Origin of the sequence: Mycobacterium kubicae, from assembly GCF_015689175.1 — a bacterium.
Lineage (GTDB): Bacteria > Actinomycetota > Actinomycetes > Mycobacteriales > Mycobacteriaceae > Mycobacterium > Mycobacterium kubicae.
In genome coordinates this window covers 2,931,491-3,041,238 of the sequence record NZ_CP065047.1, presented here as the reverse complement: position 1 = coordinate 3,041,238, position 109,748 = coordinate 2,931,491, and the positions used below count along the sequence as shown (strand labels likewise).

Below are 109,748 nucleotides of genomic sequence, written 5' to 3'. Positions count from 1 at the left end.
GTGAGTAGACCTCGAAGGTGAACGGGTCGTGCACGAAGAAGTTCACGTTCAGCGTCTTGGCTTTACGGAACGGATCGATCACCGCCGTTTCGGGATCGGGCAACAGCAGCATGTCCGACTCGTGGATCGATTGAAACCCGCGGATCGAGGAGCCGTCGAAGGCCAGGCCCTCCTCGAACACATTCTCGTCGAAGACATAGCTGGGAATTGTGAAGTGCTGCATGGTGCCTGGCAGATCACAGAAGCGGACGTCGACATACTCGATCTTCTCGTCCTGGGCCAGTCTGAAGATGTCGTCGGGCGTCTTGTCGGACACAAGGTGCTCCTCTGCTTAGAAAACCAGGTTGACGGCAACCTAGCCCTCTAGCACCTCGCTCGCGACCGGAGCCAACGGTCGCCGGGTCAGGCCAGGCGCAGCGCCGCCGGAGCGTGTGTCGGAACCGTGGGGCGTTGCGGCGCCACGGTCGCGATCCGTTCGTAGGCCTCCCCGACCGGCGGCCGAGCATCGGGCTCATTCTTGTTGGGCCAGAAGGACATTGCGCGTTCTGCTTGCGCGGTGATGGTCAGCGACGGGTTGACGCCGATGTTCGCCGAGATCGCCGACCCGTCGACCACATGCAGCCCGGGGTGGCCGTATACGCGGTGGTAGGGGTCGATCACGCCGGTTTGCGGTGAGTCGCCGATGACGCATCCGCCCAGGAAGTGCGCCGTCATGGGGATGTCGAAGATCTCCCCCACGCTGCTGTACGGCATGCCGCCGATATCTTCGGCGAGCTTGCGTACCGCCTCGTTGGCCTTCGGAATCCATGTCGGGTTGGGCACACCGTGGCCCTGCCGCGACGACAGCTTGACCCCGCCGAATCGCCTGCGCTTGGGGAACAGCGTCAGCGAGTTGTCCTCGGTCTGCATGACCAACGCGATCACGGTGCGCTGCGACCAGTCGCGGAGCCCGACGTACACCGAGGCGGCCTGGCCGGGATGGCGCACCACCTGACCCAGCCATCTGAGCCAGCGCGGTGCGCGGCCGCCGCCGTCGGTCATGACGGTGGTCAGCATGCCCATCGACTGCGGACCCTTGCCGTAGCGGACGGGTTCGATGTGAGTCTTGTCGTCCGGGTGGATCGAGGAAGTGATCGCGACGCCCTGATGGAAGGCCGCGTCTTTGCCTTGCCGCATGCGCACGCTGGCGCCGCACAGGGCCTCGGAGTTCGTTCGAGTCAGCACCCCCAGCCGGTCGGAGATGTTGCTGAGGGTGCCGTCGGCCTTCAATCGGTGCAGCAACTGCTGGGTCCCCCAGGTACCCGCCGCGAAGATCACCTGCTCGGCGGTGATGGTGCCGGCGGTGCGCCGCTTCCGCCAACTTCCGCTGCGCACGGTGTCGACGGCATACCCACCGTCGTCCAGGGGCCGCACCGCGGTGACGGTGGTCAGATCCAAGATGCGCGCACCGGCGCGTTCGGCCAGGTACAGGTAGTTCTTTACCAACGTGTTCTTGGCGTTGTGCCGGCAGCCGGTCATGCACTCGCCGACTTCCAGGCAGCCGCGCCGCCGCGGACCTGCCCCGCCGAAGAAGGGATCGTCCACCTCCACTCCCGGGGTGGGCTGATTGTCCGGCCCGAAGAACACGCCGACGGGCGTCATGCCGAATGTGTCACCGACGCCCAGATCGTCGGCCACTTTGCGCAACACCTGGTCCGACGGCGTCATCGTCGGGTTTCGCACCACGCCGAGCATGCGTTTGGCCTGGTCGTAGTAGGGCTCGAGCTCGGATCGCCAATCGGTGATGTGCGCCCACTGCCGGTCGCGGTAGAAGGCGTCCGACTTGGGTTCGTAGAGGGTGTTCGCGTAGTTCAGCGAGCCCCCGCCCACGCCGGCGCCGGCCAGCACAATGACGTCGGGCAGCACATGGATCCGCTGGATCCCGGTACAGCCCAGCTTCGGCGCCCACAAGAAATTCCGGACGTCCATGCTGTTCTTGGGGAACTGCGAATCTTCGAATCGGCGCCCTGCCTCCAACACGGCGACCCGGTAACCCTTCTCGGTCAGCCGCAATGCCGCCACCGATCCACCGAAACCCGAGCCGATGATGGCCACGTCGTAATCCATGCCCCGCGTCATGTCTTCCTCCTATTTGACGCCGGGCAGGCGCTTGAGTGCGCGCAGTCCGTGTGTCATCACCCGGGCGTAACGGTCAGCGCGCACCCACCGCGGCGCGCCGACGGGTAGTACGCGTTCAATCGCAATCGTCTGCGACTCGGTGTATTTCATCATGCCGTGCTCACCATGACGGCGCCCGAGCCCAGAGTCCTTCATGCCGCCCATCGGCGCGTCGAGCGACGCCCACGCCGCTGCATAACCTTCGTTGACATTCACCGTCCCGGCCTGCAGTCGTGCGGCGACGCGGCGCCCGCGTTGCGGGTCGGAGGTCCACACACTGAAATTGAGTCCGAAGGTGCTGTCGTTGGCCTTGGCGATCGCTTCCTCCTCGCTGTCCACCGGATACAGCGACACCACCGGCCCGAACGTCTCGTCGGCGAAGGCGGTCATACCTTCCTTCACCCCGGTCAAGATCGTCGGCTCGTAGAAATGCGGGCCGAGGTCCGGGCGCGGTCGACCCCCGGTGAGCACAGTGGCTCCCTTGTCCACCGCGTCATCGACGTGCTCGATGACCGTCTTCAGTTGCGTCTCGTTGATCAAGGACCCCATGTCGCCGGAGTAGTCGAGCGCCGCCGACAGCGTCATCTTCTCCGTTGCCGCAACGAACTTCGGAACAAAGCTGTCCCACAACGTCTTTGGCACATAGATTCGCTCGATCGAAATGCACAGCTGTCCGGCGTTGGAGAAGCAGGCCCGCGTGGCGCCGACTGCGGCCTTGCCCACGTCGGCATCGTCGAGCACCAGCAGCGCATTCTTCCCGCCGAGTTCCATCGAGCAGTCGATCAACCGCTCCCCGGCCTGCGCGGCAACGCTGCGTCCGACGCTGGTGGAACCGGTGAACATCAGGTAATTGGACTGCTCGATGATCGGTGTGCCGAGCTCAGACCCGGGTCCGGTGACAATCTGCACCAGTCCCGGCGGCATCCCCGCCTCTTCCAGCACACCGACCGCCCAGAGCACCGAGAACGGTGTGCGGTCGTCGGGCTTGATCAGCGCCGCGTTGCCGGCCACTATCGCCGGGATCGCATCGCTGATGCCCAACGTCAACGGATAGTTCCATGGGGCGATCACGCCGATCAGGCCTTTGGGATGGTGGTACTCCCACACTTCGGTCAGCACCAACTGAACACCCTGGCGCCGTTTGGGTTTCAGATACTCCTCGGCCGTGTTCGCGTAGTAGCGAGAGGTGAGCGCGACGTCGATGACTTCCTCGAACGCATGCCGGCGGGCTTTGCCGTTCTCCAGCTGGATGATGTCGAGCACCTCGTCTTGGCGCTTGAGGACCAGATCGTGAAAACGCAGCAGTACGGCCGCACGCTCGGTGACTGGACGCGCCGCCCAACTTTTCTGCACGTTCCGGGCACGCCTGGCCGCGGCGACCACATCGTCTGCGCTGCAGTGCGGTACCCGGCCCAACGTCTCGCCGGTCATCGCGTTGGTGACCTCGCGGTACTTGCCGGAATCGGCCGCTTGCACCCGCGCGGCCAAGGTGTCCAAGGCGGGCAGAGTGTCGACGGTGGTGGTCATGGGTGAACTCCTGTGCTGATGAGCTGGGATGGTTCGGCTGCGTCGGTCTGGTAGTGCACCGGATCGAAGAAGCGGGTCTGGCGTCGATAGTCGAACGTGAAGCTCGGCCAGTTGTTCGTGTTCTTGCCTGCCTCGGTCACGTACCAACTGTCACAACCGCGCTGCCAGACCGTCTTCTTCAGGCTGCGCTGCAGGTCGTCGTTGTACTCATCGTGAGCTGCGGGTCGGACGTCGAGCCACCTGGCGCCGTGCGTCGCGGCGTGCCGAATCGCCTCGAGCACATAGTCGGCCTGGGACTCGAGCATGTAGATGATCGAGTTGTGGCCCAGATTGGTGTTCGGCCCATAGAGGATGAAGAGGTTCGGAAACCCGCTCACGGCAATGCCTTTGAACGCTTCGGCACCGCCGCGTTCTTGCCATACGTCGTGCAGCCGGCGACCGTCACGCCCGACTATCGTCATCGGGGCAAGGAAGTCGTTCGCCGCGAAGCCGGTGCCGAAAATGATGGTGTCGACGTCGCATTCGCTGCCGTCCGCGGCAACGATGCTGCCGGGCCTCACTTCAGTCAGCCCAGCCGCAATGACCTCGACGTTGGGCCGGCTCAGCGCCGCGTACCAGTCGTTGGACAGCAGCACCCGCTTGCAGCCGATCGGGTAATCGGGACGCAGCTTGGCGCGCAGCGCCTCATCGGATACCTGCGAACGCAGATAGCGCTCCCAGCCCCGCTCCAGTGCTTTGATGCCGACGCCCTTGGTCAGCGGTATCACCCGCGCCTCGTGGTAGACGTACTGGCGCGTCCGGCTGGCCACCAGCGAGCCCGTGAAATGCCGGTACAGATACTTCTCCAGCGGGGTGTAGCGCCGGTCGGGTTTGGGCAGTACGTACGGCGCTGAGCGCTGCAGCACGTACATCTGTTGCGCCTGCCGTGCGACTTCGGGCACGAACTGGATCGCCGAGGCGCCGGTGCCGACGACCGCGACCCGCTTGCCCCGCAAGTCGTAGTCATGGTCCCAGCGTGCGGAATGGAACGCATGACCGGTGAACCGCTCCATGCCGGGAAATTGGGGATCGGCGGGCAGGCTGAGCTGACCGGTGGCTGCGACCAGGAAGGCGGAGTTGACGGTGCCGCCGTCGGCGGTCTCGAGGGTCCACTGGGCAGCGCTCTCGTCGAAGCTGGCGCGCGTGACTTCCTGACCGAAGCGGACGTGGTCGATGATCCCGTACTTGCGCGCGCAGTACTCGATGTAGCTCTGGATCTCCGGTTGCGTGCCGTACTTTCGCGACCAGTCGTGGCTCGGTTCGAACGAATACGAGTACAAGTGAGAGGGAACGTCGCACGCGGCGCCTGGATAGGTGTTGTCGCGCCAAACGCCGCCGACCCGATCCCCTTTCTCCAGGATCGTGAATGGGATGCCGGCGCGACGCAGTTTGATGGCCATGCAGATGCCGCCGAAACCGGCTCCAATGATCGTGACGCCACCTCGGTGGCCGAGTGGGGATGTCACGATTTCTCCTTTCCCCCGGGCCGCGCCGACGCAACCGCCTGCCGGTACGGATTCCCGCATTGGCTGTGGCGAACCCCACATCGCGGATTCATTCCGTTTCCACATGCATCGCCGTCACATGGAAGCCGCCGTGGCCGCCGAGCCGGACCGCCGACGCCTGCAGGCGGATAGGTATCGCCACCTCGGCCATCGGCTAGTGCAGGAACCAGTCGAGGCCCGACCTGGCGCGGTCGGTGGGCACCACGTGCCCGCCACAGAATTCGTGATAGACAACGTCGTAACCGGCGCGTTCCAACCGTGGCCGCAACCGGCGGCTGGTCATATCGATGGGCAGTACTTGGTCGTTGGTGCCGTGGGTGATGTAGATGTTCGGCCGCCCGCAGGTTGCCCCGGGCGCGGCGAACCCAGGCGAGAACGCGATGACATGGCTGAACAAGTTGCCGTTGGTCAATCCCAGCGACAGTGCATACGAGGCGCCGTCCGAAAAGCCGCCTATGGCAAAGTGATTCGCGTCGACACTGTGGCGGGCGAACACGTGGGCGAGGGCGTCGTCGAGCAACCTGACGTCCGGCCCGAAGGATCCTACGATCACGTCCCAGGTGGAAGCGGCGCTCTGCGGCGCCAGCAGCAGCACACCGGCCGCGTCCGCGACGGCGAGGAACGGATCGATCCCGCCGCGGGCATGGCCCCCGGCGCCGTGCATCAACACGGCCAAGGGTGTCGCAGCGTCCCCGCGGTACCCGCTCGGCACATACAACAGGGTGTTGCGGCCGCGGTCCAGGGCCAGGGCGTGTAGTCCCGCCGGATACGGCGGCAGCGTCGGCGCTCTGACCCGAGCCCCCAGCCGTCCACCGGACGGATCGGCGGGCGCAGTTGCCGGAGTGTCCTCTTCCAAGTGCGGGCCGTCGCCCGACCCGAACGCCGTCATGCCACACCAATACCCGCGCACCACACCGCTACTCAATCGGCGCGTCGATCGTTTGGGCGCCGCTTCGGTGGGTAACGCACGTCCCAACGAAGGGAGCGGGCAATGAATTATCTGGACGCCGCCAAGGACCAAGTGCTCGGCGTGGTCAACAAGGTCGTCGACATGCAACCGCAACGGGCCGCCGCGCAGACGGTCACCATCGCCTGCCCGGTCGAGCGGGTCGCCGCCTTCTGGCGCGACCCCGCGCAGTTGTCCGTGGTGCTCGGCGACATCGCCGAGGTGGACTCCGTCGGTGAGGATCGCTACCGGTGGCGGACGCTGACCGAGCCGGACTTGTCGTGGGAGTCCCGACTGGTCACCTTCCCTGACGGCGTCGAATTCGTCGGCACCAGTGACGGCAACGAACTCACGGTCAACTACCGGCCGGCGCCGCGCGACCTGGGTACCGAGGTGACGCTGCACGTCAAAACCCCGGCGCCGGGCATGTTGACCGGTGCGGCCGCATTCAAGCTGTTGTACCGCCTGCGCGCGTTGCTGCAGACCGGCGAGGTGCCGACCATCAAGTCCAACCCCAGCGCGCGGAATTCCGCGCGGTAAGCGAGGAGCGAGGAGCGAGTAATGCGCGCACTGTGCTGGAACGGTGTCAACGACTTGTCGGTGGAGACGGTCGACGACCCCAAAATCCTCAACCCACACGATGTGATCGTCGAAGTCCGGCTCACCACCACCTGTGGCTCGGACCTGCACTTCATCGACGGCTACCTGCCGGGCATGCGGGAAGGCGACGTCTTCGGCCACGAGTTCATGGGGGTGGTCGCCGAGACCGGCCCGGAAGTGCGCGACACCAAGGTTGGTGACCGGGTGGTGGTGCCCTCGTTCATCGCCTGCAATCAGTGCTGGTTCTGCGATCACGAACTGTATGCGTGTTGTGACACCACGAATCCGAACGCGGAACTGCAGCAACCGTTGCTGGGATATCCCTCGGGCGGAATTTACGGCTACACCCATCCCTTCGGCGGCTACGCGGGCTCACATGCGCAATACGTGCGGGTTCCGTTCGGCGACGCCAATTGTTTCGCGATACCCGGCGACATCACCGACGAGCAAGCGCTGTTCCTATCCGATGCTGTGCCAACCGGTTTCATGGGCGCCGACTTCTGCGACATCGCCGGCGGGGACACCGTGGCGGTATGGGGCGCCGGCGGGGTCGGCCTGATGGCGGCCCGCAGCGCGTTGTTGCTCGGCGCCGAACGCTCCATCATCATCGACCGGATTCCCGAGCGACTGGCGCTGGCGCGAGACCACTTCGGACTGGAGACCATCGACTACACCGCGGTCGACAGTGTGCACGAGACATTGCGTGAGATGACCGGCGGACGCGGGCCCGATGCCTGCATCGAGGCGGTTGGCATGGAAGGCCACGGCACTGGGGTCCAGCAGCTCTACGACAAGGCCAAGCAGCTGCTGCGGCTGGAAACCGATCGGGCCACCGCGATGCGGCAGGCGATCCTGGCCTGCCGAAAGGGCGGAGTGGTCTCCGTGCTGGGCGTCTACGGCGTCACCGACAAGTTCCCCATGGGTGTGCTGACCAACAAAGGCCTCACGCTCAAGACGTCGCAGCAGCACGGCCAGCGCTACATGACCCGGTTGTTCGACTATGTCGAGCAGGGTGATCTGGATCCGGCCAAGCTCATCAGCCACGACCTGCCGCTGGAAGACGGCGTGCGCGCCTACGACTTGTTCAAGAACAAAAAGGACAACTGCATTCGAGTGGCGCTCCGGCCATGACTAGCCGGACGAGGATTTCTCGGGATTAATAGCCTGTGCCTCGTCCTCAAGGGAACGTAAGTGGCTTTCATGGGCGGCTTGCCAGTGTTGGTCCGCCTCGTCTTGCAATTCTGGGGCATCCTCCCGGTCCATGGCGACGCGCTGATAGGTGTTCGCCGTTCGCTCGTGAACACGGGCCAATTCCCTGTGCCGTTCCGCCGCAGCATGGTGGGCGTCTTGCGCACGATGCGTTGCTTCCTGGGCGCGGTGACGCGCCAGTTCCGCTGACTCCGGGGACGGCTTCTGACCGGAGGTCAACGCGGCTCTGCGTTCCCTCAGTTCGTTGATCCGCCGTTCCACCTTTGCCGCGCGTTCTGCCGCGCTGGCCTCGCCTATGGTGAAGTCGTCGTCCATCTTCATACTCCGATCAACAGGGTCTCACCCCTGTCCGCCGACCCCATCAAACTTACGTCCTCCCGTGGGCAGGCGTGCTTCGAAAGGTCGCTGTCCTCGGCGGCGGGCCTCCTGGTTATGACCGCCGGGTAGCGGGCATAGCTAGTGCCATGACTGACGACCCCGGCCAGGCGGCACGTGAAAACCCGGAGAAGGACCCGTCGCAGTGGGTGACCGGTGACGAACCGATGACCGGTCCGCAGCGCAGTTACCTGAACACATTGGCGCGGGAAGCCGGCGAGGATCCTCCGGACAACCTCACCAAGGCGCAGGCGTCAGATCTCATCGACAAGTTGCAAGAGCGTACGGGAAGGGGCCAGGGATGACTGTGGAGGCGCAGGACGTGCGGCGATTGCTCGACTCTGCCGAGGACGATGCGGTGCTGGTCCTCATCGAGGGCCGTACCGAGGTCCTCACGCCGGCCCAACTGGAGTCGGACGACTATCGCGGGGCGATGCAGATCGCGACGCGTCAGGACGTGCTAGCTCGGGTCGGCGGCACGGAGTTGTCCGAGCGTGAACTGGCCGAGCAGGCCGAAGATCTCGACACGGCGGTGCGCAATCTCGGCGGCTAGCTTCGCTGCGTGGTAAGCGGCGTAGCGAGCCGCCTCAGCACGCTTCGTCTATGACTGCCTCAGGCGAGAGCTGTTCGTAAGGATCCAAAGCCTGGGCAGCGCTGGTCAGCACCGTCAGTACGTCACTGAGCCCGCAAGCTTCCACGATTCGACAGACCGACGGTTGCAGGCTGACCAGGCAGAGTTCGATTCCGCGTTCGCGGCAGCGGTGGGCCTCGTCGGCCAACGCCTCGAAACCCGAGCAGGAGATGAAATCGACGCTGTTGACATCGACTATGAAGGGCTGCTGCGGGTCGACGAACGCCGAAGCCTCGCGGAGTAGCAGCCGCCAGATGTGCTCGTTGCAGGCGTCGATCTCACCGCCGGCATAGACGATCACCGCCGAGCCGACGCCTTGCACGGCGGCCCGCAGCGTGCTGTTCTGGGCACCGAGCTCGGAGACCAGGCGCGTGCTCAACCGCAGGTGGGCGGGACGCAGATCAGTAGGGGCCAGGCTCACGGCACGCTCCTCGGTCGACCAGTATTCTCAAACCTTCGACGGCCGTCCTGCTTTCTTGAAGACAGGCTGCGGTGGGCAGAATTCTTTTCACATAAGTCGACCGTAAACGCCGTTTCTAAACCGATTTGAGACCTCGATGTGTTGTTGGTGTTCGGTGGCCGCGACCCAGGTGGCGGTGGCGGGTCACCCCCGTCCGGTCCGGCCGCGGGCGCGTTGCATCGATTAGCTGGTCGAACTATCATCTGGACACATGTCCAGTTTCCTCTCGCGGCGGTCGCGAGCGCGTTGATGGCGACGGAATGGGGGGCGCTTGTGCCCGGCCTTTCGTGGGCGGATAGAAGTTGAGTATGCGAATTGCCCTGCTGTCCTACCGGAGTAAGACCCATTGCGGCGGACAGGGTGTTTACGTGCGCCATCTCAGCCGCGGTCTGGTGGAGCTCGGGCACGACGTCGAGGTGTTCTCCGGCCAGCCTTACCCGCAGCTGCTTGACCCGCGGGTGCGCCTGACCAAGGTGCCGAGTCTTGACCTGTACCGCGAACCCGACCCCTTCCGGGTGCCGCGGCCCAGCGAGATCCGCGACTCGATTGACCTGTTGGAACTCGCCACCATGTGGACGGCCGGCTTCCCCGAGCCCAGAACGTTCACCCTGCGCGTCGCCCGGCAACTCGCCGCCCGCCTCGCCGACTTCGACATCGTTCACGACAATCAGAGCCTGGGCACCGGGCTGCTCAAGATCGCCGGTCAGTTACCGGTGGTGGCCACCGTGCACCACCCCATCACTCGGGACCGGGTACTGGACCTCGCCGCCGCGCGGTGGTGGCGGAAACCGTTGGTACATCGGTGGTACGGATTCGCCACCATGCAAAAGCAGGTGGCGCGCCAGATCCCCGAGTTGTTGACGGTCTCGTCGTCGTCGGCCGCGGACATCGTCACCGACTTCGGTGTCTCGCCAGACCAACTGCACGTGGTGCCGCTGGGCGTCAACACCAACCTCTTCAAGCCCGGTCCGCTGCCCCGCCAGCGCGGGCGCGTGATGGCGATCGCCAGTGCCGACACCCCGCTCAAAGGAGTCAGCACGCTCTTGCACGCCATCGCGCGGCTGCGGGTCAACCGCGACCTGGAGTTGCGTCTGGTCGCCAAGGTCGAACCCAACGGCCCTACCCACAAACTCATCGCCGAGCTGGGCATTTCCGACATCGTCCACATTTCCAGTGGTCTGTCTGACGCGGACCTCGCGGCCCTGTTCGCGTCGGCCGAAGTGGCCTGTATTCCCTCTCTCTACGAGGGCTTTTCGCTGCCGGCGGTGGAAGCCATGGCCAGCGGCACCCCGATCGTCGCCAGCCGGGTGGGCGCGTTGCCCGAGGTCTTGGGGACCGACGGCGCCTGTGCCGAGCTGGTGCCACCGGCGAACGTCGACGCCCTCACCGAGGCGTTGGGCGGACTGCTCGATTCGCCGGAGAAGCGCGCCGACCTGGGACGCGCGGGACGCGACCGGGCCGTCAACGTCTTCAGTTGGGAGGCTGTGGCCGCCCAAACCGTGCGGGTATATGAGCGGGCGATCGCGCGAAAGGCCGCCATGGGAAGTCAGACGCAGTGCTGACAATCGATTTCGACCGGTTGGCCATCGGACCGGCAACGCGTGTCATCGACGTGGGCTGCGGCGCCGGCCGGCATGCGTTCGAGGCGTACCGTCGCGGCGCGGATGTAGTCGCGTTCGACCGCGATGAGCCCGAACTTCGCGCGGTGGACACCATTCTGCGGGCCATGGCTGAGGCCGGTGAGGCACCGGCCGAAGCATCGGCAACGGTTGTGTTGGGTGACGCGCTCAGCTTGCCCTACGCCGACGAGACGTTCGACTGCGTCATCGCCTCGGAGATCCTCGAGCACATCCCGCACGACGACGCCGCGATCGCCGAGCTCATCAGGGTCTTGAAAGTCGGTGGCACGCTGGCCATCAGCGTGCCGCGATGGCTGCCGGAGCAGGTCTGTTGGCTGTTGTCGGAGGAATACCACAGCAACGAAGGCGGCCATGTGCGGATCTACCGGGCCAGTCAGTTGCGCGACAAATTCACCGGATACGGACTGGAACTGACCCACACACATCACGCCCACGCTTTGCACTCGCCGTTCTGGTGGTTGAAATGTGCTGTGGGCGTGTCGCATCCGGATCACCCGGCGGTGGCCGCGTATCACAAACTGTTGGTGTGGGATCTGATGCAGCGGCCGAGGATCACCCAGGTGGCCGAGTCACTGCTCAATCCGCTGGTGGGCAAGAGCGTGGCGATGTACTTCACCAAGCCGGCTGCGACCGAAGTTTCGGCGACGTTGGGAACTTCAGTTGCGTCGGGGTAGCGCGCCGGCGGTGCCAGGCGTCGTCAGCGCCGAGCAATGCCGGCAGACCGCCCTGTCCATCGCCGCCGCACAGGAGACCTCGGGCGCCATCCCGTGGTTCGAAGGTGGTCACACCGACCCGTGGGATCACGTGGAATGCGCCATGGCGCTCACCACCGCCGGACTGCTGGAACCCGCACGCGCGGCGTTCGATTGGAGCCGCCGCACGCAGCGGCCCGACGGCTCGTGGCCCATCCAGTTGCGGGCCGGAGTCGTCGAAGACGCCAACAGCGACAGCAACTTCTGCGCCTACATCGCCGCAGGCGTCTGGCATCACGTGCTGGTCACCGGTGATCACAGGTTCGCGCGGACTATGTGGCCGACGGTGCAGAAGGCGATCGATTTCGTCATCGACTTGCAGGTTGGGTACGGCGAAATCTGTTGGGCCAGAAGCGAAGCCGGCCCCCTGCGGGAAGCATTGCTGACCGGGTGCGCCAGTATCTTTCACAGCATCAGGTGTGCGCTGGCACTTGCGGCTCTGATCGGGGAACCGCAGCCCGAATGGGAACTGGCTCTGGGCCGGCTGGGGCATGCCATCACCGAGCATCCCGAGGCGTTCACCGAGAAGGACCGCTACTCGATGGACTGGTACTACCCCATCCTGGGTAGTGCGCTGCGCGGTCCGGCGGCCGCCACCCGAATCAAGCAGCGCTGGGGGGATTTCGTGGTCGGTGGTCTTGGTATCCGCTGCGTTGTCGACCGGCCCTGGGTGACCGGTGCGGAAACGTGTGAACTCGTCATGGCGCTCGACGCGATCGGACTGCGACCGGCCGCGCACCGGCAGTTCGACGCGATGCAGCACCTGCGCGAACACGACGGCTCATATTGGACGGGTTTGGTGTTCGCCGACGGGAAACGCTGGCCCGAGGAGCGCACCACCTGGACGGGCGCGGCCATGATCTTGGCTGCCGACGCGCTGTCGGACACCACACCGGCCAGCGGGCTGTTTCGCGGTGATGGTCTACCGGTGGGCCTGCAAGACGACTTCGATTGTGAGTGCCTCACCACTAGCCGCTGACGTGAATGTGCTCACCGATCGTTCCGCCGGTGCGTTCCAGAACGCGTAGCGAGCCGGTCACCCCCACCTCCTGGAACTGCCCGGAATCGATTGCGCGGCAATAGATGTAGTATGGCGGTCGGCCGCCGTCCCTAGGGTCTGGGAAGACGTCGTGGATGACCAGCGCCCCGCCGGTGCGCACCCACTTCGCCCACCCCTCGAAGTCCTGTGTGGCGGCGGCTTCAGAGTGCCCGCCGTCGATGAACAGCAACTGCAGCGGTGAGCGCCAGGCGCGTGCGACGACCGGTGACTTACCGACGATCGCGACGACGTGGTCGTCGAGGTGGGCGGCGTCCAGTGTGCGGCGAAACGTGGGCAACGTGTCGAAGAGTCCGGTGACTTCGTCGACCATCGAGGCGTCGTGGAATTCCCAGCCGGGCTGATGTTCTTCGGATCCATGGTGATGATCGACGGTGTAGAGGACACTGTCGGTTTCCTGAGCCGCTGCCCCGAGGAGCAGGGTCGATTTGCCGCAATAGGTACCGATCTCGACACCGACGCCGCCGTCGAGATAGCGCACGGCGGCTTCGTACAGCGCTCGTCCTTCATCGTCTGGCATGAAACCTTGCACCTGTTCGGCGAGGGAGAAAAGGCGCTGTGTCGAACTCGCATACTGGCGCGGCATCCGCCCAACCTATCCGGTCGCCACCGCAGCGGATGCGGGCGCTCCCCAATCTGGTTCAGCCGCGTTTACCCGTGCCGGTAGGGGTTATACCCGACGGGGGCGAGCGCCTTGGCTCATCGCTGCCGGTGGGCGGGCAGTCGGTGGGCGGGCCGCCTCACAGACCCGAAAACTAGTTCAGCGCTTGACATTTCATGTGACACGTGGGCAGGCGGAAAGGAACGACAATGCCATTTCCAGAACAGCAGCAAAACGTCCCGGGCGTTCAGGCGCAGATGGACCCGGTGCCTGACTGCGGAGAAGAAAGCTACACCGGTTCGGGAAAGCTGACGGGTAAGACCGCCATCATCACCGGCGGCGACAGCGGGATCGGCCGTGCGGTGGCGATCGCCTACGCCCGCGAAGGCGCGGACGTGCTGATCGCTTACCTGAACGAAGACGAAGACGCGCGAGACGTCGCCCGCTACGTCGAGGAGGCCGGTCGCAAGTGCGTGCTGGTGGGTGGCGACCTCTCCGACCCCCAGCACTGCCGCGCGGTCGTCGACCGTGCCGTCTCGGAATTCGGCAAGATCGACGTGCTGGTCAACAATGCCGCCTTCCAGATGACGCACGAGAGCCTGGACGAGATTCCCGACGAGGAATGGGAGCACACCTTCAAGCTGAACGTGGGGGCGTACTTCTACCTGGCGAAGGCGGCTCTGCCGCACATGGCCCCCGGCTCGTCGATCATCGGTAGTTCCTCGGTCAATAGCGACTCCCCCAGCCCGACGCTGGCTCCCTATGCAGCCACCAAAGCCGCGATCGCGAACTTCTCTGCAAGCCTGGCTCAGCTGCTCGGCCCAAAGGGCATCCGGGTCAACAGTGTGGCGCCGGGTCCGATCTGGACACCGCTCATCCCGGCGACCATGCCGACGGAGAAGGTGAAGAACTTCGGCGACGACACGCCGCTGGGCCGGGCCGGCCAGCCGGTGGAACTGGCTCCCGTCTACGTACTGCTGGCTTCTGACGAAGGCAGCTACATCTCCGGGGCGCGCATCGCGGTAACCGGCGGCCGGCCAATCCTCTAGAGGATTGCCGCCGCGAGATCGACTGTGCGCCAGGGCCTTTCACGGTGAACCCACGGCGGGATCTGAGCGATATTCCCGCCGTGGGTTCACAGTTCAATCCGTGAGCGCCCGCTCGAGGCGGCCTCAGCCGTGGGGCGCCTCGGAGATCTTGCTGTCCGGCTTGCCGACCGTCTGGCAGTAGGTGGTGACCGACAACCGGGTCGCGGAGAGTTCGATGTTGCTCGGGTCGGCCCCGCTCTTGTCCTTGAGCATCTTGCTGATCTCGGAGTTCTGCTTGTTCTCGTCCTGCGACGTGAAGTCCTTGCACTTGGTGTCGCCGCCGGTGTTGATGACCTTCGACGCTGAACATCCACTGAACAGCAGCGCGGCGATCGCGAGGGTCGCGGGCACAATCGGCTTCATCGTTGGCCTTCCTTGACTGGGCATAGTTATCTGTCTGTAGACCGCAGCGTCGAGTTCCAAACGCCGCCGCCAGCCATGGCCTGCGCCGATGAGTTTTGTGCGCGCCGCCGGTCATACCTGGCAAGGTCCTATATCGATAGCGAAGGGGATGCCATGTCCACTGCCCTGCCACCCGTGGTCGATCACCAAACATGGCGCGCAGCCCTCGACGACCTACGCAAGCGGGAGAAGGCCGCGACCCGCGAACTCGACGCCATCGCCGCCCAGCGCCGCCGCCTGCCAATGGTGGAACTGCCCGACTACACGCTGATCGGCGCCGACGGGCCCGTCCGACTGGTCGACGTGTTCGACGGTCGCTCGCAGCTGATCGTCTACCACCACATGTGGACCGACGGTGCCGAGTGGCAGTGCCCCGGGTGCACCGGCTTCACATCGCAATTCACCCGACTGGAGGTCCTCGACAACTACGACGCCCGGTTCGTCATCGTCACGACAGGACCGATCGAGGAGGCGCTCGCCTACCGAGAAAAGGTCGGCAACCGGATGCAGTGGTACTCGTCGTCAGAGAGTCCGTTCGCCGCAGACATGGACGCACCGCCCGGTGGCGGTTTCGGCGTCAACGTTTTCCTGCGCAACGAAGACACCGTGTACCGCACCTGGCACACCGCCGGCCGCGGTACCGAACAGCTCAGCTACACCTTCGCATTGCTGGACATCTTGCCGTGGGGACGCCAGGAGGAATGGCAGGACTCGCCCGACGGTTGGCCGGCCCGACCGACGTACTCGGGTTGGCCCGAATCGCCCGACATCGCCCGCGCCTACGGGCAACAAACTCTTGACTGAGTCCAGATAAGTAGGTCATATTGACCAGGTGTCCTCGGCACCGGACTACGCAGAGCAACTGCGACTAGCCGACTTACGAGTGACCCGTCCCAGAGTCGCCGTGCTGGAAGCTGTGCACGCACATCCTCATGCCGACACCGACACCCTGTTCTCGGCCGTGCGAATCGGCTTGCCCGAGGTCTCCCGGCAAGCCGTATACGACGTCCTCAACGCGCTGACGGCGGCCGGATTGGTCCGCCGCATCCAGCCCTCCGGACTGGTCGCCCGCTACGAATCTCGCGTCGGCGACAACCATCACCACGTCGTGTGCCGGTCGTGCGGCGTCATCGCCGACGTGGATTGTGCGGTCGGCGAGGCGCCGTGTCTGACGCCGTCCGACGACAACAACGACTTGGATGGCTTTGTTCTCGACGAGGCCGAGGTCATCTACTGGGGCTTGTGCCCCAATTGCTCGACTGCCGGATCACAGCCGTGATCACAGCCCATCAATCACATCGGAAGGAAAGCTGTGTCAACTGAGTCGCAGAGCCGCCCGCCCCACGAGGACACCAAGACGGCGAGTAACAGCGAAAGCGAAAACCCGGCAATCTCCTCCCCCAAACCGAAATCCGGTGCGCCCCGGACCAACCGGGACTGGTGGCCCGATCAGGTCGACCCGTCCACGCTGCATCCGCACTCCCCGCAGGCCAATCCGCTCGGCGACGACTTCGACTACGCCGAAGCATTCGCACAGCTGGACGTCGAGGCCCTCAAGGCGGATGTCATTTCGGTGTTGACCACCTCGCAGGACTGGTGGCCGGCCGACTACGGCCACTACGGCGGCCTGATGATCCGGATGAGCTGGCACGCCGCGGGCACCTACCGCATCTTCGACGGCCGCGGCGGCGGCGGCCAGGGCATGCAACGCTTCGCCCCACTGAACAGTTGGCCGGACAACGCCAACCTGGACAAGGCGCGCCGCTTGCTGTGGCCGGTCAAGAAGAAGTACGGCAGCAAGGTGTCGTGGGCGGATTTGCTGCTCTTCGCCGGCAACGTCGCCCTGGAATCCATGGGATTCCAGACGTTCGGGTTCGCCTTCGGCCGCGAAGACGTCTGGGAGCCCGAAGAGATTCTCTTCGGTGAAGAGGACACCTGGCTGGGCACCGACAAGCGTTACTCCGGTGAGCGGGATCTGGCCCAGCCCTACGGCGCCACCACGATGGGCCTCATCTACGTCAATCCCGAAGGCCCCGAAGGCAAACCGGACCCCGTCGCAGCAGCACGGGACATCCGCGAAACCTTCGGCCGGATGGCGATGAACGACGAGGAAACCGCGGCGCTCATCGTCGGTGGACACAGCTTCGGCAAGACCCACGGTGCCGGAGACGGTGATCTGGTCGGCCCGGAGCCCGAGGGCGCCCCGATCGAGCAGCAGCAGCTGGGCTGGAAGAGCTCCTTCGGCACCGGCAAGGGCAAGGACGCCATCACCAGCGGCCTGGAGGTCGTCTGGACCTCCACGCCCACCAAGTGGGGCAACGGGTTCCTGCAGAACCTGTACGGCTACGAGTGGGAGCTGACCAAGAGCCCCGCCGGAGCCTGGCAGTTCACCGCCAAGGACGGCGCCGGTGCCGGCACCATCCCCGATCCGTTCGACGGTCCTGGGCGCGCGCCGACCATGCTGGTCACCGACGTGGCGCTGCGGGAAGACCCGATCTACCGCGAGATCACGCGGCGCTGGCTGGACCACCCCGAGGAGCTGTCCGAGGCGTTCGCCAAGGCCTGGTACAAGCTGCTGCACCGCGACATGGGCCCGATCAGCCGCTACCTGGGACCGTGGGTACCCGAGCCGCAGCTGTGGCAGGACCCGGTGCCCGCCGTCGACCACGAACTGGTCGACGAGCAGGACATCGCCTCGCTGAAGAGCAAAGTGCTTGACTCCGGCCTGTCGGTTCCTCAGCTGGTCAAGACGGCATGGTCGTCGGCGTCGAGTTTCCGCCGCACCGACAAGCGGGGTGGGGCCAACGGGGCGCGGGTGCGGCTGGAGCCGCAGCGCCGCTGGGAGGTCAACGAGCCTTCGGAGCTGGACAAGGTGCTGCCCGTGCTGGAGCGCATCCAGCAGGAGTTCAACGACTCGGCCTCTGGTGGCAAGAAGATCTCGCTGGCTGACCTGATCGTGTTGGCCGGTTCGGCGGCGGTCGAGAAAGCGGCCAAGGACGCCGGGTACGAGATCAACGTGCACTTCGCGCCCGGGCGGACCGACGCCACGCAGGAGAACACCGATGTCGAGTCGTTCGCGGTGCTCGAGCCGCGAGCCGACGGGTTCCGCAACTATGCGCGTCCCGGGGAGAAGGCGCCGCTGGAGCAGTTGCTGATGGAGCGCGCTTACCTGCTGGGCGTGACAGGGCCGGAGCTTGCCGTGCTGGTCGGCGGTTTGCGGGCGTTGGGCGCCAACCACGGCGGCTCCAAGCACGGGGTCTTCACCGACAAGGTGGGGGCGTTGACCAACGACTTCTTCGTCAACCTGCTCGACATGAGTACCGAGTGGAAGCCGTCGGAGACGGCGGAGAACGTCTATGAGGGCCACGACCGGGCCACCGGTGAGCAGAAGTGGACGGCCACCGCCAATGACCTTGTCTTCGGGTCCAACTCGGTGCTGCGCGCCATCGCCGAGGTGTACGCGCAGGACGACGCCAAGGGCAAGTTCGTCGAGGACTTCGTCGCGGCATGGGTCAAGGTCATGAACGCCGACCGGTTCGACATCAAGTAATCGCAGCCGACACGAACACCGCTCCGCGCACCCCATCGGTGTGCGGGGCGGTCTTCGTTACGGGGTCGGCAGCAGCGCGCCGACCGCCGCGAGCGTGGTGGTACGCGTCGGCGACGACGGAGTCGGTGAGGTCGTGGGACCGCACGCCGACACCAGCCAGGTTGTTGCCACCATCAGCACGGCCAGTACCAGAGTGCGCGGGAAAGCAGCACTCACCGATTGAGGTCCCACTGCCCGAAATCGGCGGCCAGGACATCGTCCACATCTACGCGGATACCGTTGAGAACCGGACCCTCGATCACGCCCTGATACAGCACCGCCGCGGGCTCGCGTTGGCCATTCGACCAGGCCTTGGTCTGCCAGGCCCAGCGATGCCCTGCGGTGGTCGAGCGGCCGATGACCCCGTCGTTGATCGCCCACCCACAGGCCTGGGCGTGTCCATAGATCCCGGTGCGATCCACGCCGAGAACCGAATTGATGCCCCGGAACCACTGCACGGCCGGGCCATTCCAGGTGTTGCTGTCGATATTGTCGTCGACACTGAAGAAGATCGGCGCAGCAGGCGGTCCACCCGCAGCGGCGTGCAACTGCTGAGCCGTTTTCGCGTCTGCGACGCCGCCGTCGAAACCGCGGGTGAAGTCCGACGGGTCTGGCCAGCCGGGTTTGCCGTACTGGAAGTTGCTGACGATGTGCAGGCCAGCGGCCCGCAGCGCGTCGGCGTACTGGCGGGTGATCGGTTTTGCCTCGAAATTTGCCCCCGGCCGCGACATGGAGACGTAGTTGACCACACCGTCGTACCCGGCGGCTTTGATCTCCTCGGGCGGAATCGTCCGCTCGGCGAAATCGATCAGCCTGGTGGCGGCGGCCGATGCGCTCGGTGCGCCAATGGCAGCGCCCACCGCTCCCAGCAGAATCGGTGCCATAGCGAACTTGAACGCGTCGCGTCGCGAAACGGCGCCATGGCCACCCGGCGCAGCCCAATCATGCACGGCGCGATGGTAGCAATCAGTGCACCACCGATCGCAGCCAATAGTGGTCTAGCCGCGCTTGAGCTGCGCTTTGGCCTCCTTGACCCGCTTGGTGGCGGCCCGGCTGGCCTGACGGGCTTTCTCGTAGCTGCTCTCGGCGTTCGTCGCCGCACGCTCGGCTTGCCGAAGGGCCGCAATCGCCTCATCGCGGCGTTCACGGGCCTGCGCGCGTTCGGCGTCGCGCTCGGCCAGCACGCTGTCGGCTTCGGCCTTGGCGCGCTCGGCGGCGGCGACGGCCGCGCGCAGCTTCTCCAGTTCTCGACGTGCGGCCGCTGCCTGCTGGTCCGGCGCCCGGTCGGGAGCCGACTTGGGCTCGTCTGTGCGCCGTTGCGTGCGGCCCGGCGCCGCTACCGGCACCGCATCGCCGAACCCGCCGAACCCCGACCAGCGTTCGGCCTTGGTCAACCGCCCCAAGCGCTCGCGTACCTCCGGGTCAGCGATCGCGGCTTGAAGTGAGCCGGTCACGTCGTCGCGCAGCGTCGCCGACGGGTTGTCCACGTCGGCGTCCTTGAGTGCGGTGCGGGTGAGTTCGTTGATCAACCGGTGTTGCTCGGCCGACAGGTCGCGGATGCGGTCGCCGTCCATCGCAGCGTGCGCGGCGCGCAGGTCGTCACCCAGCTCGGCCAGCCGCGCTTTGACGTCGTTGTGTTGCAGGGCCAGGCGGTTCACAATCCACGCCGCGGTTGTCGGCTTACGCGCGCCGGAGATCCGCTTGGCGGTGTCGGCGTCGCCGCGCTTCTTCGCGGCGGCTGCCAATTTCGTCCGCTGCGCGGTGAACTCGTCGGGCTGCGCCGAGTACAACTGGTCCAGTTCGTCGTCGGCCATGACGCCATGATCTCAGCCCGGTGAGCAAAGCAACTGTTTCGCGACGCACCCGCCGGGCAACTTCATGGACAACGCTGTCGTAACTCGACAATGCCTCCAAGTCAACCCAAGGACCTCGAACTCGATGACGCCTAACTTCAAGGCCCCGACCACCCGCCGACGATTCGGCCACCCCTGGCAACGTCGGCTGCTGCTGAGCCTGCTGGTGGTGCTCGGAGTGGTCGGCGGGGTTCAGCTCGCCCTGTTACCGCGCTGCCACGGCGCCAACTGCACCCCTGCGATATCGAAACCATCTGGGCCGGCGCAGGTGTCGATCAAACCCGGTCCCAACGCGCATGACGTCCAGCCGGTGACCCCCGTGGAGGTGAAAGCCGAAACCGGGACCTTGGCCGAAGTTCGCATGGTCAACGACGTCGGCCGACAGGTCGACGGTGTCATGACTCCCGACAACACGGTCTGGAAGCCGACCGTTCCCTTGGGGTACGGACGGACCTACACCCTGACGGTGACCAGCCGCGGCCCCAGCGGCCTTGACACAACCCAGGTTTCGTCGTTCTCCACACTGCGCCCGTCGAACCAAACCAAGGTCTCCTTCACCATGACGTCGGAGGCGGCTCTGCATGAGGGCGGCACCTACGGTGTCGGGACGGTGGTGGTTGCTCACTTCGATGAGGAGATCAGTGACCGCGCGGCCGCCGAGCGACAACTGCAAGTGACCACCAACCCATCGGTGCCAGGGTCCTGGTTCTGGGTCGACAACCAAAATGCGCACTGGCGTCCCGAGCATTACTACGCACCGGGCACCACGGTGACCGCGGAAGCGAAGATCTACGGAATCGGTTTGGGCAATGGCCTATTCGGCCAGGAAGACAGCCGCGTGTCGTTCCGGATCGGTGATGCGCACGTTTCCATCGCCGACGACACGACCAAGATGGTCAGCGTCTTCAACAACGGCGCTCTGGTGCGCACCATGCCGACCTCCATGGGCATGGGCGGCACGGAGACGGTCGGCGGAAGGACTTTGACATTCTGGACGCCTCCGGGCGTCTACACGGTGCTGGACAAGGGCAATCCCGTCATCATGGATTCCTCGACGTTCGGGCTGCCCAAGAACTCCCGCCTGGGCTACCGCGAGGTCATCAACTACGCCACCCGTATCAGCATCGACGGTATCTACCTGCATCAGCTGGACTCGACGGTCTGGGCGCAGGGCCATACGGACACCTCGCACGGCTGCCTGAACCTCAACGGTGACAACGCCAAATGGTTTTATGACTTCTCGATGCCCGGGGATGTGGTCGAGGTCCGCAACACCGGCGGACCGCCCTTGACCCTGGCGCAGAACGGCGACTGGACGCTGAGCTGGGACCAATGGCGCAAGGGCAGCGCCTTGCAACCGGCGTCGTGAGCCGCAGCGGCGAGATTGCGATCACTCGGAATCCAAGACACTGCTGGTAGGCGAGTCGCCCTGCTGGGCGACCGCCTAGCGACCCCTGACCTGGGGTAAGAGGTATCGCATGGCCATCCACAACCGCAGGACACGATGAACTATGCGAGTAGAGATCATCGAAACGTCCAGTTTGGGCGATCGCAGTTACGTGGTGGTCGATGACGACGCGGTGGTGGTGATCGATCCGCAACGTGACATCGATCGGGTGCTGGAATTGCTCGGAGACAACGCGCGGCGCATCACCCATGTGCTCGAGACGCACCTGCACAACGACTACGTGACGGGTGGACTCGAGTTGTCCCGGGTGACCGGTGCCGAATACGTCCTCCCACGCGGTGACGATGTCGGATACCCTGCGCGGCGGGTCCAGGACGGCGACACAATCGACGCGGGCAGCTTCACGTTGCGCGTCATCCATACGCCCGGCCACACGCGCGAACATGTCAGCTACGCCCTCAGGGACGCCTCCGGTCGAACGGTCGGTGTATTCACCGGTGGCTCAATGCTTTACGACACAACTGGTCGCACGGACCTGCTCGGCCACGACCACACCCACGATCTCAGCGTCGACCAGTATCGGTCGGTGCGCCGACTCGCCGCCGAACTCCCCGCTGACGCGCAGGTGTATCCCACCCACGGCTTCGGCAGCTTCTGCTCGGCCGACGCCTCCGGCCGTGACTCGTCGACAGTGGGCGAACAGCGCAGCAGCAACCCGGCGTTGACCAAGGACGAGGAAACCTTCGTCGAGGAGTTGATGAACAACCTCTCGGCCTATCCCGCTTACTACGAACATATGGGCGTCATCAACCGCAACGGGCCTGAGGCGGTGAGTCTGTCGGCGCCGGTCCCGGTGGACCCGGCCGAATTGCGGCGCCGCATCGAAGCCGGCGAGTGGGTGGTGGACCTGCGGTCGCGAACCGCCTTCGCCGCCGGCCACCTGGGCGGGTCGTATGGCTTCGAATTGTCCGACTCCTTCGTGACATACCTCGGCTGGCTTTACGCCTGGGGGCAACCGCTGACCTTGATCGGTGACGATGCCGACCAGATAGCGACCGCCAGAAGAGAGCTCGTGCGCATCGGGGTGGATGAGGTACGCGGGGCGGCCAGCGGTGACATTGAACAGCTCGCCGGTGATGCAGGCCTACGCTCCTATCGCGTGGCCGATTTCGCCGCGTTGGTGGATGAAATCCGTCGTCCCGACGTAGCCGTCCTCGATGTGCGCCGCGACGACGAATTCCGGGACAGCCACGTGCTCAAGGCCATCAACATTCCGATCCACGAGTTGGCCGGCCGCCTCGACGAGCTGCCCGACGCCGAGATCTGGGTGCATTGCGCCAGTGGGTACCGGGCCTCGGTTGCGGCGTCCATCCTCGACAAGCACGGACGATCGACCGTTCTGGTCGACGACAAGTACGCCGCCGCTGAGGAACTGGGACTGACCGAGACGGGCAGCCAGTAGGAAAGCGAGCCGCCTAGCCGGCTTTCGACGCGGTCGAGCGGAGTTGGGAAACCACGGTCTTGGCATCCGAGGTGGCCCCGCGGTTGTAGGGCAGCTTGGACAGCGCCGACGCCATCCAGCAGGTGTTGCTCACCGCGGCAAAAGTCAGCCCGCCACCGATGCCGGCAGCAAGCCACTTGAGTTGCGGAACCGCGACGCTGCCCAGCACCGAGGAGAGCACAATCGACCCGGCAACCAACCGCACCTGACGCTCGATGTCCCACCGCTGCCCAGCACGGTCGACGGTGAACCCATTGCTCTCCCAGTCGACGATGCCCTTATCGAGGACCCGAGCCGACACCAGCCCCGACTGGCGCAACAGCTCGGAGGCCTGCGACGAGCGCTGACCCGACTTGCACACCAGCACAATGTGGTCATCCAGGTGCTCGACAATCTCTGCGCGGTGCTCGCGCAGCACATCCAGGGGCACATTGAAGGAGCCGGTGATGTGTGAGGTCTCGAACTCCGCGGGGGTGCGCACATCGATCACACGTGGCGGCTTGCCCGACTCGAGTAGCTCCTTGAGCTCGAAAGAACTGATGTTGGTTGCAGCGTTCATTGGCGGTCTCCCTCGACAGACGATTGGGCTGTCTCGGTACCGATACCCCTTACTCACGACTCGGTGATGCTTTGAATCGCCCGGACTTTTTCCCAAGCATCGCTACCATCTTCGTGTGCGCGCATTGCCCGACCGGAAGTCGTTCACCGTTGGCGCGGTACTGGCTGCCGTTGCGCTGCAGCTCACCGGCATAGTGCTGCCGGCCGGGATGCCGGGCTCGGTGCGGTCGGCCGCCGCGGCGAGTTGCCCCCAGGTCGAGGTGGTTTTCGCCCGAGGCCGTTTCGAATCGGCCGGACCAGGAGTGCTGGGCAATGCCTTTATCAATTCGCTGAGCTCCAAGATCGGTGGCCGCAGCATGGGCACGTATGCGGTCCGGTATCCGGCTGACACCGAAATCGACATTGGCGCCAACGACATGAGCCGGCACATCCAGAACACCGTCAACAACTGCCCGAACACCCGCATCGTCTTGGGCGGCTACTCCCTGGGCGCCGCGGTTACCGACGTGGTCCTTGCTGTGCCCATGTCCGCGTTCGGTTTCGACAGCCCCCTGCCGGCCGGCACCGACGAGCACGTCGCCGCGGTCGCCTTGTTCGGCAACGGAAGTCAGTGGGTCGGGCCGATCACCAACTTCAACCCCATCTACAACGACAGAACGATCGAGCTGTGCCACGGTGCCGATCCCGTCTGCAACCCCGCCGACCCCAACACGTGGAAAGAGAACTGGCCGCAACACCTCGCGAGCGCGTATGTCGATGCGGGCATGGCCAATCAAGCCGCCGATTTCGTCGCGAGCAAGCTCTAGCCGAACCGGTTTCGCACAGCTACACCGCGGAGGAGCCCGGGCGGCTTCCGCTGTAGCGTCTGCAGGCAGCGGCGGGCAGCGACCAACCCGACCAGGGTCAACGCCTGCCTGCCCAGCGCCATCCGACTGGTTCTGCGCTTCCAGCTTCGCGGCGTGGACGCCGCTCGGCGCCCAGCGTGATAACCGGTGCCCAATGCAGCGACCAGTGCCAGGAATACCGCGACCGCAGTCATGCAATGAGCTTCGTCGGTCGCGGTCGCGAGATGGTCACGCACAAGACACACCTCGGCGCCGGGGTGCGGAACACAACGGCGATTACGGCGCATACAAACCTAATACAATCACGGTGAGTTTAGCCCTTGCTAATCCCGGGTTAGGGCGCAGTAGGCGGCGCATTCACATGATGTTTATTTAATTCATGCTGCGCGAATTACTTCACCGAGGCTGGATGTGCGAGCTACCGGATTGGCGACAGCAATCGTTCGCGCACCGGACCCAGTGAGCGCGCGGCAACGTCGCCATGACGGTGACCCGCGGGACATCGCCCGGCGCGAACGGCCGTGCAGCGACGCCTGATGTCCGTATAGCACGCTGCCCTGACAGGAAAAACCCCTGGTGAGGGGCGCAAGATGGGCCCGGGTCATCGTGTTGGCGGCGACCGTTGGGTTAGCCGATTGGGGAGCCTCGAGCACACGGTTATCGATGCAATGCACCGCGCGCAGCGCAAAGCGCTTAACCGCGCCGTTCTCTGTGAAGATCCGATGAAAAAATCAACATGAGTGTTGAACAAACCCAAAGATCAGGCGACTGCGGTCGAATCCGCGCTTTGAATCGCTCGGCGGCAACTTTATAGCGTCTATATCAACACGGCACATCGGAGTGTTGACCCAAGAACCACTGTCCCCGAAGGAAGACCCATGTCTTACGTCAAGACGTATCCGGAGATTGTGGCCGCGGCGGCCAGCAATCTTCAATCGATCGGCGCCGCGCTGAGCGTTGGTAACGCCGCTGCGGCGGGGCCCACCACCGGCGTCGTGCCCGCCGCCGTAGATGAAGTCTCCATTCTGACCGCAGCGCAGTTCGCCTCGCACGGTGCCCGGTTCCAAGAACTGAGCGCCCAAGCGGCCAGGATTCAGGCGGCGCTGGCCGCCACCTTGGCCACCAGTGCGGGTTCCTACGCGGAGACCGAAGCGGCTAACGCCGCGGCCGGCCTCTGACTCTGACTCACCAAGGCAAGGGGAGAACAAGCAATGGTTGACTACGGCCTGTTGCCGCCTGAGCTCAACTCGGCGCGCATCTACGCGGGCCCGGGGGCAAGCTCGCTTCTCGAGGCCGCGGCGGCGTGGAGTGGGTTGGCCGCAGACCTGCAGGACGCCGCCTCCGGTCACACCTCGGTGATCGAAGGGCTGACCACCGGTCCCTGGCTCGGGCCGGCGTCGGCGTCTTTGGTCACCGCTGTGAGCCCCTTCATCCAGTGGCTGAGCACCAGCGCTCAGGAGGCTGCGAACGCCGCGACTCAGGCGAGCGCGGCGGCAGCCGCATACGAGACCGCGTTCGCTGCTACCGTCCCGCCGCCGTTGATCGCCGCCAACCGGGCACTGCTGTCGCAGTTGGTCTCCACCAACATCTTCGGGCAGAACAGCCCGGCAATCGCCCAGACCGAAGGTCAGTACGCCGAATTCTGGGCTCAGGATTCGCAGGCGATGTACACCTATGCGGCCCGGTCGGCATCGGCGACACAGCTGGCCGAGTTGCCGGCGCCCGCCGAGGTGGTGAACCCGTTGGGAGTAGCTGACCAGGCGATTGCTGTTCTCAAGGCGCAGGGCCAGGCGGTCCAGACGCAGCTGAACAACATCGGTGCCCAGGTGGTGCCGCGGTTCAGCGACATCTTGAAGACCCTGTCGTCGCCACTGAACGGTCAAGGCACGGCGATCGACCAGTGGATCATGGCCAACACCCCGTTCGACGACATCGTCCCGCTCTACAGCAAGTACTTGTCGCCGTACGTCAACTCCCTTGCCGCCATGCTTCAGGTAACGCAGTCCGTCGGTCAGAACAGCAGCGGTATCTCAGCTATCGCCAACCTGGCCAAGCCCGCGGCCTCGGCGGCCAAGGCGGCAGAAGGTGCGGCGTCAGCGGCCGGGGCGGCCGCATCCAGCGCCGGGCAAGCAGCGAGCAGCGCTGCGGGCAACCTCGGGGGCGTGGCAGCCGGCCTCGGCAAGGCCATCCCGATCGGGGGTCTGTCGGCACCGGCGAACTGGGTGCCCTGGCATGCCACGACCAATCCGGGCATAGCCAGCGCGATTCCGGCGGCCGCCGAAAGTTCCAACAGCTTCCCGATGGCTCCGCCGTTCGGACAGTTCGTCAACGGAGGCGGTTACGGCCGCAATCAACCGATCTACGGGTTCAAGCCGTCGGTCATGGCGAAACCGCCGGCCGCCGGTTAACGGGCTGATCACCGCTGCGGCTGCTGGCTGGCCAGCACCGGGCTCAGGGGGATAAATCGCATGGTTGACTATGGCTTGTTGCCGCCCGAGATCAATTCCGGGCGCATCTATGCCGGTCCAGGCGCGGGTCCGCTTCTCGCCGCCGCGACGGCATGGAGCGGATTGTCCGACGACTTGCAAGCCGCCGCGGCGGGTCATCAGTCGGTGATCGACGGATTGACCAGCAACATCTGGGTGGGCCCGGCGTCGGCGTCGTTGGTCGCCGCCGTGACTCCGTTCATCGCGTGGCTGCAGAACAGCGCCGAGGAAGCCGCCGAGGCGGCAAGCCAGGCTTTCGCGGCCGCGGCCGCCTACGAGGCGGCCTTTGCGGCGAGCATCCCGCCGCCCGTTATCGCGGCGAACCGCGCACTGCTGGCGGTATTGGTCGCGACGAACTTCTTCGGGCAGAACACCCCCGCCATCGCGGCCACCGAGGCTCAGTACATCGAGTTCTGGGCCCAAGATGCAGCGGCGATGTACAACTATGCGGGCAACTCGGCCGCGGCGACGCAGCTGGCCGAACTGCCGCAACCGGCCGAGGTGGTGGACCCGGGCGGCCTGGCCGATCAGGCGATCTCGGTCTTGCAGGCCCAGGGCCAAGCCATCCAAGGGCAGCTCAACGCGCTGGGGGCTCAGCTGATGCCGCGGGTCGGCGACATTTTGAAGACGTTGTCGGCGCCCCTGAACGGCCAAGGCACGGCGATCGACCAATGGATCATGGCCAACACACCGTTCGATGACATCGTCCCGCTCTACACCAAGTACATCTCGCCCTACGTCAACTCGATCGCGGCGTTCGAGCAAGGGACGATCGGTTTCGCCAACGAATCCGCCGGCTTCACGGCCTTGCTGAATCTCGCCAAGGACGTGGCTCCCGCGGCCAAAGCCGCTGAGGACGCGGCGCAGGCCGCCGGGCGAGCCGCTGCCGGCGTAGCGGGGAAGCTCGGCGGCAGTGTGGGCGGCGTGGCGGCGAATCTGGGCAAGGCGGTCCCGATCGGTGGCTTGTCTGTGCCGGCGGGCTGGACCACGGCCAATGTCCCCACCACCTCGGGGGTGGCAGGTCTCGGCAACGCGACCGCTATCCCGGCCGCCGCAGAAGGTGCCGCCAAGAATCTTCCGATGGCTCCATCACTCGGCCGATTTGTCAACGGCAGTGGCGGCCGCAAGCTTCCGTCGTACGGGTTCCGGCTGACGTTCATGACGAAGCCACCCGCCGCCGGCTAGCAACCGCCGCAACGCTCGGAAATTTAACCAGCTTCGCGGTGGCTGCTATGGTGCCTTGCTAATGCCTGAAATGGATCGTCGCCGCATGCTTTTGATGACGGGCCTGATGACCGGCTCCGCCGCATTGGCCGCGGCTCCCCTGCCGAAAGTCCACGCCTCGCCCCGGCCATTGGACCGCGGACCCTTGCCGGCCGCGCCCAGCGGTACCTCCGGAAATTACATCTTTCACGACGAGTTCGACGGGCCGGCCGGCTCGGCACCCGATTCGTCGAAATGGACGGTGTCGAAGGCCCGCGAGACGATCAAGGACCCAACCTACTGGGAGTTGCCCGAGCACGTCGGGCAATACCGAGACGACCGGCAGAACGTCTTCCTCGACGGCAATTCCAACCTTGTCATCCGTGCCGCCAAGGACGGCAACACCTACTACGGGGGCAAAATCTTCAGCCCGTGGGAGGGCGGCATCGGCCACACCTGGGAAGCCCGTATCAAGTTCGACTGCCTGACGGCCGGCTGCTGGCCTGCCTGGTGGCTGGGCAGTGACAACAACGGCGAAATCGACATTGTCGAGTGGTATGGCAATGGCAGCTGGCCTTCGGCAACGACTGTTCACGCGAAGGCCAACGGCAGCGAGTGGAAGACGCACAACATCTCGTTGGACAGCGCCTGGCATACCTGGCGAGTCCAGTGGGACGACGCTGGCATGCGCTTCTGGCAGGACTACACCGACGGAGCCCAGCCCTACTTCACGGTCGCGACGAACTCGCTGGCGGATTGGCCGTTCAATAATCCCGGCTACAAGGTCTTCCCGGTGCTCAACCTAGCGGTCGCCGGATCCGGCGGTGGCGATCCGGGCCCCGGAACCTACCCCGCGCAGATGCTCGTCGACTACGTGCGCGTCTGGTAGGGCCAGCGCACTAGGAGCCCCTCATTTCGGGTTCTGTCGCCATTCGTTGATCTTGCGACTCAGGGAATCGGCGGCGCTGGTGGCAGCACGGCCCACACCGTCGACCAAGCCACCGAGCCCGTCGCGAATGCCCTTGATCAGCGGGTCGTCTGACTGATCGAAATTGTCCCGATAGTGTCGGGCCGCCTCGCCCATGTCGTCGGTGAACGAGGCGTTGTCATCGTCGAGGCGTCGTGGGTAGTCACCGGCGAGTACCTTGCCGTAGCCGCCGGTGTCCACCCATTGGGTGATGGCGGCTGCGCGCAGGACCGAGAACGGGTGGGTCTGCAATTCGAGGTTGAGCAGCTTGAGCACTCCGTCGCGCATGTCTCCGGATCGCTCATACTCCCGGGCCTGGGCGAGAAAGGCTTCCGAGTCCAGCTTGTCGAGCCGGTCACCGCCGGCCAGTTTCATCTCCACTCGAATCGCGGTGTCCAGATCCTGCACGCAAAGCAGGCCGGCTCGGTCACCCGACAACTCCGATTTGCGCTGCCACTCCAGCAGCGCGGCGACAATCGCTCGCAACGCCCAACCCCCGACCGGGACAAATCCGAGTGATCCCGCCAGCCGCATCAAATGCATCATCATCGTGCGGTACACCGCGTGGCCGGACAAGGCGTGGCCCAGTTCGTGGCCGATGACGAATCGCATTTCGTCGTGCGTCATCAGGTCATACAAGCCCGAGGTGAGCACTATGAAGGGCTGATCCATTCCGATCGTGTAGGCATTGGCGATGGGCGACTGCACAACGAACAGCTCCGGTTTGTGCGTCGCGTCCAAGACGTCGACGCACTCATCGAGCAGCGCGTCGAGATCACCGAACTGGCGCGGGCCCACGCGGGCCGCGCTGGCCAGATAGAGCAGTCGGTGCTGACGCTCCCGCAGCATGTTGGACAGCAGTTTGAGCATCTGGTCGAAGCCCTTGAGTCGGCGCATCGCCGATAGGGCGGTTCGGTCCGCCGGATGCTCCCAGGCGCGAGAACTAATCTCCGGGAAAACAGCCCGGTGTGTGGCGGGCGGCTGAGCCATCTGTGCTCCCCTCGGTGGGCCGCATCAGAATACGAGTTGAACGCCCAACCAATGGCGCGAGCTTCGCGCCGATCCGACTGCGCGAAGTAAACAATCGTTCGCAGCGAACGCCGGGAAAGTGTCGAGAAAAGATTTAGGCCGGGGCGTCGGCGCTCGAGTAACCGGAGAACTCGCGTCCACCGGCGCGCAATTCACCTGCCATTGCGGCGCGCTGCCGGCCGACAAACGAGGGGTGGCGTCGCATTGCAGCCTGCAGCTGACGCTCACGCCGTTGCGCTGCAGCCCAGAGGGGGTGCGATTGGAGATAAATCACGTTGGCCCCTGCTTCATTCGCCACGATTGTCAACTCCTCTCGGTCATGCAATGCCACGCTCGGTTGATCAGCTCTGTGATCGAGGATTCCCAGCAAAGCTGTGATCAAACCGTGTCTGAAGATGAGAATTTGCCGTGAATTCGAAATCAGACGCTTACATCGCTGAGATAGCCGAATCGCGTGTGGCTCTCTGGCACCGATCCCGTTCATTTGGTCAGCAGAGCCACTGCACTCCACGGCCTGCGGCCGGGATGTCGCGGGTCGGGTTGGGGCAACCACGCGGCAAGACGCATGGAGAAGGGCAGGCGACGAAATCGGTGCGCCGCTCCCAGCAGCGCTTCGGTCTCGAGCACCCGCCAGCCCAGCCTTTCGAAGAAGGCCAAACCATTGTCGGGGGCGAATTTGAAGGGTGCGTTCTGCCGCATCCCAGCCATCTTCTTGTTCATCATTCGTTTCAGGCCTGGCCCGCCGAAGTCGAGCATCCACCACGTGACCTCGGGGCGTTGGATCGCTTGAGAAAGTGCGACGACGTCGCGCTCGTCGAGGTACATCAGCAGGCCTTCGGTCAACACCAGCGCTTTGCGCGAGCCGTCGAGCGCATCATCGAAGAAGGCGTCGCGGGCGGCGGGGTCAGCCAGGTCGACGGCGGTGCGGACTAACCGGCATCGTGGCTTCTGATCGGCCAGCAGCTGGGTCTTCTCCGATAGCAGCGGCGGCAGATCCGCCTCGACCCAGGTCAGGTCCGCGGGTAAATCGAGGCGATACGGCCGAGTGTCCAGTCCTGCGGCCAAGTTCAACACCCGGTCGCAACCGTTGGCGATCGCCTGGGCGATGGTGTCGTCGATGATCTTGGTGCGGGCGACGAGCCACCAACCATTGCGCGCCGTGCGCGGTACGTGAGCGACGATTGCCTGACCCTGCGCACCGGCAAGACGCGCGGCCAGCGGATCGCTGAACAAGGCGTCCGGGCGTGCGGACTCCGTGGCGCGGTGCAGAGCTGTCCACCGTGCGGTGTCAGAAACATGGGTGATGACGTGTCCCGTACCTGCCATAGCTGGGTTATAGCACCGCGGTATGACAAGAAGTAGCGCACGAGTGTGCGCGACCCTGGCTACGCGGAATGGTCGGCCACGAATGCGTCGATGAAGGCGCGCAGGGCGGGTCGCAGGGTGGAAACGTCCGACCCATGTAGTTTGGCGAGCAAAATCAACCCTTGATAGTGCGCGAATATGGCGTGAGCCAACTGATCTGGGTCTACTCCCCCGCGCAGCACCTGCTCGCCGGCGGCTGCCCGGCAGGTGGTGGCCAGCTGTTCCTCCAAGGCGGCCAGCCGCGCAGCCAGGTGGCTACGGACGGCCTCGTCGGTCGTTGCGAGTTCGGCGGCGAGATTGCCGAAAGGACAACCCACAAAGCGGCCGAATTGCGCATGCAACGCTGCCTGGATCCCGCCAATGGCATCCGGTATCGCACCGAGCCTGACAGCGGGTGCCATGCCCGGATCGCTGTTCAGACGCGACTGGAAGATCTCGGTGTGCAGGTCGATAACGGCCTTGGCCAGTTCGGCTTTCGAGGGAAAGAAGTGATAGAAGCTGCCTTTGCGGACATCGGCTGCGGCGCAAATTTCTTCGACGCCCACATCGTGATAACTGCGCTCCAGGAACAGCCGAGCGGCCGTAGCGACAATGCGCGTGCGCGCGTCTGAGGTGCGAGGCACCTACCCAGGCTAGGCAGTAGTTGACTGGTCGGTCAACAATTCGTTACGTTGGCGCCGCGGGGGTGACCAACTACCAACGGAGATGGCAGCAATGAGTCCTAGCGCTTCAGAGGTCTTCCGTACACCCGACTCACGTTTCGAGCACCTGCCCGGCTACGACTTCGCGCCGCGCTACGTGGAAGTGGACGGGCTGCGCATGCACTACCTGGACGAGGGGCCGCCCGACGGCCTGCCGGTGGTGTGTTTCCACGGCGAGCCGACATGGGCCTACCTATACCGCAAGATGCTGCCGCCGCTCGTCGAGGCCGGCTACCGGGTGATCGTTCCCGACTACGCGGGCTTCGGTCGCTCCGACAAACCCACGGACCGGCGCTGGTACACCTTTGACCGGCACAGCGAGTTGGTCGCCAAGGTACTTGCTGCTCTTGACCTGCACCGGGCGACCGTTGTGGTGCAGGACTGGGGCGGGCCCATCGGGTTGCGTTGGGCGGTGGAAAATGCCGCTCGAGTCGATGCACTGATGATTCTGAACACCGGTGTGTTCAACGGCCGTGTGTCGCAGGGATTTCTGGCATGGCGCGCCTTCGCGGAAAAGAACCCGGACCTACCGGTCGGGTTCGTGATTCAGGGTGCCACCACAACCGAGTTGTCCCCGGACGTCCTCGCGGCTTATGAGGCGCCGTTTCCCACGACTGAGTCCAAGGCGGGCGCTGCCCAGTTCCCGCTCTTGGTGCCCACGAGTGAAGATTCCCCCGGTGTCGCGGAGATGCGGGATATCATCGATGCCTTGTCACGCTGGAATAAGCCTGCGCTGGTTGCTTTTTCCGACATGGACCCGGTGTTCCCCTACCCCAAGTCGGGCCAGGCCTTCTGCGACTTGATTCCTACCGCTGTCGACCAGGTCAGGATCGAGGGTGCGTCGCACTTCCTACAGGAAGATCGCGGTGAGCGGCTTGCCCAGGAGCTGCTGGCGTTACTCAGCCGGGCAGCGTAGCGACCACGAGAACTATGGAATGGTCGCGCTGGTCCACACGCACCGGCACCTGCGCGCCCACCTTGACATGCGGAGCTGTCGTGAGCTCCAGCGCGATGCGCCTCGTCGCGCGGTACGGGTCGAAGTCGGGCAGTCTCACCTCCAAGTCCAGCTCATGCCATTGGCCCAGTGTCGTGGTCGCGACATCGCGGCGGATGGCGACGATCGTCGCGACACCGGGCAAGCCGTCGCGGGTCAGCCGGTCACGTTCGGCGTTGAGGGCAGCGAGTTCGGCGACCGCAGCTCGGGCCTGATCGACGTCGGCGCGTGAAACGCGCTGGCCCGCATTGGCCTTCCTGACCCGCTCAAACCAACCCACCACGAACCCTTCCGCCGGCGCCGCGTCAGGATGCGGCGGTGCCGTTAAGTGTGGCATTCCGCGGTTGCCGTCGGACCGCTAACGTTTGCCGCATGTTCCGGATGAGGGTTGACGACGTGTTCGTGATTCGCAATCGTGGGGCGGTTGCCACCGGCCGGGTGGAGTACGGCCAACTCAACGTCGGTGACGAGGTTCGCATCAACGACGGGCGCACCGTCAAAGTCGACGCGATCGAGGCATTTCGCAAAAAACTCGACACCGCCCGGGAGGGCGAAATGGTCGGTCTCCTGTTCAAGAAGCTGACGAAAGATGACCTCGCCGCCGGAGACGTGCTGACGTCGACGGGCTATTTCCTGGCTTGAGCCGACGCGGCGAGATTTTGGGATCGGTAGCTGACGCCGCTGGCTGTACTTTCCGCAACGACGACGCCAACCTGGCGCCGCCCAGCGAAAGGAAGACCACTGATGAACATCGTTCCCCCCGCACTCGAAGAACAGATCAAGCGCGTCGACCGGCAACGGAGCCTGGCAATCGGAATCGGGCTCGGCCTGCTCGCGGCCTGGTCCTTCTTCCGCCTGTTCTGGCTGATCTACGTCTCGATGACGTTCGGTTGGTTCATGGGGGCGATGGCCTTCCACTTCGTGCTGTGGGGCGTGATCGGGGCCGTCGCAGCGGTGGGTGCCACCGGTTTCCTGCGCCGGTATCTCCAGGCATCGGATACCTGAGGGGGCAATCCGTCTGTCTCCCGCCCGCCTCGTAGCGACAATGTCGCTACGAGGCGGGCGGATCGCTATGCCAAAGTCGTTGAGACGTAGGCAATTGTTGTGATCGATACGGAGGAGGCACGGGATTGGCGACGGAACATTCGCGCGTGGCGGTGGTCACCGGCGGCGCATCGGGCATCGGTGAAGCCACGTGTCATGAGCTGGGAAGGCGCGGATTCATCGTCGCCGTGCTCGACGTCAACGGCGAGGCGGCTGCCCGAGTCGCCGCCGAATTGACCTCGGCTGGAAGCCGGGCCTTGGGATTGGAAGTCGACGTCACCGACCGACCTGCGGTGGAACGAGGCTTTGAAACCGTCCGTGCCGAATTAGGTCCCGTCGCGGCGCTGGTCACAAGCGCCGGCAAAGCCGCTTTCTCGAGCTTCACCGACATCACGGTGGAGGCCTGGTCGGAGATCATCGACATCAACTTGACCGGAACTTTCCACTGTTGTCAGGTGGCACTGCCTGACATGGTCACCGCCGGCTGGGGCCGCATCGTGATGATCTCATCGTCGAGCGCACAACGCGGGTCGCCCTACATGGCGCACTATGCGGCGGCAAAGGGCGCGGTCATCACGTTGACGAAATCACTGGCCAGCGAGTACGCGCCGAAAGGGATAACGGTCAACAACATTCCGCCGTCCAGCATCGACACACCCATGTCCCGCCAATCACAGGCGGCGGGCAAGCTGGGCCCGCCGGAGCAGTTGGCCAAGCTGATTCCCGTGGGCCACATGGGTTCTCCCGACGACATCGCGGCCGCGGCAGGGTTCCTGTGCTCCGACGAAGCGGCGTTCATCACCGGCCAGGTGCTCGGCGTCAACGGCGGGGCGGTGATGTGAATATCGCAGCGGTCACCCGACGAGCTCTGGGTGGAACTTGGCGGCCATCCGGCGCATCCCTTCCTGCCAGTCGACGGTCCTAGCTCCTCCCACGAGCTCACGCAAGCGAGTCACGTCAACCGGATTGCCGCGCAACGCCTGGGCGTTTTCCTCGAACACCGGCTCGCGATCGATCAGCGTGCCGAGATAAGCGCACCACTGTTGGATGCTGACGATCTGGTCACCGGCCCAGTTGACCGTCGTGGCCGGAACCGACGCGGCGGCAAGAAGTTTCGGAATGGTCGCGACGATGTCATCCTGATGGATCGGGTTGTACCGGGCCGGCCCGCCGGGCGGAACCGGAATCGGCAGACCGGACAGCATCATCTCCATGTGAAAGAACGGCCATCCGCCGTTGTCGCCGTAGGGAACATTCAGCCGAGCGATGATGGTGGGCACACCAAGGGCGCGGGCCATCGTTCGGGCAACCGCCTCACCGGCAATCTTGGAGATGGAGTAGGTCGGAAATAAGGATTTGTGATTGTCCCCCAATGCGGCCCGCTCACTGCGCAATTCGTCGTCCGGCGGATCGTAGACCGCCGCGGATGAGCAGTGCAGCACGGCTTTGGCCGCGCGGCAGTGGGCAATGAGCAGACCAATCGAATCTGCGTTGGCTGCCAGGTCCTTGTCCCACCGGCCGCTCTTGGCGACCGCAAGATTGAGAACGTAGTCGAAGTCCGAGGGCAGTCCGGCGAACTCACCGGCCGCGAGATTGATCGCTTCGCAGTGGACCCCTGCCTGTTCCAAGTCGGCACGGGCGGCCGCGTCGGTAAACCGGGCGATCCCCCACACCTCGTTGTCGGTCGCCAACGCCCGGGCGACGGGAGCGGCGACCTGCCCCGTCACCCCACTGATCAATATCTTCGAGCCGCGCATGCGCCGATGTTAGGCCCTGACGCCATCCGGCGAGAACACCTGGGTCGCCGGCCGCGGAAAACTCTCGGGTGCCTCCGCGGGTCTATCGGGCGCAGAATCCGGCGTCGACCGGCAGGGTGATTCCGGTGACGTACTTGGCGTGGTCACTGACCAGCCACAGCACCGCGTCACTGACGTCCGAGGGCTGAATCAGCGACACCGGAAGCAAATTCACGGTTGCTTGTGCCGTTTCAGGATCTTCGGCGAAATATTTTTCGATTGCCTCGTTGACGATCATCGGCGTTTCCACACCGGTGGGATGCAGAGTATTGACGCGAATGTTGTCTCTGGCCAGCCAGTGCGCGAAGGAGCGCATAAGGCCAACGACTCCGTGCTTCGCCGCGGCGTAGGCGGTGGCCGCAGCACTTCCGTTGCCGCCGGTCCCTTTTAGCCCCTGAGTGGAACTGATCAGCACGATCGCTCCTCCATTGCCGGCTTGCTGCATACTCGGTGCGGCCGCGGTGACGGTGTTCCATACTCCGGTCAAGTTGACGTCGATCGTGTCACGGAACAATCTGTCGGTGTCAGGGTCGTCGCTGCCGACCGTGGCGATGCCGGCGTTGGCCACGACGATGCCAATAGCGCCGAGTTCGTCTGTGGCCTCGCGGACCGCCCCGCGCAGGGCTGCCCCGTCGCGGACGTCGGCGGTGCGGGCGACGATCCTGCGGCCAAGCGATTCAACAGCCTTGATGGTCTGTTCCATATCCTCGGTTCTGCCCATCTGATAAGGAACCGAATCGATCTGGCCGCAGATATCGATCGCGACGATATCCGCCCCCTCCTCAGCCAGCCGGATAGCGTGGCTGCGCCCCATCCCGCGCGCCGCTCCGGTGATCAGTGCAACTTTGTTGTCCAACAATCCCATTCGGTGGCCCTTCTGAACATGTTCGGTGCAGTCCTGTGATCTTGCCCATAGACAGCGTTTCTTGAGTCGGTATCGCCATACCATATTGCAATACCTATAAATCGGAAAGGAACTGGCGATGAAGTTCACAGCCGAGACAATCGCCGAGCTACAGGACGCGGTACACGGCCCGGTCTTCACCGAAGGCAGCCCCGGATACGACACCGAGGTCGCGGTGTTCAATATGGCGGTTGAGCACCGCCCGGCGATCGTGGTCGGCGCCACCAACGCCGTAGACGTTTCCAAGGCCGTGGTCTTCGCTTCCCACCACGGGCTGAACATCGCCGTCCTCAATACTGGGCACGGGCCTTCGCTGGCGGCTGACGCCGACACCCTCATGATCAACACCAGGAGAATGTCCGGGGTCAGCATTGACGTGCCGAATCGCTCTGCCCGAGTAGAAGCCGGCGTTCGCTTCGGGCAACTGGTCGAGGCCGCCGCCGAATGCGGGTTGGCTCCCCTGCCTGGTTCGGCACCCGGCGTCGGCGTCGTCGGCTACACCTTGAGCGGTGGTGCCAGCGCGACGATGGGACGAAAGTACGGTTGGGCCTGCGATCACGTCAGTCGCATCGACGTGGTCACGGCCGACGGCCAATTGCGCCGGGTATCCACGCACGCCGAAGCCGACCTGTTCGGCGCAATCCTCGGCGGCCGAAGCAATTTTGGCGTTATCACCGCAATGGAGTTCAATCTCTTCCCGGTGGCGTGGCTGTACGCGGGCGCGCTGTATTACTCCGGTGAGCATGCCCGGCAAGTGCTCGAGGCGTACCGTCAACTCACCGAGTCGGCGCCCGAGGATCTGACGACCGGTGTCGCGCTGCTGAATCTGCCTCCGCTGCCGAGTCTTCCGCCCTTCATGCAGGGGAAGCTGACAGTATCGGTCCGGGTTTCGTTCGTGGGTGACGCCACTGCCGGCGCCCGGCTGATCGAACCGCTGCGCCGGGCGGCTCCGCTGCTGGCCGACACGGTGGCCAACATCCCGTATTCGCACTTCGGGCTGATCAGCAACGATCCTACTGATCCCGCACCGGCAGTGGAACAATTCGGCCTCCTCCGAGGACTCACTGCGGACACCGTCACCGCGATCGTCGACACGGTCGGACCGGGTTCGGGCAGCCCCATCAACATCGTTGACATCCGTCACCTGCAGGGGGCGTTCAGCAGACCGGCGCCGTTCCCCAACGCGGTTGCTGCGCGTGACGCCGCCTTCGCGATGTTCGGTCTCACCGTTGTTCCTCCCGGACGGAACGTATCGGACTACCGGCAATCTGGTTGTGAACTGCTGACGGCGCTACAACCATGGCTCTGCGACAAGGCCAGCCCGAGCTTTCAGGGTCCGAACGACACCACCGAGGAGCGCACCCGCCAGGCCTACGATCCCGACGTCTACGACACGTTACGGGCGGTCAAAACAAAGTACGACCCGCACAACAGGTTTCGCCTCAACCACAACATCCCGCCCTACCCGGCCGCTTAAGAGGTCATGCCGCCGTCTCGAGGGTTCGGCCAGAGGGAGGATGGTCGACTCCCTGAAGAGTGACTCGTGCTCGAAGTCGTCGTCGAAGCGACAGCAGCGCTGACGCCACACCCTGGCGGGCGAACCGTGCCCCACAAGCCGAAACGGCGTACGTGGCAACACATTAGAAGAGAGGAAATGGGGATGCGCAAGCCGGAGGACGACGCTACACAGGTCTTGACCGATCCGACTGCTCACGCCGATGAACCGCGATTACATTCGGCCTTGACGCATTTGCGGGCCAACGCGCCGGTGACGTGGGTTGACCATCCTCGCTATAGACCGTTCTGGGCGATCACCAAGCATCGCGACATCATGGAAGTCGAACGCAACAGCATATTGTGGATCAATGCACCCCGAACCGTGCTGACTACGGCTGAAAATGATGACCTGAACCGGGCCCGGCAAGAAGCAGGAACCGGTATGCGCATGTTGGTCCACATGGATGGCCGACATCACCGCATCCTGCGGGCCATCGGTGTCGACTGGTTTCGACCAGCGGCGATGCACGCTCTCCAAGACACAGTCGAGAAAATCGTCAAGCGGTACATCGACGAGATGAGCACCGGCACTGAATGTGATTTTGCGACCAAGATAGCAGCGAACATCCCTCTCTACGTGATCATGTCGCTACTCGGCGTACCTGAGCAAGACTTCGGCCTCATGCTCAAGCTGACCCAGGAAGTCTTCGGCAGAGATGACAAAGAACTACGTCGGGGTTCTTCCGGCGAGGCGTTCTTGGAGGCGGTGACGGATTTCTTCACTTATTTTTCTACCCTCACCGCGGCGCGCCGCGCACAGCCCACCGACGATCTCGCTTCGGCGATCGCCAATGCCCGTGTCGACGGAAAGTACTTGTCCGATATGGACACATTGTCGTACTACATGATCATCGCGACGGCTGGGCACGATACCACCAGTGCCGCGATCGCCGGCGGTCTGCGAGCGCTTATTGACCACCCTGCGGAGTTGCACCATCTGCGCGCACACCCTGAGCTGATGCCGACCGCAGTTGAAGAGATCCTCCGTTGGTGCACTCCGGTAAAGCATTTCATGCGCACGGCCACCGATGACACCGAGATACGCGGCATACCCATCGCCGCCGGGGAATCGGTCTATCTGGCTTATCCATCCGGTAACCGCGACGAAGAAGTGTTTGAGGATCCGTTTCGCTTCAAGATCGATCGGTACCCCAATAAGCACCTCGGGTTTGGCCACGGCGTCCACTTCTGCCTAGGCGCCGCACTCGCCCGGATGGAACTCAACAGCTTTTTCTCCGCGCTGTTACCACGCCTCGAATCAATCGAGCTAGCTGGCGAACCCGCACTTTCCGACACACTGTTCGTAGGACGCATCAAGCGCCTCCCGATCCGTTACCGGCTCACCTGAAACGGCACTGGTGCTCCGGTCCCTTCACTCGACTGACCAAGGAGTGACTTCGTGCTCGAAGTTATCGCGAAAGGCAAGACCAGCAAATCCCACCCGCACCCGCTGCTGTTCGTGCACGGTGCATACCAGAACGGTAGGTTTTGGGACCAGCATTTCCTGAATTTCTTCGCTGACAGAGGTTTTCGCGCGGTGGCAGTCAGCCTACGCGGACATGGTGCTAGCCCGACGGATAAAGCTCTGCGGTGGTGCTCCATCTCGGATTACGTCGACGATGTGGCATCAATCGTCAATACCCTCGCGCCCCACCCCGTGCTGGTAGGGCACTCAATGGGCGGGTTCGTCGTGCAGAAGTATATGGAACGCAACGACGTACCGGCGGCCGTGCTCCTGGCATCGGCGCCACCGCGCGGCCACTTACGTACCGTGCTGCGCTGTTTCCGCCTGAACCCATGGGGATCTACGAAGTTCTCCTTCACAGGTCGCCCAGCCGACCTGTACGGAGAAACCATCGCGGGGGCGCGGCAAATGTTGTTCGGCAGGTCTGCCCCGGACTGTTTGGTCGATGCGACCACTACGCAGCTGCAACCGGAGAGTACGCGAGCGCTTCTCATCGACATGACGATGTCGAGCGTGAAGAAAAGGCGTACCACTGCACCGGTCTATGTACTCGGGGCGGAGCAGGACATGTTGTATACCGACCGCGACGTACGCGCTACAGCGGCCTTCTACGGCACGCGACCAACGATCATTCCGGACATCGGGCATTCGCTCACAGTCGAACCGGCGTGGCCCCTCGTTGCCGAGTCCATTGTCTTGCTCACCCAGCTATCCCTCTGACGCTTGCTTATCGGCGGCATAGTCGTACCATACGACCATGGTCATGCAGCGGCGAACCCGGCGGGCGGGCGGAGCCCGCCGTGCGGAGGTAGCTGAAACCGTCGCCCGGGTGTTAGCCGAACGAGGTTATGAGAACACCCGCTTTGCCGACGTATCGGCAGCCAGCGGCGCGGCGATAAGCACTCTGCAAAATTATTTCGGCTCCCGCGAGGACATGCTGATCGAGGCGATCCGGCATGCCACTGAGATCGAAGTAATTGCGCTGGAAGCTGTCGCGCAGGCCGAAAGCGACCCGTGGCGCCGCCTGGTGGCGATGATCGACCGCAATCTCAATACGCCACTGCACAATCACCAGTTGCTCATCGAGGTGTGGCGCTCCAGCATGCGCGATGCGGAGTTGCGCGACTACAGCGAAGAAGGATGGGCCCGCTACCGGGCACCTTTTGTGCAAACCATCATCGAGGGTCGCGACAACGGAGTCTTCGAGCCCGTCGGGGATCCAGACGATGTCGTCGACTTGCTTCTCCTCTCGCTCGCCGGTGCCATGGTTCCCCGCACGCTGGACTTCCCCACCCCGTCAGCCGATCGATTCCGCACGGCCTTGTTACGCCACGTCGCGACGATGCTGCGCCGCGAGGGGTACCGCTAGCCAGGTAAGGCTAGGGGCATGTGATCGGCAGGTTGGGTGCTTGCGCAAGCGGTGACCCGGCAAGAACGACGTACATGATCTCCAACACAACTGGCGTTGTCCCATAATTGCGCCCGTCGTGCACATGCTCTGGTCCCCTCGGCTCGATGAAGGAGTCACCCGCCCGATAGATCGCGTCGACAGTGCAGTCACTGCGCAAGTGGTACAGGGTGCCTTGCTTCACCAGGGCGATGACAGTGCCTTGATGCCAATGCCAGCCGATGCTGCCGCCGGGATCGATTGTGGTGTCGCGGATAATGAATGACCTTCCCTGCTCGGAAGATTGAGCCACGACGTCGTAGGTGGCGCCGGTAGGTGAATGAGACGACGAGCCCAGCATCGGAAACCCAAGCCACACCGCTGAGGCAAGCAGGGCCAACGTTGAGATCAAGTGCTTTAGCATTGCCATCGTGCAGGATCTGCACTCCACACCCCCTTCGGTATCGGCCATCGCAGGAATCATCTAATAACTGGTTAACGTTTTATTGAGGTCCGTTGATCGCACCTTGCGCGTACGAAGCCAGAACCAGACAACCGACTGTGGCCACAACAGCGTGTTTCGTCCACTCTTGGCGTCTTGATACCAGCTCCTGCACCCGCCGGCCTGCCATACCGTGTTGGACAGACGCCGCTGTAGTCGGTCGTTGTAGCGTCGCTGAGCCGATTCTTTGACCTCCACCACCGCTGTGCCGCCGGCCGAGCGGATGCACCGCGCGAGGTAATGAGCCTGCGCCTCGATCATGAAGATCTGCGAGTTGTGGCCCAATCCCGTGTTGGGGCCGCACATCAGGAAGAAGTTGGGGAAACCACGGATGAGCGTCCCCAGGTAAGCCTCGGGACCTGTTGACGACCAAGCTTCCTCGAGGCGGATGCCGTCGCGACCTCGGATCGGGATGTGAGTGATGGCATGTTGAGCGTCGAATCCCGTTCCGTAGATGATCACGTCAGCGTCGATGTGCTGACCGCTCGTCGTCGCCACGCCATGATGGGTCAACCGGGCAATGCCGTCGGTGACCACGGTGACATGAGGCTTGCTCAGGGCGGGATAGTAGTCGCTGGATATGAGCAGCCGCTTGCAGCCGATCGCGTAGCTGGGTGTCAGCTTGGTGCGAAGCGCCGGATCAGGCACTTGTCGTTCGAGATGGTTGACGGCCAGCTCCAGGGTGGGCCGCATCGCCGATTGGTCTCCGAGAAACCCTTTCACCCGTTTCTCGTGTATCCAGAACAGCCTCGCGCGTCGCCCCCAGCAAGCCAGCGCACTGTCTCGCACGCTCGCACGTTCGACTTCGCTGAAACGGCGATTCTTCTTCGGCAGTATCCATGGCGGGGTGCGCTGGAACACAGTGAGCTCGGATACCCGGTCGACGATTGCCGGGATGAATTGTATTGCGCTGGCGCCTGTTCCGATGACAGCCACCCGCTTCCCCCTGAGATCTACACCGTGGTCCCACTGTGCTGAATGGAACATCGGGCCACCGAACTCCTCGCGGCCGGCAAGCTGCGGAATAGCAGGATGATGCAGAAGACCGACGGCATTGACGACGTAGCGGGCCGTGAATTGCCGCCCATCGCGCGCTGATAAGCGCCACACGTTGCTGGTGGAGTCCCAGTGAGCACCGGAAACGGTTGTGTTGAACAGAATTTTCTCAGCCAGCCCGAGGCGCCTGGTGGCTTCCTGCAGGTAGCGCAGTATTTCGGCCTGGGTGGCGAACAGTTCGCGCCATTCCGGATTCTGGAGGAAGGAGAACGAATACAAGGGCGCGGGTATATCACACGCGCATCCGGGGTAGGTGTTGTCGCGCCACGTTCCACCAACGTCGTCACTCTTTTCCAGGATGACAAAAGAGCATCGGGTGAGCCGGGAGATCTTGGCCGCGGCGGCCAATCCGGAGAAGCCCGCGCCGATGATGACAACGTCGTAGCTGAACTGGTCGGTCATCGATGCAACCCGACAGTGTTCAGGCCCGCGCCTGCGTCGACGCGAATGCTCTGACCGGTGATGGCTGCGGCGGCCGGCGAAAGAAGAAACGCGACGCTGGCGACCACTTCCTCAACCGAAACCAACCGTCCCATCGCGACATTCGCCAAGACGCGACCTCGAATGTCGTCGGTCATGGCGAGCACTTTCGGGGTGCCGACTAACCCGGGCACTATGGCGTTGACGCGGATGCGGGCCCGGGCCCACTCCGCGGCCAGGGTCCGGACCAGCCCTAGAATGCCAGCCTTGGCTGCCGCATAGGACGCTTGGCCGGGCAAGCCGTCCAGCGCTCCAATCGACGAGACCATGACTACGCTGGCCATGTCGCTGTCGGTCAAAGCCGGGTAGGCCGCCTGGACGGTCCAGAATTGGCTGAGCAAGTTGGTGGCGACGTCGTCACGAAACGTCTCGGCAGGAAAGCTACGGGCTCGGTGGATCGTGGCGACATTCGCGGCCGCACCGACGAGGTGATCTAACCCGTCGAGGCTCTCGATCGCGGAATGGATTGCGGCGCGCGCCGATTCCGCGTCGGAGAGGTCGGCGGCAATGAATCGACGCGTGTCACTGGCTGAACTGACCACCTCCGGGCGGTCGATCCCGATCACCGCACAACCCACGCTTTCCAGAGCAACCATCAAGGCAGAGCCCACACCGCCGAGCGCACCAGTGACAACGATCCTCGCGCCTTGCACTGGAACCGTCGAGAGGATCATGTTCATAATGTGTCACTTCCCCTGGAAGTCAGGCTTCTCGCCGGTGAGAAACGCTTGCTGCCCCCGTGTCCAGTCCTCGGTCTTGCACAGGTAACTGAAAGTTTCCGTCTCGAACGGGATGTTGTCATGCAATGGCCTGCCGATCCCGCGAAGCACCGTTTGCTTGGCGGCCCGCACCGCCAGAGGCGCATTCCGCGCGATGGCATCTGCCATAACCATGGCTTCATGCATAAGGTCCTGTGGTTGCACGAGTTTGGATACGAATCCGATTCGGAGTGCTTCGTCAGCGTCGTAGATGCGCCCGGTCAAGATGAGCTCCATCGCCCGCCCGAGACCGATGATGCGAGGCAACCGCGAACACCCGCCGTCACCGGGCATCAGACCCCATTTGATTTCTTGATGTCCGAACCGGGCGTGAGGCACGGCGATTCGGATGTCACAGAATTCGGCGAGCTCGTGTCCACCTGCGATGCAATCACCGTTGATCGCAGCGATGATCGGTGTGTTGATCGTGTAGCCGCCAGAAATCCCGGCCCAACCCGGGCCTTCCCAAGCGCGACGACGGTTCTCGGCGTCGCTGGCCGCACGGATGTGCGGGATCAGCTTCTTCAGATCAGCACCGGCACAGAATGCCGGCCCTGCACCGGTCAGGATGGCGACACGAATCTCCGGATCTGCCTTGATGCGGTCCCAGGCGGCCAGTATCGCGGCGCTCAACTCAAGATCGACCGCGTTGCGTTGCTCTGGCCGATTCAAAGTCACCACGGCGGTGCGATTGCGCACCTCGAACTTCAACACCTCAGACACGATGGCCCTTCCCGTCATTGATCAACACGTCATGCCCCCGATTTGACCGCCACTGACGGTCAACACATGGCCCTGTACATAATTCGACGCGGCAGAGGCCAGCCAGGCCACAGCTTCCGCGACATCGCTCACCGCACCGACACGTGCCAGCGGGTTGGTCGCCAAGGCGCTGCTGCGCACCGATTCCGAAATTCCGAGTCGATGTGTGCGCCCGGCAATCTCAATGTCGTTACCGTTGTCCAGGTCGGCGGTCAGCCGCGTTTCGATGAATCCGGGCGCTACGGCATTGACGTTGATGCCCAGGTGCCCCCATTCCTTGGCCAGCGCTTTGGTGAGTGCGATGGTCGCGCCTTTGGCTGCGGAGTAATTGACCTGGCCGCCTTGACCCATCAAGCCGGCCAGCGAGACCACGTTGACCACCTTGCGATGGGCCGGGCGACCGAGTGCGGCCTCTTTCTTGGCCGCCGTGCGCATCAACGTTGCCGCGGCGCGCAACATCCGAAACGGAACCACGGTATGGATGTCGAGCATGGCCTGAAACTGCTCGTCGGACATGGTATGGATCGGGCCATCCCAGGTATAGCCGGCATTGTTCACCACGATGTCCAGGCGGCCGTGCAGCTGCGCCGCAGTTTCGACAACGAGGTCGGGTGCGTCCGGAGCGGTCAAGTCCACGGCAACCTGAGTCGAGGGTCGGGGTAACCGCGTTGCAAGACGATCTAGTTCAGCACCGTCGATGTCGGCGATCACGACTGTGGCGCCGCCATGACAGAGACGCCCGGCAATCGCTGCGCCGATTCCTCGCGCCGCACCGGTGACGATGGCGACCTTGCCGGCGAATTCGTCGGTCACCGCTGATGACCACGGTTAGGCTGGGGGTCCAGAGCGGCGGCGAGCAGGTCGGCGGCCAGTTGCAACGTGGCAGTGTGTTGGGCGCGGCCGCCGGTACGGTTCTTGATGTCTTCGACCTGAATCGTGCCGACAACAATTCCCCAGATGACGTCAGCCAGCGGCGCCACCGGCACATCGCGAATCAATTTTTCCTGCACCGCAGCACGAAGGATCGAGCGCGCCAGCCGGAAATCCCGGCGCCCCTGCATATCCAGCGCGGCAACGGTGGCCTGATCCAGCGTCTCGACCAGCCGCGTCTGATGAAGCAGTTGAGTGAGCCGGAACCGCGCCGGATCGGTCCGATACGGATTGAGCACCGCGTCGAGGAATCGGTCAATCAGGTGCTGGCAATTGTTGATTGAACCGGCCTCGAGGTCGCGTTGCAGGTGCTCCAGCTGTGTCCCGATGTCGGCGAACACCGGGAGCATCAGGGTGAGCAGAAGTTCATCCTTGGTGCGGAAATAGCCATAGAGCGTCGGTTTGGTGATCTCAGCTCGCAGCGCGACTTCCTCCATGGTGGAGCCGGCGAAGCCACGGGTGGCGAAGGTCTCCTGAGCCGCCGCGAGAATGCTGTCGCGGCGCGCGTTGCGTTCCCGTTCGCGGCGACGACGGGCCGCGATGGTCACTTCATCTGTGCGCGCCATCACTGCACCGCCTCGTGACTGCGCAATTCGCGTTTCAGCGTCTTACCCATGGCGTTCTTGGGCAGCGCATCGACCACATGCACCCGGCGCGGCACTTTCATGGCTGCCAGGTGAGCGCGACTGTAGGTCTCGACGTCGTCGGCGGCGATATCACCGACGACAAAGGCCACCGGAACCTCCCCGCGATACGGGTCGTGTTGCCCGATGACGGCCACGTCGCAGATCTTGGGGTGTCGCAACAACACCGCCTCGATTTCCGTCGGAGAGACGTTGTACCCCGAGACCACAAGCAGGTCTTTCTTGCGGTCGACGTAATGCAGGGCATCAGCGTCGTCTATATAGCCGATGTCCCCGGTGCGCAGCCAGCCGTCGGCGCCGAAACTGGCTTGTGTCTCGGCATTTCGCCCCAGGTAGCCCCGAGAGACTTGCAAGCCACGGAATTCGATGTCTCCTGCGCGCATCCGAGGAGCGACGCCTCCCTCGACGGTAATCCTCACTTCGCCGACGACCGGCACACCCAGAGTGCCCGGGGTCTGTTTTCCTGGCAACGCGTTGAAGGTGCCCAGGCTGTTGAGCTCGCTCATGCCCCAGCCGCCGTGCAGGTCCAGTCCTGTCATCGCCTTCCACTGCCCGGGCAACTCGGCAGGAATTGGGGCGGCACCCGTCGCGCAGATGCGGACGCTGGAAAGTTGCGCCGGATCGACACCTCGGCCCAGCAGGGCCGTGTAGAGGGTGGGCGGACCAAAGAGCACGTTGACCCCGTGCTGCTGCACGCACTTCAGAAAGTCGTTGGGTTCAAACAGGGGTCGCGGAATGACGGTGCCGCCGCGCACGAAGGTCGGCAAAGAGTAGACAAAGAAGCCGCCGGTGTGAAATAGCGGCAGGACGGACACCGTGACCGGGGTTGCGACGGCAGGCATCGCCAAGGTGTGCGTGATGGCGTTGTGTATCAGATTGTAATGAGTTTGCAGAACACCTTTGGGACGGCCGGTGGTGCCGGCCGTGTACACGATTTGACCGATGTCCTGATGGACGTCGGTGACAGGTGCGGGCTCCCACAAAGGATCCGCGTGGGTCATTTCGCGCAGCAACGCCGGGACGGACGTCGCAGGCTGCCGTGATGCAGACCACCATGCGTCCAGTCCGGGATATGGCGTGAAATCCGAAGCGGCCAAGTCTGTGATCGAGACCGTGAAGAGCGTCTCGGGCGTGTGTGCCGACACTGCCCGCATGACCTCGGGCAACAACGCGTCCAGGCAGACAACGACGCGGGGCTTGGAATCCTCCAGGAGAAAACGAATTTCGTCGGCTCGGTACATGACGTTGACCCCGCAGTGGACGGCTCCGAGCCGGGCGAGGGCGAAGAAGAGGACCCAGTGCATCGCCGAGGTGGGCACCATGACGGCCACGACGTCACCGCTGCGTACCCCGCTGCTGCGCAGCACAGCGGCAGCGCGGCCCACTAGTTCGTTGAATTCGCCGTAACTGAGCGTACGACCCAAGTAGACCAGTGCCGGTGCAGTAGGGCGCTGTTGAGCATTACGTCGGATGATGACGTCGACTGTCTGCTCGGGTATACGGGGCAACTCCTCGGCCCAAACCGGGTCGAACACGACGTAGGAGTCGTCGGACTGGTACTGGTCGGCCTCGTCGAGCCATATGGCAGGGTATCCGAGTTCTTCGTAGAACTGGCGTGTATCGGTGTTCACTTTACGCATCGTAAACTGTCCGACTATCCGTTGCAAGGACGCGCAGTGGACCGGAGAAGCCGGCTGCCTTCGACTACCGGGTCATCGCCGAAGCCACTTCGCCCATCAAGGTGGCGAAGGGCATGTCTAGTGCGGCATAGACCTCGTTGGCCTTGGCATCGGAGTTGTCGGCCATGATCTCGACGATCACGGTGGCGTAGTCGGAGACTTCGATCCCGAGGGCAGTGAGCCGGGCGATGCCGGCTTCGCGTTTGTGGCGTGAGAAGGTCCCGCAGGCATCGACAACGACCACGGGGTGAAATCCCTTCTGACGCGAGGAGATTGCCGGCAGGGAAGCGCACACTTCAAAGGACAGGCCGGCGGTGATCAAGTGGTCGCGACCTGTCTGTTCCACCAAGGCGACGAAGCGTTGGTCATCCCAGGCGTTCACCGTTGCGCGGTCAAGAATCTCGACATCGCCGAGCGTGCGCTTGAGTTCGGGAATGGTTGGGCCCCACATGCTGTCGCGCGCGGTGGTGACTGCCACGATGGGCAATCCCAGGATCTGAGCGGCCCGGGCGAGACCGACCACGTTGTGCCGTAGCTCATTGACGTCGATATCGCGCACGCCGGTGAACAGGCCCACCTGGTGATCGATCAGCAGCACCGCCGTATTTTCCCGAGTGAACCGCACTCGTTGTGATAGTTCCATTGGACTCTCCTCTACCAGGCAGCCAACCAGCTAATAGTAAACAAAACTGACTATCAATTCTGATTACTACATTGACGGCGCAGTGTCAAGAAGCGCGGCTCGGGCGCACCGCTGCGCTGCGCGGATTACTTGACTGGATCGGAGGCAGTGAACGTAGCGCGTTGGTGGGCGATGACAGTTCGGAAGTCGGCGAGGAATCGCCGGAAGTTTTCGGCGCCGAGTTCGCGCGCGTGGCGCTTCATGATGTCGGCCATGATCGAGTCAGCCGCCTCCATCTGGTTGCGCCCACGAGCAGTCGGCACAATGAGCTTGGCTCGGCGGTCGGCGGGATCGGGCTTTCGTTCGACGTAGCCCAACTTCTCGAGGTCGTCGACGATGACGCCGACGACCTGCTTGAGTTGTCCCGATAACCGGGCGAGGTCGGTAGCTCTGATCCCGTCGGGCCGAAGGTACGCCAGCACGACTCCATGGCGCGGAACAATGTCGTCGAAGCCCTCGTCATGCAAACGCTCGAAAAGCTCGCCTTGAACTGCGAAGAGCAGTCGACCTGCCATCACGCCCAGGTCGTCGCCTCTACCGCCTGCAGCTGTCACTTGCGCCTCCACGACTACATCGTGTGAGTCACCTTAAGGCAGGCCTTCCGGGTGCCGGTGATCCTGACGTGGCAGTCGGATCGACGGCGGTGGCCGTCCTGAAGAAAGTGCCTGGCTGACCCCATGACGGCCGTTAGAATTAGTCCATCGTCCAGTGCGGCTGGGCCGGAGTTTGCGGCGGTGGAAGCGCCGAAGGCCCCGCTGAACAACCAGGAGTGCGCAGATGGATTCCATGTCACACGATCCAGTCGCTGGCGACATCGGGTCGCAGTTGGTCGACATCGGCAGCCAGGGCATCAACGCGGGCACGACGGCGGCCATGTCGGTCCTGTCGGGGCTCATTCCGGCCGGTGGTGAAGAGGTTTCGGCCCAGGCGGTGATGGCGTTCGCGCAGGAGGCGGCGTCGATGTTGGCGTCCAACACAGCTGCTCAGGAAGAGCTCATGCGGACCGGAACCGCGTTGACCGACATCGCGCGCATGTATGGAGATGCCGATAGCGATGCGGCCGGAGCCTTGACGTTCAGTGGGGCGGCCATATCACGCAGCGCCGCCGGAGGCGGATCGAGCGCCACTGCGGGCGCCGGCCTGCTGCGCGCAGGTGCCTTGCCCGGTGAAGCCGGCGTGGCGGCACGCACCCCGCTGATGTCCCAGCTGATCGAGGCGCCGTCTTCGCCGATGGCGCCGGCCGCCGCCAATGCCGGATCCTCGGCTATGGGCGGCGCTGCTCCGTTGGGCAGCGGTATGGGCTCGGGCGCACCGGCCGGCGGCGCGTCCAAAGCGGGGCTGGCGTCGGCTGCCGGACCCGCCGACGAGGATGATCGCCAGCGGGACGACGTCGGTGAGCCGGAGCCTGGCGAGCGTCTGGCATAACGAGTCGCAACACCGGCGTTGGTCGACAGTCTCCTACGCTTGCGCTGTCAGTCGATCGTGAGGAGATGCCTTGACCAGCCCTGACATGTCCACCATTTTGCGGCAGATGAAAGTCCCGGAGCGGATGACTGGCAGCCAGGCGCTGCGAAATTTCTTACTCACCTACGTCGACGACGAAGACACGCTGACCGACAATCCCGAGCGCCTCAAGCAGTTGAACGGCCTGCTCATCCTTTCCCACCTGGAGGTGGTCAACGCACTGGGCGCGCTGGAAGAAAGCGCCGCCCAGCAGCATTACAACAAGTTCAGAGCCGAGATCGACAAGAGGACCAAAAAGCGCCGTTGGTTTTAGGGCGGGAGCCCGTGACGCCGTCCCAGGTGCGGTGGATCGTCGACGGAATGAATGTCATCGGCAGTCGACCGGACGGCTGGTGGAAAGACCGTCAAGGCGCCATGGCCGCGTTGGTGGACAAGCTCGACCGATGGGCTTCAGCGCAGCAGGCGCACGTCACCGTCGTCTTCGAACATCCGCTGCCCAGAACCATCTCTTCGTCACTAGTAGACGTCACGCATGCGCCCGAAGCGGCGGCCAACTCAGCCGACGATGAGATCGTCCGGCTGGTGCGTGCCGATTCGCAACCGGGTGAACTATGTGTGGTGACATCGGACAAATGGTTGGCAGAGCGGGTGCGAAGCCTGGGCGCGACGGTTCATCGAGCCGAGGTATTCCGCAACCTCATCGACCCGACCACGCCTAAACGCGAAGGGCCACATGGCAACCGAGCGAAGTGAACAGTCCACCGGCAACCGTGTGTGCGCTCTCGCGCACATCGACATCCCGATCATTCAAGCGCCCATGACCTACATCGCCGGCGCGCAACTGGCCGCAGCGGTGTCGAACGCCGGCGCACTGGGAATTGTCGAGACGACATCTGAGCAAGGCCGGGCAGACCTGCGGCGAGTCCGTGACCTCACCGACCGTTCGGTCGGCGCCAACATCGCACTCCTCATGAATCGCGACCCCGCCGTCGTTGACCTCCTCGTGGCCAACGGCATTCGTTTCGTGACTACCTCGGCCGGTGACCCCGCACTGTTCACCGGTCGACTCCACGATGCGGGCATCACCGTCTTCCACGTGGTCGGCACGCTCGCAGCGGCCAAGAAAGCCGTCGACGCCGGCGTGGACGGGCTCGTCGTCGAAGGTGTCGAAGGTGGCGGGTTCAAGAACCGATTCGGGGCTTCGACCATGGTGCTGCTGCCCTTGGTCGCTGCCCACGTCGACGTTCCCATTGTGGCCGCGGGAGGAATCTGTGACGCCCGATCAATGGCCGCCGCGTTGGTCTTGGGCGCTGAAGGAGTGCAGATGGGCACCAGGCTGCTTGCGTCGTCGGACTCCCCTGTCCACCCCCGCCTCAAACAGGCGGTCATCGAGGCCGACGAGACGTCGACGGTGTTACTCCCCCTCGACGGCAAGCGGATGATGCGAGTGATCCGTACACCCGCAGCCGAGAAGCTCGACGCGGCAGCGTCATTCGGTGAGAGTGGCGCTGCGCTGCAACGGGTTCAGCGGCTCTACTTCGCCGGAGACATGGAGGCCAGCGTCGCCAATACCGGGCAGGTGGCCGGGCGCATAGACGACCTTCCGCCGGCAGCGGACATCATCGAGCGGATCTGGACCGGTTGCCGTGAGGTCCTGACGGCCGCCACACGTCGAGCGTTCGATTAATCGGGGCGCGTCTTGATGTCGAACTCGACGTTGTCCCCGTCGACCTTGGTGATGCGCATGTGCGCGACATACGGTTTGCCTTCCGGACCAGTGAAATGGCAGTCGAACTCTTGACCCGCCTTGGCTTTCACGCCGGATGGGCAATGCACATCGGTGGGGTGAAAGCCGGTTTGTCTCGAAACGACGTCGACGACGGACTGCGCTGCTCCCTGCGGTTTGACCGTGCTGCCACAGCCGGTCAGCAACCCGAGCATCGCGCCGACGAGCGCGCCGACCGCAACGCGGACACCGAGCGAGCGACTCAGCTTGGTTTGGTCCCAGCCGGCGTGATCAGCGGTGCGGGCCATCGGCGGACCTCCGTTCCTGTTTGGTGGGAAAGTCAGGCTAACGCTGAGCGGTGTGAAAACGGCGCGAAACGAGCAATCCGCTTGCGGCCGCGCGGCGCATCATTGATCTTGTCGACGTGAAGGAGGTGACGAACTCCGGTGCAGTCCTATGACGCTGGTCCGGTCGATACCCCGCTGCTCGATGAGACCATCGGCGCGAATTTCGAGCGCAGTGCACTGGCGTATGCCGAGATCGAGGCGCTCGTTGACGTGATCAGTGATCGGCGCTGGACCTACTGCGAACTGAACATCGAAATCGATGTCTTGGCAAAGGCTTTGATGGCCAGCGGGATTGCTCGTGGAGACCGGGTGGCCATTTGGTCGCCCAACTGTCCGGAGTGGACAGTGCTACAGTTCGCCGCCGCCAAGATCGGCGCCATTCTGGTCGCGCTCAATCCCGCCTACCAGGCCCAGGAACTGTCGCGCGTGCTCAGCCACTCGGGAACGCGGCTGTTGATTTCAGCGACAGCCTACAAATCCTCTGACTACCGGCGCATGCTCGACGAGGTGCGTGGCCAGGCCGCCGAACTCGATGAGATTGTGTTCCTGGGCACCGAGGACTGGCAGCGGCTGTGCGGGCGCGCCCACCAAGTGTCGGATGCGCAGTTGCGATCCCGGATGGCAACGCTGCATCCCGACGACCCGATCAACATCCAATACACTTCTGGCACAACGGGTTCGCCCAAGGGCGCCACACTGTCACACCGCAACATCCTCAACAACGGCTACTTCGTCACCGAACTCCTGGAACTTCGGCCCGCCGACCGGTTGTGCATCCCGGTCCCCTTCTACCACTGCTTCGGGATGGTGATGGGCAACCTGGGCTGTACCAGCCACGGCGCGACCATGGTCATCCCGGGACCGGGCTTCGACCCTGCGGCCACCTTGGCCGCCGTCGAGCAGGAGCGCTGCACCGCCCTCTACGGCGTTCCGACGATGTTCATCGCCATGTTGGGACTTCCCGATTTCACCGACCGCGATGTGTCGTCGCTGCGCACCGGCATCATGGCGGGCGCCACCTGTCCAGTTGAAGTGATGAAACGGTGCATCGCCGACCTCAACATGGCAGAGGTCTCCATCGCTTATGGCATGACCGAAACGTCGCCGGTGTCCTGCCAGACCCGGATTGACGACGATCTGCAGCGTCGAACGGAAACGGTCGGGCGAGCCCATCCACACGTCGAAATCAAGATCATCGATCTGGCGACCGGTGAACTGATGCCACGAGGGCAACCCGGTGAGCTGTGCACCCGCGCGTACTCGGTGATGTTGGGCTATTGGCGTGACCACGACAGGACGCGCGAGGTGATCGACAGCGAGGGCTGGATGCACACCGGCGACTTGGCGGTGATGCGAGACGACGGCTACTGCGTGATCGCCGGTCGCATCAAACACATCGTCATTCGCGGCGGGGAGAACGTGTATCCCCGCGAGATCGAAGAATTTCTGCATACCCACCCCGACATCGAAGATGTCCAGGTCGTCGGCGTTCCGGACGCGAAATATGGCGAGGAGGTCTGCGCGTGGATCAAGCTTCGACCCGATGGAGGACAGTTGGACGCCGATGCCGTCCGGGCGTTTTGTTCAGGGCAGCTCGCCCACTACAAGATCCCTCGGTACGTGCTGCTCGTCGACGACTTCCCGATGACGGTCACCGGCAAGGTGCGCAAGGTGGACATGCGCGCCGAATCGATCCGGCTACTCGGCTTGTGAAGCGCTACTGTGACGCGGCGGCCAGCGCTGCGTCGTAGTTGGGCTCCTCGGCGATTTCTGGCACCAGCTCGCTGTAGGCGACATTGCCGTCGGGGCTGATGACGACGACAGCCCGGGCAAGCAAGCCGGCCATCGGGCCATCGGAGATGGTGACGCCGTAGTCCTCGCCGAAGCTGTCCCGGAACGCCGAGGCAGTCGCGACGTTCTCGATGCCCTCCGCGCCGCAGAACCGTTTCTGCGCGAACGGCAGATCCTTGGACACGCACAGCACAGACACACCGCTGCTGGCGGCACGCTCGTTGAACTTTCGGACGCTGGTGGCGCACACCGGCGTGTCGACGGACGGGAAGATGTTGAGCAGCACCGGCTTCCCTTGGTACTGGTCGCTGCTCACCGACCCGAGGTCCGCGCCGGTCAGGTTGAAGTTCGGGGCGGGAGATCCGACAGCGGGCAGCTCACCGACCGTATTGATCGCGTTTCCACGCAGCGTTATCTGTGCCATGCGCACAGTCTGCCAAGGTGGGTACGGACGCTTTCGGCCAGGGCTCCCCTAGCCCTGTCCTAATTCGTGGGGTGTCTGGCGTAGACGACATGGTCGTCGGTGGCCAACACTGAGTGCATGGCCCGCAACGTGCTGATTGCCGGTTTTCCGGCCGTGCAGCCACTCGACGTCGTGGGGCCATATGAGGTGTTCACCGCGGCGGCGCTGCTGACCAGTGGCGGTTACGACGTGAAGCTGGCCTCCATCGACGGTCAACCGGTCACCACCCCGACCGGCCTTGCGTTCGTCTCCGCGCCGCTGCCCGACCCGGGCGAGCCCGTCGACACCCTGGTGCTGCCCGGCGGCGGCGGTGTCGACACCGCTCGCTGCGATCCGGAGTTCATGGCCTGGGTCAAAGCCGCTTCCAGCAGCGCCCGGCGCGTCGTCACCGTGTGTACCGGTGCCTTTCTGGCGGCCGAAGCCGGATTGCTGGACGGCTGCCGTGCGACTACCCATTGGGCTTTCGCCGACCGATTGGCCCGCCAATTCCCCGCCGTGCACGTGGATTGCGATCCGATCTTCGTGCGGAGCTCGCGGACGGTATGGACGGCTGCCGGTGTGACCGCGGGCATCGATCTGGCGCTGGCACTGGTCGAGGACGACCACGGCACCGAAGTCGCCCAGACGGTCGCGCGATGGCTGGTGCTGTATCTGCGCCGCCCCGGCGGACAGACGCAATTCGCGGCACCGGTGTGGATGCCACGGGCGAAACGCAACTCGATTCGCGAGGTGCAAGAGATGATCGAGGCGCAACCCGGTGGTGCGCACAGCATCGAAGAACTGGCGCAGCGGGCGGCGATGAGTCCGCGCCACTTCACCCGCGTGTTCACCGACGAAGTGGGTGAGGCGCCCGGCCAGTATGTCGAACGTGTCCGCACCGAGGCCGCCCGCCGCCAGCTCGAGGAAACCGACGACACGGTGGTGGCCATCGCCGCCCGCTGCGGCTTCGGCACTGCGGAAACGATGCGCCGCAACTTCATTCGTCGTGTCGGTATCCCGCCAGACCAATATCGAAAAGCGTTTGCCTAAGAGCTAAGGAGAACAGATGCCGCAGATCGCATTCGTCGCCTACCCCGGATTCACCGCGCTGGACATGATCGGTCCCTACGAAGTGCTGCGCAACCTGCCAGACGCCGACGTGCGCTTCGTCTGGCACGAACCTGGCCCCATCACCGCCGATTCCGGTGTGCTGGTGCTCGGTGCTACCCACTCGCTGGCCGAAACCCCGTCGCCCGACGTGATTCTCGTGCCGGGTGGTCCTTCGACTCCGGTGCATGCCCGCGACGAGACGCTGCTCGACTGGCTGCGTCAAGTCCACCAGACCGCCCGCTGGACGACGTCGGTGTGCTCGGGTTCGGTGATCCTGGCAGCGGCCGGCCTGCTGCAAGGCCGGCGCGCAACGTCGCACTGGCTGACCATTCCGGCGCTCAAGGCTTTTGGTGCTGTCCCCGTAGCCGACGAACGAATCGTGCACCAGGACAACATCGTAACCAGTGCTGGTGTGTCAGCCGGGCTTGACCTCGCCCTGTGGCTGGCCGGGCAGTTGGCCGGAGACAACAGGGCCAAGGCCATCCAGCTCGCAATCGAATACGACCCGCAGCCACCCTTCGACTCCGGCCACATGTCGAAGGCTTCGGCGGCCACGAAGGCCGGCGCCACCGCGCTGCTGTCCAAAGACAGCGCGAAACCGGCCAACCTGAAGGCCGCTACGTTGCTCGCCTGGGACCAGGCACTGGCCGCGGCGCGTTCGCGCCGACGCAAGGTAGCGCGTTAAGACTTCGGCGCCAGGAACTGATCAGAGGCGAATTTGCCTCCGGCGCGCAGCCATTCGCTCACGACCTTCGGGGCGTCGCGGTTGGGGTTGTAGATGTCTTCCTCGCTGGAGAAGAGCCCGTCGCCGGCGTAGACCAGCCGAGTCCAGTTCGGAAACCAGAACGGCTCGCCATCTTCCTCGGTCGGGTGATCCAACAGGTTCTTGATCAGTAAGACCACGGCGTCGTTGTCGTCGTCGTAGGCGATCCAGTCAGACGGAAACCGCATATGCGGGAACGGGGCCATCACGGCCACGATCCAGTTCCGCACCTCCTCGCGCCCCCGAAAGACCCCGTAGTGGTGCTCGGTGTAGACGACATCCTCTGTGAACAGGTCGGCGAAGGGCCGCCAGTCACCAGAAGCCGAGCACCCTTCGACGACAGTTGTGTAGTGGTTGACGGCTTGCTCAACTTCAGCCCTGGTGAACTTGCCCATAGCGGACACAGTAGACGTGCGGTAAGGGTCTAACCATGACCGTCTTGGAGCTGTTCAGTCTGCGTGGTAAGCGAGCCTTGGTCACCGGAGGCTCCAGCGGCATCGGCAAGAAAGTCGCACTGGCATACGCCGAAGCCGGCGCTCAGGTGGCCGTCGCGGCACGCAATCGCCGTGCGTTGGATGAGGTGGTCGACGAGATCTCCGCGTCCGGCGGCCAAGCGGTCTCCATCGGCTGTGACGTCACGCAGCCCGACCAAGTCACCGACATGGTGGACCGGGTGAGCACCGAATTCGGCGGGATCGACATCGCGGTGTGCAACGCCGGCATCATCACCGACACGCCAATGCTGGATATGGCGTTGCGAGAATTCCAGACGATCCAAACCACCAACGTCACCGGCGTCTTTCTCACCGCCCAGGCCGCGGCCAAGGCCATGGTGCGACAAGGGCAGGGCGGGGCGATCATCAACACCGCGTCGATGTCGGGGCACATCATCAACACCCCGCAGAACGTCGGCCACTACTGCACATCGAAAGCCGCCGTCATCCACCTGACCAAAGCAATGGCGGTGGAGTTTGCGCCGCACAACATTCGGGTCAACAGCGTCAGCCCGGGCTACATCCTCACCGAACTCGTCGAGCCTTTGGCCGAGTACCACAAACTTTGGGAGCCGAAAGTTCCGTTGGGGCGATTGGGACGACCCGAAGAGCTCACGGGCCTCTACGTCTACCTGGCCAGCGCGGCGTCTAGCTACATGACCGGCTCCGACATCGTGATCGACGGTGGATACACCTGCCCCTGAGGCGGGCGGTCGCCAGGCCCGCTTCGAGTGCGCTATTTGCGGCGAGCTCGCCGGGCGGGTCTGGCTCGCGACCCCTGCCGACGCGGTGAGCGGTAGCTTACGGCCGGCGCTGCAAGCAATGGCCGAGTTGGATGTCTTGGAGCGGCCCGGCGACCAAGCCGCCCTGGTGGTGGAGACCTTCTTCGGCCTCACCAGTCATCCGATCTCTGCCGACCGTATTGACGTTGTCACGCAGGCGATATCGCACACCGATGCGTCCTTGCTGTACCGCCTCAGTTACAGCTACGCGCCCTATCACTGCCCCGATTGTGCGGCCACGTATTGCGGAAGTCACTGGGTCTGGCGGGAATTCGACGACGATCCGTTCGGCGGCATCGAAGGCGATTGCCCGCACGGGCATTTCCACGTGCTGTCCTACTAGGGCAGCGCACAGGGACGGCCGAATTTGGCTCGAACGCCGCGGGAAAACACTGCGCGCAGGGCCTCACCGGCCGGTTGCACCCCGCTGGCGACCAGCAAGTCGTCGAGCAGGTCGACGACCTCCGCGGCCTGCAATGGCCACGGATCGTGCTCGTTGGGCACCCACCACGTCCGGCCGGCCTTGCGGGTATGCGCGCCCCAGCGGGCGGTCAGCCAAATCTCCAACGGCGTCGGCTCGACCACGTCGCCCACCCTGATGCGCACCAGGCTGCGTAACCCACGCCGCGGCCAGCGCCGCACGCTTTGATAGGTGATCTCATTGCCTGCCCGGTCAATTCGCATCTTGGCCCAGGTGTACGGGATGCCCAAGGCGATGCGGGTGACGGGAACAACGGCCAGGCGCGCGGTCTCCAGAGACCGGAAGAGCACACCATGGCGTCCGGCATCGTCGGTGGAATACAGGCGAATGTTGGTCTCGGGGAAAGTGCCGACATACGGCAGCGGCAGCGCGCTGCCCACTTTGGTGTCGCAGAGCAGGAACGGGATCAGCCCCACGTATGTCATTCCGTCGGCGAAGATGTCGGGCCGAGTGCCGGGCGGGTACAGGTGCTCGACACTGTCGGGTGGCACCGGCCAATGCACGAAGGCCAAGTCACGCCAATGCTGGTCGCAAACGACTGGGCCGGGCAACGGCGGCGGGGTGACGGGAAATCCCGCCAAGGCCGGGCTGATGCCTGCTTCGTCACCCGGAGTGCCGGATGCGGCTGTCATACCACCATCGTGGCACGCCTGCTGTTGCCTAGTGGGCGCCCAGTGCGCCGTTCAGGTATTCCGCCCGGCATGCCCGCCGAGCCAGCTTGCCGCTGGTGGTGCGTGGGATAGCGCCGGCCGGCAGCAACTTCACGTCTGCGACGCGGACCCGATGGCGGTGTGACACCGCCGCTTCGATCGCCTCGACGGCCGGCGCCGGATCAGCCCGACCCGTGCCGGCCGCCCGCTCGGCCACGATCACCAGTTGTTGGCCGGCGCCGTCCGCGGGAACGGCGAAGGCAGTGACGTATCCTCGGCGAATCATCGGCGAGGCCTCCGCGGCGGTGGCCTCGAGGTCCTGCGGGTAGTGGTGGAAGCCCTCGATGGTGATCAAGTCGGCAATGCGCCCGGTGATGTAGAGCTCGCTGTCGAGGTAGACGCCGAGATCCCCGGTGCGCAGCCAGTTTCCGTCTACTGCAGCGCCGTCGGCGTGACTGCCTTCGCTGAGCTGCGAATGCAACCTGGCGCGGAACGTCGTCTTGGTTTCCGCAGGGCGTCGCCAATAACCCCGGCCGACATTGTCGCCCTGCAACCAGACTTCACCGATGTGGCCGTCCCGTATTTCGCTGCCCGTCTCCGGATCGACAATGACGGCCCACAGGCTGCGCGCCACCTGACCACATGAAACCTGCACGACCGCGTTGGGCGCATCGGAGGGCACCGGGACGGCCAAACCCGCACCAAGTTGCTCCCGATCGAGATAGACGACCGACGTGTGTGCGGCATGGTCGATGGTGGCGACCATGAGCGTCGCCTCGGCGATGCCGTAGGACGGCTTGAACGCCGTGCGCGGTAACCCGTAGGGCGCGAACGCCTTGTTGAATGTGGTCACCGCGTCGATGCTGACTGGCTCGGAACCGATGATCAGGACGACGTTGCTCAGATCGACGTCATCACCCTCGGCGGGCAGGCCGCGCTGGGCCGTCCACTCGTAGGCGAAATTCGGCGCGGCGGTGACCACCCGCCCCGTCTTGGACCCTTCCGACAAAGCGTGGATCCACCGCAGCGGCCGGCGGACGAAGGCGGTCGGCGACATCAGAGTCGAGTGACCCCCGTATACAGCCGGAAAGCCGATCATCGACAGGCCCATGTCGTGGTAGAGCGGTAACCAACTGACACCGTGGGTGTTCCGATTGAGTAAGTCGATGGACAGGATCATCTGCACCAGGTTCGTGCCGACCGCGCGGTGGGTGATCTCCACTCCGACCGGGGGTCTCGTCGCGCCGGAGGTGTACTGCAGGTGGGAAACGGCGTCGATGTCCAACTCGACAGGGGCGAGTGACTCGCCGGCGGAGTCGGGTATCTCGTCGATGGTCAAGACTTCGGGCTTGCGCAAACTAACCCGATCGGTCAAGAAATTTTCGACGGCGCCCTTGGCCGCGGCCGTGGTCAATACCACCGTCGGTTGCGAATCGTGCAGGGCGGTGTCGAGCCGTTCGACGTGTCCGGGCAGTTCGGGGGCGAACAACGGCACCGCGATGGTGCCCGCCTTGATGGCCGCGTAGAAGCCGGCGACGTAGTCGATGCCCTGTGGTGCCAGGATGGCGACTCGGTCGCCCGCACCGGCGAACTGCTGCACGCGGGCGCCGATGGCCGCCAATCGCACACCGAATTGGGCCCAGGTCACCTCGAACGTGTGACCGTCCCCCGTCCCGCTGTGGTCGAGGTAGCGATAAGCGATGGAGTTGCCGACGTAATTGATGTTGCGCTCGATCAGCGATATCAGCGTGGTGCCCGGTGGTAGCGAAATGGCGCCGTGGTCGTCGAGGCAGTCTTCGATCTGCAACAAGCCATCTCGAACCGACGCATCCCGACCCATGTGCGCAGTCTATAAAGCCCAACAGCCGTCGCCGGGGTAAGCGTGATGTGGCCCTGGCCACCCCGGCTCGGGTCCAGAACACCGCGCCGTTTTACTGAAGTCGGCGTGGGCCAACCCCGCCGAGTAGGAGCATTTCGTGGATTCACCCGATGACCGCAGCGCGGCGACGCGCGAGGCGGCGCTTGCCCGGGTGCTGGCGTACCGGGATCGGGGTCGTGCCCGGCCCAGGCCACTGCGTGCTTTCCTGGCTGTTCTTGGGGGCGTTTTGTTGGTGGCATCCATCCCCCTGATCGTCGTGCTGCCCGAATTAGGCATCCCGGCGCTGCTGATTGCATTGCGGTTACTAGCGGTCGAAGCTGACTGGGCCGCGGGCGCGTACGCGTGGACCGACTGGCGATTTGTCCAGTTGCGCCAGTGGTTCGGTCGCCAATCACGAGTCACCCGCGCAGCCATTTGGATCGTGCTGCTGCTGCTTGCCGCCGGCCTGGTTTGGCTGTTCATCCGGTGAGCGTGCGTGTCTGTCCGGCGACACGCCGGACCGGGCGTACAACGGTGCACGTTCGCGCCGGGACGGCCCGGGGCTACTCGCCTGCGGCGGGCTCGTGTTCGTCGGGAGCGTGATAGGGCGCCCCGAATCGCGGCACCTCGAGCGGTTCGTCCTCGCGGGCTGCCGAGACAGCGTTGGTCAACAGCGGCGCCAATCCCGCGAAGGAGCCGACGTCGAACAACAACATCGTCAGCAGGCGGTTGTGCACATAGCCGAATGAGCTGCCGGTCTCGGGGTCCGCCCATCCCACGGTCCCGCCTAGCCCGATGTGGCCATAGCCATCGAGAAACCCTGGCACGGGCGAAGATTGGTAGCCCTGGTGGTAAGTGAAAGGGATACCCAGGTTGAAATCCGGCCAGAGTTCGGCCTTACCCTTCATGTTCGCCACCGCCTCGGACGACAACAGCTGGGTGCCGTCGATGACGCCGTCGTTGGCCAGCGCGGCATACGTCTTGGCCAATCCGCGCGCAGTGACCACCCCGTTGACAGCGGGTAGCTCACCGTCCAGGAATGGCATGTCGCCTTGCAACATGGACAGGATGCCCGGGAAGTAGATCGAGCCGAGCAGGCCAGAGAAGGACAGCCCAGCCACCTTGGGCGCGATGAAGTCCAGCAGCGGTGTGGGAATCTTGGCCTGCGGCAACAAGGTTTGCGCCACCTTCGTCGGCGCGTCGGCGGGCGGGCGGCCCAAGTGCAGGCCATCGGTGTCGAGTGGGCGGGCGAGCTCTTCGCGAAACAATTCGCGCATTCCTTTGCCGGTCACCGCCCGGGCCAGACCAGACAGCAACCAACCGTAGGTGATGGCGTGGTAGGCCATCTTTCCGTGCATCCGGTCCAGCGGAGCAGCGGCCAGCCGCTCCTCCATCAGCAGGTGATCCATGACCTCGTCCTTGCCGACGCCCTTGAGGTGCGACAGTCCGGCGCGGTGACGCAACACATCGCTGACCGTGATCTCCTCCTTGCCGTTGGCGCCGAATTCGCGCCAATATTCGGCCACCGGAACGTCATAGGACAGCAGGCCGCGGTCGACCAATCGGTGAATGATGGTGGCAGCCAACCCTTTAGTGGCCGAGAACACCATGGCAGCGGTGTCTGCCGTCCAGGGAATCTCGCCGCCACGGTCAGAGTAACCCGTCCACACGTCGACGGCTTGACGACCGTCGATGTAGACCGAGAGCGCTCCTCCACCGAATTTGCGGCCGGGGTAGAGGCCGGCGAATGCGCGGATGACCGATAGAAAACGCGAATCGCAAGCACCTTGGACGCCGGACGGCAAGCCACTATCGGCGGTGAGTATGGACGGTTTTGCCATACCGAGCATAATTGCAGCCCAGGGCGGGTCGTGTGCACGGGATTGTTGTTTTCAGCGCGGTGTCTCAGCGATGGGAGAACCCATTAACAAATTGCCGGTCGTGACCATCAATTCTTAACTGGCACCAACCCAATCGACGATTGCGAGTGTCGGCGGGCAAACCATGCGAGATCGGCCCCTTGGTCGAAGTCGGCCCGCATGGTCCGGGGTCCGGTGCGCGGTAGGGTACGCGGCAACACTGTTCGGCCATCTTGGGAGTCACGCATGTCGAATCGCAAATACTCGTTCGAAGTCACCAAGACCACTAACGCGTCCGCGGCGACGGTGTTCCGGCTGGTGACCGATGGTGGCAACTGGGCGAAGTGGGCCAAGCCGATCGTCGTCACCTCAAGCTGGGTACGACAGGGCGACCCGCCCCCAGGTGGTGTTGGAGCAATTCGCAAGCTCGGCATGTGGCCGGTATTCGTCCAGGAGGAGACCGTCGAGTACGAGCAGGATCGTCGTCACGTCTACAAGTTGGTCGGCACGACAACCCCGGTAACCGACTACGTTGCGGAAGTGGTTCTCAGCCCGAATCGGGCCGGCGGCACCGATATTCGCTGGAGCGGCTCGTTCACCGAGAAAGTACGCGGGACCGGCCCGCTGATGCGAGGGGCACTGGGCGGTGCCGTCAAATACTTCGCCGGCCAACTGGTCAAGGCGGCCGAACGCGAGCCGAGCTAATGTCCAGCGGCCGCCATAGCGCCATTGTGTGGGATTGCAAGATAATCGGCGGCCTAGTAACGCCGAAATGGCATGCGAGCCGAGCTAGCTGATACACGTTGGTCCTCGACCGAAATGAAGGCGCGGTCATTAGGATTCCGGTCAATACCGGCGGCGGCAAAGGTTAAGGTGAGCTAGCGGGACGTGAGAAATACCAAGCATCGTGGTGATTGCCCGACCGGGTAACCGCACATGATGCGGCGGTGAACCTCGGTCGCTTGAAGAGGTGAATAGATGAAGAGAGTCGCCATTCTCGGCATAGTGGCAACTGCATCGCTAAGCCTGAGTGCTCCCACGGCGCAGGCGGATCTGGGCGGAAATGTACCCGGCCCCGGGTTGTGTGACTATCCCGGGGTGGGGGGGTCGGGCATGGAGATGGGGGCCTACCACTATTGGTGCGACTTCCCAGTCGAAGAGAACGGCAGTCGCTGGCACTGCGAGTACGGCGGCGGCGCCGTGCAGGGTGTCGGCGGTGTCAACGTGCTCCTGTTCAGCGCCTCGGTCATCACTCCGGTGGGAGTCCTGGAGGGTTCTTGTTCCTTCCGCTGCCCCGATGGCTCGCTGTCGGCCGCACCCAATCCGCCTGGCGCATGGAAGAACGCGCTCACCGCGAAGAAATGTGTTCCGCTAGAAGTTGCGCCGGTGGCTGAACCGAATGCCGCGCTGCCGCCATGGCCCGGGCAACTCCCCGGTGTAACGAATCCGGTGACTCCCAACCCAGTGACCACCGAAAACCCTTGACCAGCAATTGATTAGGCCATCGATCGGGATGGCCTCGGAACCGGACTACCTAGCCGGAGAGGTGCACATCCCGGATTCCGTGCGCGCCAACTGGTGAAGGTGGCCGGGCGCGCATCGAGCTAGCCTTCAGCCGATGGCGGGCCGCTGCGGCTACTGGCCGGCTTGTTGTTCGACTTCCAGACCCTGTTGTTCGGCCTGTTGGGCCTCTTGGGTGGCCAACTCGTTCTGCTCTTCTGCCTGTTGTTCGGCCTGCTGCATCTGTTCCAGGGCTATTTGCGCTTGCTGCTGGGCCTGATCGTCGCCGTCATCGGTGGCCAATCCGCCGCCGAGCAGATTGGGCGGTGCCTGGGAGATCGTAGTGTCGGTCAGTCGGACGGCTTGCACAGCGGTGCTGCCGGCATGCGTGCCGTGGCACAGCGCGATCAGCGTTGCGGCTGCGATCGCTGCAAGGAGGAGATGCGTGAGATCGAATCGGCGGGCGTGGTCGCGCAGTGATTGGGTGCTCATCTATCCGGTTTGCATCCGGTTGTTAGCGCCGCGCTGGGTGGCAGCTGTAGCAACGCTATGAGTCCCGCGAACCGAGTTCGTCCTGGTACTTCTTGGTCATGTGCTCGATGGCCTGCAACTGGGTCTGCGCCAGCTGGTCGCGCGCCTGGCCGGCACGCGCAGCCGCGTCCAGCGTCGGCTGCGCCAATCCTTGAAAGTGCGGCATCACTTCGGCGGCGAACAGTTCGGCGGATCGTTTGGTGGCCGCCGGGTTGGCCCATTCATGGCCCATCTGCAGCATGCAGCCGAACCCGCCGGATTGATCCCACAGTCGCTGCACCTGGGCGCGCGCCCGTTCGGGCGTACCGATCACACCCGCGCCGTTTTCGTTGATGACGTCGATCATGTCGTCGAGCTGGTCACCGGGCATCGTCATCTGGGGAAAGGCCGCCACCTTCTGGAAGTAGTTGAACCACGGTGCGATGCCGAACTTTACGTCGGCACGCGCTTGGGCGTCGGTCTCGGCGATATGGAATGGCCCGACCAACGTCCAGTCCTTGCGGTCGACCTGCGTGCCGAACGCTGCCGCGCGCTCTTCGACGATGTTCCAGTGATAGGCGAGCGCGTCGAAGCCTTCGATGACCAACGTTGCCCCGATGGAAAGCAGGCCGATGCCATGCTTGCCGGCTAGTCGTGCTCCGGTCGGCGAGGCGACACCGGCGACAGCCAACGGGATTCCACCATCGCTATACGGGGCGAGCTGCAACTGGGCGTCGAAAAGTTGATGGGTGGGCGTCTTAGCGCTCACCGTCTCTCCTGCCAGCAAGCGCACGACGATATCGAGGTTGGTTTCCAACAGCTCACGGGTGTCGGTGGGAGTGAGTCCGATCATCGCCGAGTCGGTGGGCAGCGACCCGGGACCCACGCCACCGATGATGCGGCCATGGGTCAGGTGGTCGAGCAACATCAGCCGGTCGGCCACCCACAGCGGGTTGTGGTACGACAGCGAGATGACGCCGGTGCCGAACCTGATGCGCTTGGCCCGCTCCGCTGCCGCTGCAATGAAGATTTCCGGCGAACTGATGATTTCACTGCCCGCCGAGTGATGCTCACCAAGCCACACTTCGTCGAACCCCAACGCGTCCAGATGTTCGACGAACTCGAGGTCTCGTTGCAAGGCCAACGTCGGGTTGGTGCCGGCACGATGAAACGGAGCGATGAAATATCCGAACCTCAGCTTGGCCATGCGGGGCTCCTTGCGATCGGCTTGACCGACCTTAACCCCTGAGAACTGCTTCTAGGTCAAACAGCCGTAGCCGGTGGGACCAGCCCAAGCCCTGGCCCCACCGGCTTCGGAGGTTCGTTCGAGTCAGTGACCCCGCGCAATCACGGGATGCTGCCGCAGATATTGCCGACGCAGCCACCGCCGCCGCCGGGTCCGCCACCACCGCCACCGACGCCCGGAATCTGGCCGCCTCCGCCGCCGGGTCCGCCGCCGCCGGTCGGACCACCGGGCACGCCGCCGCCCCCACCACCGGGTCCGCCGCCACCGGTCGGACCACCGGGCACGCCGCCGCCCCCACCACCGGGTCCACCGCCACCGGTCGGACCGCCGGGCACACCGCCACCCCCGCCGGTACCTGGCGCGGTCTCGGACGGTGCCACGCTCGAGGGTGCGGTTTGAGTGGTTGTAGTCGTCGTCGGGGTCGTGCTGCTGCTGCTGGGACCCTTGTCGCCGCCGCCACAAGCGACGGCCATGACAAGCATGGCGCCGCCACCCAGAAGCGCGAAGGTTGTCCTGGCTTCAGATCTCATCAGATTCACCAATCTCACTGGACGTCGCACGGTGTCTCCCCCTCCCATACCCGGTCGCACGTCGGAGGAAACGACCAGGAGTCGACTTCGGCTCCTGGCGAGTCCGTTATCAAAGAGGCATGGCAATTTCATTGCGCGCTCTGATTCGCGGGTGCTCGGCGACACAAACCTGACGCGATTCTATGCGCTCCGGGCTTAGTCAATGTTTGGACTCTTGCCGCTATACCACACGGGTCGTGCGGCGCGCCTAAACCGTTGCGCCACATGGACGTACCCGCCGCGCAGCGGAGGAAAGATGTTGACGTTGGCCGCTGATCACGCGCTCGGATTCCGTAAAGCATTCTGAGATTAGTTAGCTACCACCGGCTCGTTCTCCACACCGGGCATGCACCCTCGTCAATTCCGGTCATCAACGGCCCTCATTCACGCGAATGGGATTTCGGTCCACCATTTAGTCTGTTGCTACCCAACGACTTCGCCGCGTTGCAAACGGCCGACTCCTGTCCGGGTTCTCGAACCTGGGCAGCGGAGTCTCCGGGTTCGCCAACACCGGCGTCCTGCCGTTCACGGCGGAGAGCCTGGTTTCCGGCTTGGCCAACTTCGGCCACAACCTATCGGGGCTGTTCTTCTAAGAGCGCGACGCTGTAAAAGTCAGTCTTCCTTGGTGATCAACCGCCGCAGCGCCACACGGTCAGGGGCCAGCAGCTCGGCGATCCTCGGGCGGTTCACCTCGGCGACGATGATCTCGCCGACCTCCTGGTAGACCTCGCTGAAAATCCCGTGGGACTTCATCTTCGAGGTCTGATACAGATTGTCTTCCGTCGGAGAGACGTAATAGACCGCGTCAGCCTTGAACCGATGTACCAGCCACAGGTGGATCAGGGTCATCAGCCGCTTCTGCCGCAACTTCTCGGCAAAGGTGTTTTGATCGCGCACCTGCAGGATGCTGCGCCCGTGCCGGTCCTTGATGGGGTCGACGACCACATTGGCCAGCTGCTCACCGTTAGCACCGTGAATCCCGAGCTCGAGCACATCGGAGCCGGGGCGGCGAGGCCGTAGCTGCACGGAGAGTTTCTCGCCCAGCTGGTAGTACTCACTCCACAACGCCAGCCACTCTTCCAGCAACTTCTTGGGCACCTCGGTCTGCACCAGGTGCTGGTGCTGAGTTGAGCCTTTGCCCATCGCTTTGGTGGTCGCCGTCCGGCCAGACGAAGCCGCCAGGGCCGCATCGCTGCGTGGCCCTCCGACCAAAGTTTGCGGCGTGCGATAGGGCGATTCGACCAGGCGCATCTTGCGTTGCAGGCGAGCCAGGGCGAGCATGCCGTCCTGCCGCAGTGATCCGGCGAATTCCTCGGCGGCAACGCCGTCAATCTGGTGCCCGCCGTAGGTGATGAAGTTGAAGACGAAGCCCATCTTCCCCAATTCTGCTGGGAATTGCCGCATTTCCTCGTCGGTCATGCCGGTGGTGTCCCAGTTGAAGGAGGGTGAGAGGTTGTAAGCCAGCATCTTCTCCGGGAACTCCGCGTGGATCGCCTCGGCGAACTGGCGGGCGTCGGCCAGATCGGCGGTCTTGGTCTCCATCCAGAGAATGTCGGCGAAAGGCGCCACAGCCAACGACTTGGCGATCGCGTACGGAATCCCGCCGCGGATCTGATAATAACCTTCCGGAGTCTTTGCCAACTCGCAGTCCCAACCAGGATCGACGCCCATCTGCTTCGCTTTCTGACGGGCGGAGAACAACGAGGCTCGGCTGGCGAATTCCCGCCACTGGTCGGCGGTCATGCCGACGGGTTCGCCTTCGCTTTCCCCGAAGGCGAGCACATCGGCCACGGCCTCGCCGTAAGTCATCAACCCGGCGTCGTCCTCCCACGCGGCCACGAAGCGTGACTCCACCTGGTCATAGAAATCGTCGATGTTCTCCTGGCCGTTGTCCCGCCACGAATTGACCGCGTCGGAAATCACGCCCATCAGTCCTTGACGCTCGAGCCACGCGTTGGCGCCGGCGTACTCGTCTTCGGCCATCGCGTAGAGCATGTGCCCGTTGAGTTCTTTGACACCCAACTCGTAGAACCGGCGCATCATCGCCAGGAAGCACGATTTGTAGGACGGGATGTCGAGGTTGGTGGCCCCGAGCAGGAAAGGCTGGTCACGCTCGTCGGCGCGGCTGTCGAGCAGGTTGGCCGCCTCCGCATCGGTACGGGCCACAATGATGCCTGGCACCCGCATCACATCGAGCTGGAAACGGGCGGCGTTGAGACGCTTGATCTGTTCGTCGGAGGGCACCAGCACCTTGCCGCCCTGGTGGCCACACTTCTTGGTGCCCGGACGCTGGTCTTCGATGTGGTAACCCGGCACGCCGATTTCGACGAAGCGTCGAACGAGATTGCGCACGTGCGGATCACCGCCGTGGCCCGTGTCGGCATCGGCGATGATGAACGGCCGGAAGTCGTAGCTCGGCACCAGGGCACGCTGCCGTTCGCTCATGTGCAGCCGCTGATACTCCTGGTTACGGTCGGCGGTCAGTAGTGCGCGCACCAGCACCGCAGCATCGTCAGGCACCTGGCTCAGTGGGTAACTGGCCAGGTCGGGGCCCGGGTCTTCGTTGGTGGAGCCCTTAGCTGAGGTGGCCCACCCGCCCAGATAGATGGCCTCGATGCCCATGCGCTTCATCGTCACGGCCTGCCCCGGTGAATAGGGCCCGAAGGTGGTGACGCTCTTGCCGGCCGCGAACAATTCGCGCAGCCGGTCATAGAACGGGCCCGCCGCCTCACGCGCCACCGTGTAGTCGTTGGGGATCGTGCCGCGCTGTTCGACCACTTGCCGGGCGGTATAGAGCCGGATGATTCCGTCGAACCGCGGACTGTCGAAGTACTGCTGCGTGGCGGCTATGTCCTGCTGAAATTTCTGTTGGATGGGTGTTTGGACCTCAGTGTCCGTTTCGGCGATGGCCATGGCCCTACGCTCCTATTTCGCCCCGATTCCCCTGACGGACAGAGTGTAGCCCCGATCGAGTGAGCTAAATCACCCCATCGACCCCGTATTTGTCCAGCGCAGCCTGGTGTTCCGGTCAAAGGTCAGCCGTGCGCCTGCCGTGCGCGGCGTGCCAGCCAATCCTGCTGGGAACGAATGAATCTCGTGTCGACTACGCGCCCGTGGCCTGGGACGTAGACCGCCTGTGCCCCACCGGTAGCCACGAGCCGATCGAGCGTTATCGGCCAAGCCGCCAGATCGCTGTCCTCGTCGATGGAGGGGGTGGCGGACTCCTCGACGAGATCCCCGGTGAACACCACCGTGGGTCCTGCCCCGGCACGACGGGCGGGGACCACCACGACCAAGTCAGACCTGGTGTGACCGCCACCCAGATGGGTCACCCGGACGCTGCGCTCCCCGAGGTCGACGATGGCGTCGTACACGCTGTGCCGCGGTGGCTGCAGAGCCGCGACGGCGCGGTCGACTTCGGCCGCATCCGCGCCGTAGCTCAAGGCGTCGGCACGCAGCTCAGCCTTACTCGACCTCAGACACTCGGAAACCTCTGGCGCGCAGTAGGTTTCGGCTCCGATAAAGTGCGAACTGCCCAGGACGTGATCGAAGTGCTTGTGCGTCAACACAACATGTGTGACCGCACGCCCGGCAAGCTGGCGAACATCGGCGTCGATCGCGGCGGCCTCGGTGAGCGTGGTGCCGGTATCGATCAACAGCACTCCGGTGCTCCCCCACACCAACCCGATCGTGACGTCGCAGAACGCCAGCCGACACCGGTGAACGCCGTCGGCCAGCTGCTCCCACTGGAAATGCACACGGGAAAACCTATCCGCACCGCTTGAACCGGTCAGTACGATTCGGCCATGGCGCGTAGATCCTGGCGATGGGTCGGCCTGGCGGTCGGTGTGCTCCTCGTCATTCTGGCAACGACGTGGTCCTTCCTGCATTACCGGATGCCGGGCACTGCGGTCGTCGCGCCGCCAACGTCGAGCTCAACGACCGCTCCGAAGGGCACGCAAATCATCACGGTGGTCGCCGTCGACGGGACGGGCAAACCGGCCAACGGCTACCAGGAGCTGGTCTCGGCTCCGGTCAACGCCGCTGATGTCTTCGGCTGCGTTGCGTCGCCGGCCGCGGTTGCGGCCGACATCTACTCGTGTGCGCCCAGTGCAGCCGCTGCTGACGTGTGTTGGCCGTCGACGCCCGGAACACTGTTATGTGTCGACGACCCATGGGCGAAGGGCCTGCATCGGGTTACCACTGCCCCGCTCGGGCGGGTGCAGCCGCCGCCTACGCCGTCGCCCTTCGCGCTGTTGCTCGACGATGGCACGCAATGTCGGCTCCGTAACGGAGGCGCCTGGGGCGGCCGCGACGACGGGCTCGTCGGGGCCTATGGCTGCCCAAACGAGACTCCGGCGGTATTGGTTCCGGTCAGGCCGGATGGAAAGGCCTCGGCGATCGATCGCTCGAAGGCGTTGTGGACCGTCGAGGTCGGTTCGCTTGGGTCCGGTGAGCCCCGCCTGCCTCCGCCTGAGACTCGCTCGGTGGTGACGGCGTGGTTCGCCGGCAAGTGACCTAGCGGAGCTAGTTGACACGTCGGAAATTTCCGACATATATTCGGGCGTGCCCGACTCCGACCGCGTCAGTGACGGCATCTTTGTTGCGTTGGCGAACCCGGTGCGGCGCAGGCTGCTTGAGATCCTGACGTGCAAACCGCTGTCGGCGGGAGAACTCAGTGAACGGTTCGAGCTCAGCCGGCCAGCCGTTGCCGAGCACCTCCAGGTGTTACGTGAAGCCGGGCTGGTGGCTGCCGAGCCGCAGGGCCGCAAACGCATCTACCGGCTGACCGCCGAACCGTTGGCCGAGCTGGGTGAATGGTTGCATCCGTTCGAAAAGTTCTGGCGCGCACGGTTGACGGCGCTCGCAGAGATAGCAGAGGAGTTCGAATGACCGAGACGTCCGCACCCGCCACCATCCGCGTCGATCAATTCATAGCCGCTCCGCCGGAAAAGGTGTGGCGGTTTTTGACCGAACCAGAGTTGATGCGGATGTGGTGGGCCGAAGGCCAAGTGGCTGCGGTCGTCGGTCACCAATTCACCTTGGATATGCCCGGTTACGGGAAGCAACCGTGCACAGTGGTCGAGGTGGACGCGCCGAATCGCTTCGTATACACCTTCACCGCGGCGTGGACTCTCACCTGGCGCCTGGAGGCCGAAGGTGACGGCACGCGAGTGTTTCTCGAGCACAGCGGTTTCGATCTGAACGACAAGAGGATGGCCGACGCCTTCGCCCGAATGGCGCCCGGCTGGCGCGACGTTGTTCTTCCCAAACTTGTTGCAGCGGTTTCGGGACCGGCAAGTCAGCCGCAGTAAAAGGAGGAATCATGCGTGCAGTCGTCATCACCAAGCACGGCGACCCATCCGTCCTTCAGGTGCAACAGCGCCCTGATCCGCCGCCGCCCGGGCCGGGCCAACTGCGCATCATCGTTCGTGCTGCTGGGGTCAACTTCGCCGATCACCTGGCCCGGGTCGGGCTCTACCCCGACGCGCCCAAGCTGCCCGCCGTGGTGGGCTACGAAGTCGCGGGAACGGTGGATTCCGTCGGAGACGGGGTCGACCAAGACTACGTCGGCCAAAGAGTGCTCGCCGGAACAAGATTCGGCGGCTACGCCGAGATCGTCAACGTTGCGGCGGCCGATTCGGTGCCTCTCCCAGACACGATGAGCTTCGAGCAGGGCGCCGCAGTCCCGGTGAACTACGCGACGGCATGGGCGGCGTTGCACGGTTACGGCTCGCTACGCGCCGGTGAGCGGGTGCTGGTGCATGCGGCTGCCGGAGGTGTCGGGATCGCCGCCATCCAATTCGCAAAGGCCGCCGGCGCCCAAGTGCACGGCACCGCGTCGCCGGGAAAGCACGCCAAGTTGACCGAGCTGGGCGTGGACCGAGCGATCGATTACCGGCGCGACGGCTGGTGGAAGGGCCTGGACCCCTACGACGTCGTGCTTGATGCGTTGGGTGGCACGTCGCTGCGGCGGTCCTATGAGCTGCTCCGTCCGGGTGGACGTCTGGTGGGTTACGGCATCTCGAATATGCAGCAGGGCGAAAAGCGCTCGCTGCGCACAGCAGCCCCCCATGCCCTGGCCATGCTGCGCGGGTTCAACCTCCTCGACCAGCTTTCGGAGTCCAAGACTGTCATCGGCTTGAACATGCTGCGGCTCTGGGACGACCGCGGCACGCTCAAGCCCTGGATCACGCCGCTGGCCGACGCGCTGAACGACGGTACGGTCGCCCCTTTGGTCCATGCGGCCGTGCCGTTCGCGCAGGCGCCGGAGTCGCATCGCATACTGGCGGCGCGGGAGAACGTCGGCAAAGTTGTGCTGGTGCCGTAGCGGACCGATGGTTTCAGCGCAGCCGGGCCGGGTTATGTTTCCGGCATGGCTGTCACCGAGTCCCGCGAAGTCGTCATCGAAGCGACACCCGACGAGATCATGGACGTGTTGTTCGATCTGGAGGCCCTACCCGAGTGGTCCTCGGTGCATCAGAAGATCGAGATCCTCGAGCGTGACGATCAGGGCCGTCCGACGAAGTCGCGGCAGGTCGTCAAGATCGTCGGCGTCAGCGATGAGCAGGTCCTGGATTATTCCGTCCACGACGACGGAGTGAGTTGGACGCTGGTAAGCGCCAAACAGCAACGGGCGCAAGATGGTCGATACACGCTGACGCCGGAAGGCGATGCCACCCGAGTGCGTTTCGAGCTCACCGTCGACCCGACCGTGCCGGTGCCCGGATTCCTGATCAAGAGGGGATCCAAGGGTTTGATGGACACCGCCACGGAGGGCCTGCGCAAGCGGGTGCTGAAGGTGAAAAAGGGCGGCGGTTAGCCGTCGGCAGAGTCTTGGGCGCTGGTCACCGCCGCCTCGACGAAGCGGCGCAATACCGCGTTGCGGGTGCGCGGCATGAAGGCGAGCACCACCGGGCTTTTCGGTGCTCCGCGCAGTGGAATGAACCGAACCCCTGGATGGATGTTGCGCCGGACCGCGACGTCGGGAATCACGCCTAACCCTCGCCCGGCCGCGACCGACTCGATCCACTCGTCGAAATTGGTTGTCTCCACGACTGTTTGAGGTCCGGCGCCGGCAGGCCAGGACCACGGTCCGGTGGTGCCACTGGTGACATTGACCACCAGTGGCCAGTGTGGAATCTCTGACCATTGCAGTTCAGCCTCGTCTGCCAGCGGTGAGTGCACCGAACACACCGCTACGCGCGACTCGTCGAAAAGATGCACGGCACGCACCGTCGCTGAGGTGATGTGTCCGCGTACCACGGCAGCATCGACCTTGCCCTGCTGCACGTCACTCAACGCATCGTCGGTGCGTACCAGGGTGACCCGAGTGCCGGTGGCTTGCTCGAATCGCGCGACGGTGTGCTGCGCCCACGGGTCGGGCAACAACCAGCTGAATCCGAGGCGAATGCTGGCTTGGCGGCGCACGGCGTCGAAACCACGTTGTAGTTCGGCGAGGACGCGTTCGACATAATCGACGAACGTGCGCCCAGTAGGTGTCGTCTCTACATGACGCGAACTGCGGTCCAGCAGCGTGACGGACAGCGCGTCTTCGAGTTGCTGGATGGTACGAGTCAGCGCGGGTTGGGTGATGTTGAGCTCGGCGGCCGCGTGCGTGAACGACCCGAGGCGGGCTACGGCCTCGAACGCGCGAAGGTGCCGCAACTCGATTCGGCCGGTTTCTCCGGCATTCATGCGTGCCAAGCATAGATGCACGACAACAGGCATTTCACAGCTGCTCCCGGCGGCTCTAACGTCGAGGCAACTGAGGACGAATTGGAGGTGGCGACATGCCGCTGCTGTATGTGGACTTGATCGAGGGCCGGAAGCCGGCTGAGGTGCGTGGGTTGTTGGACGCGATTCACAATGCCGTCGTCGAAGCATTCGGAGTGCCGCAGCGCGACCGCTATCAGGTGGTGCGCACCCATGCGGCTCACGAAATCGTTGCGCTGGACACCGGGCTGGGTATAGACCGCTCTGCTCGGCTAGTCGTTTTGCACGTGGTGAGCAGGCGCCGGCCCAAAGAGCTCAAAGAGCGGTTCTACAAACTCGTTGCAGGCAATCTCGCCGAGCGATGCGGCATCGACCCGGCCGATCTCATCATCTCGGTCACCGAAAACGACGACGATGATTGGTCGTTCGGACATGGCCGGGCGCAATTTCTCACCGGAGAGCTCAAGTGAGTGCCGCCTTGCCCTTGTCCACTCGTCTCACCGACTATCTGGGCATTGAACACCCGATACTGCTGGCGCCCATGGCCGAAGTCTCCGGCGGTCGGCTGGCAGCGGCAGTGACTGGAGCGGGCGGGCTGGGTCTCATCGGCGGGGGCTACGGCAACCGCGAGTGGTTAACTGCGCAAATCGCCGAAGCTGGGCATGCCCGAGTCGGATACGGCTTCATCACCTGGAGCTTGGCTCATGATCCCGACTTGCTCGAGCTAGCCCTGCAGCAGCAACCGGCGACCGTCATGCTGTCATTCGGTGAGCTGCGGCCGTTCGCCGACCGGATCCATGACGCCGGCGTTGCGCTCACCGCGCAGGTACAAACGCTCGACCAAGCCCGGCAGGCGCTTGACGCCGGCGCGAACATCGTTGTCGCCCAAGGCACTGAGGCCGGCGGGCACGGTATGAGCGCGCGGTCCACCTTCACCCTGGTGCCCGATGTCGTCGACCTCGTCGCCGAGCGCTCCGCAGAGACACTGGTGGTCGCCGCCGGGGGCGTCGCCGACGGCCGTGGCTTGGCGGCGGCGTTGGCCTTGGGAGCCGACGGTGTTCTGGTCGGCACCCGACTCTGGGCTAGCGCTGAGGCGCTGGTATCACCGCGTGCCCAGCAGCGGGCGATCCCGGCCAGCGGCGATGACACCATCCGTACGACGGTGTATGACGTTGTCCGGCAACGCCAGTGGTCGAGTCCCTACAACGCGCGGCTGGTGCGCAATGCGCTGATCGACGCCTGGCACGGCAACGAATCGCAACTGTTGGACCAGCTGCCGCAGACTCTGACCGCCTATGAAAAGGCCGTCGCCGGTGAGGATTTCGATGTCGTGACGATGCTGGTCGGCGAGGCGATAGGTCGTATTCACGACGTTCGTCCCGCCGCCGACCTGGTAAGTGAGATGGTGCGAGACGCCGCCCGGATACTGAACCGGTGAGGTCAGCCCACGCCGGTGATCAACGCGGCGACCTGTTCGCGACTCACCTTACCGGTTGCGCTGTAGGGAATCTGGTCCACGAGCGCCAGCCGTTCGGGGAGCTTGAAGTAGGCGATCCGCTCGCGGCAGTGCTCGCGCAATTCCTCGAGGGTGACCGGTTCGCGCGCCACCACAGCGGCTCCCACTCGTTGGCCCATCTCCTCGTCGGCGATTCCGGCGACCGCGACATCAGCGACGGCGGGATGCGATCCCACCGCTTCCTCGACTTCGATGGGTCCGAACTTCTCTCCCCCGCGGTTGATCGTGTCGCGCATCCGGCCGACCGGATAGATGTAGCCGTCCGCATCGCGGCGGCCGAGGTCACCGGTGTGAACCCAACCGGCGACGGCGTTCTGACTGGTGTTGACCCAAAGTTCGCCGACGGCGCCGGTCGCGACGTCGATGCCGGTCTCCGGATCCACCACGCGCACTTCCACCCCGGGAAGCGGCCGGCCGACGGAGCCCGCTCGGGCGGGATCACGGTGTTCGTCAGGTAGCAGCGTCGTGTACGCGCCTAAGGTCTCCGTCTGACCAAAGACGTTGGCGAAGGCAACGTTTGGAAGGGCAGCCATCGCGCGATGTACCAATGCCATGGGCGCGGCGGCTGCTCCGTATGCAATGGCCGCCAGAGAGGATAGATCGGTGGCGGCGAAGTCGGGGTGATCGAGGATGCGTTGCAGCATCGTCGGCACCAAGAACATGCCGGTCACTCGATGCTGCGACACCAGGCGCAACCATTCTCCGGCGTCAAATCGTTTCTGCACCACCACGGTGTTGCCCGAGTACAGGCTGCCGAGCAGGCCGATGGCGCCACCGATGTGGAAGAAAGGAACGCACATCATCCCGATGGTGGGTGTCGTCCCGGCGTGGAAGGGCAACGACATACGACCGATCCGCATGGTGAGCTGTCGACTGGCGATGTCGACCGCCTTCGGCAGGCCGGTGGTGCCGCTGGTGAACAGCAGCAAGGCCGTTCGGGCGTCATCGTCTGCAACCGGTGGCACGTTTACATCGGCGGTGTTCACCAGATCTGCCTCGGTCAACACGGTTCGCGCGCCGGCGTCCCTGACCCGGCCGACGTATGCGTCCCCGGCCACCGCGACCGCACCGCAGCGGCCATTGGCCATCAGTCCGCGCAATTCGGGCGCGGTCAGTGCCGGGTTCATCAGCGCCGCAGCGGCGCCGATACGGGCCGCAGCCAGCACCGTCGCGATGGACAGCACACTGCCGGCGTCCACAACAGCGACGCGGTCGGTGACCCCGACACCGTTGGCCGCAAGTGCCGCGGCGCACCGGCGAACCGCCTCGCCGAGTTCGCCATAGCCGATCGCGCGGCCGTCGATGATCAGCGCGGTTCGGGCGGGATCGCCGGCCGCTGCCGCGTCGATGAGTGTGCCGATGTTCATGGGACTAGTACAGCGGTGACCACGCCGAGGTGCGCAGCAGGCGGCTGGTCCATTGGTCGCGCAGGTCCAAGGCGTCATACATCCACGTCCCCGGCGTGCGATGTTCCGGAGGCATATGGGTGCGCAGCAGATCGAGCAGCGCTTCGGGTCGGTTGATGCGCTGCATCAACGACACCTCGCGGCGCTGGTGACTGCCCAGTGCGGGCTGAAAAGCCGCCTCGATCTTCAACATGGACGTCGTCCGCTCCATGCTGCGGGCGTAAACCTCACCGCAGCGGTCGATGTATTCGTCCAACTTGTCCTGATATGGCCACATCGTGTCTTCCATATACAGGCTCAGTTCGTGCTCTCGTCCGTCAACCGGAATGTCCTCGAAGGCGACATCCTGGATCGGCGACCACGGCAGCGGCATCAAGAGCTTGGCCTGAACTTCGTGGCGCAGTTCGTCGACGGTGCGCATCCATTCGTGCAAGTCGCCCTGCTGCACCCGCAACGCCAGCCGTTCCCAGGCCGCGCCGTCCTTGATGGCGGTCACGGTCACCACGGTGTAGGAGGGACCGCTGCCCTGGGCATGGTGTGCGTACCACAGCAAGCGAGCGTCGTCGCCGGCGGCCAGCATCGGCATCCAGCCTTTGCGGAACGCAGCTTCAAACTCTTCTTCAGCACGTCCGCGCACCTTGTGTACCTCGTGCATGAACAGCACGCCGAAACCTCCTCAGGGACGCTTTTTTCTGAACGCCCACGTTCCCCGAACGGTATCTCGGCGGTTCATTGCACCGGCGTCAGGGTCTACACGTGCGCAATTGCACGGCGGCCGGCGATCTGGACAATCGGCTCGGGCGTCTGGTTCGCTGAGCTGTGGACATCGCTTCGGTCGACGAGCTTCTCACCACCACGCGGTCGGTACGCAAACGGCTCGACCTTTCCCGGCCGGTCGGTCGCGAGGTCATTCTCGAGTGCATCCGACTGGCAATGCAGGCGCCCACGGCGTCCAATGCACAGGACTGGCGATGGCTGGTCATCACCGATCCGGACAAACGCGCCGCCATCGGCGAGATCTACCGCAGCATCGGCGCCCAATATCTCGCCTCTGCTGCCGACACCGCTGCCGACCCGCAGACCAGGCGCGTATATCGCAGCGCGCTGGAGTTAAGCGACAAACTGGCCCAGGTTCCCGTGCACGTCATCCCGTGCCTAAATCGCCGCATCGACGACGGCAACCTGGTCGTGTCCGCCTCGGCGTGGGCGTCGATCATTCCGGCCGGGTGGAGCTTCCTGCTGGCGCTGCGGTCCCGCGGATTGGGGTCGGTGTGGACGACGATGCATCTGGCCAAGGAGCGCGAGGTTAGCGAGATACTCGGAATTCCTCCCACGGTCACCCAGGCCGCGCTCTTCCCGGTGGCGTACACACTCGGTACGCAGTTTCGGCCGGCCACGCGTCCACCGGTAGAGAGCGTCACCTACTGGGATAGCTGGGGAGAAGGCTGATGCAGTCCTACACCGTGCGTTTCCACATCGACGCGCCGCCCGAGAAGGTCTGGCAAGTCCTGCATCCGCCGGTGCCGCCGAATTCACCGCGCCCGCGCGTCCTCAAGTGGCCCACGGGCAGCATGGAGATCCTCAATGAGGGCAACGACGCCGGCGAAGGGTTGGTCCGCACGTGCGTGTTTCCCGTGCCCAGATACCTGCTTTCCGGTGGCATCGGGCGTTCCTGGGAAACCGTCACCGAAGCTCGGATCAACCAGTTGTCGCGATATGTGGCGATCGGCAAGCCGTTATGGTCGCGCGCCGAGGGCTATCACGAGCTTGCCGAGCAGCCTGACGGCACCACCGTTTTGACGTTTCATGAGACCTACCATGCCTACAACCCGGTGCTGCGAATCTTGCTGGAGCGTCCGGTACACGCCAAGATCTCTCGGGACAATCTCGATACGTACGAACATGCCCTTCGTTACGCCGGCCAAGTTCGTCGCCTGACGTAGCGGCCGTATCGCTCAGACGAACGCGGCCAGCAGTGCCAAGACCGCAATGACCGCCGCAATCACGGCGATCATCACGCACAGCGATCCGGCGGCCGCGATTCGCTCATGTCGGGCCGACTTCTCGCTCATCAGGACCGCCAGACTGCTCGGCATCCGGCGAAACACATCCGGCCAGGCGACTCGGTCGGCGGCTCGCTTGACCCCGCTCGGGTCATCGGACGTCCGGCGATGCGGCGCTACTCCAGTCCCGTTGGTGAAAAGCACCAAGCCCAGAGCGAACGACACCACGCTTACCACGAGCAGCGTTATGGCCAGCCACAGCATTAGGTCTCCTTACGAGCAGCCGGTGAAATGGTGCTTTCGGCCCGATTACCCATCCTGTGTCTTCGCGAAAACGGCGCTCCGCCGACCAATGCCATTGCTGGTCTGCCACCGACTCGCAGGTGAAAAAGGAAGATCAGCTAGGTAAGCTGCGACTATGCATGTGACGGAACGGTCCCGGATTGCGGCGCGCACCGCTGCGGTGGCACTGGTTCTGGCAGGCTATGCCGCTGGGTCAGCGGGCTTCGCGAGTGCGGATCCGGCGCCGACACCGCCACCGGCTCCCAAGACGACGATCGATCACGACGGCACCTTTGCGGTGGGCACCGAGATCGCCCCGGGTACCTACAGCACCGCCGGACCGGTCGGCAACGGCACTTGCTACTGGAAGCGGCTCGGGAATCCCGACGGCGCCCTCATCGACAACTCGCTCAGCAAGAAGCCGCAGACGGTGCAAATCGAGGCGACCGACAAGGCATTCAAGACCGACGGCTGCCAGCCGTGGCAGATCACCGACGCCCCTGCGCCCGCCGAGTTGCCTGGACCGGCCGCGGGCGGCCAATTGCAAGCCAACCTGGGCGCCTTGAACGGACTGCTAGGTCCAACCGGCCAACACGTGCCCTGAAACAGGGCGGCTATCGAAACCGCTCAGCCCGCCGGGACCAGCGCGGTCTCCACTGACGTGTACATCGGCAACAGACGACGCAGTCCGCACGCGGCGATGGTGCGCGCCACAATCGGCTGACTGGTGACCAGTCGCATGCTCACGCCGCGACGGCCACACTTCACCGACTCCTGCGCCAAGACGGCGTAGGCACATGACCCCAGGAAATCGATGTCGCGAATGTCGACGACGAACGGGCCGGGCGCGATCGCGACGGCCGCGTTGCGGGTGACCAGGCGCCGCCAAACGGCCTCGTTGCTGGCGTCGATGTCACCACCCACCCGAACCACGACCGCCGACCCGGTGGTTTCGGTGACCGACCGCAGACCGCTGAGCGAATCGCTGGGCTGCGCATCCGGCGACCTGCTCGAAGAAACCGAAGATGTTCCGACCGCGGCAGTCTTCATGTTCTGCAGTGTCCCGTCGTCGAGGAGTTTCGGTGGTCGCCGATCAGCCCGTGTTAATAAGCATATGTCTAACAGTGCCTGACAACATAGGATGTCCGAACGACAATTCTCGTGGCTGGACAACGACTTTCTGCTGTCAATGAGGCTCGTCAGAGCCTCTCGGAAACACATTGTGACCTAATTGGCGGCTCCATATCAGCGAAACGGACGACCCGGTGAGCATCGATTACACAATGCGTGCCCACATAGTCACGATCACCATCAATCGGCCCTCGGCGCGCAACTCGCTCGATATGGAGCATTTTCGAGATTTGGCGCACGCGTGGGCCGCGTTTCGCGACGACGCCGACGCGTGGGTCGCGGTTGTCACCGGTGTCGGACAGGACTTTTGCACCGGTGCGGACCTCAAGAAATTCATCCCCGAGTTGACGGGCGATCTGCCCCAGCCCGACGGGTGGAACAAAGAGGACGCCATCCATGCCGTGCTGCACCGGTTTCCCGTGTACAAGCCGATTGTCGCGGCGGTGAACGGCGTATGCGTCGCAGGTGGCTTCGAAATGCTGGGTTGCACCGATATCCGAGTGGCGGTGCCAGAAGCGCGCTTCGCGGTAATGGAACCGAAGCGGGGTTTGTTCGCCGGTGGTGGCAGCACGGTGCGCCTGCCGCGGCAGCTGCCCTACGCCCTGGCGATGGAGTTGTTGTTGACCGCTGACCTGGTCGACGCGCAGCGGGCGCTCGCGATGGGACTGATCAATCAGGTGGTTCCCGCTGAGCAGTTGATGGACACCGCCTATGACTACGCCGAGCGCATTGCAGCCAACGCGCCGCTCGCGGTCTTCGCGACCAAGCAATCAGCAGTCGAAGGCCTCGCGCTCGACCTGGAGGCTGCATACGTCAACGAAACCCGCCACAGTGACCGGGTTTTCGCCACCGAGGATGCCAAAGAGGGCCCGCGCGCGTTCGCCGAGAAGCGGCCGCCCCGCTGGCAAGGTCGCTGAGTCAGCGTCGCCTGGCGCGGCGCACGTCACGCGGTAGCAGTGGTGGCGGTCAGTTCAATCCATAGAAGCGTTGCGCATTCAATCCGCCGATCTTCTCCCGCGCGGCCTCGCTGATATCGGAACGGTTGCGCAGATGCTTGGTGCTTTCCGGCCACTCGCCGTCCCAGTGCGGGTAGTCACTGGCGAACATGATGAAGTCGTCGCCCAGCACGTCGATGACTCCCGGCAAAATCGGCTCCTCCGGTTCACAAGTGACCCAGATGTTGCCGGCGTGTAGGTAGTCGTGCGGATCGCGCCGCCAGCCTCGATCGATCCAATCGCCGCGCTTCTCGAAATGCTCGTGCAGGCGATCGATGAAGAAGGGAACCCAGCCCGCGCCGGCTTCCAGGAAGGCGACGCGCAATTGCGGATGGCGCTCGAACACGCCACCGGACACCAACGCCGTCATGGCCGTCATTTGATCGAACGGGAAGCTGATGCAGTGCACCTGGATGTAGTTGGTGAAGCGGTCGACCCCGATCTTGGGCAGGTGAATGCCCGGCGCGCCGTGGATGCCCAGCGGCATGTCCAGTTCGACGGCTGCGGCGTAGAACGGATCGAGGTCGGGGTGATCAAGGTTGCGGGTCTTGAGCGCCGGCGGCACCAGCGTGGCGACCAGCCCGAGTTCTTTGGCTTCACCCATGATGTCGATGGCCAGTTGGCCGTGTTCGATCGGCGTCACGCCGACGCCACGCAACCTGCCATTAGTCGATGCGCAGTAATCAGCGATCCACTGGTTGTACAGGCGCGCGAACCCGGCAGCGAACGCTGGATCCTCCAGAGTCGGGACACACAATCCCAGGCTGGGATAGAGCACCATCGTGTCGATGTGGTCGCGGTCGGCGTCGCCCAACACCCCTTCAGGACTCGAGCAGTGAATGTCCGGGGCCTTGGTGATGCCGTGTTCGGGCGGACAGCCGGCGCCGGGGCCGCGGTCTTCGGGATAGTTGCGGCCCTCGATCATCAGCCTTAGCCGCCGATCCGGACTGGGCTTGACATGCTCGGGCCAGCGCTTGAGTGCTTCGATCGCCAGGGTCGGGTTTTCCGCGACGTGCCCGTCGGCATCGATGATCCGCATGCATCCGCAACATACTCCCGCCGGCTGGCCCCCGGGTCGCGTTGCGGCATCGGGTACTGCACGATGCTGACGTGACAACACAGCGGTTGACCAGTGACCAACGCAACTCGTTCGTCGCGGCCTTCCTGGGCTGGACGATGGATGCCTTCGACTACTTCCTCGTGGTGTTGGTCTACGCCGACATCGCCAAGACGTTTCACCACAGCAAGACCGAGGTCGCATTCGTCACCACCGCCACCTTGGCCATGCGTCCCGTGGGTGCCTTGTTGTTCGGCCTGTGGGCCGACCGGGTGGGTAGGCGGGTGCCGCTGATGGTCGATGTGGCGTTCTACTCGGTGGTCGGTTTCCTGTGTGCATTCGCACCCAACTTCACCGTGCTGGTGATTCTGCGGCTGCTCTACGGCATCGGCATGGGTGGCGAGTGGGGTCTGGGCGCCGCACTGGCAATGGAGAAAGTTCCCGCGCAGCGGCGCGGTTTCTTCTCCGGCCTGCTGCAGGAGGGTTACGCCTGTGGTTACCTGCTGGCGACGGTGGCGTCGCTGGTGGTGATGAACTGGCTGAATCTGTCCTGGCGCTGGTTGTTCGGGCTGTCCATCGTTCCGGCCTTGATCAGCCTGATCCTGCGATACCGGGTCGAGGAATCCGAGGTGTGGGAGGCCGCGCAGAACCGGATGAAAGTCACCAAGACCAGGATCCGGGATGTGTTGCGCGAAGCCGCGATCGTGCGCCGGTTTTTCTATCTGGTGCTGCTGATGACCGCCTTCAACTGGATGAGCCACGGGACCCAGGACGTTTATCCCACCTTCTTGACCGCGACCGCCGATCACGGCGCCGGTCTATCCAGCGCCACCGCGAAGTGGATCGTGGTGGTGTACAACGTCGGTGCCATTGTGGGCGGCTTGTTCTTCGGCACGCTCTCCCAGCGGTTCAGCCGGCGCTACACCGTCGTGTTCTGTGCGTTGCTGGGTTTGCCGATCGTGCCGCTCTTTGCCTATTCACACAGCGCGGCGATGTTGTGCCTGGGCTCATTTTTGATGCAGCTGTGCGTGCAGGGTGCATGGGGCGTGATTCCCGCGCACCTGACCGAACTGTCTCCGGACGCAATCCGCGGCCTGTATCCCGGCGTCACCTACCAGCTTGGAAATCTGCTGGCAGCTTTCAACTTACCTATCCAAGAACGTCTGGCCGAATCGCACGGCTACCCGTTCGCTCTGGCGGCGACCATCGTGCCCGTTCTGTTGATGGTCGCTTTTTTGACTTTGATCGGCAAAGATGCCACCGGGATCCGCTTCGGCACCGACGAAACTGCTTTTCTGCCAACCGAAGTGAGGTGAGTCAGACCGGGTCGGCCAGTGTGCGCCGCAGCAGGTGCATCGCCACGGTGGTGGCGCGCTCCCGGATGTCGGATCGGTTTCCGGGTAGCCGCAGCGTCCGGGTTAGTTTGCGGCCGTCGGCCAACAGCACCGTGAAACTTACTGTGCCGACTGGCTTTTCGGCTGTCCCTCCGCCCGGTCCAGCGATCCCGGTGATCGCCACCGCGGTGTCGGCGGTGAAGCGTTGCACTGCGCCGGCTGCCATGGCCTCGGCCACCGGTTCCGACACCGCGCCGTGGGCTTCGATCAGCGCCGGGTCGACACCGAGAAGTTCTGACTTGGCGTCGTTGGAGTAGGAAACGACACCGCCGACCACGTATTCGGATGATCCGGGGCGGTCGGTCAGTCGCGCGGCAAGCAGTCCGGCGGTGCACGACTCGGCGGTCGCGATCCGCCGGCCGGCCAGCAATCGCGCGACTATATCGTCCACGCGCGCACCGTCTTCGGAGTAAACCTGCTCAGCATGTCGCTCGCGCAGCAGCCGGGTCAGCGCAGCGTAGACCGCTGCGTCGTCGGGCTCGTATCGCGTGACCATCTCGATCTCTCCGCGGCGCAGACAGGTGGTGATCTCGAGGGAGTCGAAACCGCCGATCGTCGCCTCAGCAGCGCGCAATGTCTCGGCCAACCCCGACTCGGGGAGCCCGAACATCCGCACGGTCTCCTGGCGATAGGTCGTCCGGCCGGCGATGGCCTGCTGTGCCGTCGGGGTTTCAATTGCCTTGTACCACATCGGCTGAAGCTCACGGGGCGGTCCGGGTAACACGATCACCGCCGGCTTGCCGGGGACCACCACCCCGGGCGCGGTGCCCACCGGGTCGATCACCTCTGCTCCGGCCGGGATCATCGCCTGTTTGCGGTTGGCGGCGCGCACCGAATCGAAGTTTTCGGGGTCGAAGGCGGGATTGCGCGCCAGCAACGACCGCAGGATTTCGGCGATCCTGTTCTCCATCTCGGCGTCCAGTACCAACTCGCGGCCACAGAAGCGTGCTACCACCGCAACGGTCATGTCATCTGCCGTCGGCCCCAGCCCGCCGCTGGTAATGATCAAGTCCACGCCTTGGTCGGCCATGAAGCGCAGCTGTGCCTCGATGTCGGTCGGGCGGTCGCCGCAGATCGTGATGTGAGCCAGCTCAACGCCGAGCTCGAGAAGCCGATCAGCGATCCAAGGACCGTTCGCGTCCTGAACTCGACCGGTCAGGACCTCGGTTCCGGTGACCACGATTCCCGCGCGTGCGCTCACCGGCTTGAGCCTACGCAGGCGACCAATTAAGGGTGCGGCGGCGTGGCTAGATGCCGTTCGACCGAGTCGACCTTCTGGGTCATGGCGTCGGTGACTGAAGGGCGCCAATCCGCTTTGATGACCGTGCTCACCCGTGGCGCGCGAGCGGCCACGGCTTCCACGGCGCGCTGCACCACGCCCATGACTTCTGCCCAACTGTCGCCTTCGATGACGGTGAACATCGAATCCGTCTTGTTGGGCAGGCCGGACTCGCGGACTACCCGCACGGCGTCGGCGACTATTTCGCCCACGCCCTCCCCCACGCCTAGCGGCGTGACGGAGAACGCTACGAGCACGGACACCCGGTAAGCCTATCCAGTGCGCCTGGCAGCATCGAGCCCCATGCGGGTTCTGGTGCAACGGGTCTCATCGGCAGCGGTATCGGTCGACGGTCAAGTGGTCGGTGCGATCGTGCCCGAGCGTCAGGGCCTGCTGGCGTTTGTCGGCGTCACTCATACCGACGACGCCCAGAAAGCGCAGCGGCTGGCAGACAAGCTGTGGAAGTTGCGGATTCTCGCCGACGAAAAGTCGGCGTCCGATGTCAACGCCCCGATATTGGTGGTCAGCCAATTCACGCTGTACGCCGACACGGCCAAAGGCCGGCGGCCGTCCTGGAACGCCGCCGCACCAGGCGCGGTGGCAGAACCGCTGGTGTCCGTGTTCGCCGAGGCGTTGCGGGCATTGGGTGCCCACGTCGCAACCGGACTCTTCGGTGCGCACATGCGGGTCGAGTTGGTCAACGACGGACCGGTCACCGTTTTGCTGGAGCTCTGAGCGGCGGGGTCGGGGGTACGTTGGCAGTGATGACGACACCCGAGTTCGGCTCGCTGCGCTCCGACGACGATCAGTGGGACATTGTCAGTAGCGTGGGCTACACCGCGCTACTGGTGGCCGGCTGGCGCGCGCTGCATGCGGTGAGCCCACAGCCGTTGGTTCGCGACGAATACGCGAAGTATTTCATCGATGCCTCCGGTGACCCGTATCTCACCGGTCTGTTGGCAAACCCGGGCACCTCCGAGGACGAGACCACCTTTCCGCGGCTCTACGGGGTGCAGACGCGGTTCTTCGACGACTTCTTCACCGTCGCCGGCCATGCCGGTATCCGCCAGGCGGTCATTGTGGCGGCGGGTCTGGACTCGCGGGCCTATCGACTCGAATGGGCGGGCGGGACAACGGTTTACGAGGTCGACCTACCCAAGGTGCTGGAGTTCAAGGCCAGGGTGCTCGATCAGCACGGCGCCAAGCCGAACGCCGACCGGCGCGAGGTAGCGGCGGACTTGCGTGCCGACTGGACTGTCCCGTTGCACGCCGCCGGCTTTGATCCGCAAGTGCCCAGCGCTTGGTCGGTGGAGGGGATCTTGCCTTATCTGACCGACGACGCGCAAAGCGCGCTTTTCACCCGAATCAGTGAGCTGTGTGCCCCGGGGAGCCGGCTTGCAATCGGTGCCCTCGGGTCCCGGCTGGATCATGACCAGTTGACCGCTCTGGAGTCGAGCCATCCCGGCGTCGATATGTCAGGCAGTGTTGACTTCTCGGCGCTTACGTACGAGACCAAGACCGACCCCGCCGAATGGCTGGCCGCACACGGGTGGAACGTGCTGCCCGTTCGGTCCAACCCGCAACTACAGGCGGGCTATGGGATGACTCCGGCGGACGTGGACGTCAAGATCGACAGTTTCATGCGCTCGCAATACATCACGGCGACCCGGGCGTTGCGGCAGTGACATGCCGGCGGTAGTAGCGCCGCCCATGCAGTCGCTGGTAGTGCCACGCCGCGGCCGGCAGGGCGCCGCGCGGGTGGAGCCAGAAACCCCTCGGTAGCGCCGTGGTCGGGGCACTACGGCCGACGTCGATGTCGGTGACGACGACACCCTCGCCCTCGGTGGCTTCCCGGTGGGCCACGACGGTGCCGTCGGCGGCGACGATCATGGTGCCGCCCTCGAACCAGCCGCGGTAGTCCAACGGAACCCCCGGCATCCGGCAACGCAGCGGACCCACGTGGGCCGCGTGCAGCACCGGGGCCCCCACGTACGTGGCGAAGGATGCGGCGGCCCGCCACGCTGTTGCGGCATTACGCGCCTCCAAGCGGTGGAAGCCGGCTCGCGGCCACCAGGCGGGAACCGACCACCACCCGGAACCGGTCATCGCCAGGTCGATGCGGCCGCGCAGTCGGCGTACCGTACCCGTGCGCATCAATTCCCAGCAGACCGCCGCGCCAATGGTGAGTCCGCGCATTGGGATGACTCCGTCGTCGTGGCCGCCGACGTAGAAGGCGTTCTCCCACATCGTCGGTAAGTCTTTGTCGTGGCGGCCGGCGACCCCCTCGCCTGTGACCACGAGATACGCATTGCGAATATGCCCATCGGGGTCACGCACCAGCAGGGAGCCGCCGATCATGACGTCGTGGCGCCGGGCCAAACTCACCAGCAGATCGGTGGCCTTCCCATCGGGCGGTACCGCGGCGTCGACCAGTTCGGGCCAGAAGCCGATGCCGGTCGTGAAAAACTCGGGCAGCGCAATGGTGTTGGCGCCCGCGGAAACTGCTTGTTCGACGAGCCGCTCGGTGGCGGCAAGGTTGGCGTCGACGTCGGCGGGCACGGCTTCCAGCTGGATTGCGGCGCAGCGCATGAACACCATGTTGTCACGTCTATGGGGTCAACAGTATCTTCACGTGCTCGCCGGTGCGTGACTCCGCGGTCGCGTACCCTCTGGCCGCCTCCGCCAAAGGCAGTGTGGTGGTGAAGATTCCGTCGACCTCCAAGCGGCCCGAGGTCAGCAATGGGATGAGTTCGGGCCAGGTGCGCTGCACCGGAGCAGTGGTCATTCGCAGCGTGATGCTGCGAATCAGACACGATAGCGCCGGAAGGGGGAAAGGCTGCAGGTCGTGCACGCCGACCACGGAAACGGTGCCACCGGGTCGCACTGCATTGAGCGCATCCGTCAGGGATGCGTCCGTGGCCACCGCGTCAATCACCGCGTCGACGCCGCGCCCGCCGGTGGCGGCCAGAATGGCCTCGGCCGCCGGCGCCGCGATCGGCGTGGCGCCCCAATGAGCGGCGCGTTGCCGGCGTCCGTCCACCCGATCGACCGCGAAAACCTGTGCGGCGCCCTGCAGGTAGGCGCTGCGCAGCGCGCACAGGCCCACGGCGCCCAGCCCGATCACTGCCACAGTGCCGCCGTAGGGTATGTCGGCCCGCTGGGCGGCCGCCCAGCCGGTGGCAAGGTTGTCGGTGAGGAGCAGCGCCTGCTCAGTGGTGATGCCTTCGGGGATCTTCAGCAACTGGAAGTCGGCGGCCGGCACCGCGAGCAAGTCGGCTTGCGCGCCACCGAGTGCGCCCGACCCGAAGATCTTCAGCCCGGAGTAGCACAGGACCGGGTCGCGCGTCGCGCATCCCGGGCAGGCGCCGCAGCCGGCCACCGAGGACACCAGCACCGAGTCGCCGACCTTGATGCGGCGCAGTTCCGACCCGGCCGCGACGACGGTGCCGATGGCTTCGTGGCCGAGGGCTACCGCGTCGGCGAAGGGATAGTCGCCTTCGTAGAAGTGCAAATCGGAGCCGCAGATGGCCGCGGCGGTGACGGCGACGATGGCTCCGTCAGGTCCGGGCAGTGCAGGGTCGGGGCGGTGTTCGACCCGGATACTGCGCGGCCCGTCGATGACTACGGTGCGCATGGGGCAGTGCTCACTTCCTGTGTCGCAGGACGTAGTGGTTCCAGTCCGGTTGCCGCACCGCAGACCAATATTCGTCGAGGCGCCACGGGCTGACGGTGTGGATCTCTCCGTCGGCGTTCTTGAAGTAGGAATGTTTGACGGCCGGGTGTGACCAGACCATCTTCTTGATCTCGGCTTGTGTGCGCTGATGCCATTGCGCGGTCGCCTCCGGCGTCGGTTCCATCGAGACCAAATCGTCTTCTGCCAGTCGCTGCAGGCACTGGTCGACGTAACGCATCTGCAGCTCGGACTGGAAAATCAGGCTGCCCCCGTGCGCGAGATGGGTGCCGGGCCCGTAGAGAAGGAAGAGGTTGGGGAAACCGGGAACGGTGATACCTAGGTAGGCGTGCGGCCTGCTCCCCCATGCGGCGTGCAGGTCAATTCCGTTGCGACCACGGATTTTCAGTGGCCACAACACTTCGGTATGGCGGAAGCCGGTCGCGTAGACGATCACGTGGACGTCGTGGTGCACCCCGTCGACGGTGATCACGCCGTGCGGGGTGATCCTTTCGATCGGGGTCCGTACCAGTTCGACGTTGTCGCGTTGCAGGGTCTGCAGCCAGCTGCCGTTGTCCTGCAAGGTGCGTTTGCCGGTGGCCGGATAGTCCGGCATCACCTTGTCCAGCAGGTCGTCGCCGTCGCCGATCTGGCTGGTGATCCACTGGGTGAACATCATTCGGGCGGCGGCATTGATGTCACTGACGGCATAGTCCTGATCGGCGTAAGCGGGATCCCCTCGCGCGGCATCGAGGCCTTTGTCGGCGCCTGGCCACAACACGAGGAACCGGTACCACCGCGCATAGAAGGGAAGGTGCCGCATCGCCCACCGCATGCCGGGACCGACCTCGTCGTGGTACATCGGATTCGGGAACATCCACTGAGCGGTGCGCTGAAAGACGGTGAGCTGCTGCACTTTTCCGGCGATCGCGGGTGCGATCTGGAATCCGCTGGCGCCGGCGCCGATGAGAGCAACGCGCTTGCCGCTCAAGTCAACGGAATGATCCCACCGGGCGGAGTGAAACGATGGGCCCCCGAACGTGGTGGCGCCCTCGAAGTCTGGGATGTGTGGGCGATTCAGCTGTCCGACGGCGGTGATGACGGCCCGGGCCGCCACCGTGTGGGTGTGGCCGTCGTTGTCGCGCAGTAAAACGGACCATACGCCGTCATCGTCGCTCCACTGCGCCCCCACGACCTCGGTATTCCACCGCACCCGCTCGCGCAGCCCATGCTTGTCCATCACCTGGTTGAAGTAGTCGCGCAGCTCCCACTGCTCTGCGAAGAAATGAGTCCAGTCATTGTTGGGTTCGAAGCTGTAGCAATAGAAGTGATTGGCGACGTCGACGCGGGCACCTGGATAGGTGTTCTCCCACCAGGTGCCGCCGGGGCCGTCGTTTTTTTCCACGATGGTGAAGGGAATGTTGGCCTGTTGCAGTCGGATTCCGGCCAGGATTCCCGATTCGCCGCAACCGATGACGACGACCGGCAACTGAGCGGCGGACTGCGCCGGCAAGGCCCTCGGGCGTCGAGGATCGACTCCGGCGAGGTCCATCTCTTCTGATACCAGCGGCAGATAAGCGTCAGGCACCTGCTCGCAGGCCGCCCAGTCGATCATCTCCTTGATCAATTCGGGACTCAATGGTTCCGGTTCGGGACAGCCGCGGTCTCGATAGTCGGTGAGGATCGGTAGCGCGATGGCTCGCGCCCGGGCTTTGTCTTCCTCGGACATGAAGCCCTGAATCTCATTGAGGAAGACTCCCATCTGCTTGAAGTCGCGGATGAAGCGCGGGTCCGCGGTGATGTGCACGAGCGACAACAGCAGGGTGGGGATGCTGACATCGTCAAGCGCGGCAGCGATCTCGGATGTGGACGTGGTGAAGGGCTGGCCGGCGTAAACGCTGCGCATGCAATCCCCTTCGACGTACCAATTACGCTACTCGTGGTGTCGTAATTGCCCTGGTTACGCTACCCCGGCCGCTGGGACGGATCAAGAGTGGTTGCGCGGCTGGTTCGGAAGCGTCCGTCGTACGGCGCAACGGTGTGACGCGCGACCGTCAACTAAGTCGTTCAGCGGCTATTGCGACTTGTGCGAGACGTCCGCCACCAGGCCGCCGTCCATCACGAACTCTGCTGCTGTCGCATAGGAGGATTCGTCGCTCGCCAGGAACAGCACGAAGTTGGATACCTCCTGTGGCTCCCCCGGCCGTCCCAGCGGAATGTTGAGCAAGTCTTGCGGCAGCTTCTCGGTCATCGGAGTCCGAATGAAACCTGGATGGATGGAATTGACGCGAATGTTGTTGGGCGCCAACTCCAGAGCCGCCGACTTCGTCAGGCCGCGCACCGCCCACTTCGAGGTGACGTACCCATGCACCCACGCGGCGCCGCGCAAACCTTCGATCGACGAGATGTTGATGATCGAGCCGCCGCCCGCGGCGATCATGGGATCGACGACGGCCTGCAGACCCAAGAGCGTGCCGGTGACATTGACATCGAGAATCTGCTGCCACTTCCCCAAGTCGAAGGTCTTGAGCGGACCGTAGTTCACGATCCCGGCGTTGTTCACCAGAACATTGAGCTTCCCGAACTCCTGCACCGCCAGGGCGGCAGCGGCGGTCCACTGCTGGGGTTGGGTGACATCGAGATGCACGAATCGTGCCGCTGCGCCCAGTTCTTCGGCCAACGCCCGGCCCTCGTCGTCGAGGATGTCCCCGATCACAACCTTGGCGCCTTCGGCGACGAGCAGTCGCGCATGCGAGGCTCCCATGCCCCGGGCGGCGCCGCTGATCAGTGCAACTTTGGTGTCCACGCGTCCCATGACGGGTCACGCTACCTCAGCGTTTACGCGGGTAGAACCTGTTCTACTTCCCGGCCGAAGGTCGCGGCGGTGATGGCCCTTAGTCGTGAGGCTTGGGACCTCACTGGCCACATCGGGAGTGGGCGTACTAAACTAGAACACGTTTCAATTCGGCGAGCGCCCCAGGAGCAGGCATGCACACCGCCCTATGCGACCAACTCGGCATCGAGTTCCCGATCTTCGCTTTCACCCACTGCCGCGACGTCGTCGTGGCCGTCAGCAAGGCGGGTGGGTTCGGCGTTCTCGGCGCCGTCGGCTTCACCCCCGAGCAGCTGGAAATCGAACTCAAGTGGATCGACGAGAACATCGGCGACCACCCCTACGGAGTGGACATCGTCATCCCGAACAAGTACGAGGGCATGGACTCGCACCTGTCGGCCGAAGACCTGGCCAACACATTGCGCTCGATGGTCCCGCAGGAGCATCTGGACTTCGCCAAGAAGATCCTCGCCGACCACGGAGTCCCGATCGACGACAGTGACGAGGACAGCTTGCAGCTGCTGGGCTGGACCGAGGCGACCGCCACCCCGCAGGTGGAAGTGGCGCTGCAGCACCCGAAGGTCACGATGATCGCCAACGCGTTGGGGACACCGCCGGCGGAGATGATCAAGCACATTCACGACTCGGGCCGCAAGGTCGCCGCCCTGTGCGGCTCCCCCTCGCAGGCCCGCAAGCACGCTGATGCCGGGGTGGACATCATCATTGCGCAGGGCGGTGAGGCTGGTGGCCACTGCGGGGAGGTCGGCTCGATCGTGTTGTGGCCGCAGGTCGTCAAGGAAGTCGCCCCGGTGCCGGTGTTGGCGGCGGGCGGCATCGGCAGCGGCCAGCAGATCGCCGCGGCGTTGGCGCTGGGCGCTCAGGGAGCGTGGACCGGCTCGCAGTGGCTGATGGTGGAAGAAGCTTCCAACACCCCGGTCCAGCAGGAGGCATACGCCAAGGCGAGCAGCCGTGACACCGTGCGCAGCCGGTCGTTCACCGGTAAGCCGGCCCGCATGTTGCGCAACGACTGGACCGAAGCCTGGGAGCAGCCCGACAACCCCAAGCCGCTCGGTATGCCGCTGCAATACATGGTTTCCGGCATGGCGGTGCGCGCCACGAACAGATATCCGAACGAAACGGTCGACGTGGCGTTCAACCCCGTCGGTCAGGTGGTCGGCCAGTTCAAGAAGGTGGAGAAGACGGCGACTGTGATCGAGCGATGGGTGCAGGAGTACCTCGAGGCGACGACACGGCTCGACGAACTCAACGCCGCCGCCTCGGTCTGACGGCGCCGACTACTCGAGGTCGTCGTCACCGCCGGTGAAGACCTCCTTCACCCGGTCGACCGCGTGGGTGCCGATCTCGATGCCACTTTGCACCATGCCGCTCGCGCCGCCCGCGATGTCGCCACGGATGATGTCGCTGGCGTTCTCGACGATGTCAGACGCCTTCTCGACGGCGTTGGTGGCGATGTCCCGGACGGCGTCGACCGCGTCTTTCGGATTGAAGCCCATCGAGATCTCCTAACGTGGCGTTGGATGGCAAACGGTTGCTATGACTGTAGACGGGGACGCCGCGGCGATCGACTCGCGCAGTCAGTAATCGACCAGTGTGCGCCAGTACGATTCGGGAATCTCGTTGCCCGAACGCAGGATTCGCGCCAATCCGATGGCCATCACGATTCCCAGCAGGCCGAGCCACAAGCCGGTCAGGCCGATGATCCACCAGAGCACGGCGGTCACCGTCGGCCAGGGCGACAACAGGGCGAGCGCGGGCGCGAAGAAGAACCCGGTTCCGATGTACCACGCCGAACCGGCCCGGTCGGACGCCAGCACGAAGCGCAACCACCGGGGTACCGGCAATTCAGCGGATGCAGTGGAGCGCGTCATCACGGGGTCAGCCGCTCATGGCTCAGGTGGGAAGAAACCTGCCCCGGTGAACCACCCCTCTTGCCAGCCCTGAGCTCCCAGACACAGCATCGGCAGGCCGGCCGGCGACTGGGCCGCGACTTGCGGGCCAGGACACGGCGCACCGATCTGCTGCACTCCGCGCAGCGGATAGGAGATGACCCAGTACCCGGTGGTTGCTGCCGGGAATTGATTGGGCGGCGGGAAGTGGCAGGCTTCGGCCTGACCGCTGGGGCCGCGTCCGAAGATGAAGCGTTCGTAGTTGTCGCACGGTGCGCCAAGTGAAGCGTCGTAGTTCATCCCGGGCACATCGCCCTCGTAGTGCCCGTTGTCGGCTGCGGCCAGCGGTGCCAATCCGATCGCGGCGCCCGCAACGGCAGCAGCGCTGAGCATCTCGCGAATCATGTTGCACCCCTCCATCGACCCCGATTTTTCCAAAGCATATCCATTGTGGCCGGCACCACAAGGCCTGTTTGCTCAAGCGGGCAGGGCTCGGGTCAACGGTCGGCTGGCACGTAGGTGCAGATCAGGACGCCGGTGCCGGTGGTGGTCACCGAAACCAGTCGGAGCGGCCGTGACCGACCGTCGCACGGGAACACTCGCTTACCGCCGCCCAGCAGGACCGGCTCGATCATGAGCCGGTATTCGTCGACCAGGTCGCGCTCGACCAACTGCATGGCGACCGAGGCACTGCCCATGACTTGGATGGCACCGCCGTCGCTCGCGCGCAGCTTGCGGACCGCCTCGATGGCATCGTTGGCCGGCAGCAGCGTCGTTCCCGACCAGTTCAGATCCCCTTGGGTAAGCGTGCGTGAGGCGACATATTTAGGAATCTCGTTCATCCGGGCGGCGAATGCATCGCCCGCGCGGCTCGGCCAGGCCGCCGCCATCGCCTGCCACGTGCGCCGCCCGAACAACAGCGCTTCGGTATCGGCCATGACTTCGGCAATGGCGGCTCCCATTGTCTCGACGTCGAAATATGGCATGGACCAGGCACCGTGCGCGAACCCGCCGTCGGTGTCCTCGTCCGGTCCACCCGGCGCCTGCACAACGCCGTCCAGGCTCATGAAGTCGCTCAAAACAATCCGCATGGTCAGCCCTTTCGATCAACGTGTAGTGCTTCAAGGCAGACTCCTCACCGGCTCGGAATTCATCGGCACTGAACAGGTTCTAAGTCGAGCGATCTAGCTCGGATGCTTCCCAATTGGGTGCGGCAGTGGTTTATTGACACGAGGCGTCTTCATTGCCAAGTCGTCCAGGTCGTATCGAGGAGTGGGCCATGCCAACGATGCCGAAACCCAATCTGCCTCCCGGGTTCGATTTCACCGATCCTGATATTTACGCCGAGCGGTTGCCGGTGGAAGAACTCGCGGAGATGCGCCGGACGGCGCCGATCTGGTGGAACGAGCAACCCATCGGCGCGGGCGGTTTCGACGACGGCGGCTTCTGGGTGGTGACCAAGCACAAGGACGTCAAGGAGATTTCGCGGCGCAGCGATGTATTTTCCAGCCTGGAGAAGACAGCGCTGCCCCGGTACAAGGACGGCACGATCGGTGAACAGGTGGAGCGGGGCAAGTTCGTCTTGCTGAACATGGACGCTCCCCAGCACACCCGGCTGCGCAAGATCATCTCCCGCGGTTTCACCCCCCGAGCCGTCGAGCGTCTCCGCGATGATCTGCGGGAACGGGCACGGCACATCGTCGAGGAAGCGGCGGCAAAAGGGTCCGGCGACTTTGTCGAGCAGGTGTCGTGCGAGCTCCCGCTGCAAGCGATCGCCGGACTGCTCGGGGTACCGCAAGAAGACCGTATGAAGTTGTTCCACTGGTCCAATCAAATGGTGGGCGATCAGGACCCCGAATTCGCGACGAACGACGCCATCACCGCATCGGTTGAATTGATCATGTATGCCATGCAAATGGCCGCCGACCGAGCGCAAAATCCCGGTGAAGACATCGTCACCAAGTTGATCGAGGCCGACATCGACGGGCACAAGTTGTCTGACGACGAGTTCGGATTCTTCGTCATCCTGCTGGCGGTGGCCGGTAATGAGACCACGCGCAATTCGATCACCCAGGGCATGATGGCCTTCACCGATTTCCCCGATCAATGGGAACTGTACAAGCGGGAGCGGCCCGAAACCACGGCCGATGAGATCGTGCGGTGGGCGACCCCCGTCACGTCGTTCCAGCGCACCGCCCTCGAGGACTACGAGCTGTCCGGGGTGCGGATCAAAAAGGGCCAGCGGGTGGTAATGGTCTATCGCTCAGCGAATTTCGACGAGGAAGTGTTCGACGACCCGTTTACCTTCAACATTCTGCGCAACCCCAACCCGCACGTGGGATTCGGCGGCACCGGCGCCCACTACTGCATCGGCGCCAACCTCGCGCGGATGACGATCGACCTGATGTTCAACGCTATCGCCGACGTCATGCCCGATCTGGAAGCGGTCGGTCCACCCGAGCGTCTGCGCTCTGGCTGGCTCAACGGAATCAAGCACTGGAAGGTCGACTACCACAGCAACGGGGCCGCCAAATGCCCTGTGGCGCACTGACACCGAGGACTCAAGGGAATAGATGGCCACCCATCAAGCTGTTCAGATACAGTCCGCGGGCGCGCCCATGGAACTGGTCGAGGTGCAAACGACACCACCGGGCCCAGGTGAGGTACGCATAACCGTCACCGCCTGCGGTATCTGCGGCACCGACCGGGCCTTCGTCAACGGCGGCTTCCCCGATATGACGTGGCCGCTGACACTCGGTCACGAAATCGCCGGAACCATAGCCGAACTCGGCGAGGGCGTCGACAACTTCGCGGTCGGAGATCGCGTCGCGGTGGGCTGGTTCGGGGGGAACTGCAATCGCTGCGATCCATGCCGAAAAGGCACGTTCATCTACTGCGCCAACATGAAGGTCCCCAGTTGGCAGTACCCCGGCGGGTACGCGCAGTCGGTGACGGTGCCGTCCAACGCGTTGGCCCGGATCCCCTCGGAGTTATCCGACGCCGAAGCCGCGCCCATGGGCTGCGCCGGTGTGACGACCTACAACGCGCTGCGCCACACCAGGGCGCTGCCCGGGGACCGGGTCGCCATTCTCGGTGTCGGCGGCTTGGGCCACTTGGGGATCCAGTTCTCGCGGGCAATGGGATTCGAAACCATCGCGATCAACCGCGGCACCGCCAAAGCCGAGGATGCTCGCCAACTGGGCGCACATCACTACATCGACTCGACGGACGGCGACGTCGCAGAAGCGCTGCGCGCGCTGGGCGGTGCGACGGTCGTTCTGGGCACCGCCGGCAACTCCAAGGCGATGGCGGAAACGGTCGGTGGGCTGTTGCCGCAAGGTGAATTGGTCGCCATCGGTGTCACGCCCGAGCCGCTGCCGATCAGTCCCGTACAGCTCATCACGCCCGGCCTGAGTGTGACCGGCCATCCATCAGGCACCGCCAAAGACGTAGAAGAAACCATGCATTTCGCGGTCTTATCCGGGGTGCGGACCTGGATCGAGGAGCGGCCACTGGCCGAGGCCGCCGACGGGTACGCGTCGATGGAGCAAGGACGCACCCGCTACCGCACCGTCTTGACGATGTGAGGCGTGGCGGTGATCAACCGCCGCATACAGTCGCTTCGTGACTGACACCTGGACACTGGACCAATCCGACGGTGAGTTGCTGCTTTATACCGGCGTCGTCGGGCGGGCCGCGCGAATGGGGCATCGGCTCAGCATCGCGATGACGCGCTGGCGCGCCGAAGTGACTTGGGCCGGCACTGAACCGGTTGCCGCGGAACTAGTGGTCGATGTCGATTCCCTGGAAGTGCTGCGCGGCGAGGGCGGCGTGAAAGGCTTATCCGGCCCGGAAAAGGCGGTGGTGCGGTCCAACGCGTTGAAGTCTTTGACTGCCAGCCGGTTCCCGGTGATCCGATTCACTACCGAGGCCATCGCCGCCAGCGCGCAGGGATACCGGCTGACCGGCACGCTGCGCATCCGGAACAAGTCCCGCCGACACGAAGTCGACTTGCATACTTCGGACCTGGGTGGCACCTGGCGCATGTCGGCCGAATCCGTCGTGCGGCAGTCCGACTACGGGATGAAGCCGTATTCCCTATTGATGGGCTCCCTGCGTGTGGCCGACGACGTCACCGTTTCCTTCAGCGCCGTGCGAGCGGGAAAGGCGTGCAGCGTCTGAAACTCCCGCGCCATTACGGACCGTAATTGACCGACACCGGCGTACCAGCGGTGAATTAACCGGTAAGCAAGTAATTCTTGGCCAACAATTCTCGACCACGTCATTTCGGCGACAACGGCGGCGTGGCGGACCGAGCCGGAATTACTGCGGCGGTCGCGTCGGAGCTGCGCCGAAACTGCCCGGAATGTGCTCGAGCACTCGGGTCAGCAGCAGGGGCCCGCCATTCGGGTCCGGTTGCGGCGCAACGCTATTTGGCTTTGATTGGGCGACCTGTCCACCGGAGGTAAGGCGGACCGGTTCCTGCTCCTCGGGCGGTTGCGGTGCCGCAACCGGCACCGTCGACTTCACCTGTGCAGGCGTGGGCAGGGCGGGGGCCTGGCTCTCCGCGACGGGGGCCGTCGACTTGTGCACCGCATGCTGTGCTGCGCCCGAGTGCTTGTCCGGGGTCAGTTCCAAACCCACCGCCAGCGAGAGCGAGGCCACAAACGTGACCGCGGCGGCCGCCAAAGCCGCTGCGGCACCGGTGTACTGCATCGACCGTGCGCGCACGGCCGCGGGCTCACCAGACTCGGTCACCAGGCCCGCGTCGGTGAATTCGGTGCTTCGAGCCGCGGCCAGAGCGGCGCCCCGTGCGACGGTGACCTGCGCCATGGTCTGGGCGAACACCGGCACCGGCAGAACGTTTTCCAGGTGCCAGGAGAATTCGTTGATATCGGCGTGAGATCCGACGACGACAACCCCGGCCGGCCGCCACGCGCTGCGGTCGAACATCCCGGTTAGCCAGGACGTCAGACCGTCGTATCCGCCGCGAACATGCTTGACAGCCGTCTGGCTTTCGCCGTCGTTGGTGTCGACCATGACCACCGTGGCCCAATCGTGCTCGAGAATGCACACCGCGGTGCGGTCGTAACCGATGATGGGTGCGATCGCCTGAGCCAACGTCTCGACGGCGTCAAGCTGCCGAACCGGCACCACATTGTCGAAACCGGCATCGGTCAACGCTTCGACAAGCAATGCTGCCTGCGCGGACGCGTCGTCGTTCCAGGTGACTCCGATGACCCGCAACCGTTGGTCGTGCGTTGCCGCCTCCTCGGCGACGCCCATTACTTCCTCGGCCACCTGCACCGCGGTATTCACCGCGCTCGCGCCGCGACCGCCGGGCAGTGCCAATTCGTGATGATCGAGAATGGTGCCGTCCGCGCCGTGCCCTTCAGCAAGAACCCACCCGACAGCGGTCGGCGTCAGCGAGAGCCCGAGTACCGTATCCAAAACTTGCGCACCTCTATCGGCCCCGAACCTGCGTCCGCGCCCAGCAGAATTCGCACCTAGGGGCCTGGGTGCGGTGGTGCGTGAGCGTGGAACGGACCGGGACAGGATCATCTCCATCGGATTGTTCGCAGCGAGCCTACGCGGTCCGCGCGCGCCCGGCTCCGCCGGTGGGTAAACCCGCAGGTAACACCCAGAAATTGCCGCCGCCGGGAGGCGGGGGCGGCAATTGTGCGGTACTCGTTGCCGGAAACGCGTTGTCAACTGTGCGGTTGCAAGTGCATAACGCGTGCATAACGCACGGGCGTGTGTGTCGTTTATGGCCGGATTGGCGGGGTTATATCGAATCCGGTAATTCCACCGGGGCCGTATAGCACAGTTGCTATATCCCCGGCGGGGACCGATACAGAACTGAAATAAGTTCGCGGCCAGATCGACATTTCACCTACTCACACGGTAAGTTCTGCCGGGAGCATGACCATATAAGGACAGGGGCACAGGGATGACAGACGTGAGCGGGAAGATACGGGCCTGGGGCCGCCGGCTCCTAGTCGGCGCGGCCGCGGCCGCGACGCTCCCGGGTCTAATCGGACTCGCCGGCCAGGGCGCAACAGCGGGAGCCTTCTCCCGGCCCGGTTTACCGGTTGAATACCTACAGGTTCCCTCCGCAGCGATGGGCCGCAGCATCAAGGTGCAATTCCAGAGCGGCGGCGACAACTCACCGGCCGTGTACCTGCTCGACGGCCTTCGTGCCCAAGACGACTACAACGGCTGGGACATCAACACCCCCGCCTTCGAGTGGTACTACCAGTCGGGTCTGTCGGTCGTCATGCCGGTGGGTGGACAGTCCAGCTTCTACAGCGACTGGTACAACCCGGCCTGCGGCAAGGCGGGCTGCAGCACCTACAAGTGGGAAACCTTCCTAACCAGTGAGCTGCCGCAGTACCTACAGTCCCAGCGCAGCGTCAAGCCCACCGGTAGTGCCGCCGTCGGCATCTCGATGGCCGGTTCGTCGGCTATGATTCTGGCCGCCTACCACCCCAACCAGTTCATCTACGCCGGCTCGCTGTCGGCGCTGCTCGACCCGTCCAACGGAATGGGTCCGAGCCTGATCGGTCTGGCGATGGGTGACGCCGGTGGCTACAAGGCGTCGGACATGTGGGGCCCGTCGAGCGACCCGGCTTGGCAGCGTAACGACCCCACCGTTCAGATCGGCAGGCTCGTCTCCAACAACACCCGGCTGTGGGTGTACTGCGGTAACGGCAAGCCGTCGGAGCTGGGCGGCGCCAACATGCCCGCGGAGTTCCTGGAGAACTTCGTGCGCAGCAGCAACATCAAGTTCCAGGACGCTTACAACGGCGCTGGTGGTCACAACGCGGTGTTCAACTTTGACGCCGACGGCACGCACAGCTGGGAGTACTGGGGTGCTCAGCTCAGTGCCATGAAGGGTGACCTGCAAGGCGCGTTGGGCGCTCGCTAACCCACCTCAACACTGCCACTACTGCGCTTGACGGCCCGGCCGTCAAGCGCAGTAGTGCATTTCGGCGACGTAGCGTCTCAATGCATTTGGCTGAACTCACCGGTGATGTCGGTCCACACTGCCGCGTCCCTGCGATGGTCGTTCATGTTCTGGCACGGGCCGTACATTCGTAGGACGCCGGTCGCGTCATCGGTGCTTTCTCGGTAGATCATCGCGGTGATGCCGTCTTTGGAAACGGTCTTGCCGAAAACGTGCTGAGCCGGCGGTCTCCCTTCGACCCAGCCGTGGCCGGTCAACTTCGACGCGACGGAGCCAAAAAATGCGTCGGCGTGCGCGTCCGCGGGCAGCGCGAAGTTCAGGTAGATCGCACCTTGGTAGGGCGGCGCGTCTTGGTTCTTGCAGGACATCAACGAATAGCCGGCAGTGGTGGCGTGCAGACCCGCAACGCCGACGACCTGCTTGGCAGCGGTGACGACCTGGCCCAAGCTGGCCGCGTCGCTGGCGGGGTCACCGGGGTAAGCCAAGGCCTCGCCGCTGCCGGAGTTGAGCCGTGCTACCACGATGACCGCGGCACTCAGCATCAAACACAGGAACAATGTTGCGGCGATCAGCGCTCGGGCCGCTGGCGTGCGCAGCGTTGGGCGGCTCTCAGAGGGGTTCTGGCGCAGCATCTTCGGCGCGGATTGTGCCCTCAAGCGGATCTGGCCGCCGTGTTGGTCGTCGATTTCCGCAGAATAGCCGACCGAGACCCGGGCCGGAACGGATCGCTGCGCTGCGCTGTAATCGCTGATGTGGGAAGACAAGCAGTCCTGGCCGTGACGACCCGGCTGGCGTGGAAGGCTGCGGTGATCGCCGTTTTCGTCGCCGCTGCGGCCCCGGCGGTCGCGGACACCGCCAACCCGTTGGCCGAACTCGTCGACGCTGCCGCGCAACGGTTGGCCACCGCCGAACCGGTGGCCGCCTTCAAGTGGAGTGCGCAGCGCGCCATCGAGGATCCCGGTCGCGAACAGCAAGAGTTGGACTCCCTCGCCGACCGGGCCCGCGACCAAGGCCTGGACCCCGATTACGTCGCCAGGGTGTTTCGCGACCAGATCAACGCGATCGACGCAATCGAGTACACCCGGTTCGCCGACTGGAAGCTCAATCCCGGTGCGGTACCCGCCGCACCGCAGGATCTCTCGATGTCCCGGTCGGCGATCGACTCACTGAACTCTGAGATTTTGTCTCAGATATCCCTTAACAGGAGTTTGCTGGCAGCGCCGGAATGCGCGCCACGGCTGGCCGCGGCGGTGCGGAACACGATACGGGTCCGTCTACTCGACAGCCTCTACCAACGGGCTCTCACCAGCGCGACTGGCTCGTTGTGTGGGGTCGCCGCCCCCGTCTGATTCGTGCAATAGGACACGATTTGCTTAACTTCGCACCAATCTCGGTGCGGTAGATTTCTGATCTCACATTTTTCTCTAACGGGTAACGCTTTGAACACGGCCGGCGAAATGCCGGACATGACAAACATCACAAAGCCCCTCATCAAGTCCGCCTTCGCCGCTGGTTTCGTCGCGGCCTCGATGTCGCTTTCTGCGGGCGTCTCGCACGCTGATGCCATGAACTGGGAAGCCGTCGCGCAGTGTGAATCCGACGGCAATTGGGCGGCCGACACCGGTAACGGCAAGTACGGCGGACTGCAGTTCAAGAAAGCCACATGGGAGGAGTACGGCGGCGTCGGAAACCCCGCGAAGGCCTCTAAGCAGCAACAAATCGCCGTCGCGAACCGGGTGCTGGCCGGACAAGGGCCGGGCGCGTGGCCAAAGTGCGGCAGCGCCGGAGGCGCGGCGCCCAGCCCCGCGTCGCTGCCGAAGCCCGCCCGCTCGCTGCAACACGCCGTAGCGGGGATCATCGACGCATTCACACCGTAAGAAGGGATATCGTTACCACTCTCCGTTTCGTTACAGTGCGCACGTTGGGAATGTGAAATGCAGGGTTCGGTAACCGTCCATATGTCAGCGCCGGCCCAGGAAATCTGGGAATTAATCGCCGATATTCGCAATACCGGAAGATTCTCACCAGAAACGTTCGAGGCCGAGTGGTTGGGCGACGCGACAGGCCCCGCGTTGGGTGCCCGATTCCGAGGGCATGTTCGCCGCAACGAGGTCGGCCCTGTCTACTGGTCGCTGTGCGAAGTGACCGCCTGCGACCCTCCTCGTGAATTCGGGTTTGCTGTGTTCCTCGGCGAGCGACCGGTCAACAACTGGCACTACCGGCTGGTGCCCGCCGGCGACGGCACGGACGTGACCGAGTCGTTTCGGCTCAACAACGCACCGTGGGTCCCCATCTACTGGTTGTTAGGAGGTTTCCTACGTAAACGTCGCAACTTGAGAGACATGACCAAGACGCTGCACCGCATCAAGGATGTGGTCGAAGCCAGCTGAGGGGCGGCTCGATCGGTCAATGATGGCGAGATGAGGTCGATATTCATCACCGGCGCCGGCAGCGGCATGGGCCGGGAAGGCGCAAAGTTGTTCCACGCCAGAGGCTGGCGGGTCGGCGCAGTGGACCGCGACGAGGAAGGGCTCGCGTCCCTGAGCACGCAACTGGGCTCTGGCTTATGGACTCGTACCGTCGACGTCACCGACAAGGCCGCGTTGGAGGGTGCGTTGTCCGACTTCTGCGCGGGCAACCCCGACGGTGGGCTGCACATGATGTGGAACAACGCCGGCATCGGTGAGAGCGGTTGGTTCGAAGACGTGCCATACGACGCCGCCATGCGTGTCGTCGAGGTGAACTTCAAGGCGGTGCTGACCGGTGCTTACGCCGCCTTGCCATACCTGAAGAAGGCGCCGGGCAGCCTGATGTTCTCCACCTCGTCGTCTTCGGCCACGTACGGCATGCCGCGCCTGGCGGTCTACTCGGCTACCAAGCACGCGGTCAAGGGGTTGACCGAGGCGCTGAGCGTGGAATGGCAACGGCACGGTGTGCGAGTGGCCGACGTGCTGCCCGGCCTGATCGACACCGCGATCCTGACGTCGACGCGCAACCATTCCGAGCAAGTCGCCCCCAAGTCCGCCGAGGAGTTGCGCGCCGCCGCGCCGAAGATGGGCATGTTCCGGTTGATGCCGGCGTCCAGCGTCGCCGAAGCGGCGTGGCAGGCCTACCATCACCCGCGGCGGCTGCATTGGTAGGTGCCCAAGAGCATCCGGTGGATCGACCGGCTCAAGGGTCTGAGTCCGGAATTCGTTCGCGGCCGATTCCTGAAACTCTTGCCCACATTGGCGCCCGAACGGCAGTAATGTTTCCGGCACAACGCTCACGCTCGACATGGAGGTCGCTGGTGGGAAAGCGGTTGGTGGTGGTGACCGGAGTAGCGCTGGCCGTTGTCGCCGGGGTCTGTAGTTGCGGACAGGTTCAGACGGTGCCGCGCAAGGCCGCGCGCTTCACCCTCGACGGCAACACCCATACGACCCGGCCGCCCGCCTGCAGCCAGGTTCAGTCCTACCGAACCATCGACATCCGTGACCGCGACGGCCAAGTGCAGGCGGTGGTGATGCTCAGCGGCGATCGCGCGATCCCTCAATGGGTGAAGATCCGCAACGTCAACGGCTTCACCGGCAGCTACTACGAAGGCGGAGTCGGTGACGCCCACGTGGACCTCACCAAAAACAGCTACACCATCACCGGCAGCGCCTACGGCATCAACAGCAGCAACCCCAACAAGGTTGTCACCGAGGACTTCAAGCTCACCGCCGAGTGCTGACGGCCCCACGGTGGGCCTACCCTGGGCCAGACCGGGTGACCGCCGACCGATGGAGGAGCCGTTGAAGGAGAAGCTGCACTGGCTGGCGATGCACGGATTCGTCCGCGCAGTCGCGGCGGTCGGGGTCCGGCGGGGCGATTTCCAGTCCAGGCTGATCGCCGATCCGGCAGTCGTCGCCGATCCCGTGCCGTTCTACGACGAACTGCGACCGCTCGGTCCACTGGTACACGCCCGCGTCAACTATCTGGCGGTAGATCACGGCCTGGCGCACGAGCTGCTGCGGTCCGACGACTTCCGGGTGCTGATCATGGGGGCCAACCTGCCGGCACCCGTCCGCTGGTTGGAAAGCCGCACCCGAGACGGGTTGCTGCACCCGCTGCGAGCGCCGTCGCTGCTGGCCGTCGAGCCGCCCGACCACACCCGCTATCGCAAGACCGTCTCGGCGGTTTTCACCTCGAGGGCGGTGGCCGCGCTCAAGGACCGAGTCGAGCAGACCGCCGGCGACCTCCTGGATCGGCTGGCCGGTCTGCCGGGTACCGGTGCGGTGGACATCGTGGGTCAGTACTGTTCGCAGCTTCCGGTCGCGATCATCAGCGACATCCTGGGAGTACCGGAGCAGGAGCGCAACCGCGTCCTGGAATTCGGCGAGCTGGCCGCCCCCAGCCTGGATATCGGCTTGCCGTGGCGGCAATACCGAAGCGTGCAAAAGGGGCTCGCCGGGTTCAACTCCTGGCTCAGCGAACACCTCGACCATCTGCGCCGCAACCCTGGTGAGAATCTCATGAGTCAGTTGCTTCAGGCGGCCGAAAGCGGTTCCCCCGAGACGCAATTGAGCCGGACGGAACTCGAAGCGCTGGCCGGGTTGGTACTTGCCGCGGGATTCGAAACCACGGTCAACTTACTGGGCAACGGGATAGGCATGTTGTTGGACGCCCCGGAGCACCTGCAGACGCTGCGGGAACGTCCGGAGTTGTGGGCCAACGCGGTAGAAGAGATTCTACGGTTGGACTCGCCGGTCCAGCTGACCGCCCGAGTGGCTCGCAACGACGTCGAGGTAGCCGGCACCACCATCAGGCGCGGTGAGTTGGTGGTGGTCTATCTGGCGGCCGCCAACCGCGATCCGGCAGTGTTTCCGGACCCGCACCGCTTCGACATCGAAAGGCCAAATGCTGGAAAGCATCTGGCGTTTTCCGGCGGCCGGCACTTCTGCCTCGGTGCTGCGTTGGCCCGCGCGGAGGGCGAAGTGGGGCTGCGAACTTTCTTCGACCGCTTCCCTGATGTGCGCGCCGCCGGAACCGGAAGCCGGCGGCCGACGCGGGTGCTACGGGGTTGGTCGACGTTGCCGGTGCGCCTGGGACCGGCCCGCTCGATGGCGGTGTCCTAGGACAGATATCGCCCCAGCCAGTCCAACGTCCGCTGCCACGCATCTGCGGCTGCGGTGGCGTGGTAGCGCGGTCCGGTGTCGTTGAAGAACGCGTGATCGGCGCCGGGTTCGATCACGACCTCGTTGGGCAGGCCGGCACCCTGCAGCGCCGCCTTGGCCGCAGCTTGCGACCCGGTGACCCGCGCGTCGAGGGCGCCGTAGATGGCCAGCACGGCGGCCTTGGCGCCGTGGAAATCCGGGTTGTCCGGAAGCGGTCCGTAGAACGGGACCGCCGCGGACACCCCGAACCCACCTGCATTCAACAGCTGCCAGACCAATCCGCCGCCGAAGCAGAAGCCGACGACGGCCACTTTCTGCCCCGGCGCCCGCACCCGCAATTGCGCGACGCCCGAGTCGAGGTCGTGCATGAACTGGGCCGGTGCGATGGTGCCCAACGCCGCGGTGGCCTGGGCCGGATCGCGAAACGCCGCGGTCCCGCCCTGCTCGGAGAGCAAGTCGATGGCCAGAGCCGAAAAGCCCGCTCCGGCAAGGCGACCGGCCACCGACCGCACCCAGTCGGTCAGCCCCTTGTTCTCGTGGATCACCAGCACAGCGCCTCTGGAATTAGGCGCCTGCGCCCACGCCGCTTGCAGCGTTCCCTGCGGCCCCGGCCAGGTGATCGGTTGGGTGGGCAGCGCGTTGGCCATCCCCGGCGGTGCGACGGCGCCGCCAGAGGACGGGGCTGAGCCGGACGTCGCGGGCGTGGTCGCCGACTCCCGACGCGTGGCGCAGGCGGTGATCAGCGCGGCCGCGGTCGCGGCATTGACCCCGAGTAACGCCAGGCGCCGCAGCGCCTCGCGTCGGGTCAACAACCCGTCGACGTGGTCGGCGGCGATCTCCTCGGCGATGTAGCGGTGTAGCGAAGTCACGTTGGCGAGTATGCGCGAGGAAGCTGTGGTTGACACCGGGCCGGTGACCGCGTTAATTGACCGGCTATGAGCGACGTATCAACCAGCACGGCACAAGACGTCGTACTCGGGCTCTGGGCGGCACTTTCGAGGCGAGACTGGGATGCGGTCAAAACGTTTCTGACCGCTGATTGCCTTTACGTCGACATGCCGGTGCCTGCGGTCTCGGCCCGCGGACCCGAAGACATCGTGACGCGACTCAAGATCGGGCTGGAGCCGCTGGCGGGATATGAGAATCACGACGGGCTGTTGCTGTGCGACGGCGCCGACGTGATGTATGAGCACTCCGAGACGTGGACGTTCAAGACCGGCGAACAAGGGGTGCTGAGGTTCGTCACGGTACACAAAGTGCTCGACGGGAAAATTGCACTATGGAAGGACTATTGGGACGTAGCCAGCCTGTCGAGCTTCGCCCCGCCGAACTACTTCGAGAACCTCGCCGTCGACACTTCCTGGGTGTTCGACGCAACCGGCTTGGTCTAGGCGCCGGGCTCGGTGAGCCCCTTGAGGCGCTTGAGGGTGTCCGACAGCGTCCGGCCCACCTGACGCACGGCGATGCGATCGGCAATGTAGCCCAGTAAGCCGCCGGGCGCTTGATACGACAGCCGGAAAGTCACCTTGGTGCGGCCATCGGAGGAATCCCGTAGCCGGATCCGGCCGCGCAGCGTAACACCGGTGATCCCGACGAAAGCCAAGTCCCGCCCCTCGTCGAACTCGACCACTTCGATCAGGCCACCGACGGGAACGGAACCGATCTTCCAGTGCACGGTATAGCGCGCGCCCACGCCCGGGGGCTGGTCATTCGCGGTCTCCCACCGCTCCAGGTTGCTCATGAACGACGGATAGCAGTCCGGGTTGCTGACGACCTTCCAGACCGCGTCGCGGTCGGCGTTGATCACGCAGCGGCGTTCGACGCGCATCAGCCGATCACCGGAAACCGACGTTCGGCGGCCAGGCGGTCGACCCCGGCCTGCAGGCTGCCCATCACTTTGTCGTGCACGGCCTGGTCATCACCGTCGACCTCGATAGGATCTTGCACCTCGATCACGATCTTGGTCGGCAGCGGGATGTGCCCGGCCAGGTCGCTGATGTTCAGGCCCCACGGTAGTGCCAGCGATATCGGAATGCTTTTGAGCCGCAACAATTTGTCGGTCATCAACAGCTTGGCCAGCCATTGACCGCGGTCGAGGAACAACGCGCTTTCCTGGCCGCCGACGCTGGCGACCGGCACTATCGGCACACCGGCTTCCCGGGCCAGTCGCACATAGCCCATGCGACCGCCGAAGTCGACTTTGTGCCGCTCCCACGATGGCCGGAACACCTCGTAGTCGCCACCGGGATAAACCAGCAGCGCGGCGCCGGACTCCAGCGCCAAACGCGCATTCTCATGGTTGGCGGCCACCGTGCCGAACTTGCGCAGCCAGCCCAGCGGCGGCGCGGATACCACGAGATTGTGGGCCAGCTGGTAGAAGGGGCGCTCCACGCCGAAGTAGGAGCAGAACGCGAGGGTGAACACGAAGGTGTCCGGCGGGACGTTGCCGCCGCTGTGGTTGCCGACCAGCAGCACCGGTCCGTCGGCAGGAATGCGGTCCAGGTGTCGCACGTCGGCGCGGAAGTACAACGACGCCAACAGCCAGGTCCCGGGCAGCTGGTCGCGAATGTAGTCGGGGTCGCGCTGGTCGAGATCGGCTTTGGGCACCCGCGAGACGACTTGCTTGCGGGCCCAGTCCAAGACATCCCCGAGGGTGGCCATGATCGCCTATATACCCCGGTGTCACCGGTGGTCAAACGCGGTAGATGCGCGCGGCGTTGTCCCGGGCGATCAGGTCGACCACCCGGATCGCGTCGGCCCCACTCCAGTCGCCGCCGTCCACGAACTCGCGCAACACCCGGTGAATTCCGTTGCGCCACAACCTTGCACCGAGGAAGTGCAGCTCTGCGGGACCGTACCCGTCCGAGGAATACAGGATTTTCCGAAACGGTGCCAGCTCGAGCATCCGGCCCAGGAACGCCGCCGCCCGGGCGCCGAGGTGGTTCACGCTCAACCCGCAGTCGACGTAAACGTTGTTGAACGCTTGGGCGAGATAGCCCGCTTCGCGCTCGTAGGGATAGCAGTGCAACAACACAATCGGGGTGTCACCCGACTGGCGCAAGAAGTCGAGCAGATACAGCGGATTGGTCTTGTGCAGGTCACAGTCCCGGTCACCCAGGCCGACGTGCAGCTGCATCGGCATGCCCAAGCGCAACGCTTGGTGCAGTCCGAAGCGGAGCAGAATCCGGTCCCGCAGGCCGACGCCGCCCTCCTCGCGCCACCGCTGGGCGGCCGCGGCCACCTGCCCCGGCGAAGGCTCAGTCAAGTCGCCGTCGAACCCGCCGCGGTAGGCCAGGATGGACTTGGTGCCGACCGCCGTCGCGGCACGGTGGCCTAGGATCTCTTCGAACGCAGCCGCGTAGTCTCCCGAAGTCTGTGCGGCCTGCTCGGCCACCTGTTCCAGGCGGACCACCTCGTGTGCGGCGCTTCCCGAGAGATCGGCCAGCTCGACCACTCCGGCGATGTCCGAGCCGATGCCGGTATCGACGAGCCAGTTGCTCACCCGCGCGGCCGGCAGGAACCGCCGGGCCAACTCGACCTCGTCGAATCGACTGCGATGCGCCCAATATCCGTCTGGATCAACATGTTCGGGTAGGCCGAGGACGGGGCCGCAGTGGGCCCGCAGGGCAAAACCGAGTTGTGAATCGAAGCCGGAGTCGAACGCGGCCAAGGGTTCGGTGTTGGCCTCATTGAGGGCGTTCTCGAAGCGTCTCCGGTCTCCGGGGGTCAGC

At 64.4% G+C, this 109,748-nt stretch carries 125 protein-coding genes and 2 pseudogenes (2 of these 127 running past the window's edge); 65 read left to right on the top strand and 62 right to left on the bottom strand.

Annotated elements, in window-relative coordinates:
• The 5 genes from glnA to I2456_RS14245 form a co-directional block, all read right to left on the bottom strand.
• On the bottom strand, positions 1-316 hold the 5' portion of the coding sequence (gene glnA / locus I2456_RS14265; protein ID WP_068164351.1) for a type I glutamate--ammonia ligase. It extends 1,121 nt beyond the left edge of the window; the window shows 316 of its 1,437 coding nt (coding positions 1-316); its start codon is at positions 314-316; the stop codon falls past the left edge of the window.
• An 86-nt stretch (positions 317-402) separates the two neighbouring features.
• Positions 403-2,118: a GMC oxidoreductase gene (locus I2456_RS14260; protein WP_068033173.1), complete on the bottom strand. Its 1,716-nt coding sequence runs from the start codon at positions 2,116-2,118 to the stop codon at positions 403-405.
• Positions 2,119-2,127: 9 nt separating this feature from the next.
• On the bottom strand, positions 2,128-3,684 hold the full coding sequence (locus I2456_RS14255) for a succinic semialdehyde dehydrogenase (RefSeq protein WP_085074200.1): 1,557 nt from the start codon (positions 3,682-3,684) through the stop codon (positions 2,128-2,130).
• Positions 3,681-5,189, bottom strand: a complete 1,509-nt coding sequence (locus I2456_RS14250; RefSeq protein ID WP_241007711.1) for a flavin-containing monooxygenase — start codon at positions 5,187-5,189, stop codon at positions 3,681-3,683. Before I2456_RS14250 ends, I2456_RS14255 begins: the two co-directional genes overlap by 4 nt.
• Positions 5,190-5,382: 193 nt before the next feature.
• A complete protein-coding gene (locus tag I2456_RS14245; protein WP_085074202.1) occupies positions 5,383-6,117 on the bottom strand; it encodes an alpha/beta hydrolase in 735 nt (244 codons plus the stop codon).
• 102 nt (positions 6,118-6,219) lie between these two features.
• Here I2456_RS14245 and I2456_RS14240 point away from each other — a divergent pair, with 102 nt between their 5' ends.
• Complete coding sequence (locus I2456_RS14240) at positions 6,220-6,714, top strand: SRPBCC family protein (RefSeq protein WP_068033177.1); 495 nt, start codon at positions 6,220-6,222, stop codon at positions 6,712-6,714.
• Positions 6,715-6,735: 21 nt separating this feature from the next.
• Positions 6,736-7,905 (top strand): zinc-dependent alcohol dehydrogenase, encoded by a 1,170-nt coding sequence (locus tag I2456_RS14235; protein WP_068033178.1) that lies wholly within the window; start codon positions 6,736-6,738, stop codon positions 7,903-7,905.
• Here I2456_RS14235 and I2456_RS14230 read toward each other — a convergent pair whose 3' ends face one another.
• On the bottom strand, positions 7,906-8,298 hold the full coding sequence (locus tag I2456_RS14230) for a hypothetical protein (RefSeq protein WP_085074329.1): 393 nt from the start codon (positions 8,296-8,298) through the stop codon (positions 7,906-7,908).
• A 149-nt stretch (positions 8,299-8,447) separates the two neighbouring features.
• Between I2456_RS14230 and I2456_RS14225 the strand changes: the two genes are divergently transcribed.
• A complete protein-coding gene (locus I2456_RS14225; protein WP_085074203.1) occupies positions 8,448-8,663 on the top strand; it encodes a DUF3072 domain-containing protein in 216 nt (71 codons plus the stop codon).
• Entirely contained in the window at positions 8,660-8,911 is a 252-nt protein-coding gene (locus tag I2456_RS14220; RefSeq protein WP_068033180.1) for a hypothetical protein, read from the top strand. The genes I2456_RS14225 and I2456_RS14220 overlap by 4 nt, the downstream gene beginning before the upstream one ends.
• 34 nt (positions 8,912-8,945) lie before the next feature.
• On the opposite strand, the gene I2456_RS14215 is transcribed toward I2456_RS14220, so the two are convergent.
• Positions 8,946-9,410, bottom strand: a complete 465-nt coding sequence (locus I2456_RS14215) for an anti-sigma factor antagonist (protein ID WP_068164346.1) — start codon at positions 9,408-9,410, stop codon at positions 8,946-8,948.
• A gap of 347 nt (positions 9,411-9,757) precedes the next feature.
• Between I2456_RS14215 and I2456_RS14210 the strand changes: the two genes are divergently transcribed.
• The 3 genes from I2456_RS14210 to I2456_RS14200 are packed head-to-tail and all read left to right on the top strand — an operon-like array spanning position 9,758 to position 12,820.
• Entirely contained in the window at positions 9,758-11,011 is a 1,254-nt protein-coding gene (locus I2456_RS14210; protein WP_068164342.1) for an MMP alpha-(1->4)-mannosyltransferase, read from the top strand.
• Positions 11,005-11,763: a class I SAM-dependent methyltransferase gene (locus I2456_RS14205; protein WP_085074204.1), complete on the top strand. Its 759-nt coding sequence runs from the start codon at positions 11,005-11,007 to the stop codon at positions 11,761-11,763. Before I2456_RS14210 ends, I2456_RS14205 begins: the two co-directional genes overlap by 7 nt.
• Positions 11,750-12,820: an MMP endo-(1,4)-3-O-methyl-alpha-D-mannosidase gene (locus tag I2456_RS14200; protein ID WP_085074205.1), complete on the top strand. Its 1,071-nt coding sequence runs from the start codon at positions 11,750-11,752 to the stop codon at positions 12,818-12,820. Before I2456_RS14205 ends, I2456_RS14200 begins: the two co-directional genes overlap by 14 nt.
• On the opposite strand, the gene I2456_RS14195 is transcribed toward I2456_RS14200, so the two are convergent.
• Entirely contained in the window at positions 12,810-13,484 is a 675-nt protein-coding gene (locus I2456_RS14195; RefSeq protein ID WP_068033185.1) for a class I SAM-dependent methyltransferase, read from the bottom strand. The two genes, I2456_RS14200 and I2456_RS14195, sit on opposite strands and share 11 nt — an antisense overlap.
• Before the next feature lie 224 nt (positions 13,485-13,708).
• Here I2456_RS14195 and I2456_RS14190 point away from each other — a divergent pair, with 224 nt between their 5' ends.
• Positions 13,709-14,548 carry a glucose 1-dehydrogenase gene (locus tag I2456_RS14190; protein ID WP_085074206.1) on the top strand — a complete coding sequence of 280 codons (840 nt, stop codon included), beginning with the start codon at positions 13,709-13,711 and terminating at the stop codon, positions 14,546-14,548.
• A gap of 123 nt (positions 14,549-14,671) precedes the next feature.
• On the opposite strand, the gene I2456_RS14185 is transcribed toward I2456_RS14190, so the two are convergent.
• Positions 14,672-14,950: a hypothetical protein gene (locus I2456_RS14185; RefSeq protein WP_068033187.1), complete on the bottom strand. Its 279-nt coding sequence runs from the start codon at positions 14,948-14,950 to the stop codon at positions 14,672-14,674.
• A gap of 153 nt (positions 14,951-15,103) precedes the next feature.
• Here I2456_RS14185 and I2456_RS14180 point away from each other — a divergent pair, with 153 nt between their 5' ends.
• The 3 genes from I2456_RS14180 to katG are packed head-to-tail and all read left to right on the top strand — an operon-like array spanning position 15,104 to position 18,539.
• Positions 15,104-15,793: a DUF899 domain-containing protein gene (locus I2456_RS14180; RefSeq protein WP_085074207.1), complete on the top strand. Its 690-nt coding sequence runs from the start codon at positions 15,104-15,106 to the stop codon at positions 15,791-15,793.
• A gap of 28 nt (positions 15,794-15,821) precedes the next feature.
• Positions 15,822-16,268 carry a Fur family transcriptional regulator gene (locus tag I2456_RS14175; RefSeq protein WP_068164330.1) on the top strand — a complete coding sequence of 149 codons (447 nt, stop codon included), beginning with the start codon at positions 15,822-15,824 and terminating at the stop codon, positions 16,266-16,268.
• 33 nt (positions 16,269-16,301) lie between these two features.
• Positions 16,302-18,539: a catalase/peroxidase HPI gene (katG, locus tag I2456_RS14170; RefSeq protein ID WP_068164326.1), complete on the top strand. Its 2,238-nt coding sequence runs from the start codon at positions 16,302-16,304 to the stop codon at positions 18,537-18,539.
• Positions 18,540-18,596: 57 nt separating this feature from the next.
• On the opposite strand, the gene I2456_RS14165 is transcribed toward katG, so the two are convergent.
• From I2456_RS14165 to I2456_RS14155, 3 genes are read right to left on the bottom strand one after another with little or no spacing between them, the layout of a single operon-like run.
• Positions 18,597-18,755 (bottom strand): hypothetical protein, encoded by a 159-nt coding sequence (locus I2456_RS14165; protein ID WP_163703840.1) that lies wholly within the window; start codon positions 18,753-18,755, stop codon positions 18,597-18,599.
• Positions 18,752-19,528, bottom strand: coding sequence for a DUF1906 domain-containing protein (locus I2456_RS14160; RefSeq protein WP_068164321.1), 777 nt, complete (start codon positions 19,526-19,528; stop codon positions 18,752-18,754). The genes I2456_RS14165 and I2456_RS14160 overlap by 4 nt, the downstream gene beginning before the upstream one ends.
• Positions 19,529-19,576: 48 nt before the next feature.
• Complete coding sequence (locus tag I2456_RS14155; RefSeq protein ID WP_085074209.1) at positions 19,577-20,392, bottom strand: hypothetical protein; 816 nt, start codon at positions 20,390-20,392, stop codon at positions 19,577-19,579.
• Between the two features lie 124 nt (positions 20,393-20,516).
• On the opposite strand from I2456_RS14155, the gene I2456_RS14150 reads away from it, so the two are divergent.
• Both I2456_RS14150 and I2456_RS14145 read left to right on the top strand, forming a co-directional pair.
• On the top strand, positions 20,517-21,800 hold the full coding sequence (locus I2456_RS14150; RefSeq protein WP_085074210.1) for a L,D-transpeptidase: 1,284 nt from the start codon (positions 20,517-20,519) through the stop codon (positions 21,798-21,800).
• A gap of 142 nt (positions 21,801-21,942) precedes the next feature.
• Complete coding sequence (locus I2456_RS14145) at positions 21,943-23,301, top strand: MBL fold metallo-hydrolase (RefSeq protein WP_085074211.1); 1,359 nt, start codon at positions 21,943-21,945, stop codon at positions 23,299-23,301.
• 13 nt (positions 23,302-23,314) lie between these two features.
• Here I2456_RS14145 and I2456_RS14140 read toward each other — a convergent pair whose 3' ends face one another.
• Positions 23,315-23,899, bottom strand: a complete 585-nt coding sequence (locus I2456_RS14140) for a rhodanese-like domain-containing protein (RefSeq protein WP_085074212.1) — start codon at positions 23,897-23,899, stop codon at positions 23,315-23,317.
• A 208-nt stretch (positions 23,900-24,107) separates the two neighbouring features.
• Here I2456_RS14140 and I2456_RS14135 point away from each other — a divergent pair, with 208 nt between their 5' ends.
• Positions 24,108-24,704 carry a cutinase family protein gene (locus I2456_RS14135; protein ID WP_116645869.1) on the top strand — a complete coding sequence of 199 codons (597 nt, stop codon included), beginning with the start codon at positions 24,108-24,110 and terminating at the stop codon, positions 24,702-24,704.
• Here I2456_RS14135 and I2456_RS14130 read toward each other — a convergent pair.
• Positions 24,701-24,937, bottom strand: coding sequence for a hypothetical protein (locus I2456_RS14130; protein WP_085074330.1), 237 nt, complete (start codon positions 24,935-24,937; stop codon positions 24,701-24,703). The two genes, I2456_RS14135 and I2456_RS14130, sit on opposite strands and share 4 nt — an antisense overlap.
• A gap of 684 nt (positions 24,938-25,621) precedes the next feature.
• Between I2456_RS14130 and I2456_RS14125 the strand changes: the two genes are divergently transcribed.
• The 4 genes from I2456_RS14125 to I2456_RS14110 all read left to right on the top strand — a co-directional run bounded on the left by I2456_RS14125 (position 25,622) and on the right by I2456_RS14110 (position 29,321).
• Entirely contained in the window at positions 25,622-25,921 is a 300-nt protein-coding gene (locus tag I2456_RS14125) for a PE family protein (protein WP_068033197.1), read from the top strand.
• A gap of 33 nt (positions 25,922-25,954) precedes the next feature.
• Positions 25,955-27,151, top strand: a complete 1,197-nt coding sequence (locus tag I2456_RS14120; RefSeq protein ID WP_068033198.1) for a PPE family protein — start codon at positions 25,955-25,957, stop codon at positions 27,149-27,151.
• A gap of 60 nt (positions 27,152-27,211) precedes the next feature.
• Complete coding sequence (locus I2456_RS28900; protein WP_085074214.1) at positions 27,212-28,414, top strand: PPE family protein; 1,203 nt, start codon at positions 27,212-27,214, stop codon at positions 28,412-28,414.
• Positions 28,415-28,475: 61 nt separating this feature from the next.
• Complete coding sequence (locus tag I2456_RS14110) at positions 28,476-29,321, top strand: glycoside hydrolase family 16 protein (RefSeq protein WP_085074215.1); 846 nt, start codon at positions 28,476-28,478, stop codon at positions 29,319-29,321.
• Positions 29,322-29,342: 21 nt separating this feature from the next.
• On the opposite strand, the gene I2456_RS14105 is transcribed toward I2456_RS14110, so the two are convergent.
• The 3 genes from I2456_RS14105 to I2456_RS14095 form a co-directional block, all read right to left on the bottom strand.
• Complete coding sequence (locus tag I2456_RS14105; RefSeq protein WP_068164296.1) at positions 29,343-30,389, bottom strand: M48 family metallopeptidase; 1,047 nt, start codon at positions 30,387-30,389, stop codon at positions 29,343-29,345.
• Positions 30,390-30,908: 519 nt separating this feature from the next.
• Entirely contained in the window at positions 30,909-31,754 is an 846-nt protein-coding gene (locus tag I2456_RS14100; RefSeq protein ID WP_068033202.1) for a class I SAM-dependent methyltransferase, read from the bottom strand.
• A gap of 59 nt (positions 31,755-31,813) precedes the next feature.
• Positions 31,814-32,416: a TetR/AcrR family transcriptional regulator gene (locus I2456_RS14095; RefSeq protein WP_068033203.1), complete on the bottom strand. Its 603-nt coding sequence runs from the start codon at positions 32,414-32,416 to the stop codon at positions 31,814-31,816.
• 91 nt (positions 32,417-32,507) lie between these two features.
• Here I2456_RS14095 and I2456_RS14090 point away from each other — a divergent pair, with 91 nt between their 5' ends.
• A complete protein-coding gene (locus I2456_RS14090) occupies positions 32,508-33,410 on the top strand; it encodes a haloalkane dehalogenase (protein ID WP_139823160.1) in 903 nt (300 codons plus the stop codon).
• Here the strand turns inward: I2456_RS14090 and I2456_RS14085 are convergent.
• A complete protein-coding gene (locus I2456_RS14085) occupies positions 33,394-33,768 on the bottom strand; it encodes a hypothetical protein (RefSeq protein WP_085074332.1) in 375 nt (124 codons plus the stop codon). The two genes, I2456_RS14090 and I2456_RS14085, sit on opposite strands and share 17 nt — an antisense overlap.
• A 92-nt stretch (positions 33,769-33,860) precedes the next feature.
• Between I2456_RS14085 and I2456_RS14080 the strand changes: the two genes are divergently transcribed.
• The 3 genes from I2456_RS14080 (at position 33,861) to I2456_RS14070 (ending at position 35,374) form a co-directional block, all read left to right on the top strand.
• Positions 33,861-34,130 (top strand): EF-Tu/IF-2/RF-3 family GTPase, encoded by a 270-nt coding sequence (locus I2456_RS14080; protein WP_068033205.1) that lies wholly within the window; start codon positions 33,861-33,863, stop codon positions 34,128-34,130.
• Between the two features lie 102 nt (positions 34,131-34,232).
• Positions 34,233-34,493, top strand: a complete 261-nt coding sequence (locus I2456_RS14075; RefSeq protein ID WP_068164284.1) for a hypothetical protein — start codon at positions 34,233-34,235, stop codon at positions 34,491-34,493.
• A gap of 146 nt (positions 34,494-34,639) precedes the next feature.
• A complete protein-coding gene (locus I2456_RS14070; protein WP_371869925.1) occupies positions 34,640-35,374 on the top strand; it encodes an SDR family NAD(P)-dependent oxidoreductase in 735 nt (244 codons plus the stop codon).
• Between the two features lie 12 nt (positions 35,375-35,386).
• Here the strand turns inward: I2456_RS14070 and I2456_RS14065 are convergent, their stop codons facing one another.
• Positions 35,387-36,289 (bottom strand): NAD-dependent epimerase/dehydratase family protein, encoded by a 903-nt coding sequence (locus I2456_RS14065; protein WP_068033208.1) that lies wholly within the window; start codon positions 36,287-36,289, stop codon positions 35,387-35,389.
• Between the two features lie 82 nt (positions 36,290-36,371).
• Positions 36,372-37,193: a mycofactocin-coupled SDR family oxidoreductase gene (locus I2456_RS14060; RefSeq protein ID WP_085074218.1), complete on the bottom strand. Its 822-nt coding sequence runs from the start codon at positions 37,191-37,193 to the stop codon at positions 36,372-36,374.
• Between the two features lie 118 nt (positions 37,194-37,311).
• Here I2456_RS14060 and I2456_RS14055 point away from each other — a divergent pair, with 118 nt between their 5' ends.
• The 4 genes from I2456_RS14055 (at position 37,312) to I2456_RS14040 (ending at position 41,623) form a co-directional block, all read left to right on the top strand.
• On the top strand, positions 37,312-38,709 hold the full coding sequence (locus tag I2456_RS14055) for an FAD-binding oxidoreductase (RefSeq protein ID WP_085074219.1): 1,398 nt from the start codon (positions 37,312-37,314) through the stop codon (positions 38,707-38,709).
• 183 nt (positions 38,710-38,892) lie between these two features.
• Positions 38,893-40,137 carry a cytochrome P450 gene (locus I2456_RS14050; protein ID WP_068033276.1) on the top strand — a complete coding sequence of 415 codons (1,245 nt, stop codon included), beginning with the start codon at positions 38,893-38,895 and terminating at the stop codon, positions 40,135-40,137.
• Positions 40,138-40,188: 51 nt separating this feature from the next.
• Positions 40,189-40,974 (top strand): alpha/beta hydrolase, encoded by a 786-nt coding sequence (locus tag I2456_RS14045; protein WP_085074220.1) that lies wholly within the window; start codon positions 40,189-40,191, stop codon positions 40,972-40,974.
• Between the two features lie 37 nt (positions 40,975-41,011).
• A complete protein-coding gene (locus I2456_RS14040) occupies positions 41,012-41,623 on the top strand; it encodes a TetR/AcrR family transcriptional regulator (protein WP_068033212.1) in 612 nt (203 codons plus the stop codon).
• A gap of 10 nt (positions 41,624-41,633) precedes the next feature.
• On the opposite strand, the gene I2456_RS14035 is transcribed toward I2456_RS14040, so the two are convergent.
• The 9 genes from I2456_RS14035 to I2456_RS13995 form a co-directional block, all read right to left on the bottom strand.
• Positions 41,634-42,113 (bottom strand): cupin domain-containing protein, encoded by a 480-nt coding sequence (locus I2456_RS14035; protein WP_205880170.1) that lies wholly within the window; start codon positions 42,111-42,113, stop codon positions 41,634-41,636.
• Between the two features lie 12 nt (positions 42,114-42,125).
• The gene (locus I2456_RS14030; RefSeq protein WP_085074221.1) at positions 42,126-43,601 is read right to left on the bottom strand and encodes a flavin-containing monooxygenase; all 1,476 of its coding nucleotides are present in this window, start codon (positions 43,599-43,601) and stop codon (positions 42,126-42,128) included.
• The gene (locus I2456_RS14025; RefSeq protein WP_241007710.1) at positions 43,598-44,275 is read right to left on the bottom strand and encodes an SDR family NAD(P)-dependent oxidoreductase; all 678 of its coding nucleotides are present in this window, start codon (positions 44,273-44,275) and stop codon (positions 43,598-43,600) included. Before I2456_RS14025 ends, I2456_RS14030 begins: the two co-directional genes overlap by 4 nt.
• A 90-nt stretch (positions 44,276-44,365) precedes the next feature.
• A complete protein-coding gene (locus I2456_RS14020) occupies positions 44,366-45,151 on the bottom strand; it encodes an enoyl-CoA hydratase/isomerase family protein (protein ID WP_163703839.1) in 786 nt (261 codons plus the stop codon).
• A gap of 30 nt (positions 45,152-45,181) precedes the next feature.
• Positions 45,182-46,012: an SDR family NAD(P)-dependent oxidoreductase gene (locus I2456_RS14015; protein ID WP_085074223.1), complete on the bottom strand. Its 831-nt coding sequence runs from the start codon at positions 46,010-46,012 to the stop codon at positions 45,182-45,184.
• Positions 46,009-46,695 (bottom strand): TetR/AcrR family transcriptional regulator, encoded by a 687-nt coding sequence (locus tag I2456_RS14010; RefSeq protein WP_085074224.1) that lies wholly within the window; start codon positions 46,693-46,695, stop codon positions 46,009-46,011. The genes I2456_RS14015 and I2456_RS14010 overlap by 4 nt, the downstream gene beginning before the upstream one ends.
• Positions 46,695-48,404, bottom strand: coding sequence for a class I adenylate-forming enzyme family protein (locus I2456_RS14005; RefSeq protein WP_163703838.1), 1,710 nt, complete (start codon positions 48,402-48,404; stop codon positions 46,695-46,697). Before I2456_RS14005 ends, I2456_RS14010 begins: the two co-directional genes overlap by 1 nt.
• Before the next feature lie 73 nt (positions 48,405-48,477).
• A complete protein-coding gene (locus tag I2456_RS14000) occupies positions 48,478-49,095 on the bottom strand; it encodes an isochorismatase family protein (RefSeq protein ID WP_085074226.1) in 618 nt (205 codons plus the stop codon).
• A gap of 125 nt (positions 49,096-49,220) precedes the next feature.
• On the bottom strand, positions 49,221-49,688 hold the full coding sequence (locus I2456_RS13995) for a MarR family winged helix-turn-helix transcriptional regulator (protein ID WP_241007709.1): 468 nt from the start codon (positions 49,686-49,688) through the stop codon (positions 49,221-49,223).
• A 223-nt stretch (positions 49,689-49,911) separates the two neighbouring features.
• Between I2456_RS13995 and I2456_RS13990 the strand changes: the two genes are divergently transcribed.
• From I2456_RS13990 to I2456_RS13975, 4 genes are all read left to right on the top strand, one after another.
• On the top strand, positions 49,912-50,559 hold the full coding sequence (locus I2456_RS13990) for a PE family protein (RefSeq protein ID WP_085074228.1): 648 nt from the start codon (positions 49,912-49,914) through the stop codon (positions 50,557-50,559).
• Between the two features lie 70 nt (positions 50,560-50,629).
• Entirely contained in the window at positions 50,630-50,911 is a 282-nt protein-coding gene (locus I2456_RS13985; RefSeq protein WP_068156829.1) for a hypothetical protein, read from the top strand.
• A gap of 26 nt (positions 50,912-50,937) precedes the next feature.
• Positions 50,938-51,351 carry an NYN domain-containing protein gene (locus I2456_RS13980; RefSeq protein ID WP_085074334.1) on the top strand — a complete coding sequence of 138 codons (414 nt, stop codon included), beginning with the start codon at positions 50,938-50,940 and terminating at the stop codon, positions 51,349-51,351.
• Positions 51,332-52,285 (top strand): NAD(P)H-dependent flavin oxidoreductase, encoded by a 954-nt coding sequence (locus tag I2456_RS13975; RefSeq protein ID WP_085074229.1) that lies wholly within the window; start codon positions 51,332-51,334, stop codon positions 52,283-52,285. Before I2456_RS13980 ends, I2456_RS13975 begins: the two co-directional genes overlap by 20 nt.
• Here I2456_RS13975 and I2456_RS13970 read toward each other — a convergent pair.
• A complete protein-coding gene (locus tag I2456_RS13970) occupies positions 52,282-52,632 on the bottom strand; it encodes a DUF4333 domain-containing protein (RefSeq protein ID WP_085074230.1) in 351 nt (116 codons plus the stop codon). The genes I2456_RS13975 and I2456_RS13970 overlap by 4 nt on opposite strands.
• 138 nt (positions 52,633-52,770) lie before the next feature.
• Here I2456_RS13970 and I2456_RS13965 point away from each other — a divergent pair, with 138 nt between their 5' ends.
• Positions 52,771-54,384, top strand: coding sequence for an AMP-binding protein (locus tag I2456_RS13965; protein ID WP_085074231.1), 1,614 nt, complete (start codon positions 52,771-52,773; stop codon positions 54,382-54,384).
• A 4-nt stretch (positions 54,385-54,388) separates the two neighbouring features.
• Here the strand turns inward: I2456_RS13965 and tpx are convergent, their stop codons facing one another.
• Positions 54,389-54,886, bottom strand: a complete 498-nt coding sequence (gene tpx / locus I2456_RS13960) for a thiol peroxidase (RefSeq protein WP_085074232.1) — start codon at positions 54,884-54,886, stop codon at positions 54,389-54,391.
• 117 nt (positions 54,887-55,003) lie between these two features.
• Here tpx and I2456_RS13955 point away from each other — a divergent pair, with 117 nt between their 5' ends.
• Both I2456_RS13955 and I2456_RS13950 read left to right on the top strand, forming a co-directional pair.
• Positions 55,004-55,954 (top strand): GlxA family transcriptional regulator, encoded by a 951-nt coding sequence (locus I2456_RS13955; RefSeq protein WP_085074233.1) that lies wholly within the window; start codon positions 55,004-55,006, stop codon positions 55,952-55,954.
• 16 nt (positions 55,955-55,970) lie between these two features.
• Positions 55,971-56,699 (top strand): DJ-1/PfpI family protein, encoded by a 729-nt coding sequence (locus tag I2456_RS13950; RefSeq protein WP_068033229.1) that lies wholly within the window; start codon positions 55,971-55,973, stop codon positions 56,697-56,699.
• Here the strand turns inward: I2456_RS13950 and I2456_RS13945 are convergent.
• Positions 56,696-57,172, bottom strand: a complete 477-nt coding sequence (locus tag I2456_RS13945) for a nuclear transport factor 2 family protein (RefSeq protein WP_085074234.1) — start codon at positions 57,170-57,172, stop codon at positions 56,696-56,698. The two genes, I2456_RS13950 and I2456_RS13945, sit on opposite strands and share 4 nt — an antisense overlap.
• A gap of 35 nt (positions 57,173-57,207) precedes the next feature.
• On the opposite strand from I2456_RS13945, the gene I2456_RS13940 reads away from it, so the two are divergent.
• Together I2456_RS13940 and I2456_RS13935 are read left to right on the top strand one after the other, a co-directional pair.
• Positions 57,208-57,975 (top strand): SDR family oxidoreductase, encoded by a 768-nt coding sequence (locus I2456_RS13940; protein ID WP_085074235.1) that lies wholly within the window; start codon positions 57,208-57,210, stop codon positions 57,973-57,975.
• A gap of 118 nt (positions 57,976-58,093) precedes the next feature.
• A complete protein-coding gene (locus tag I2456_RS13935) occupies positions 58,094-58,396 on the top strand; it encodes a hypothetical protein (protein ID WP_085074236.1) in 303 nt (100 codons plus the stop codon).
• On the opposite strand, the gene I2456_RS13930 is transcribed toward I2456_RS13935, so the two are convergent.
• Positions 58,393-59,166: a YqjF family protein gene (locus I2456_RS13930; protein WP_085074237.1), complete on the bottom strand. Its 774-nt coding sequence runs from the start codon at positions 59,164-59,166 to the stop codon at positions 58,393-58,395. The genes I2456_RS13935 and I2456_RS13930 overlap by 4 nt on opposite strands.
• 28 nt (positions 59,167-59,194) lie before the next feature.
• Positions 59,195-61,024: a fatty acyl-AMP ligase gene (locus I2456_RS13925; RefSeq protein ID WP_085074238.1), complete on the bottom strand. Its 1,830-nt coding sequence runs from the start codon at positions 61,022-61,024 to the stop codon at positions 59,195-59,197.
• 136 nt (positions 61,025-61,160) lie between these two features.
• Between I2456_RS13925 and I2456_RS13920 the strand changes: the two genes are divergently transcribed.
• Positions 61,161-61,532: a hypothetical protein gene (locus I2456_RS13920; protein ID WP_068156800.1), complete on the top strand. Its 372-nt coding sequence runs from the start codon at positions 61,161-61,163 to the stop codon at positions 61,530-61,532.
• Positions 61,533-61,605: 73 nt separating this feature from the next.
• Here the strand turns inward: I2456_RS13920 and lipD are convergent, their stop codons facing one another.
• Positions 61,606-62,883, bottom strand: a complete 1,278-nt coding sequence (gene lipD / locus I2456_RS13915; RefSeq protein ID WP_085074239.1) for a lipase LipD — start codon at positions 62,881-62,883, stop codon at positions 61,606-61,608.
• A 264-nt stretch (positions 62,884-63,147) separates the two neighbouring features.
• Between lipD and I2456_RS13910 the strand changes: the two genes are divergently transcribed.
• Entirely contained in the window at positions 63,148-63,606 is a 459-nt protein-coding gene (locus I2456_RS13910; RefSeq protein ID WP_068156795.1) for an SRPBCC family protein, read from the top strand.
• A 300-nt stretch (positions 63,607-63,906) separates the two neighbouring features.
• On the top strand, positions 63,907-64,386 hold the full coding sequence (locus I2456_RS13905; protein ID WP_131811323.1) for a hypothetical protein: 480 nt from the start codon (positions 63,907-63,909) through the stop codon (positions 64,384-64,386).
• A 150-nt stretch (positions 64,387-64,536) separates the two neighbouring features.
• On the opposite strand, the gene I2456_RS13900 is transcribed toward I2456_RS13905, so the two are convergent.
• The 3 genes from I2456_RS13900 to I2456_RS13890 form a co-directional block, all read right to left on the bottom strand.
• Entirely contained in the window at positions 64,537-64,893 is a 357-nt protein-coding gene (locus I2456_RS13900; RefSeq protein ID WP_131811324.1) for a hypothetical protein, read from the bottom strand.
• 55 nt (positions 64,894-64,948) lie between these two features.
• Positions 64,949-66,118 carry an LLM class flavin-dependent oxidoreductase gene (locus I2456_RS13895; RefSeq protein WP_068033240.1) on the bottom strand — a complete coding sequence of 390 codons (1,170 nt, stop codon included), beginning with the start codon at positions 66,116-66,118 and terminating at the stop codon, positions 64,949-64,951.
• A gap of 140 nt (positions 66,119-66,258) precedes the next feature.
• Entirely contained in the window at positions 66,259-66,687 is a 429-nt protein-coding gene (locus I2456_RS13890; protein WP_068033241.1) for a hypothetical protein, read from the bottom strand.
• A gap of 491 nt (positions 66,688-67,178) precedes the next feature.
• Between I2456_RS13890 and I2456_RS29140 the strand changes: the two are divergent.
• A pseudogene (locus I2456_RS29140) lies at positions 67,179-67,319 on the top strand (hypothetical protein); the annotation flags it as partial.
• Between the two features lie 19 nt (positions 67,320-67,338).
• Here I2456_RS29140 and aceA read toward each other — a convergent pair.
• Together aceA and I2456_RS13880 are read right to left on the bottom strand one after the other, a co-directional pair.
• Positions 67,339-69,639 carry an isocitrate lyase ICL2 gene (gene aceA, locus I2456_RS13885; protein WP_085074240.1) on the bottom strand — a complete coding sequence of 767 codons (2,301 nt, stop codon included), beginning with the start codon at positions 69,637-69,639 and terminating at the stop codon, positions 67,339-67,341.
• 122 nt (positions 69,640-69,761) lie between these two features.
• On the bottom strand, positions 69,762-70,484 hold the full coding sequence (locus I2456_RS13880) for an MBL fold metallo-hydrolase (protein ID WP_085074241.1): 723 nt from the start codon (positions 70,482-70,484) through the stop codon (positions 69,762-69,764).
• A gap of 48 nt (positions 70,485-70,532) precedes the next feature.
• Here I2456_RS13880 and I2456_RS13875 point away from each other — a divergent pair, with 48 nt between their 5' ends.
• From I2456_RS13875 to I2456_RS13855, 5 genes are read left to right on the top strand one after another with little or no spacing between them, the layout of a single operon-like run.
• Positions 70,533-71,243: a hypothetical protein gene (locus I2456_RS13875; RefSeq protein ID WP_085074242.1), complete on the top strand. Its 711-nt coding sequence runs from the start codon at positions 70,533-70,535 to the stop codon at positions 71,241-71,243.
• 49 nt (positions 71,244-71,292) lie between these two features.
• Positions 71,293-71,619, top strand: coding sequence for an ArsR/SmtB family transcription factor (locus I2456_RS13870; RefSeq protein ID WP_068156781.1), 327 nt, complete (start codon positions 71,293-71,295; stop codon positions 71,617-71,619).
• Positions 71,616-72,041, top strand: a complete 426-nt coding sequence (locus I2456_RS13865; protein WP_085074243.1) for an SRPBCC family protein — start codon at positions 71,616-71,618, stop codon at positions 72,039-72,041. The genes I2456_RS13870 and I2456_RS13865 overlap by 4 nt, the downstream gene beginning before the upstream one ends.
• 11 nt (positions 72,042-72,052) lie before the next feature.
• Positions 72,053-73,057 carry a zinc-binding dehydrogenase gene (locus I2456_RS13860; RefSeq protein WP_085074244.1) on the top strand — a complete coding sequence of 335 codons (1,005 nt, stop codon included), beginning with the start codon at positions 72,053-72,055 and terminating at the stop codon, positions 73,055-73,057.
• A 45-nt stretch (positions 73,058-73,102) separates the two neighbouring features.
• Complete coding sequence (locus I2456_RS13855) at positions 73,103-73,549, top strand: SRPBCC family protein (protein ID WP_085074245.1); 447 nt, start codon at positions 73,103-73,105, stop codon at positions 73,547-73,549.
• Here the strand turns inward: I2456_RS13855 and I2456_RS13850 are convergent.
• Positions 73,546-74,424 carry a LysR family transcriptional regulator gene (locus I2456_RS13850; RefSeq protein ID WP_085074246.1) on the bottom strand — a complete coding sequence of 293 codons (879 nt, stop codon included), beginning with the start codon at positions 74,422-74,424 and terminating at the stop codon, positions 73,546-73,548. The genes I2456_RS13855 and I2456_RS13850 overlap by 4 nt on opposite strands.
• 95 nt (positions 74,425-74,519) lie before the next feature.
• On the opposite strand from I2456_RS13850, the gene I2456_RS13845 reads away from it, so the two are divergent.
• Together I2456_RS13845 and I2456_RS13840 are read left to right on the top strand one after the other, a co-directional pair.
• Complete coding sequence (locus tag I2456_RS13845; protein WP_085074247.1) at positions 74,520-74,912, top strand: tautomerase family protein; 393 nt, start codon at positions 74,520-74,522, stop codon at positions 74,910-74,912.
• A gap of 8 nt (positions 74,913-74,920) precedes the next feature.
• Positions 74,921-75,880 (top strand): NAD(P)H-dependent flavin oxidoreductase, encoded by a 960-nt coding sequence (locus I2456_RS13840; RefSeq protein ID WP_205880208.1) that lies wholly within the window; start codon positions 74,921-74,923, stop codon positions 75,878-75,880.
• 2 nt (positions 75,881-75,882) lie between these two features.
• On the opposite strand, the gene I2456_RS13835 is transcribed toward I2456_RS13840, so the two are convergent.
• Together I2456_RS13835 and I2456_RS13830 are read right to left on the bottom strand one after the other, a co-directional pair.
• Positions 75,883-77,325 carry a class I adenylate-forming enzyme family protein gene (locus I2456_RS13835; RefSeq protein WP_085074249.1) on the bottom strand — a complete coding sequence of 481 codons (1,443 nt, stop codon included), beginning with the start codon at positions 77,323-77,325 and terminating at the stop codon, positions 75,883-75,885.
• Positions 77,326-77,329: 4 nt separating this feature from the next.
• Positions 77,330-78,019 carry a hypothetical protein gene (locus tag I2456_RS13830; RefSeq protein WP_241007987.1) on the bottom strand — a complete coding sequence of 230 codons (690 nt, stop codon included), beginning with the start codon at positions 78,017-78,019 and terminating at the stop codon, positions 77,330-77,332.
• Positions 78,020-78,183: 164 nt separating this feature from the next.
• Between I2456_RS13830 and I2456_RS13825 the strand changes: the two genes are divergently transcribed.
• Complete coding sequence (locus I2456_RS13825) at positions 78,184-78,813, top strand: nitroreductase family protein (protein ID WP_085074250.1); 630 nt, start codon at positions 78,184-78,186, stop codon at positions 78,811-78,813.
• On the top strand, positions 78,813-79,307 hold the full coding sequence (locus tag I2456_RS13820; RefSeq protein ID WP_085074251.1) for an SRPBCC family protein: 495 nt from the start codon (positions 78,813-78,815) through the stop codon (positions 79,305-79,307). Before I2456_RS13825 ends, I2456_RS13820 begins: the two co-directional genes overlap by 1 nt.
• 12 nt (positions 79,308-79,319) lie before the next feature.
• On the opposite strand, the gene I2456_RS13815 is transcribed toward I2456_RS13820, so the two are convergent.
• On the bottom strand, positions 79,320-79,631 hold the full coding sequence (locus I2456_RS13815; protein WP_068023832.1) for a hypothetical protein: 312 nt from the start codon (positions 79,629-79,631) through the stop codon (positions 79,320-79,322).
• Positions 79,632-79,785: 154 nt separating this feature from the next.
• On the opposite strand from I2456_RS13815, the gene I2456_RS13810 reads away from it, so the two are divergent.
• A complete protein-coding gene (locus I2456_RS13810) occupies positions 79,786-80,253 on the top strand; it encodes a hypothetical protein (protein ID WP_068023829.1) in 468 nt (155 codons plus the stop codon).
• Between the two features lie 23 nt (positions 80,254-80,276).
• Here the strand turns inward: I2456_RS13810 and I2456_RS13805 are convergent, their stop codons facing one another.
• The gene (locus I2456_RS13805) at positions 80,277-80,699 is read right to left on the bottom strand and encodes an anti-sigma factor antagonist (RefSeq protein WP_085074252.1); all 423 of its coding nucleotides are present in this window, start codon (positions 80,697-80,699) and stop codon (positions 80,277-80,279) included.
• 215 nt (positions 80,700-80,914) lie between these two features.
• Between I2456_RS13805 and I2456_RS13800 the strand changes: the two genes are divergently transcribed.
• Complete coding sequence (locus I2456_RS13800; RefSeq protein ID WP_085074253.1) at positions 80,915-81,697, top strand: enoyl-CoA hydratase/isomerase family protein; 783 nt, start codon at positions 80,915-80,917, stop codon at positions 81,695-81,697.
• A 49-nt stretch (positions 81,698-81,746) separates the two neighbouring features.
• On the opposite strand, the gene I2456_RS13795 is transcribed toward I2456_RS13800, so the two are convergent.
• Entirely contained in the window at positions 81,747-82,814 is a 1,068-nt protein-coding gene (locus tag I2456_RS13795; RefSeq protein ID WP_068023821.1) for an amidohydrolase family protein, read from the bottom strand.
• A gap of 71 nt (positions 82,815-82,885) precedes the next feature.
• On the opposite strand from I2456_RS13795, the gene I2456_RS13790 reads away from it, so the two are divergent.
• Positions 82,886-84,148: a sialate:H+ symport family MFS transporter gene (locus I2456_RS13790; protein WP_139823161.1), complete on the top strand. Its 1,263-nt coding sequence runs from the start codon at positions 82,886-82,888 to the stop codon at positions 84,146-84,148.
• Position 84,149: 1 nt separating this feature from the next.
• Here the strand turns inward: I2456_RS13790 and I2456_RS13785 are convergent, their stop codons facing one another.
• Together I2456_RS13785 and I2456_RS13780 are read right to left on the bottom strand one after the other, a co-directional pair.
• On the bottom strand, positions 84,150-85,427 hold the full coding sequence (locus I2456_RS13785) for a competence/damage-inducible protein A (protein WP_085074254.1): 1,278 nt from the start codon (positions 85,425-85,427) through the stop codon (positions 84,150-84,152).
• A 26-nt stretch (positions 85,428-85,453) separates the two neighbouring features.
• Positions 85,454-85,768, bottom strand: a complete 315-nt coding sequence (locus I2456_RS13780) for an MTH1187 family thiamine-binding protein (protein WP_068156744.1) — start codon at positions 85,766-85,768, stop codon at positions 85,454-85,456.
• A 40-nt stretch (positions 85,769-85,808) separates the two neighbouring features.
• On the opposite strand from I2456_RS13780, the gene dtd reads away from it, so the two are divergent.
• Positions 85,809-86,240 carry a D-aminoacyl-tRNA deacylase gene (gene dtd, locus I2456_RS13775; protein ID WP_085074255.1) on the top strand — a complete coding sequence of 144 codons (432 nt, stop codon included), beginning with the start codon at positions 85,809-85,811 and terminating at the stop codon, positions 86,238-86,240.
• Between the two features lie 29 nt (positions 86,241-86,269).
• A complete protein-coding gene (locus tag I2456_RS13770; RefSeq protein WP_085074256.1) occupies positions 86,270-87,190 on the top strand; it encodes a class I SAM-dependent methyltransferase in 921 nt (306 codons plus the stop codon).
• On the opposite strand, the gene I2456_RS13765 is transcribed toward I2456_RS13770, so the two are convergent.
• The 4 genes from I2456_RS13765 to I2456_RS13750 all read right to left on the bottom strand — a co-directional run bounded on the left by I2456_RS13765 (position 87,162) and on the right by I2456_RS13750 (position 91,990).
• Positions 87,162-88,103, bottom strand: a complete 942-nt coding sequence (locus I2456_RS13765; protein ID WP_085074257.1) for a carbon-nitrogen hydrolase family protein — start codon at positions 88,101-88,103, stop codon at positions 87,162-87,164. The two genes, I2456_RS13770 and I2456_RS13765, sit on opposite strands and share 29 nt — an antisense overlap.
• Positions 88,104-88,113: 10 nt before the next feature.
• Positions 88,114-89,139, bottom strand: coding sequence for a zinc-binding dehydrogenase (locus I2456_RS13760; protein WP_085074258.1), 1,026 nt, complete (start codon positions 89,137-89,139; stop codon positions 88,114-88,116).
• 10 nt (positions 89,140-89,149) lie between these two features.
• On the bottom strand, positions 89,150-91,081 hold the full coding sequence (locus tag I2456_RS13755) for a flavin-containing monooxygenase (protein WP_085074259.1): 1,932 nt from the start codon (positions 91,079-91,081) through the stop codon (positions 89,150-89,152).
• 168 nt (positions 91,082-91,249) lie between these two features.
• The gene (locus I2456_RS13750; protein ID WP_085074260.1) at positions 91,250-91,990 is read right to left on the bottom strand and encodes a glucose 1-dehydrogenase; all 741 of its coding nucleotides are present in this window, start codon (positions 91,988-91,990) and stop codon (positions 91,250-91,252) included.
• A gap of 173 nt (positions 91,991-92,163) precedes the next feature.
• Between I2456_RS13750 and I2456_RS13745 the strand changes: the two genes are divergently transcribed.
• Positions 92,164-93,294, top strand: a complete 1,131-nt coding sequence (locus I2456_RS13745) for a nitronate monooxygenase (RefSeq protein WP_068023802.1) — start codon at positions 92,164-92,166, stop codon at positions 93,292-93,294.
• Positions 93,295-93,303: 9 nt separating this feature from the next.
• Here I2456_RS13745 and I2456_RS13740 read toward each other — a convergent pair whose 3' ends face one another.
• The 4 genes from I2456_RS13740 to I2456_RS13725 all read right to left on the bottom strand — a co-directional run bounded on the left by I2456_RS13740 (position 93,304) and on the right by I2456_RS13725 (position 95,006).
• Positions 93,304-93,522, bottom strand: a complete 219-nt coding sequence (locus I2456_RS13740; RefSeq protein WP_068023796.1) for an Rv1893 family protein — start codon at positions 93,520-93,522, stop codon at positions 93,304-93,306.
• 81 nt (positions 93,523-93,603) lie between these two features.
• Positions 93,604-93,897: a hypothetical protein gene (locus I2456_RS13735; RefSeq protein ID WP_068023794.1), complete on the bottom strand. Its 294-nt coding sequence runs from the start codon at positions 93,895-93,897 to the stop codon at positions 93,604-93,606.
• Positions 93,898-93,912: 15 nt separating this feature from the next.
• Positions 93,913-94,320, bottom strand: a complete 408-nt coding sequence (locus tag I2456_RS13730) for a hypothetical protein (protein ID WP_068023791.1) — start codon at positions 94,318-94,320, stop codon at positions 93,913-93,915.
• A gap of 92 nt (positions 94,321-94,412) precedes the next feature.
• Positions 94,413-95,006 carry a dihydrofolate reductase family protein gene (locus tag I2456_RS13725; RefSeq protein WP_085074261.1) on the bottom strand — a complete coding sequence of 198 codons (594 nt, stop codon included), beginning with the start codon at positions 95,004-95,006 and terminating at the stop codon, positions 94,413-94,415.
• Between the two features lie 188 nt (positions 95,007-95,194).
• Here I2456_RS13725 and I2456_RS13720 point away from each other — a divergent pair, with 188 nt between their 5' ends.
• Genes I2456_RS13720 through I2456_RS13710 form a run of 3 tightly spaced genes read left to right on the top strand, consistent with a single transcriptional unit; the run spans position 95,195 to position 98,097 of the window.
• Positions 95,195-96,466, top strand: coding sequence for a cytochrome P450 (locus I2456_RS13720; RefSeq protein WP_163703837.1), 1,272 nt, complete (start codon positions 95,195-95,197; stop codon positions 96,464-96,466).
• Positions 96,467-96,488: 22 nt separating this feature from the next.
• The gene (locus tag I2456_RS13715) at positions 96,489-97,502 is read left to right on the top strand and encodes an alcohol dehydrogenase catalytic domain-containing protein (RefSeq protein WP_068023781.1); all 1,014 of its coding nucleotides are present in this window, start codon (positions 96,489-96,491) and stop codon (positions 97,500-97,502) included.
• 37 nt (positions 97,503-97,539) lie between these two features.
• Entirely contained in the window at positions 97,540-98,097 is a 558-nt protein-coding gene (locus I2456_RS13710) for a YceI family protein (protein ID WP_085074262.1), read from the top strand.
• A 141-nt stretch (positions 98,098-98,238) separates the two neighbouring features.
• Here I2456_RS13710 and I2456_RS13705 read toward each other — a convergent pair whose 3' ends face one another.
• Positions 98,239-99,366, bottom strand: coding sequence for a DUF7159 family protein (locus tag I2456_RS13705; protein ID WP_085074263.1), 1,128 nt, complete (start codon positions 99,364-99,366; stop codon positions 98,239-98,241).
• 499 nt (positions 99,367-99,865) lie between these two features.
• Between I2456_RS13705 and ag85B the strand changes: the two genes are divergently transcribed.
• Positions 99,866-100,843: a diacylglycerol acyltransferase/mycolyltransferase Ag85B gene (ag85B, locus tag I2456_RS13700; protein ID WP_068023768.1), complete on the top strand. Its 978-nt coding sequence runs from the start codon at positions 99,866-99,868 to the stop codon at positions 100,841-100,843.
• Between the two features lie 77 nt (positions 100,844-100,920).
• On the opposite strand, the gene I2456_RS13695 is transcribed toward ag85B, so the two are convergent.
• Positions 100,921-101,646: a hypothetical protein gene (locus I2456_RS13695; protein WP_241007936.1), complete on the bottom strand. Its 726-nt coding sequence runs from the start codon at positions 101,644-101,646 to the stop codon at positions 100,921-100,923.
• Between the two features lie 12 nt (positions 101,647-101,658).
• Here I2456_RS13695 and I2456_RS13690 point away from each other — a divergent pair, with 12 nt between their 5' ends.
• The 6 genes and pseudogenes from I2456_RS13690 to I2456_RS13665 all read left to right on the top strand — a co-directional run bounded on the left by I2456_RS13690 (position 101,659) and on the right by I2456_RS13665 (position 105,978).
• Positions 101,659-102,231 (top strand): chorismate mutase, encoded by a 573-nt coding sequence (locus tag I2456_RS13690; protein WP_068023763.1) that lies wholly within the window; start codon positions 101,659-101,661, stop codon positions 102,229-102,231.
• A gap of 117 nt (positions 102,232-102,348) precedes the next feature.
• A complete protein-coding gene (locus I2456_RS13685; protein WP_068023887.1) occupies positions 102,349-102,759 on the top strand; it encodes a transglycosylase family protein in 411 nt (136 codons plus the stop codon).
• Between the two features lie 57 nt (positions 102,760-102,816).
• Positions 102,817-103,272 carry an SRPBCC family protein gene (locus I2456_RS13680; RefSeq protein ID WP_068023753.1) on the top strand — a complete coding sequence of 152 codons (456 nt, stop codon included), beginning with the start codon at positions 102,817-102,819 and terminating at the stop codon, positions 103,270-103,272.
• 30 nt (positions 103,273-103,302) lie between these two features.
• Positions 103,303-104,130, top strand: a pseudogene (locus I2456_RS13675) (SDR family oxidoreductase).
• 41 nt (positions 104,131-104,171) lie between these two features.
• Entirely contained in the window at positions 104,172-104,594 is a 423-nt protein-coding gene (locus I2456_RS13670; RefSeq protein ID WP_241007935.1) for a lipoprotein LpqH, read from the top strand.
• A 61-nt stretch (positions 104,595-104,655) separates the two neighbouring features.
• Positions 104,656-105,978: a cytochrome P450 gene (locus I2456_RS13665; RefSeq protein ID WP_085074336.1), complete on the top strand. Its 1,323-nt coding sequence runs from the start codon at positions 104,656-104,658 to the stop codon at positions 105,976-105,978.
• Here the strand turns inward: I2456_RS13665 and I2456_RS13660 are convergent.
• Positions 105,975-106,886: a dienelactone hydrolase family protein gene (locus tag I2456_RS13660; protein ID WP_085074337.1), complete on the bottom strand. Its 912-nt coding sequence runs from the start codon at positions 106,884-106,886 to the stop codon at positions 105,975-105,977. The two genes, I2456_RS13665 and I2456_RS13660, sit on opposite strands and share 4 nt — an antisense overlap.
• A gap of 66 nt (positions 106,887-106,952) precedes the next feature.
• On the opposite strand from I2456_RS13660, the gene I2456_RS13655 reads away from it, so the two are divergent.
• Positions 106,953-107,408 carry a limonene-1,2-epoxide hydrolase family protein gene (locus I2456_RS13655; RefSeq protein WP_085074264.1) on the top strand — a complete coding sequence of 152 codons (456 nt, stop codon included), beginning with the start codon at positions 106,953-106,955 and terminating at the stop codon, positions 107,406-107,408.
• Here the strand turns inward: I2456_RS13655 and I2456_RS13650 are convergent.
• The 3 genes in view from I2456_RS13650 to I2456_RS13640 are tightly spaced (at most 31 nt apart) and all read right to left on the bottom strand, a layout consistent with a single transcriptional unit that may run on beyond the window.
• Positions 107,405-107,845 carry an SRPBCC family protein gene (locus tag I2456_RS13650; RefSeq protein WP_085074265.1) on the bottom strand — a complete coding sequence of 147 codons (441 nt, stop codon included), beginning with the start codon at positions 107,843-107,845 and terminating at the stop codon, positions 107,405-107,407. The two genes, I2456_RS13655 and I2456_RS13650, sit on opposite strands and share 4 nt — an antisense overlap.
• A complete protein-coding gene (locus I2456_RS13645) occupies positions 107,845-108,678 on the bottom strand; it encodes a lysophospholipid acyltransferase family protein (RefSeq protein WP_068023743.1) in 834 nt (277 codons plus the stop codon). The genes I2456_RS13650 and I2456_RS13645 overlap by 1 nt, the downstream gene beginning before the upstream one ends.
• Positions 108,679-108,709: 31 nt before the next feature.
• Positions 108,710-109,748, bottom strand: the 3' portion of a protein-coding gene (locus tag I2456_RS13640) for an amidohydrolase family protein (RefSeq protein WP_085074266.1). 95 nt of this gene lie beyond the right edge of the window; only the last 1,039 of its 1,134 coding nucleotides appear in the window; the start codon falls outside the window, past its right edge; the stop codon is at positions 108,710-108,712.

Excerpts from the sequence above, each read along its gene's own strand:
- I2456_RS13925 (WP_085074238.1), bottom strand. The coding sequence starts at position 61,024 with ATGGGTCGGGATGCGTCGGTTCGAGATGGCTTGTTGCAGATCGAAGAC.
- lipD (WP_085074239.1), bottom strand. The coding sequence starts at position 62,883 with ATGGCAAAACCGTCCATACTCACCGCCGATAGTGGCTTGCCGTCCGGC.
- I2456_RS14120 (WP_068033198.1), top strand. The coding sequence starts at position 25,955 with ATGGTTGACTACGGCCTGTTGCCGCCTGAGCTCAACTCGGCGCGCATC.
- I2456_RS14040 (WP_068033212.1), top strand. The coding sequence starts at position 41,012 with ATGGTCATGCAGCGGCGAACCCGGCGGGCGGGCGGAGCCCGCCGTGCG.
- I2456_RS14260 (WP_068033173.1), bottom strand. The coding sequence starts at position 2,118 with ATGACGCGGGGCATGGATTACGACGTGGCCATCATCGGCTCGGGTTTC.
- I2456_RS13725 (WP_085074261.1), bottom strand. The coding sequence starts at position 95,006 with ATGCGGATTGTTTTGAGCGACTTCATGAGCCTGGACGGCGTTGTGCAG.
- aceA (WP_085074240.1), bottom strand. The coding sequence starts at position 69,639 with ATGGCCATCGCCGAAACGGACACTGAGGTCCAAACACCCATCCAACAG.
- dtd (WP_085074255.1), top strand. The coding sequence starts at position 85,809 with ATGCGGGTTCTGGTGCAACGGGTCTCATCGGCAGCGGTATCGGTCGAC.
- I2456_RS14190 (WP_085074206.1), top strand. The coding sequence starts at position 13,709 with ATGCCATTTCCAGAACAGCAGCAAAACGTCCCGGGCGTTCAGGCGCAG.
- I2456_RS13735 (WP_068023794.1), bottom strand. The coding sequence starts at position 93,897 with ATGACGCGCTCCACTGCATCCGCTGAATTGCCGGTACCCCGGTGGTTG.
- I2456_RS14235 (WP_068033178.1), top strand. The coding sequence starts at position 6,736 with ATGCGCGCACTGTGCTGGAACGGTGTCAACGACTTGTCGGTGGAGACG.
- I2456_RS13875 (WP_085074242.1), top strand. The coding sequence starts at position 70,533 with ATGGCGCGTAGATCCTGGCGATGGGTCGGCCTGGCGGTCGGTGTGCTC.
- I2456_RS14135 (WP_116645869.1), top strand. The coding sequence starts at position 24,108 with ATGCCGGGCTCGGTGCGGTCGGCCGCCGCGGCGAGTTGCCCCCAGGTC.
- I2456_RS13990 (WP_085074228.1), top strand. The coding sequence starts at position 49,912 with ATGGATTCCATGTCACACGATCCAGTCGCTGGCGACATCGGGTCGCAG.
- I2456_RS14195 (WP_068033185.1), bottom strand. The coding sequence starts at position 13,484 with ATGCCGCGCCAGTATGCGAGTTCGACACAGCGCCTTTTCTCCCTCGCC.
- I2456_RS14010 (WP_085074224.1), bottom strand. The coding sequence starts at position 46,695 with ATGGCGCGCACAGATGAAGTGACCATCGCGGCCCGTCGTCGCCGCGAA.
- I2456_RS13810 (WP_068023829.1), top strand. The coding sequence starts at position 79,786 with ATGCATGTGACGGAACGGTCCCGGATTGCGGCGCGCACCGCTGCGGTG.
- I2456_RS13730 (WP_068023791.1), bottom strand. The coding sequence starts at position 94,320 with ATGATTCGCGAGATGCTCAGCGCTGCTGCCGTTGCGGGCGCCGCGATC.
- I2456_RS14140 (WP_085074212.1), bottom strand. The coding sequence starts at position 23,899 with ATGAACGCTGCAACCAACATCAGTTCTTTCGAGCTCAAGGAGCTACTC.
- I2456_RS14245 (WP_085074202.1), bottom strand. The coding sequence starts at position 6,117 with ATGACGGCGTTCGGGTCGGGCGACGGCCCGCACTTGGAAGAGGACACT.
- I2456_RS13760 (WP_085074258.1), bottom strand. The coding sequence starts at position 89,139 with ATGCGCACCGTAGTCATCGACGGGCCGCGCAGTATCCGGGTCGAACAC.
- I2456_RS14025 (WP_241007710.1), bottom strand. The coding sequence starts at position 44,275 with ATGGTTGCTCTGGAAAGCGTGGGTTGTGCGGTGATCGGGATCGACCGC.
- I2456_RS14125 (WP_068033197.1), top strand. The coding sequence starts at position 25,622 with ATGTCTTACGTCAAGACGTATCCGGAGATTGTGGCCGCGGCGGCCAGC.
- I2456_RS13835 (WP_085074249.1), bottom strand. The coding sequence starts at position 77,325 with ATGAACATCGGCACACTCATCGACGCGGCAGCGGCCGGCGATCCCGCC.
- I2456_RS13970 (WP_085074230.1), bottom strand. The coding sequence starts at position 52,632 with ATGGCCCGCACCGCTGATCACGCCGGCTGGGACCAAACCAAGCTGAGT.
- I2456_RS13955 (WP_085074233.1), top strand. The coding sequence starts at position 55,004 with ATGGCCCGCAACGTGCTGATTGCCGGTTTTCCGGCCGTGCAGCCACTC.
- I2456_RS14220 (WP_068033180.1), top strand. The coding sequence starts at position 8,660 with ATGACTGTGGAGGCGCAGGACGTGCGGCGATTGCTCGACTCTGCCGAG.
- I2456_RS13650 (WP_085074265.1), bottom strand. The coding sequence starts at position 107,845 with ATGCGCGTCGAACGCCGCTGCGTGATCAACGCCGACCGCGACGCGGTC.
- I2456_RS14100 (WP_068033202.1), bottom strand. The coding sequence starts at position 31,754 with ATGGCAGGTACGGGACACGTCATCACCCATGTTTCTGACACCGCACGG.
- I2456_RS13795 (WP_068023821.1), bottom strand. The coding sequence starts at position 82,814 with ATGCGGATCATCGATGCCGACGGGCACGTCGCGGAAAACCCGACCCTG.
- I2456_RS13685 (WP_068023887.1), top strand. The coding sequence starts at position 102,349 with ATGACAAACATCACAAAGCCCCTCATCAAGTCCGCCTTCGCCGCTGGT.
- I2456_RS14105 (WP_068164296.1), bottom strand. The coding sequence starts at position 30,389 with ATGGCTCAGCCGCCCGCCACACACCGGGCTGTTTTCCCGGAGATTAGT.
- I2456_RS13745 (WP_068023802.1), top strand. The coding sequence starts at position 92,164 with ATGCACACCGCCCTATGCGACCAACTCGGCATCGAGTTCCCGATCTTC.
- I2456_RS13750 (WP_085074260.1), bottom strand. The coding sequence starts at position 91,990 with ATGGGACGCGTGGACACCAAAGTTGCACTGATCAGCGGCGCCGCCCGG.
- I2456_RS13715 (WP_068023781.1), top strand. The coding sequence starts at position 96,489 with ATGGCCACCCATCAAGCTGTTCAGATACAGTCCGCGGGCGCGCCCATG.
- I2456_RS14145 (WP_085074211.1), top strand. The coding sequence starts at position 21,943 with ATGCGAGTAGAGATCATCGAAACGTCCAGTTTGGGCGATCGCAGTTAC.
- I2456_RS13645 (WP_068023743.1), bottom strand. The coding sequence starts at position 108,678 with ATGGCCACCCTCGGGGATGTCTTGGACTGGGCCCGCAAGCAAGTCGTC.
- I2456_RS13940 (WP_085074235.1), top strand. The coding sequence starts at position 57,208 with ATGACCGTCTTGGAGCTGTTCAGTCTGCGTGGTAAGCGAGCCTTGGTC.
- ag85B (WP_068023768.1), top strand. The coding sequence starts at position 99,866 with ATGACAGACGTGAGCGGGAAGATACGGGCCTGGGGCCGCCGGCTCCTA.
- I2456_RS14240 (WP_068033177.1), top strand. The coding sequence starts at position 6,220 with ATGAATTATCTGGACGCCGCCAAGGACCAAGTGCTCGGCGTGGTCAAC.
- I2456_RS13865 (WP_085074243.1), top strand. The coding sequence starts at position 71,616 with ATGACCGAGACGTCCGCACCCGCCACCATCCGCGTCGATCAATTCATA.
- I2456_RS14225 (WP_085074203.1), top strand. The coding sequence starts at position 8,448 with ATGACTGACGACCCCGGCCAGGCGGCACGTGAAAACCCGGAGAAGGAC.
- I2456_RS13820 (WP_085074251.1), top strand. The coding sequence starts at position 78,813 with ATGCAGTCCTACACCGTGCGTTTCCACATCGACGCGCCGCCCGAGAAG.
- I2456_RS14130 (WP_085074330.1), bottom strand. The coding sequence starts at position 24,937 with ATGACTGCGGTCGCGGTATTCCTGGCACTGGTCGCTGCATTGGGCACC.
- I2456_RS13950 (WP_068033229.1), top strand. The coding sequence starts at position 55,971 with ATGCCGCAGATCGCATTCGTCGCCTACCCCGGATTCACCGCGCTGGAC.
- I2456_RS14155 (WP_085074209.1), bottom strand. The coding sequence starts at position 20,392 with ATGGCCGACGACGAACTGGACCAGTTGTACTCGGCGCAGCCCGACGAG.
- I2456_RS14090 (WP_139823160.1), top strand. The coding sequence starts at position 32,508 with ATGAGTCCTAGCGCTTCAGAGGTCTTCCGTACACCCGACTCACGTTTC.
- I2456_RS13755 (WP_085074259.1), bottom strand. The coding sequence starts at position 91,081 with ATGCGCAGCGTTTACGCCGGCCAGCCCTTCACCACGTCCACATCCGAG.
- I2456_RS14185 (WP_068033187.1), bottom strand. The coding sequence starts at position 14,950 with ATGAAGCCGATTGTGCCCGCGACCCTCGCGATCGCCGCGCTGCTGTTC.
- I2456_RS13770 (WP_085074256.1), top strand. The coding sequence starts at position 86,270 with ATGACGACACCCGAGTTCGGCTCGCTGCGCTCCGACGACGATCAGTGG.
- I2456_RS13900 (WP_131811324.1), bottom strand. The coding sequence starts at position 64,893 with ATGAGCACCCAATCACTGCGCGACCACGCCCGCCGATTCGATCTCACG.
- I2456_RS28900 (WP_085074214.1), top strand. The coding sequence starts at position 27,212 with ATGGTTGACTATGGCTTGTTGCCGCCCGAGATCAATTCCGGGCGCATC.
- I2456_RS14080 (WP_068033205.1), top strand. The coding sequence starts at position 33,861 with ATGTTCCGGATGAGGGTTGACGACGTGTTCGTGATTCGCAATCGTGGG.
- I2456_RS13910 (WP_068156795.1), top strand. The coding sequence starts at position 63,148 with ATGTCGAATCGCAAATACTCGTTCGAAGTCACCAAGACCACTAACGCG.
- I2456_RS13935 (WP_085074236.1), top strand. The coding sequence starts at position 58,094 with ATGGCCGAGTTGGATGTCTTGGAGCGGCCCGGCGACCAAGCCGCCCTG.
- I2456_RS13765 (WP_085074257.1), bottom strand. The coding sequence starts at position 88,103 with ATGGTGTTCATGCGCTGCGCCGCAATCCAGCTGGAAGCCGTGCCCGCC.
- I2456_RS13845 (WP_085074247.1), top strand. The coding sequence starts at position 74,520 with ATGCCGCTGCTGTATGTGGACTTGATCGAGGGCCGGAAGCCGGCTGAG.
- I2456_RS13850 (WP_085074246.1), bottom strand. The coding sequence starts at position 74,424 with ATGAATGCCGGAGAAACCGGCCGAATCGAGTTGCGGCACCTTCGCGCG.
- I2456_RS13815 (WP_068023832.1), bottom strand. The coding sequence starts at position 79,631 with ATGCTGTGGCTGGCCATAACGCTGCTCGTGGTAAGCGTGGTGTCGTTC.
- I2456_RS14150 (WP_085074210.1), top strand. The coding sequence starts at position 20,517 with ATGACGCCTAACTTCAAGGCCCCGACCACCCGCCGACGATTCGGCCAC.
- I2456_RS14230 (WP_085074329.1), bottom strand. The coding sequence starts at position 8,298 with ATGGACGACGACTTCACCATAGGCGAGGCCAGCGCGGCAGAACGCGCG.
- I2456_RS14050 (WP_068033276.1), top strand. The coding sequence starts at position 38,893 with ATGCGCAAGCCGGAGGACGACGCTACACAGGTCTTGACCGATCCGACT.
- I2456_RS13890 (WP_068033241.1), bottom strand. The coding sequence starts at position 66,687 with ATGAGATCTGAAGCCAGGACAACCTTCGCGCTTCTGGGTGGCGGCGCC.
- I2456_RS13975 (WP_085074229.1), top strand. The coding sequence starts at position 51,332 with ATGGCAACCGAGCGAAGTGAACAGTCCACCGGCAACCGTGTGTGCGCT.
- I2456_RS14210 (WP_068164342.1), top strand. The coding sequence starts at position 9,758 with ATGCGAATTGCCCTGCTGTCCTACCGGAGTAAGACCCATTGCGGCGGA.
- I2456_RS13655 (WP_085074264.1), top strand. The coding sequence starts at position 106,953 with ATGAGCGACGTATCAACCAGCACGGCACAAGACGTCGTACTCGGGCTC.
- I2456_RS13895 (WP_068033240.1), bottom strand. The coding sequence starts at position 66,118 with ATGGCCAAGCTGAGGTTCGGATATTTCATCGCTCCGTTTCATCGTGCC.
- I2456_RS14255 (WP_085074200.1), bottom strand. The coding sequence starts at position 3,684 with ATGACCACCACCGTCGACACTCTGCCCGCCTTGGACACCTTGGCCGCG.
- I2456_RS13830 (WP_241007987.1), bottom strand. The coding sequence starts at position 78,019 with ATGCACGAGGTACACAAGGTGCGCGGACGTGCTGAAGAAGAGTTTGAA.
- tpx (WP_085074232.1), bottom strand. The coding sequence starts at position 54,886 with ATGGCACAGATAACGCTGCGTGGAAACGCGATCAATACGGTCGGTGAG.
- I2456_RS13720 (WP_163703837.1), top strand. The coding sequence starts at position 95,195 with ATGCCAACGATGCCGAAACCCAATCTGCCTCCCGGGTTCGATTTCACC.
- I2456_RS14000 (WP_085074226.1), bottom strand. The coding sequence starts at position 49,095 with ATGGAACTATCACAACGAGTGCGGTTCACTCGGGAAAATACGGCGGTG.
- I2456_RS13945 (WP_085074234.1), bottom strand. The coding sequence starts at position 57,172 with ATGGGCAAGTTCACCAGGGCTGAAGTTGAGCAAGCCGTCAACCACTAC.
- I2456_RS13855 (WP_085074245.1), top strand. The coding sequence starts at position 73,103 with ATGGCTGTCACCGAGTCCCGCGAAGTCGTCATCGAAGCGACACCCGAC.
- I2456_RS13805 (WP_085074252.1), bottom strand. The coding sequence starts at position 80,699 with ATGAAGACTGCCGCGGTCGGAACATCTTCGGTTTCTTCGAGCAGGTCG.
- I2456_RS14060 (WP_085074218.1), bottom strand. The coding sequence starts at position 37,193 with ATGGGATTGTTGGACAACAAAGTTGCACTGATCACCGGAGCGGCGCGC.
- I2456_RS14055 (WP_085074219.1), top strand. The coding sequence starts at position 37,312 with ATGAAGTTCACAGCCGAGACAATCGCCGAGCTACAGGACGCGGTACAC.
- I2456_RS14030 (WP_085074221.1), bottom strand. The coding sequence starts at position 43,601 with ATGACCGACCAGTTCAGCTACGACGTTGTCATCATCGGCGCGGGCTTC.
- I2456_RS13930 (WP_085074237.1), bottom strand. The coding sequence starts at position 59,166 with ATGACAGCCGCATCCGGCACTCCGGGTGACGAAGCAGGCATCAGCCCG.
- I2456_RS13740 (WP_068023796.1), bottom strand. The coding sequence starts at position 93,522 with ATGGGCTTCAATCCGAAAGACGCGGTCGACGCCGTCCGGGACATCGCC.
- I2456_RS14065 (WP_068033208.1), bottom strand. The coding sequence starts at position 36,289 with ATGCGCGGCTCGAAGATATTGATCAGTGGGGTGACGGGGCAGGTCGCC.
- I2456_RS14035 (WP_205880170.1), bottom strand. The coding sequence starts at position 42,113 with ATGGCCGATACCGAAGGGGGTGTGGAGTGCAGATCCTGCACGATGGCA.
- I2456_RS14110 (WP_085074215.1), top strand. The coding sequence starts at position 28,476 with ATGCCTGAAATGGATCGTCGCCGCATGCTTTTGATGACGGGCCTGATG.
- I2456_RS13860 (WP_085074244.1), top strand. The coding sequence starts at position 72,053 with ATGCGTGCAGTCGTCATCACCAAGCACGGCGACCCATCCGTCCTTCAG.
- I2456_RS13680 (WP_068023753.1), top strand. The coding sequence starts at position 102,817 with ATGCAGGGTTCGGTAACCGTCCATATGTCAGCGCCGGCCCAGGAAATC.
- I2456_RS14075 (WP_068164284.1), top strand. The coding sequence starts at position 34,233 with ATGAACATCGTTCCCCCCGCACTCGAAGAACAGATCAAGCGCGTCGAC.
- I2456_RS14180 (WP_085074207.1), top strand. The coding sequence starts at position 15,104 with ATGTCCACTGCCCTGCCACCCGTGGTCGATCACCAAACATGGCGCGCA.